The 115,343-nt window shown below is 44.5% G+C and carries 109 protein-coding genes and 1 tRNA gene (1 of these 110 only partly in view); 33 read left to right on the forward strand and 77 right to left on the reverse strand.

Translation table 11 applies throughout. From position 1 onward, the window contains the following. Nucleotides 1-174: 174 nt before the first annotated feature. Both argS and DVB69_RS13420 read right to left on the reverse strand, forming a co-directional pair. Nucleotides 175-1,842 (reverse strand): arginine--tRNA ligase, encoded by a 1,668-nt coding sequence (argS, locus tag DVB69_RS13415; protein WP_116019622.1) that lies wholly within the window; start codon nt 1,840-1,842, stop codon nt 175-177. Continuing rightward, nucleotides 1,839-2,276 carry a YwiB family protein gene (locus tag DVB69_RS13420; protein WP_116019623.1) on the reverse strand — a complete coding sequence of 146 codons (438 nt, stop codon included), beginning with the start codon at nt 2,274-2,276 and terminating at the stop codon, nt 1,839-1,841. Before DVB69_RS13420 ends, argS begins: the two co-directional genes overlap by 4 nt. A 161-nt stretch (nt 2,277-2,437) precedes the next feature. On the opposite strand from DVB69_RS13420, the gene DVB69_RS13425 reads away from it, so the two are divergent. Next, nucleotides 2,438-4,495, forward strand: a complete 2,058-nt coding sequence (locus tag DVB69_RS13425) for a transglycosylase domain-containing protein (protein ID WP_116019624.1) — start codon at nt 2,438-2,440, stop codon at nt 4,493-4,495. Nucleotides 4,496-4,513: 18 nt separating this feature from the next. Then, nucleotides 4,514-4,897 (forward strand): hypothetical protein, encoded by a 384-nt coding sequence (locus DVB69_RS17600; RefSeq protein ID WP_158541096.1) that lies wholly within the window; start codon nt 4,514-4,516, stop codon nt 4,895-4,897. A 91-nt stretch (nt 4,898-4,988) separates the two neighbouring features. Here the strand turns inward: DVB69_RS17600 and DVB69_RS13435 are convergent, their stop codons facing one another. Further along, nucleotides 4,989-5,525: a YwhD family protein gene (locus tag DVB69_RS13435; protein WP_116019626.1), complete on the reverse strand. Its 537-nt coding sequence runs from the start codon at nt 5,523-5,525 to the stop codon at nt 4,989-4,991. Nucleotides 5,526-5,593: 68 nt separating this feature from the next. On the opposite strand from DVB69_RS13435, the gene DVB69_RS13440 reads away from it, so the two are divergent. After that, nucleotides 5,594-5,779 carry a 2-hydroxymuconate tautomerase gene (locus tag DVB69_RS13440; protein WP_116019627.1) on the forward strand — a complete coding sequence of 62 codons (186 nt, stop codon included), beginning with the start codon at nt 5,594-5,596 and terminating at the stop codon, nt 5,777-5,779. 57 nt (nt 5,780-5,836) lie between these two features. Here DVB69_RS13440 and DVB69_RS13445 read toward each other — a convergent pair whose 3' ends face one another. Together DVB69_RS13445 and DVB69_RS13450 are read right to left on the reverse strand one after the other, a co-directional pair. Beyond that, complete coding sequence (locus DVB69_RS13445) at nt 5,837-6,343, reverse strand: YwgA family protein (protein ID WP_116019628.1); 507 nt, start codon at nt 6,341-6,343, stop codon at nt 5,837-5,839. 15 nt (nt 6,344-6,358) lie between these two features. After that, nucleotides 6,359-7,657, reverse strand: coding sequence for an HD domain-containing protein (locus DVB69_RS13450; protein ID WP_116019629.1), 1,299 nt, complete (start codon nt 7,655-7,657; stop codon nt 6,359-6,361). 173 nt (nt 7,658-7,830) lie between these two features. On the opposite strand from DVB69_RS13450, the gene DVB69_RS13455 reads away from it, so the two are divergent. Further along, nucleotides 7,831-8,463 carry an RsfA family transcriptional regulator gene (locus DVB69_RS13455; protein WP_116019630.1) on the forward strand — a complete coding sequence of 211 codons (633 nt, stop codon included), beginning with the start codon at nt 7,831-7,833 and terminating at the stop codon, nt 8,461-8,463. A gap of 21 nt (nt 8,464-8,484) precedes the next feature. Here DVB69_RS13455 and lipL read toward each other — a convergent pair whose 3' ends face one another. Continuing rightward, nucleotides 8,485-9,330, reverse strand: coding sequence for an octanoyl-[GcvH]:protein N-octanoyltransferase (gene lipL / locus DVB69_RS13460; protein ID WP_116019631.1), 846 nt, complete (start codon nt 9,328-9,330; stop codon nt 8,485-8,487). Between the two features lie 219 nt (nt 9,331-9,549). Between lipL and hemQ the strand changes: the two genes are divergently transcribed. Further along, nucleotides 9,550-10,302, forward strand: a complete 753-nt coding sequence (gene hemQ / locus DVB69_RS13465) for a hydrogen peroxide-dependent heme synthase (RefSeq protein WP_116019632.1) — start codon at nt 9,550-9,552, stop codon at nt 10,300-10,302. A 230-nt stretch (nt 10,303-10,532) separates the two neighbouring features. On the opposite strand, the gene DVB69_RS13470 is transcribed toward hemQ, so the two are convergent. After that, nucleotides 10,533-11,486, reverse strand: a complete 954-nt coding sequence (locus tag DVB69_RS13470; RefSeq protein ID WP_158541097.1) for a nuclease-related domain-containing protein — start codon at nt 11,484-11,486, stop codon at nt 10,533-10,535. A 523-nt stretch (nt 11,487-12,009) separates the two neighbouring features. Here DVB69_RS13470 and DVB69_RS13475 point away from each other — a divergent pair. Both DVB69_RS13475 and gerQ read left to right on the forward strand, forming a co-directional pair. Beyond that, nucleotides 12,010-12,429, forward strand: coding sequence for a cell wall hydrolase (locus tag DVB69_RS13475; RefSeq protein ID WP_116019634.1), 420 nt, complete (start codon nt 12,010-12,012; stop codon nt 12,427-12,429). Nucleotides 12,430-12,447: 18 nt separating this feature from the next. Further along, nucleotides 12,448-12,849 carry a spore coat protein GerQ gene (gerQ, locus tag DVB69_RS13480; protein ID WP_116019635.1) on the forward strand — a complete coding sequence of 134 codons (402 nt, stop codon included), beginning with the start codon at nt 12,448-12,450 and terminating at the stop codon, nt 12,847-12,849. A gap of 56 nt (nt 12,850-12,905) precedes the next feature. On the opposite strand, the gene DVB69_RS13485 is transcribed toward gerQ, so the two are convergent. From DVB69_RS13485 to DVB69_RS13505, 4 genes are all read right to left on the reverse strand, one after another. Beyond that, the gene (locus tag DVB69_RS13485; protein ID WP_116019636.1) at nt 12,906-13,286 is read right to left on the reverse strand and encodes a DUF423 domain-containing protein; all 381 of its coding nucleotides are present in this window, start codon (nt 13,284-13,286) and stop codon (nt 12,906-12,908) included. A gap of 30 nt (nt 13,287-13,316) precedes the next feature. Beyond that, nucleotides 13,317-13,637 carry a YwdI family protein gene (locus tag DVB69_RS13490; protein WP_116019637.1) on the reverse strand — a complete coding sequence of 107 codons (321 nt, stop codon included), beginning with the start codon at nt 13,635-13,637 and terminating at the stop codon, nt 13,317-13,319. A gap of 213 nt (nt 13,638-13,850) precedes the next feature. Then, nucleotides 13,851-14,528 carry a uracil-DNA glycosylase gene (locus DVB69_RS13500; protein WP_233505410.1) on the reverse strand — a complete coding sequence of 226 codons (678 nt, stop codon included), beginning with the start codon at nt 14,526-14,528 and terminating at the stop codon, nt 13,851-13,853. A gap of 5 nt (nt 14,529-14,533) precedes the next feature. Further along, nucleotides 14,534-15,316: a DUF4230 domain-containing protein gene (locus tag DVB69_RS13505; protein WP_116019640.1), complete on the reverse strand. Its 783-nt coding sequence runs from the start codon at nt 15,314-15,316 to the stop codon at nt 14,534-14,536. 150 nt (nt 15,317-15,466) lie between these two features. On the opposite strand from DVB69_RS13505, the gene DVB69_RS13510 reads away from it, so the two are divergent. The 5 genes from DVB69_RS13510 to DVB69_RS13530 all read left to right on the forward strand — a co-directional run bounded on the left by DVB69_RS13510 (nt 15,467) and on the right by DVB69_RS13530 (nt 19,312). Next, entirely contained in the window at nt 15,467-15,715 is a 249-nt protein-coding gene (locus DVB69_RS13510) for a hypothetical protein (RefSeq protein ID WP_116019641.1), read from the forward strand. A 73-nt stretch (nt 15,716-15,788) separates the two neighbouring features. Continuing rightward, the gene (thiD, locus tag DVB69_RS13515) at nt 15,789-16,622 is read left to right on the forward strand and encodes a bifunctional hydroxymethylpyrimidine kinase/phosphomethylpyrimidine kinase (RefSeq protein WP_116019642.1); all 834 of its coding nucleotides are present in this window, start codon (nt 15,789-15,791) and stop codon (nt 16,620-16,622) included. 91 nt (nt 16,623-16,713) lie between these two features. After that, on the forward strand, nt 16,714-17,100 hold the full coding sequence (locus DVB69_RS13520) for a YojF family protein (RefSeq protein ID WP_370452986.1): 387 nt from the start codon (nt 16,714-16,716) through the stop codon (nt 17,098-17,100). Nucleotides 17,101-17,120: 20 nt separating this feature from the next. Then, entirely contained in the window at nt 17,121-17,789 is a 669-nt protein-coding gene (gene bshB2, locus DVB69_RS13525) for a bacillithiol biosynthesis deacetylase BshB2 (protein WP_116019809.1), read from the forward strand. 167 nt (nt 17,790-17,956) lie between these two features. Beyond that, nucleotides 17,957-19,312 carry a YjiH family protein gene (locus DVB69_RS13530; RefSeq protein WP_116019643.1) on the forward strand — a complete coding sequence of 452 codons (1,356 nt, stop codon included), beginning with the start codon at nt 17,957-17,959 and terminating at the stop codon, nt 19,310-19,312. Between the two features lie 623 nt (nt 19,313-19,935). On the opposite strand, the gene DVB69_RS13535 is transcribed toward DVB69_RS13530, so the two are convergent. After that, a complete protein-coding gene (locus DVB69_RS13535) occupies nt 19,936-20,880 on the reverse strand; it encodes an L-threonine 3-dehydrogenase (protein ID WP_116019644.1) in 945 nt (314 codons plus the stop codon). A 188-nt stretch (nt 20,881-21,068) separates the two neighbouring features. Between DVB69_RS13535 and DVB69_RS13540 the strand changes: the two genes are divergently transcribed. Next, nucleotides 21,069-21,734 (forward strand): hypothetical protein, encoded by a 666-nt coding sequence (locus DVB69_RS13540; RefSeq protein WP_116019645.1) that lies wholly within the window; start codon nt 21,069-21,071, stop codon nt 21,732-21,734. Between the two features lie 14 nt (nt 21,735-21,748). Then, a complete protein-coding gene (locus DVB69_RS17605; protein ID WP_158541098.1) occupies nt 21,749-21,919 on the forward strand; it encodes a hypothetical protein in 171 nt (56 codons plus the stop codon). A gap of 73 nt (nt 21,920-21,992) precedes the next feature. Here DVB69_RS17605 and DVB69_RS13545 read toward each other — a convergent pair whose 3' ends face one another. The 8 genes from DVB69_RS13545 to DVB69_RS13580 all read right to left on the reverse strand — a co-directional run bounded on the left by DVB69_RS13545 (nt 21,993) and on the right by DVB69_RS13580 (nt 31,798). Next, the gene (locus DVB69_RS13545) at nt 21,993-23,183 is read right to left on the reverse strand and encodes a glycine C-acetyltransferase (RefSeq protein WP_116019646.1); all 1,191 of its coding nucleotides are present in this window, start codon (nt 23,181-23,183) and stop codon (nt 21,993-21,995) included. 72 nt (nt 23,184-23,255) lie between these two features. Continuing rightward, a complete protein-coding gene (locus DVB69_RS13550) occupies nt 23,256-24,329 on the reverse strand; it encodes a hypothetical protein (RefSeq protein ID WP_116019647.1) in 1,074 nt (357 codons plus the stop codon). A gap of 86 nt (nt 24,330-24,415) precedes the next feature. Then, entirely contained in the window at nt 24,416-25,048 is a 633-nt protein-coding gene (locus DVB69_RS13555; protein WP_116019648.1) for a YczE/YyaS/YitT family protein, read from the reverse strand. 670 nt (nt 25,049-25,718) lie between these two features. Then, a complete protein-coding gene (locus DVB69_RS13560; RefSeq protein ID WP_116019649.1) occupies nt 25,719-26,192 on the reverse strand; it encodes an aminoacyl-tRNA deacylase in 474 nt (157 codons plus the stop codon). Between the two features lie 64 nt (nt 26,193-26,256). Next, nucleotides 26,257-26,847 carry a hypothetical protein gene (locus tag DVB69_RS13565; protein WP_116019650.1) on the reverse strand — a complete coding sequence of 197 codons (591 nt, stop codon included), beginning with the start codon at nt 26,845-26,847 and terminating at the stop codon, nt 26,257-26,259. Nucleotides 26,848-26,926: 79 nt separating this feature from the next. Then, nucleotides 26,927-29,098 (reverse strand): DNA topoisomerase III, encoded by a 2,172-nt coding sequence (locus DVB69_RS13570; RefSeq protein ID WP_116019651.1) that lies wholly within the window; start codon nt 29,096-29,098, stop codon nt 26,927-26,929. Between the two features lie 115 nt (nt 29,099-29,213). After that, nucleotides 29,214-29,777 (reverse strand): NADPH-dependent FMN reductase, encoded by a 564-nt coding sequence (locus DVB69_RS13575; RefSeq protein WP_116019652.1) that lies wholly within the window; start codon nt 29,775-29,777, stop codon nt 29,214-29,216. A 68-nt stretch (nt 29,778-29,845) separates the two neighbouring features. Next, nucleotides 29,846-31,798 carry a cation:proton antiporter gene (locus tag DVB69_RS13580; protein ID WP_116019653.1) on the reverse strand — a complete coding sequence of 651 codons (1,953 nt, stop codon included), beginning with the start codon at nt 31,796-31,798 and terminating at the stop codon, nt 29,846-29,848. A gap of 522 nt (nt 31,799-32,320) precedes the next feature. Between DVB69_RS13580 and DVB69_RS13585 the strand changes: the two genes are divergently transcribed. Then, complete coding sequence (locus DVB69_RS13585) at nt 32,321-33,373, forward strand: hypothetical protein (RefSeq protein WP_116019654.1); 1,053 nt, start codon at nt 32,321-32,323, stop codon at nt 33,371-33,373. 29 nt (nt 33,374-33,402) lie between these two features. Beyond that, nucleotides 33,403-33,585: an SE1832 family protein gene (locus DVB69_RS13590; RefSeq protein ID WP_116019655.1), complete on the forward strand. Its 183-nt coding sequence runs from the start codon at nt 33,403-33,405 to the stop codon at nt 33,583-33,585. A gap of 127 nt (nt 33,586-33,712) precedes the next feature. Here the strand turns inward: DVB69_RS13590 and DVB69_RS13595 are convergent, their stop codons facing one another. From DVB69_RS13595 to DVB69_RS13605, 3 genes are all read right to left on the reverse strand, one after another. Then, nucleotides 33,713-35,188, reverse strand: a complete 1,476-nt coding sequence (locus DVB69_RS13595; protein ID WP_116019656.1) for a phospholipase D family protein — start codon at nt 35,186-35,188, stop codon at nt 33,713-33,715. A 116-nt stretch (nt 35,189-35,304) separates the two neighbouring features. Beyond that, nucleotides 35,305-35,850, reverse strand: a complete 546-nt coding sequence (locus DVB69_RS13600; protein WP_116019657.1) for an RNA polymerase sigma factor — start codon at nt 35,848-35,850, stop codon at nt 35,305-35,307. 110 nt (nt 35,851-35,960) lie between these two features. Further along, the gene (locus tag DVB69_RS13605) at nt 35,961-37,211 is read right to left on the reverse strand and encodes a hemolysin family protein (RefSeq protein ID WP_199562868.1); all 1,251 of its coding nucleotides are present in this window, start codon (nt 37,209-37,211) and stop codon (nt 35,961-35,963) included. A 344-nt stretch (nt 37,212-37,555) separates the two neighbouring features. On the opposite strand from DVB69_RS13605, the gene DVB69_RS13610 reads away from it, so the two are divergent. Further along, nucleotides 37,556-38,953, forward strand: a complete 1,398-nt coding sequence (locus DVB69_RS13610; protein WP_116019659.1) for a dipeptidase — start codon at nt 37,556-37,558, stop codon at nt 38,951-38,953. Nucleotides 38,954-39,217: 264 nt separating this feature from the next. On the opposite strand, the gene DVB69_RS13615 is transcribed toward DVB69_RS13610, so the two are convergent. From DVB69_RS13615 to DVB69_RS13625, 3 genes are all read right to left on the reverse strand, one after another. Next, nucleotides 39,218-39,802, reverse strand: coding sequence for a nitroreductase family protein (locus DVB69_RS13615; RefSeq protein WP_116019660.1), 585 nt, complete (start codon nt 39,800-39,802; stop codon nt 39,218-39,220). Between the two features lie 83 nt (nt 39,803-39,885). Continuing rightward, nucleotides 39,886-40,371, reverse strand: a complete 486-nt coding sequence (locus DVB69_RS13620) for an amidase domain-containing protein (protein ID WP_116019661.1) — start codon at nt 40,369-40,371, stop codon at nt 39,886-39,888. A gap of 94 nt (nt 40,372-40,465) precedes the next feature. After that, nucleotides 40,466-40,537: transfer RNA gene (locus DVB69_RS13625), tRNA-Ala, on the reverse strand. Nucleotides 40,538-40,660: 123 nt separating this feature from the next. On the opposite strand from DVB69_RS13625, the gene DVB69_RS13630 reads away from it, so the two are divergent. The 3 genes from DVB69_RS13630 (at nt 40,661) to DVB69_RS13640 (ending at nt 42,761) form a co-directional block, all read left to right on the forward strand. Further along, nucleotides 40,661-41,680, forward strand: a complete 1,020-nt coding sequence (locus tag DVB69_RS13630) for a DUF2804 domain-containing protein (protein WP_116019662.1) — start codon at nt 40,661-40,663, stop codon at nt 41,678-41,680. 90 nt (nt 41,681-41,770) lie between these two features. Further along, nucleotides 41,771-42,241, forward strand: coding sequence for a YusW family protein (locus DVB69_RS13635; protein ID WP_158541099.1), 471 nt, complete (start codon nt 41,771-41,773; stop codon nt 42,239-42,241). 37 nt (nt 42,242-42,278) lie between these two features. After that, the gene (locus DVB69_RS13640; RefSeq protein ID WP_116019664.1) at nt 42,279-42,761 is read left to right on the forward strand and encodes a hypothetical protein; all 483 of its coding nucleotides are present in this window, start codon (nt 42,279-42,281) and stop codon (nt 42,759-42,761) included. A 47-nt stretch (nt 42,762-42,808) separates the two neighbouring features. On the opposite strand, the gene DVB69_RS13645 is transcribed toward DVB69_RS13640, so the two are convergent. The 3 genes from DVB69_RS13645 to DVB69_RS13655 form a co-directional block, all read right to left on the reverse strand. Continuing rightward, a complete protein-coding gene (locus DVB69_RS13645; RefSeq protein WP_199562869.1) occupies nt 42,809-44,638 on the reverse strand; it encodes an ABC transporter ATP-binding protein in 1,830 nt (609 codons plus the stop codon). After that, the gene (locus DVB69_RS13650; protein ID WP_116019665.1) at nt 44,592-46,364 is read right to left on the reverse strand and encodes an ABC transporter ATP-binding protein; all 1,773 of its coding nucleotides are present in this window, start codon (nt 46,362-46,364) and stop codon (nt 44,592-44,594) included. The genes DVB69_RS13645 and DVB69_RS13650 overlap by 47 nt, the downstream gene beginning before the upstream one ends. 178 nt (nt 46,365-46,542) lie before the next feature. Further along, complete coding sequence (locus DVB69_RS13655) at nt 46,543-47,442, reverse strand: DMT family transporter (RefSeq protein ID WP_116019666.1); 900 nt, start codon at nt 47,440-47,442, stop codon at nt 46,543-46,545. Nucleotides 47,443-47,570: 128 nt separating this feature from the next. Between DVB69_RS13655 and DVB69_RS13660 the strand changes: the two genes are divergently transcribed. Then, a complete protein-coding gene (locus tag DVB69_RS13660; RefSeq protein WP_116019667.1) occupies nt 47,571-49,220 on the forward strand; it encodes a putative bifunctional diguanylate cyclase/phosphodiesterase in 1,650 nt (549 codons plus the stop codon). Nucleotides 49,221-49,292: 72 nt separating this feature from the next. Here the strand turns inward: DVB69_RS13660 and DVB69_RS13665 are convergent, their stop codons facing one another. Continuing rightward, nucleotides 49,293-50,594, reverse strand: a complete 1,302-nt coding sequence (locus DVB69_RS13665) for a glycosyltransferase family 2 protein (RefSeq protein WP_116019668.1) — start codon at nt 50,592-50,594, stop codon at nt 49,293-49,295. Beyond that, nucleotides 50,591-51,373: a GGDEF domain-containing protein gene (locus tag DVB69_RS13670; RefSeq protein WP_116019669.1), complete on the reverse strand. Its 783-nt coding sequence runs from the start codon at nt 51,371-51,373 to the stop codon at nt 50,591-50,593. The genes DVB69_RS13665 and DVB69_RS13670 overlap by 4 nt, the downstream gene beginning before the upstream one ends. 135 nt (nt 51,374-51,508) lie before the next feature. Between DVB69_RS13670 and DVB69_RS13675 the strand changes: the two genes are divergently transcribed. Beyond that, nucleotides 51,509-52,390 (forward strand): SDR family oxidoreductase, encoded by an 882-nt coding sequence (locus tag DVB69_RS13675; RefSeq protein WP_116019670.1) that lies wholly within the window; start codon nt 51,509-51,511, stop codon nt 52,388-52,390. Between the two features lie 585 nt (nt 52,391-52,975). On the opposite strand, the gene DVB69_RS13680 is transcribed toward DVB69_RS13675, so the two are convergent. The 8 genes from DVB69_RS13680 to DVB69_RS13715 form a co-directional block, all read right to left on the reverse strand. Continuing rightward, nucleotides 52,976-55,180, reverse strand: a complete 2,205-nt coding sequence (locus tag DVB69_RS13680) for a YhgE/Pip domain-containing protein (protein ID WP_233505411.1) — start codon at nt 55,178-55,180, stop codon at nt 52,976-52,978. Nucleotides 55,181-55,247: 67 nt separating this feature from the next. After that, entirely contained in the window at nt 55,248-55,817 is a 570-nt protein-coding gene (locus DVB69_RS13685) for a TetR/AcrR family transcriptional regulator (protein ID WP_116019812.1), read from the reverse strand. A 156-nt stretch (nt 55,818-55,973) separates the two neighbouring features. Then, nucleotides 55,974-57,080, reverse strand: a complete 1,107-nt coding sequence (locus tag DVB69_RS13690) for an NAD/NADP-dependent octopine/nopaline dehydrogenase family protein (protein WP_158541100.1) — start codon at nt 57,078-57,080, stop codon at nt 55,974-55,976. 186 nt (nt 57,081-57,266) lie between these two features. Continuing rightward, nucleotides 57,267-58,538 carry a serpin family protein gene (locus tag DVB69_RS13695; RefSeq protein WP_116019672.1) on the reverse strand — a complete coding sequence of 424 codons (1,272 nt, stop codon included), beginning with the start codon at nt 58,536-58,538 and terminating at the stop codon, nt 57,267-57,269. Nucleotides 58,539-58,583: 45 nt separating this feature from the next. Next, complete coding sequence (locus tag DVB69_RS13700; RefSeq protein WP_116019673.1) at nt 58,584-59,783, reverse strand: acyl-CoA dehydrogenase family protein; 1,200 nt, start codon at nt 59,781-59,783, stop codon at nt 58,584-58,586. A 26-nt stretch (nt 59,784-59,809) separates the two neighbouring features. Further along, nucleotides 59,810-60,976: a saccharopine dehydrogenase family protein gene (locus DVB69_RS13705; RefSeq protein ID WP_116019674.1), complete on the reverse strand. Its 1,167-nt coding sequence runs from the start codon at nt 60,974-60,976 to the stop codon at nt 59,810-59,812. A 15-nt stretch (nt 60,977-60,991) separates the two neighbouring features. After that, nucleotides 60,992-62,470 (reverse strand): aldehyde dehydrogenase family protein, encoded by a 1,479-nt coding sequence (locus tag DVB69_RS13710; protein WP_116019675.1) that lies wholly within the window; start codon nt 62,468-62,470, stop codon nt 60,992-60,994. A 617-nt stretch (nt 62,471-63,087) separates the two neighbouring features. Next, the gene (locus DVB69_RS13715; protein WP_116019676.1) at nt 63,088-64,641 is read right to left on the reverse strand and encodes a DHA2 family efflux MFS transporter permease subunit; all 1,554 of its coding nucleotides are present in this window, start codon (nt 64,639-64,641) and stop codon (nt 63,088-63,090) included. Nucleotides 64,642-64,814: 173 nt separating this feature from the next. Between DVB69_RS13715 and DVB69_RS13720 the strand changes: the two genes are divergently transcribed. After that, entirely contained in the window at nt 64,815-65,723 is a 909-nt protein-coding gene (locus tag DVB69_RS13720) for a TetR/AcrR family transcriptional regulator (RefSeq protein ID WP_116019677.1), read from the forward strand. A gap of 62 nt (nt 65,724-65,785) precedes the next feature. Further along, on the forward strand, nt 65,786-66,580 hold the full coding sequence (locus DVB69_RS13725; RefSeq protein WP_116019678.1) for a TIGR00266 family protein: 795 nt from the start codon (nt 65,786-65,788) through the stop codon (nt 66,578-66,580). A gap of 270 nt (nt 66,581-66,850) precedes the next feature. On the opposite strand, the gene DVB69_RS13730 is transcribed toward DVB69_RS13725, so the two are convergent. Genes DVB69_RS13730 through DVB69_RS13760 form a run of 7 tightly spaced genes read right to left on the reverse strand, consistent with a single transcriptional unit; the run spans nt 66,851 to nt 72,749 of the window. Next, a complete protein-coding gene (locus DVB69_RS13730) occupies nt 66,851-68,707 on the reverse strand; it encodes an SEC-C metal-binding domain-containing protein (RefSeq protein WP_116019679.1) in 1,857 nt (618 codons plus the stop codon). 36 nt (nt 68,708-68,743) lie between these two features. Next, complete coding sequence (gene moaA, locus DVB69_RS13735; protein WP_116019680.1) at nt 68,744-69,760, reverse strand: GTP 3',8-cyclase MoaA; 1,017 nt, start codon at nt 69,758-69,760, stop codon at nt 68,744-68,746. Nucleotides 69,761-69,764: 4 nt separating this feature from the next. After that, nucleotides 69,765-70,319, reverse strand: a complete 555-nt coding sequence (mobA, locus tag DVB69_RS13740) for a molybdenum cofactor guanylyltransferase (RefSeq protein ID WP_158541101.1) — start codon at nt 70,317-70,319, stop codon at nt 69,765-69,767. A 4-nt stretch (nt 70,320-70,323) separates the two neighbouring features. Beyond that, nucleotides 70,324-70,557, reverse strand: a complete 234-nt coding sequence (moaD, locus tag DVB69_RS13745) for a molybdopterin converting factor subunit 1 (protein ID WP_116019682.1) — start codon at nt 70,555-70,557, stop codon at nt 70,324-70,326. Next, nucleotides 70,554-71,000, reverse strand: coding sequence for a molybdenum cofactor biosynthesis protein MoaE (locus DVB69_RS13750; protein WP_116019683.1), 447 nt, complete (start codon nt 70,998-71,000; stop codon nt 70,554-70,556). Before DVB69_RS13750 ends, moaD begins: the two co-directional genes overlap by 4 nt. Next, nucleotides 70,987-71,505, reverse strand: a complete 519-nt coding sequence (gene mobB, locus DVB69_RS13755; RefSeq protein ID WP_116019684.1) for a molybdopterin-guanine dinucleotide biosynthesis protein B — start codon at nt 71,503-71,505, stop codon at nt 70,987-70,989. The genes DVB69_RS13750 and mobB overlap by 14 nt, the downstream gene beginning before the upstream one ends. Next, complete coding sequence (locus tag DVB69_RS13760; RefSeq protein ID WP_116019813.1) at nt 71,493-72,749, reverse strand: molybdopterin molybdotransferase MoeA; 1,257 nt, start codon at nt 72,747-72,749, stop codon at nt 71,493-71,495. Before DVB69_RS13760 ends, mobB begins: the two co-directional genes overlap by 13 nt. Nucleotides 72,750-72,806: 57 nt before the next feature. Here DVB69_RS13760 and moaC point away from each other — a divergent pair, with 57 nt between their 5' ends. Beyond that, the gene (gene moaC / locus DVB69_RS13765; RefSeq protein WP_116019685.1) at nt 72,807-73,301 is read left to right on the forward strand and encodes a cyclic pyranopterin monophosphate synthase MoaC; all 495 of its coding nucleotides are present in this window, start codon (nt 72,807-72,809) and stop codon (nt 73,299-73,301) included. A gap of 26 nt (nt 73,302-73,327) precedes the next feature. On the opposite strand, the gene DVB69_RS13770 is transcribed toward moaC, so the two are convergent. The 11 genes from DVB69_RS13770 to DVB69_RS13820 all read right to left on the reverse strand — a co-directional run bounded on the left by DVB69_RS13770 (nt 73,328) and on the right by DVB69_RS13820 (nt 85,771). Continuing rightward, nucleotides 73,328-73,813, reverse strand: coding sequence for a MogA/MoaB family molybdenum cofactor biosynthesis protein (locus DVB69_RS13770; protein WP_116019814.1), 486 nt, complete (start codon nt 73,811-73,813; stop codon nt 73,328-73,330). Between the two features lie 34 nt (nt 73,814-73,847). Next, nucleotides 73,848-74,867 (reverse strand): ThiF family adenylyltransferase, encoded by a 1,020-nt coding sequence (locus tag DVB69_RS13775; protein ID WP_116019686.1) that lies wholly within the window; start codon nt 74,865-74,867, stop codon nt 73,848-73,850. Between the two features lie 68 nt (nt 74,868-74,935). Then, nucleotides 74,936-76,426, reverse strand: a complete 1,491-nt coding sequence (locus DVB69_RS13780) for a nitrate/nitrite transporter (protein WP_116019687.1) — start codon at nt 76,424-76,426, stop codon at nt 74,936-74,938. A 63-nt stretch (nt 76,427-76,489) separates the two neighbouring features. After that, nucleotides 76,490-77,014, reverse strand: a complete 525-nt coding sequence (locus DVB69_RS13785; protein ID WP_116019688.1) for a hemerythrin domain-containing protein — start codon at nt 77,012-77,014, stop codon at nt 76,490-76,492. A 30-nt stretch (nt 77,015-77,044) separates the two neighbouring features. Continuing rightward, on the reverse strand, nt 77,045-77,692 hold the full coding sequence (locus DVB69_RS13790) for a response regulator (RefSeq protein WP_116019689.1): 648 nt from the start codon (nt 77,690-77,692) through the stop codon (nt 77,045-77,047). Beyond that, nucleotides 77,670-78,755, reverse strand: coding sequence for a sensor histidine kinase (locus DVB69_RS13795; RefSeq protein ID WP_233505412.1), 1,086 nt, complete (start codon nt 78,753-78,755; stop codon nt 77,670-77,672). The genes DVB69_RS13790 and DVB69_RS13795 overlap by 23 nt, the downstream gene beginning before the upstream one ends. Beyond that, nucleotides 78,752-79,216: a GAF domain-containing protein gene (locus DVB69_RS13800; RefSeq protein WP_116019690.1), complete on the reverse strand. Its 465-nt coding sequence runs from the start codon at nt 79,214-79,216 to the stop codon at nt 78,752-78,754. Before DVB69_RS13800 ends, DVB69_RS13795 begins: the two co-directional genes overlap by 4 nt. Nucleotides 79,217-79,267: 51 nt before the next feature. Next, complete coding sequence (narI, locus tag DVB69_RS13805; protein ID WP_116019691.1) at nt 79,268-79,948, reverse strand: respiratory nitrate reductase subunit gamma; 681 nt, start codon at nt 79,946-79,948, stop codon at nt 79,268-79,270. Then, entirely contained in the window at nt 79,941-80,510 is a 570-nt protein-coding gene (gene narJ / locus DVB69_RS13810) for a nitrate reductase molybdenum cofactor assembly chaperone (RefSeq protein WP_116019692.1), read from the reverse strand. Before narJ ends, narI begins: the two co-directional genes overlap by 8 nt. Then, entirely contained in the window at nt 80,503-82,104 is a 1,602-nt protein-coding gene (narH, locus tag DVB69_RS13815) for a nitrate reductase subunit beta (protein WP_116019693.1), read from the reverse strand. The genes narJ and narH overlap by 8 nt, the downstream gene beginning before the upstream one ends. After that, the gene (locus DVB69_RS13820) at nt 82,094-85,771 is read right to left on the reverse strand and encodes a nitrate reductase subunit alpha (RefSeq protein WP_116019694.1); all 3,678 of its coding nucleotides are present in this window, start codon (nt 85,769-85,771) and stop codon (nt 82,094-82,096) included. Before DVB69_RS13820 ends, narH begins: the two co-directional genes overlap by 11 nt. A gap of 725 nt (nt 85,772-86,496) precedes the next feature. Between DVB69_RS13820 and DVB69_RS13825 the strand changes: the two genes are divergently transcribed. Next, entirely contained in the window at nt 86,497-86,823 is a 327-nt protein-coding gene (locus tag DVB69_RS13825) for a helix-turn-helix domain-containing protein (protein ID WP_116019695.1), read from the forward strand. A 481-nt stretch (nt 86,824-87,304) separates the two neighbouring features. Here DVB69_RS13825 and DVB69_RS17715 read toward each other — a convergent pair whose 3' ends face one another. Together DVB69_RS17715 and DVB69_RS13835 are read right to left on the reverse strand one after the other, a co-directional pair. Next, nucleotides 87,305-87,487 (reverse strand): hypothetical protein, encoded by a 183-nt coding sequence (locus tag DVB69_RS17715; RefSeq protein ID WP_199562876.1) that lies wholly within the window; start codon nt 87,485-87,487, stop codon nt 87,305-87,307. A 343-nt stretch (nt 87,488-87,830) separates the two neighbouring features. Beyond that, the gene (locus DVB69_RS13835; RefSeq protein ID WP_483315848.1) at nt 87,831-88,157 is read right to left on the reverse strand and encodes an ASCH domain-containing protein; all 327 of its coding nucleotides are present in this window, start codon (nt 88,155-88,157) and stop codon (nt 87,831-87,833) included. 263 nt (nt 88,158-88,420) lie between these two features. Here DVB69_RS13835 and DVB69_RS13840 point away from each other — a divergent pair, with 263 nt between their 5' ends. After that, nucleotides 88,421-88,978, forward strand: a complete 558-nt coding sequence (locus DVB69_RS13840; protein WP_116019697.1) for a hypothetical protein — start codon at nt 88,421-88,423, stop codon at nt 88,976-88,978. Nucleotides 88,979-89,412: 434 nt separating this feature from the next. Here DVB69_RS13840 and DVB69_RS13850 read toward each other — a convergent pair whose 3' ends face one another. The 17 genes from DVB69_RS13850 to DVB69_RS13930 form a co-directional block, all read right to left on the reverse strand. After that, complete coding sequence (locus DVB69_RS13850; RefSeq protein WP_116019699.1) at nt 89,413-89,964, reverse strand: hypothetical protein; 552 nt, start codon at nt 89,962-89,964, stop codon at nt 89,413-89,415. A 12-nt stretch (nt 89,965-89,976) separates the two neighbouring features. Continuing rightward, a complete protein-coding gene (locus DVB69_RS13855) occupies nt 89,977-90,507 on the reverse strand; it encodes a matrixin family metalloprotease (protein WP_116019700.1) in 531 nt (176 codons plus the stop codon). A gap of 362 nt (nt 90,508-90,869) precedes the next feature. Beyond that, nucleotides 90,870-91,082: a hypothetical protein gene (locus DVB69_RS13860; RefSeq protein ID WP_116019701.1), complete on the reverse strand. Its 213-nt coding sequence runs from the start codon at nt 91,080-91,082 to the stop codon at nt 90,870-90,872. Nucleotides 91,083-91,978: 896 nt separating this feature from the next. Beyond that, nucleotides 91,979-93,016 carry a ribonucleotide-diphosphate reductase subunit beta gene (locus DVB69_RS13865; protein WP_116019702.1) on the reverse strand — a complete coding sequence of 346 codons (1,038 nt, stop codon included), beginning with the start codon at nt 93,014-93,016 and terminating at the stop codon, nt 91,979-91,981. Then, complete coding sequence (locus DVB69_RS13870) at nt 92,986-93,435, reverse strand: flavodoxin (RefSeq protein WP_116019703.1); 450 nt, start codon at nt 93,433-93,435, stop codon at nt 92,986-92,988. The genes DVB69_RS13865 and DVB69_RS13870 overlap by 31 nt, the downstream gene beginning before the upstream one ends. Then, nucleotides 93,420-95,642 carry a ribonucleoside-diphosphate reductase subunit alpha gene (locus DVB69_RS13875; RefSeq protein ID WP_116019704.1) on the reverse strand — a complete coding sequence of 741 codons (2,223 nt, stop codon included), beginning with the start codon at nt 95,640-95,642 and terminating at the stop codon, nt 93,420-93,422. Before DVB69_RS13875 ends, DVB69_RS13870 begins: the two co-directional genes overlap by 16 nt. A gap of 430 nt (nt 95,643-96,072) precedes the next feature. After that, on the reverse strand, nt 96,073-98,190 hold the full coding sequence (locus DVB69_RS13880) for a methyl-accepting chemotaxis protein (RefSeq protein WP_116019705.1): 2,118 nt from the start codon (nt 98,188-98,190) through the stop codon (nt 96,073-96,075). A 144-nt stretch (nt 98,191-98,334) separates the two neighbouring features. Then, nucleotides 98,335-99,741 carry an alanine/glycine:cation symporter family protein gene (locus DVB69_RS13885; RefSeq protein ID WP_370452988.1) on the reverse strand — a complete coding sequence of 469 codons (1,407 nt, stop codon included), beginning with the start codon at nt 99,739-99,741 and terminating at the stop codon, nt 98,335-98,337. A gap of 162 nt (nt 99,742-99,903) precedes the next feature. Further along, the gene (locus DVB69_RS13890) at nt 99,904-100,806 is read right to left on the reverse strand and encodes a chemotaxis protein (RefSeq protein ID WP_116019706.1); all 903 of its coding nucleotides are present in this window, start codon (nt 100,804-100,806) and stop codon (nt 99,904-99,906) included. A 328-nt stretch (nt 100,807-101,134) separates the two neighbouring features. Beyond that, complete coding sequence (locus DVB69_RS13895) at nt 101,135-101,935, reverse strand: PepSY domain-containing protein (protein WP_233505413.1); 801 nt, start codon at nt 101,933-101,935, stop codon at nt 101,135-101,137. Nucleotides 101,936-101,978: 43 nt separating this feature from the next. Beyond that, nucleotides 101,979-103,334, reverse strand: a complete 1,356-nt coding sequence (locus tag DVB69_RS13900) for a sensor histidine kinase (RefSeq protein ID WP_116019707.1) — start codon at nt 103,332-103,334, stop codon at nt 101,979-101,981. Continuing rightward, nucleotides 103,324-104,028, reverse strand: coding sequence for a response regulator transcription factor (locus tag DVB69_RS13905; RefSeq protein ID WP_116019708.1), 705 nt, complete (start codon nt 104,026-104,028; stop codon nt 103,324-103,326). Before DVB69_RS13905 ends, DVB69_RS13900 begins: the two co-directional genes overlap by 11 nt. A gap of 170 nt (nt 104,029-104,198) precedes the next feature. Beyond that, a complete protein-coding gene (locus DVB69_RS13910) occupies nt 104,199-105,026 on the reverse strand; it encodes an undecaprenyl-diphosphate phosphatase (RefSeq protein WP_116019709.1) in 828 nt (275 codons plus the stop codon). 6 nt (nt 105,027-105,032) lie between these two features. Next, a complete protein-coding gene (locus DVB69_RS13915; RefSeq protein ID WP_116019710.1) occupies nt 105,033-105,644 on the reverse strand; it encodes a DedA family protein in 612 nt (203 codons plus the stop codon). Between the two features lie 392 nt (nt 105,645-106,036). Beyond that, a complete protein-coding gene (locus DVB69_RS13920) occupies nt 106,037-107,650 on the reverse strand; it encodes a long-chain fatty acid--CoA ligase (protein WP_116019711.1) in 1,614 nt (537 codons plus the stop codon). Between the two features lie 55 nt (nt 107,651-107,705). Beyond that, complete coding sequence (locus DVB69_RS13925; RefSeq protein ID WP_116019712.1) at nt 107,706-108,854, reverse strand: acyl-CoA dehydrogenase family protein; 1,149 nt, start codon at nt 108,852-108,854, stop codon at nt 107,706-107,708. Nucleotides 108,855-108,881: 27 nt separating this feature from the next. Continuing rightward, entirely contained in the window at nt 108,882-110,030 is a 1,149-nt protein-coding gene (locus DVB69_RS13930; RefSeq protein WP_116019713.1) for a thiolase family protein, read from the reverse strand. 199 nt (nt 110,031-110,229) lie between these two features. On the opposite strand from DVB69_RS13930, the gene DVB69_RS13935 reads away from it, so the two are divergent. From DVB69_RS13935 to DVB69_RS13955, 6 genes are all read left to right on the forward strand, one after another. Continuing rightward, nucleotides 110,230-110,577: a lmo0954 family membrane protein gene (locus DVB69_RS13935; RefSeq protein ID WP_116019714.1), complete on the forward strand. Its 348-nt coding sequence runs from the start codon at nt 110,230-110,232 to the stop codon at nt 110,575-110,577. Nucleotides 110,578-110,589: 12 nt separating this feature from the next. Next, the gene (locus DVB69_RS13940) at nt 110,590-111,198 is read left to right on the forward strand and encodes a PspA/IM30 family protein (protein WP_116019715.1); all 609 of its coding nucleotides are present in this window, start codon (nt 110,590-110,592) and stop codon (nt 111,196-111,198) included. A gap of 92 nt (nt 111,199-111,290) precedes the next feature. Next, nucleotides 111,291-111,671 (forward strand): hypothetical protein, encoded by a 381-nt coding sequence (locus tag DVB69_RS17470; RefSeq protein WP_147300777.1) that lies wholly within the window; start codon nt 111,291-111,293, stop codon nt 111,669-111,671. Then, nucleotides 111,661-112,362 (forward strand): cell wall-active antibiotics response protein LiaF, encoded by a 702-nt coding sequence (liaF, locus tag DVB69_RS13945; RefSeq protein ID WP_116019716.1) that lies wholly within the window; start codon nt 111,661-111,663, stop codon nt 112,360-112,362. The genes DVB69_RS17470 and liaF overlap by 11 nt, the downstream gene beginning before the upstream one ends. Then, entirely contained in the window at nt 112,359-113,408 is a 1,050-nt protein-coding gene (locus DVB69_RS13950) for a sensor histidine kinase (RefSeq protein WP_116019717.1), read from the forward strand. The genes liaF and DVB69_RS13950 overlap by 4 nt, the downstream gene beginning before the upstream one ends. Continuing rightward, nucleotides 113,383-114,018, forward strand: a complete 636-nt coding sequence (locus tag DVB69_RS13955; protein WP_116019718.1) for a response regulator — start codon at nt 113,383-113,385, stop codon at nt 114,016-114,018. The genes DVB69_RS13950 and DVB69_RS13955 overlap by 26 nt, the downstream gene beginning before the upstream one ends. Nucleotides 114,019-114,071: 53 nt before the next feature. Here DVB69_RS13955 and DVB69_RS13960 read toward each other — a convergent pair whose 3' ends face one another. Continuing rightward, a protein-coding gene (locus DVB69_RS13960) for a mechanosensitive ion channel (RefSeq protein WP_116019719.1) crosses the window boundary here: on the reverse strand, nt 114,072-115,343 show its 3' portion. It continues 627 nt past the right edge of the window; only the last 1,272 of its 1,899 coding nucleotides appear in the window; its start codon lies off the right edge, out of view; the stop codon is at nt 114,072-114,074.

Genomic DNA, 115,343 nt, shown 5'->3' on the forward strand with positions numbered 1-115,343 from the left:
TCGGCCACAACACGGAATGAATCAGCCATTTCACGTGTAGAATCGGCCACTTGGATGAATTAATCGGCGTCCAGACGCAATTCTCATGATTTAAGAGATTAATTGGAAACACACTACTAAGATTTATTAACGCAAAAAGCCCTCCACGTGGAATGGAGGGGCTAAAGATATAGATTACATACGTTCTGGTGCTGCAACGCCAACGAGTTTCAAAGCATTGGCAATCGTTGTGCGAGCTGCTGTGATTAGTGCTAGGCGTGCTTCAGACAGTTCACGATTCTCATCATCCAACACTTTTTCTGCATTGTAGAAACTGTGGAATGTGGATGCGAGCTCTTGAATGTACGTCGTGATGCGATGCGGTGCACGAAGGCGAGCTGCGTCACTGACGAGTTGCGGGAAGTCCCCGATTTTTTTGATCAAATCAATTTCTTTCTCCGCTTTCAGCAAGGAAACGTTCGCAACAGATGCGGATACGCCTTTTTCTTCAGCCGCACGTAAAATCGAAGAGATTCGAGCGTGTGCATATTGCGCGTAATACACTGGGTTTTCATTCGACTTCGAAACCGCTAGATCCAAGTCGAAGTCCATCTGTGCATCGCCTGAACGCATTGCGAAGAAGTAGCGTGTTGCGTCTAATCCAACGAGTTCAACGAGTTCGCGAAGTGTGACGGCTTTTCCTGTACGTTTACTCATCTTGAATTTTTCGCCATCTTTATAGAGCTGCACCATTTGCGCAACTTCCACTTCTAACGTTTCACGGTCATAGCCAAGTGCTTGGATAGCTGCTTTCATACGCGGAATGTAGCCGTGGTGGTCAGCACCCCAAATGTTGATGAGCTTATCGAATCCACGATTCAATTTGTCTTCGTGATATGCGATATCCGGCATTAAATACGTGTATGAACCATCGTTCTTAATGAGCACACGGTCTTTATCGTCACCGAACTCAGTCGAACGGAACCATGTCGCGCCTTCTTCTTCAAATACGTAACCATTTTCGCGAAGCTTGTTCAACGCTACGTCGATTTTACCGTCTTTGTACAGTGAAGTCTCTGAGAACCAGACGTCAAATGGCACACGGAAGTCTGCTAAGTCTTGTTGTAGTTTGCCAAGCTCGATTTTCAAGCCATATTCACGGAAGAATTGGTAACGCTCTTCATCGGAAACATGCACGAATTTGTCTCCGTTTTCTTCGATAAGTTGCTTCGCGATTTCAATGATATCAGGACCTTGGTAGCCGTCTTCTGGCATTTCCTTTTCAAGTCCTAGTTCGCCGAAATAACGTGCTTCTAATGAATACGCCAAGTTTTCCACTTGTTTCCCTGCGTCGTTAATGTAGTATTCGCGGGATACATCGTAACCTGCAAAGTCGAGAATGTTACACAATGAATCTCCAAGTGACGCACCGCGAGCATGTCCTAGGTGCAAATCTCCCGTTGGGTTTGCTGATACAAATTCAACTTGGATTTTCTCGTTTTCACCTGAATCATTGCGACCGTATTGTGCCGATTGCTCGACCACTGTTTTCACAACGTCATCCAAATAATCCTTTTTCAAAACGATGTTCATGAATCCGGGACCTGCGATGTCGATTGACTCGATAGACGTTCCGGTTTTGTCCAACTTCTCAAGAATTGCTTCTGCAATTGCGCGCGGGGGCTTTTTCGCTAATTTAGTGAGCTGCATCGCAATGTTTGTTGCGTAATCGCCGTTCTCTTTACTTCTTGATGTTTCCAGCTTAATGGCTGGTACGTCTGTCTCTTCTACTAAGCCTGTTGCTAGAACTGCGTTGTGCAACGCGGTTTTAACTTCGTGCTGGATCTGTTCTACTGCATTCATAAGGTTCCCTCCGCATAGTGAATAGTTAGTTGGTACGTGCCAAGCAAGGATTGTTCGGAGTGCATGTCGTAATGCACATGAAATTCGCCTGTTGTTTGTTCGTTTTTAACGGAAAGTGCTTTTGTTACAACGAGCAGGTCCATCGCTAGTGGTCCATTGGCGTAGGTTCCGGTTCGTCTGCCGTTTAATTCTAATGGTAGCCGCATTCGGATTGCGCCCGTCCTCATAACGAGAGCGTCGTCGGGATTGAGCTTGATCATCGTTTTTATGAGTTCCCTATTTTGTTCTTCCTCATAGTGCAAATAACGATTGCCTGCTTTTTCAACGATGGTTCCTTCTGTTTCGAGCTCGTACACGTCGGTTTCCTGTCCGGGATGTTGGATTGCCGACTTTAGCTTAATCTTCACCGGCACAGCCGAGTTCTGCGTTCCCATCCACTCACCGCCTTAAATTTCATATATCTCTCTATTATAGCCGTTCAACAGTCCTTTTTTCAATCATTGCTTGACGAGATGCGTTTTTTCCAAGTCTTCCGTTTAATTTGACTCGTCCTTTCGCATACTACTCTCAAACGAGTGTCGAGAGGATGGATGATATGCGGCGAACGGACTATGTAAAGAAGAATAAGCGCAGAGCACGGTACCGTTTCGCCGGGCTGATCGCGATTACTGCTGCTACTGCGCTGTTTACAGTGCTTGTCTGCCTAAGAGTGTACGCACAAATTGCCGGTCCTCCTTCGTTAAGCGTTCCTGAAGCGTCTGTCTTCATGGATCGAAATGACCGGCAAATCGGGGATCGTTTTTCAGGTGAGCGACGCTACTGGGTCGATATTGACAAGATGTCCCCTTCCCTGATCGACGCGTTCGTTGCCGTGGAGGATAAAAACTTTTACAAGCATAATGGTTTTGACTACAAACGGATTGGCGGCGCTGTGTTGAAAGACGTGAAAGCTCGAAGAAAAGTAGAAGGTGCGAGTACGATCACGCAACAATATGCGCGGAATTTGTATTTATCCAATGAAAAGTCATGGACCCGTAAAATCAATGAAGCGCTTTACGCGTATCGGATGGAGTTATTTTACGATAAAGAAAAGATTTTGGAAGGCTATTTGAATACTGTCTATTTCGGACATGGAATGTATGGTGTGGAAGCGGCAAGTCGGTATTTGTTTGCGAAATCTGCGAACGATTTGACGTTGGAAGAAGCGGCCACTATTGCTGCGATACCAAAAGGTCCTTCGATTTATTCGCCTGCTACAGATTTGGAGAAATCTACGAATCGGAGAAAAATTGTTTTGCGCTTAATGGAAGAACAAGGGTTCATATCGTCTGAGCAGAAAGATCGTGCGGGTGAACAGTCACTTGCGCTGAAAACAGAGGATTGGTCGAGCACTAAAGATGTTGCTCCCTACTTTTTAAATGAGGTGTGGCAAGATGCGGAAAAAATCTTGACTGACAAAGGACGATATCCCGCTGAAGGCGGTTGGACCATTAAGACAACGCTCGACCTGATGCATCAAAAGACGGCAGAAGATGTGATCGCGAACCGGATGCCTGAAAATGAGCTACAGATTGGGTTTGTTGCGATGAAACCTGAAACCGGTGAAGTGACGGCGATGGTCGGTGGACGTAGTTATGAAGGCAGCCCGTTTAACCGGGTGACTCAGGCAAAGCGGCAGCCCGGCTCTGCGATGAAACCCATTTTGTATGCCGCGGCTTTGGAAGATGGGTTTAATCCTCTAACGTATATCTCCACCGAGCGGACGATTTTCACGTATGACGATGGTCGGTCTTTATATGAACCGAGCAACGTGAACGGTAAGTTTGGAGATCATCCGATTTCTCTTGCCCAGGCGGTTGCGGTGTCCGATAACATTTATGCCGTGAAAACGTTAGAAGAGGTTGGTTACAAAAAGTATAATGCGATGGCGGAAAAACTAGGCATCGATGTAACGTTCCCAGAGTCGCCTGCGGTGGCGCTTGGGACGTCTGCTGTGTCGCTGTTTGAAATGACGGGTGCGTATAACCGAATTGCGTCAGGAGGAAAGAAAATCGATCCCGTTATGATTTTATCCATTGAAGATTCTCGCGGGAAACTTGTTTACGAGCATCCAGAACAGACGAAAAAGCGGGCGATGACAGAGCAGAACGCGTTTGTCCTGACGCATTTATTGACAGGCATGTTTGACCCTGTGTTCAATGATTATTTGACCTCGACAGGGATTTCAATGCGCGCTAAGCAGTCTCGCCCGTACGCTGCAAAATCCGGAACAACGATTTCCGATCAATACCTGATCGGCTATACTCCAACGCTGACGGCTGGCATATGGACAGGTTATGATGTCGGGAAACAGTTGGAGAATGCTGTGGATAAATCTGTGTCGAAGCAGATTTGGATTGAATTTATGGAAGGTACTCACAAAGGGTTAATGGCCGAGCCATTTCTTCCACCAAAAGGCGTGAAAGGTGTGACGGTGGATATTGAGACGGGTGGTTTGGCAGTTGAAGGATGCAGCAAGCAGCGACTTGTTTATATGAAAGATAAGGATGTTCCGAAGCAACTATGTACGGATAAAACCTTACGGGAGTCACGAATAACAGGTTCAAAGAAGGAGAAGGAGTTCGAGTTGTTCCCATTTTCGTTTTTTGAGTGATGTTGGTGGCTTGAGATTTTGGAAACGAGCGGGTTCAAGTCGGGATTGAGCGGGTTGGACGGTGAAACGAGCGGGTTCAAGTCAGGATTGAGCGGGTTGGACGGTGAAACGAGCGGGTTCGTGGCCGAATTGAGCGGGTTGGACGGTGAAACGAGCGGGTTCACGTCGGGATTGAGCGGGTTGGACGGTGAAACGAGCGGGTTCAAGTCTGGATTGAGCGGGTTGCTCAGTGAAACGAGCGGGTTCAAGTCGGAATTGAGCGGGTTGGACGGTGAAACGAGCGGGTTCAAGTCGGAATTGAAGAACTTGGCCAGCGTGCTTCATCACAACGAAAAAAGCTTCCTGCCTGTTGGGTCTAACGGGCAGGAAGCTTTTTATGTCGGGCGAACCCGAGTGTCCTAGCTTAGCAATTGCAAGCTACTTAATAGTTTACTTCGTTTTGTCACGACATTCAACTAACTATTACGGACTTTGAGTAATTTGTTATAACTCTTTATAAATCAGGAGATGCTTCGCTTAGATCGATGTGAAGTTTCGGTTCGCTGTTGTTCCACATATCTGTGTTATGTTCCTTCAGAAAGTCAGCTAGAATTTTTTTCGACTTTTCATCCATATTGTCGACGATAATGCGACGCTTCATGGATTTATCCATCAAATTCACGTGATCTGCGAGTAGCTTGTAGCCACGGCGTTTTTCGCGGTTGACGATCATTTCACAAGACGTCATACCTGCATAGTACGGTCCTTTTTGATTGAAATCAATTGTTACCCAGACGAGCCAGTACAACTTGCCGCCTTCTGAGTCTTCTCGATTTGTTGTGAACTTTATGCCTCGCTCGATGTCGCTTTTCGCATGCATTGCACCGATTTCTATCGAAGCGAGCCCTTCTTCTGTGTCAACCATGACGGGTGTGATATTTTCCAAAGACAATGACCCGATTCCAAACCCCTTGTGACCGTCCGTCGGATCATTCTTTATAATGGTGAACCCTAACTTTTGCTTTGGTTTTGATTGTTGTTCGTCTGCCATTTCCGCAAACCCCTTTCTTTCTGTTAGTATATCTACTATACCGAACTTACTGGAAAGGTGGAAATTGTATGCCGTATGTAACTGTAAAGATGTTAGAAGGACGCTCAGAAGAACAAAAGCGAGCAATGGTTGAGAAAGTGACGGAAGCGGTTATGGAGACAGCGAATGCGCCTCGAGAAAACATCGTGGTGTTCATCGAAGAAATGTCAAAAAATCATTATGCGGTCGGTGGAAAACGATTAAGCGATCAATAAGAAAAGCCGGATGCATCAAGGAATTCCCTTGGGCATCCGGCTTTTTTGTGGAATGAATCATGCGACAGCACATGCTGCCATTTCTGCGATAAATGCAAATGCAGTGTCCATCTCTTCATCCGAAAAGTTTAATTTATTTTTAACGATGCGCACCTTTTCAATTTGCTCAGAGCGCTCTAAATGGTCGAAATAAAGTAACGTGGAGACGAGTTCCAAAAAGCGTGAACTCTGTTTATTCAACTTGTTAATACATGGTGCAAGTGATGCTAGCGGGGTATCTCCCGTCTCAGAAAACTTGAGACCGTCTTCAGTTGCGTGGTACGTATATTGGACATAAGACCCTTTGTCCGTGCATGTTTCATCCAAAAAGCCCATTTCACACAGTTCTTCAATGCGCAGCGTCAGCTCCTCTGAATAGGGGCCGTACATGTGTAATTCGTATTTCTCTACAAAGGGAAACTCCATCTTTTTCAATATGTAGACCATCTTCTGTAGTTTTTTTCTTCCATTCACTTCATCCGCCAGGGAAATCATTTGAACGATTTTCGCGTGTTCCGCAAGCATTGCGCACGCTCCTTTCTAGCCTCTTACTAGCTGTAAAATTTCCTTATATAGAGGATTGTCCTCTTGTCCTGCTTCAAGTATGTCTTCAGGGAAATAAATTTTATGGTCCGTTCGCCGTTTGCCCGAAATGGCATCGACGATATCGGATGACCGTGACAGTTCGCTCAACTCCCCGTTTGGAAGTTGTAAGTAGATCGGAACGCGTTCGTTTTCTTCTCCTGGGCGATAAAAATCGTATGGCAAATCGGAAGAAGAGTCCGTGACTAAATAATATTCGGGATCTATGCCTGCTTCTTTGAACAATGAGTCGAGTTTACCGATTTTGCGATATTCTTTCGCAGGATCAAATTCGGCATATTGAAATAGCTTTCGATTAATGAATCTTCGACATAAGTCAGATAGGATTGGGTCTTGTTCTTTCATCCAAAGCTGGAAATATGTAAATAAGACGCCTTCATCCAAAGAGATGTAATCTTCGAGCGTAATGGTTTTATCGAAAAAAGACCGGAATGGTGCAGGGTCTTGTTGGAACGCATAGCCATCCTTATATAGCGCTTTTGCGCGATGCAAAATCTTGATGAGGATCACTTCTGCACTGCGGGAAACAGGGTGAAAATAGACTTGCCAGTACATTTGGTAGCGACTCATGATGTAGTCTTCGACCGCGTGCATGCCGCTCGATTTGATGACGACTTGTTCTTCCGCAGGACGCATAACACGTAAAATCCGCTCCATGTCAAAGTGACCGTACTGAACGCCTGTATAGTAAGCGTCTCGCTGCAAGTAATCCATGCGGTCTGCGTCAATTTGACTGGAAATCAGGCTGATCACGAGCTTGTCCTTGTATGTTTTGCCAACGACATCAGCGACACGTTGCGGAAACTCTGGGCTTACGCGGCGGAGCACTGCATTTACTTCCGTGTCCCCTAGCAAAATTGCTTGGGTGAACTTCTCGTGGTCCAAGTCGAATACTTTTTCAAATGCGTGTGAAAACGGTCCATGACCGAGGTCGTGCAGAAGTGCTGCGCACAGTGCGACCAGTCGTTCATCCTCATTCCACTCAGGACGTCCTCCGAAGCCACTATCGATGATGCGACGGACAATTTCATAGACGCCAAGCGAGTGTTGGAATCGGCTATGCTCCGCTCCGTGGAAGACGAGATAGGTTGTGCCGAGTTGCCGGATTCTGCGCAGTCGCTGAAATTCCCGGGTGTCTATGACATCCCAGATGACACGATCTCTCACATGAATATAGCGGTGTACCGGGTCTTTAAATACTTTTTCTTCTGCCAGTTTCTCATGCTCATACGACATATCGCACCTCCGTTCAACGTTTCTCCAGTATACCAAAAATCAGTAAGTTCGACAGCTGCAAAAGGCACATTCGAAAAAAGATGAAAGTATCAATCTTTTGTTCTGTATAAAAATCTTATGGTGTGTCCATGCTGTCAGTAGAAAGAGAGAACGAATTATGGGAGGCATTGGAGATGGTAAAAATTAGACAAGATGCATGGTTGGAAGAAAACGATACATTATTGGCAGATACGGTCCTACGACATGTACGTGAAGGCAGTACGCAATTGAGTGCATTTGAAGAAGTCGGAGACGCTTTGAACCGAACGGCAGCAGCATGTGGGTTCCGTTGGAATGCTGTTGTAAGACAAGACTACGAGAAAGAATTGTCACAAGCGAAGAAAGAACGTAAACAAGCTTTGCGTGTGCTCGGTTCAGATTTCAAACGTCGTGCAACACCTCTTTACACGATTCAAACGAATGAAGAAGAACAACGTGCAACCTCGGTTCCACTGTCCGCACTTTCCATGGATACGGTGATTGCATTCCTCATTCGCATGCACCACTCAGGCGGTACGAATAATGATGCTCTGCGTTGGCAGCAAACCGCAAAGACCGCTCAAGCCCGTGTTGCAGAGCTTGAAAATATGGTAGAGCGCCTGAAAAGAGATAACAAGACAATCCGAGATGATTACGAGCAATTTGTTGAAATCATGAACCGTGCGCGTCGACTCGTTACGTTGAATGAAGAAGGCGAGCATACTGCACCGACTTTCAAAATGGAGCAAAACGGAAATCTTATCTCAAAAGAACCCCCTATTCATTGAAATAGGGGGCTTTTTTTATTTTCATTCAGCTAAAGCAATCATTTTCGCATTCCGTTCGACAACACGTTTCAAATAGAACGTATAAAGTTCCATTTCCTCGTCGCGGAAGCCGCCAGATTGGACGTTCTCCGCAAGCAAGTTCAACTGTTGTTGAATTCGCAAGTTGACGTCCGGGACAGTAAGACTCTGGTCAAGCAGTTCCGATAATGAAGCCATCGTTTCTGGTTGAATGACAGGATATGCAAATTTCGTTGCCTCCCCGCCAAGGCCCGTTTCATATAACCCTTGGACGAGTGCTGCCCGCTCGCTACCACTACCTTCTATACATAAATAGACTTGCACGGCGACGCCTTGCCTCAATCGACGTTGTGAGATGCCTGCGAACTTCTTCCCATCAATACTAAGATCATAGCTTCCTGGACAATACGATCCTACGATTTCATAGGCCTCGATGCGGTCACTCACTTCTGGAAACAGCATGCGAATAAATTCCAGCATGACGTCATACCCGACGGAGATATCGATGGATCCGCTCTGTTCAGATAATACGATAGAAATATTGAGCACCCCGCTATCGAGTACGACCGCAAGTCCTCCCGAATTTCGGACAATTGTTTTATATCCTGCTTCATGGATAGCTGGTAAAGCACGCTCTAAATGCGGGAGTCGATGATCCTGAACACCGAGTACGATGGTGTTATCGTGCACCCATGTACGGACGGTCGAGGCACTTTGTTGCTGTCCGACTAGTTGACAAAGGGTATCGTCTGCTGCGAAGGATTCTAATGCAGAACGACTTTTGGCCGAAAGGGATTCATCTATATAACGCCAAGTTGGAATGGTTAAATACGATTCAATTACTGACATAAGCAGACTCCTGTGTGTGAATATTTTAGGTTTGATTACACTCAGTTTACACTACAAGCCGTTCCTCTTCCACTCGCTGTCGGGTGTCAAATTCGTGACAACCGGTGTCTCGGCTGAATTGAAGTTGTCCGTTATGGTACACTGAGAAAAGAACGGCTGCCCTGGGGATATTTCTCCGTCCACCCGTACGAATCTCAATTTAAAGGAGTTCGATTTCACATGATTGAAGCAGCACAAACTCTGGATGGCTGGTATGTATTACACGATTTCCGTACGATGGACTGGACCTCTTGGAAACTTATTTCCAAAGAAGAGCGCCAGCACGCGGTTGACGAGTTCGTCGCGTTCCTTGATAAGCTGAATAAAGCGGATGAAAACAAAACAGGCAGCCACGCATTTTATACAATTGTTGGTCAAAAGGCTGATTTCATGCTCATGACGTTGCGTCCGACAATGGACGAATTGCAACAGCTTGAAGCGGAATTCAACAAACTCTCGATCGCAGACTTCACAATGCCCGCGTATTCATACGTGTCCGTAGTGGAACTTTCCAACTACTTAGCTGGTGGAGATTCGGATGAAGATCCATACCAAAACCCATACGTTCGCGGACGTTTGTATCCTGAACTTCCACGCAGCCAATACGTCTGCTTCTATCCAATGGACAAGAAGCGTGAAGGAGACGTTAACTGGTACATGCTCGATATGGATATCCGTAAAGAAATGATGCGCAGCCACGGCTTAATCGGCCGCAGCTATGCTGGAAAAGTAAAGCAAATCATCTCTGGTTCTGTCGGTTTCGACGACCACGAGTGGGGCGTTACACTGTTCGCAGACGACGTGCTTCAGTTTAAGAAACTAATCTATGAAATGCGGTTTGACGAAGTGAGCGCACGCTACAGCGAGTTCGGCGAGTTCTTCGTAGGAACCATTTTACAGGACGACACGCGCGCCGATTTCTTCACGGTGTGAAGGTAGAATATAGGTTAAGCCACCCCCGGGAGTGATCCTGGGGGTGGCTTTTTTGTGATTTATGAGGGCTTTGCTTGGGTTATGATCACTTTCTGCGATTTATGAGCGCTCTTCAAAAGTTCTCCTCCTTGACCAACACAAAACTTGATTAATTTAAAATCCTACCTCACCCATGAAAACACCAGAAAAAAATGCTTCGCAAAGCGAAGCTCAACAAATCAATCTTGGTTTTACTTGGTAAGCGTATACGTTGTCGCTTTTCTTGTCCCCACTTTTTGAAGTAAAGGGCTGGTCAATAGACGTTTGGCTGTATGGCGGCATGTGAGCCCTGTAAATCCACAAAACTCTCTGTTAGTCAGCGACTTTCCAACGAGCATGAAATATTCCTCGATTGCCTTCTCGTAAGGGGCTTTACTTTTATGTCCACAAAATGGACAGCTCCAGGCGTTTCCTTCGCGCACAATCGCTTGTGCATTCTTACAGCTTTGGCAGAGTACTCCATTTTTTAGTTCAGTGGGTTGAATTCCATACCGTGCAGTGAGTGGGAATGGGTTGTAGTCTTGGTGATGTGTTAAGAATGTATGAGCAAGTTTTTGTATATCCTGCTTGGATAGCATGGAAGACTCAGGAGATATTTCCCTGAAAAATACAGGAGCTTCGTAATTCGGTAGAACAGGCATAGTGGGTGGCTCTTCTATGAGGATTTCATTGTTGTGTGCAAATGTAATGAGGCCAGTTACTGGTAAATGAATCTCTTTTTCGTGCAGCCAACTGTTTAGAAAATGAATTTTTCGTTCGACTTCTGCAATTGGGTTTCTGAATACAGTGCGAGCACCAGTTTGCGACTCTTTTAGAAATTGTGTTGGATTCGCTTTTACTATGATTTTATCTGCAATATTTTTAACTTCAGTAATAATGATTCGATCCGGCGCAATGAACAAAGAATCGATTTGAAATTGTACACCGTTTTGCTGAAGACTTAGGTCATGCAAAATCGCATGAGGAAAATCAGTATAGACTTCTTTCATACAGCGGTCGTATTCTTGTTCGCCTCCGTATCCAACACGAACTTTGTACAATTCATCCTGGATAAATCGGTACTTTTCATGTGTGGATGATAATCTGCTTACGAGTGATTGAAGTCCTTCTAACTGTTTGGGTTTTGTACGCTGTTTATAAAGCATTTGCATCCTTCCTTTCTTTCTATTTCATTGAGTGTAGCTTGTTTGCATTGTGATTGGAATAGCTTTTGGCAAGTTAGCATTTCGGACTATTTTCAAGAGACAAACTTGAAATTTGACGGGCATGCCCCTTACTTTGAAGGTCTACTATTTTACAAAGTTTTGTGCTAAAAACCTTGTAAGGGCCTGATTTGTTGGCGCTTCGCTTATTTTTAGCTGAGTCGTGTGGATTTGGGCCAATTTCTGAGATATGGATGATAGTTCATCAGGTTTTTTTGAGATTTATGATCAGTTCTTTCCTAGTTATGAGCGCTTTCCAGTGGTTATGATCACTTTCCTCCAGTTTATGAGCGCCTCCCAGTGGTTATGATCACTTTCCTCCAGTTTATGAGCGCTTCCCAGAGACTATGATCTGTCTCCTTCTTTTATGCTGATTCATCCCCCCATCTCTCAGTTAAAAGTCCATCGCAATGCTTGGAATGTTTCTCACGCTCCGTTCATAGGATACCTGTGAGGGGGTAATCGTGTGGCGGTGATTAAGGCGACGGATAAGCATATCGATTTGCTGGCGCGGTTAATGCGTGCGGAAGCGGAAGGCGAAGGTCAGCTCGGTATGCTGATGGTCGGCAATGTTGGTGTAAATCGAGTGCGAGCAGACTGCCTCGATTTTACCGATATTCGTAACTTGGATGACATGGTATTCCAAAGCCCCGGTGGCTTTGAAGCAACGACGAAAGGCTACTTTTATCAACGTGCCCGTGAAGTGGATCGCAAATTAGCAAGGCGTGCGGTGAACGGCGAACGGTTCTCGCCTGCTGAACGATCTCTCTGGTTTTTCATGCCCCCTGGGGATTGTCCAGAGCAATGGTACGGTCAGTACAATACGGGTCGCTACAAATCACACTGTTTCTTCTCGCCAACCGAACAAGACTGCCCAACTATCTAACTTTGAAAGGATGACAGCATGGTTCAATATCAATGGTCACCGAACTACCAGCAGCAACCGCAATTTGCCTTTCCACCACAGCACCAACAGCAACAGCAACAACAACAGCAACAAAACATACCACCCCAAGTCACCATTCCGAGCGGACGTCCGCCAGCGGGCGCATTTCGTGAAGAATCATACATCGAGAATATTTTACGATTAAACCGAGGAAAAGTTGGGACGTTCCATTTTTCATTTGAAAGTGCCATGGAAGCGGGTACGAACGTAAAAGCTGTCACCGGTATGGTCGAAGCGGCGGGTCGTGACCACGTGATTTTAAGTGAACAAAGCACTGGCAAACGGTTCCTCTTCCCGATGATTTACTTCGATTATGCAGAATTTAACGAAGAGCTCAATTACTTCCCACAGCGACCGTGACAAAAAAACACCTGCACGCTCTCTTATTTAGAGAGCGTGCAGGTGTTTTCATTTCATTAATTTCCAAACTTCGAGGCTGCTACAATAAGCATGATCCAACCAGCGATGAATGCGACGCCACCAATTGGTGTAATCGCACCAAGGATACCGATTCCAGATAAGCTCAATACATACAGACTGCCTGAGAAAATGATGATTCCGGCTAACATGAGATACCCGGCCCATGATAATGCAGTCGATGAACCGAATAGCGCAGGGCTCATCAGAATCCCGATTGCGAGCAATGCGATTGCATGGAACATTTGATAGTGAACCGCTTTCTCCCAAACGTCTAAATAATGTGCTGATAATTTACCAGATAAGGCATGGGCACCAAATGCTCCAAGCATAACAGCGATCGCTCCGTTAACAGCACCAGCGATAATGAAAAATGGCATGTTGTCTTCCCTCTTTCCGAGTAATTTGCATTAAAAGTCAAATAGCGAACCGCCATTTGCATCCTCTTCTTCTAAAACCTTGCCTTCAAGACTAGATTGGACTGGAGCGGTGATTGTCTCGGAAGCAGGCGACATTCCAGTTGGAGAAGCCCCTGCAACTGCATTATTTCCAGACAAAAACTTCAACTTACTCTCAGTGGATGGCAACTGTGCCGTCTTCTCTCCAAGTAGTAACCCGCATAGAGACTGCATCACTGCAATCGATTCACGCATCGCCGTTTCATCAGAAGTCATTTTCGCATTCGTTAGTTGACGTTGTAATTCTTCTAGAACACGATTTGTTGAAATCATGCGCTACCGCTTCCTTTCTTCGGTTCAAACTTCATGCATTCCATACCTGAAGAACGCAAAACTACTGCAGAAGGCAGCTCCCGCGTTTTAAATCCATACGCTTTGCAGCCACGCGGGTGCTTTGGATCCCACGTAACGTAGAAATGACAGCATTGAAAACAATTCACGGCCATAACAACGGTCACCTTCCTTCATTAGCATACAACTCATCCATTATAACTCTGTCTTGCACCAATCAATCTCGGTTTTTCCCCAGGAAGCGAGCTGTTCGTTCGTTCTCGAAAACGGACGCGACCCGAAGAATCCGCGATTTGCACTGAGCGGACTTGGATGCACTGATTCAATGGTAACATGCTTTGTCAAATCGATGAGTCGCTTTTTCTCTTGTGCCGGACGCCCCCAGAGAATGAACACAATTGGCTCGTCACGGTCAGACAGTTTCCGGATCACTTCATCTGTAAACGTCTCCCATCCTTGCTTACGATGAGAGTGCGCTTCTCCTTCGCGGACGGTTAAGACGGTGTTCATCAAAAGCACGCCTTGCTCCGCCCATCCAAGTAATGAACCCGATTCAGGAACGGAACAACCGATATCGCTAGCACGCTCTTTAAATATGTTGCGCAAACTCGGTGGTATTTTGACATTGGGTTGTACTGAGAAACTTAAACCATGCGCTTGTCCTTTACCGTGGTACGGATCTTGTCCCAAAACAACCACTTTCACCGATTCATATGGGGTATGTCTAAAAGCGTTCCATATATTATCCATTTCCGGATAGACGATATGCTCTGCATATTCTTTCTTCAAAAACTCATGCAACTGCGCATAGGACGGAGCTGCAAATGCGTCTTGAAGCACAGCATCCCACTGACTTTCGAATTGTGGTTTCAATTTACTCACTCCTCAAACTGGATGGTCACGTCGTAGCCTGCAAGTGAAAACATCTCGTGAAGTGTCTGTTCCGCGTTTTTCTCTGCAGTTTCCAACACGCCTTGTCCAGCGCTCTCTTCACGAATTAATTTCTTCGCTTCGTCCGCAAGTTCATAGGCTTCAGTGATGTTGGCTTTCTCCCGGAATACTCCTTCAAACGAGTACACTTCAACTTGGTCGAAGAAAATTTCAGCGCCTCCAAGGAACTCAGGTTTCGGTAACTTGAGTGTTGCGGTTTTATTGGCCTCATTGATATCCATGTCTTTCTTGGTCACTGTTGATAAATCCACGCCGGCTTTAATAGCTCCAGGTATCACAACAAGCAGTTGGCGTTTCGTCCCAGGCAGATTAAGTCCGATGCTTTGTCCGAACAACTGGTTATCTTGACGTTCAATGATGACTTTTGTATAGGCTTCCGCCGTAGCCATTTCGTTCAAGTCTTGGATTTGCTCAAGGAAACTTGTTTTTTGTTCCGTAAAAGTACTTCCTTGCTTAATTAGATAGAAAGCAATGAACGGTAATGATGCGACTAATAGAATCACAATAAGCGCAATGATGAGAAATGATTTTCTCCAAAGCGAGAAAAATAGCATAAGGATGCTCCCTAAACTTCTACGCTTTTTTCTGGGTCGGGCGAATGCTTCATCCACCGTAACTGCACTTTCTTTGTCCGATGCTTTCAACTCTTTCAGTAATTTCTCGATCTCTTCCAGTTTCCGTTCGTCCTTCGAATTGTTGTCCTGTTTCATGTCAGTCCTCCTTTTCAAAAGCGCTTCTAGCTATTGGTCTTACTTTATAGTCAATAAAATACAGAACTAATCAGTACGTACAGTTTGCAGGAAAGTTCCCGTGCAGACAAGCAATCCATCGTGGTATGATGGCGCGAAGGAGGGATTGCCTTGTCCAACGTTCCGATTCGAGAAAAGGTGAAGCGTATTGCTGAAGCTGCAAAAGATGGTGACACGTATTCCGAGTCCTCAAAAAGTGCAGGAATGCTCTTCTTTTACGGCATCTTTGGCATCGCTATTTTGTTTCTCATCGCGCTAACATTCGGTCTCGCACAAGGAGGCCATTATATAGGAAGTGCAATCTGCCTAGTCGCAGGAGGGGGGCTTGGATTCGTCCTCCTCAAGCTGGCACGTGCATAATTCGCTCAATTTGTATTTGCTTTTCTGATTGAGTACACTTAAGTATACCCTATTCGTAAAGGAGTCCTCTATAATGACGATGAAAAAGACTTTGACAATTGCAGGTTCAGATACATCCGGTGGTGCCGGTATACAGGCGGACCTTAAAACTTTCCAAGAACTGGGTACATACGGCATGACTGCATTGACAGTTGTCGTCACAATGGATCCGGACAAGCATTGGAGCCATAATGTCTATTCACTTCCGATCGATGTGATTAAATCACAAATTAAAACTGCCCTTTCCACTGGCATCGACGCCATTAAAACAGGCATGTTAAGCACGGAAGAAGTCATTCAAACTGCAGGTGAAGCAATTGCTGAATCCGAACTATCACACGTCGTGATTGACCCCGTTATGGTTTGTAAAGGGGAAGATGAGGTCTTGAATCCTGGAACTGTCGACGCAATGATCGAATACTTGCTTCCACGTGCTGAAATCGTGACACCGAACTTGTTCGAAGCAGGACAGCTTGCAGGTATGAAAACTCCTAGCACAATTGAGCAAATGAAAGCGACAGCTGAGAAGATCCATTCTCACGGTGCACGCAATGTTGTCATAAAAGGTGGCAAGCAGTTGCAGCACGATAAAGCGGCAGACTTGTTCTACGATGGAAAAACCCATCTTTTGTTGGAATCCGAAAAAACGGATACCCACTATAACCACGGTGCAGGGTGTACGTTCGCAGCTGCGATTACAGCGAACTTGGCGAATGGAAAAGAAATAAAGGATGCAGTAATTGAAGCAAAAGCGTTCGTTGCTGCTGCAATCGCAAATGGATGGAAGTTGAACGAGTATGTAGGCCCTGTTATGCATGGTGCTAAGAATCGTTTTGGCGGACCTGAAATTACGACAACCGAAGTGTAACATTCTCAAGCACAGGAGGACTCGTCCTTCCGTGCTTTTTTGATGCTGAAACGGCATAATCGCAATTGCTTCGCTTACCGGATATAATTAAATGCAGAGTAAAAAAATAGCCAGAGGAGGAAGACATGTGGAACTTGTACAACGAGATCAGCTACAGAGCTTGATCGATTCCTTTGCGGGCAAAGATGTCTACATTCATTTGGAGACGACAAACGGCTCCTATGCTGCGCATTTTCAGGAAGGATTCTTTAACGCAGGTGCGTTCATCCGCAATATTGTTGTGAACTACGAACTTGGAAAAGTGGCGGGCGACTCCCCTCACCGTATCGGGTTGAAACTACCTTCCGGGTGGATTTACGCGCAAGGAATTACACACTATGAATTAGATGAACACGGACGTCTGCTAATGGCGGGTCTTGGACCAGATGGTAAATTGGCCGTATCCCTCGAAATTAGCGAAACTCCGTTTACGTATTAATAAAAGGAGGACCAATAATGATGGAAAAAGAACGTCATGTATTAGTCATTTTCCCACACCCGGATGATGAAGCATTTGGTGTTTCGGGAACAATCGCAACCTATATCGAAATGGGCGTCCCTGTGACATACGCTTGTCTAACACTCGGTGAGATGGGACGGAATCTAGGGAATCCCCCATTTGCCAACCGCGAAACGCTACCGGCAATTCGTAAGAAAGAACTCCAAGCATCAGCTGACGCAATGGGACTAACCGATTTACGTATGATGGGTCTTCGCGACAAGACTGTAGAGTTTGAGGACGATGAAAAAATGGTGAAGCTCGTTGCAGATTTGATCGATGAATTGAATCCTTCCCTGGTGATTTCGTTCTATCCAGGATTGTCTGTACACCCTGACCATGATGCTACAGGACGAGCAGTGGTCGAAGCGATCCGTCGAATGGCTGAATCCGAACGTCCGAAGTTGTACACAATTGCATTCGACAATAAAACAGTCGAGCAAATCGGACATCCTGATGTCCACCATGATGTATCTGGTGTGACTGAGAAAAAGCTTGGGGCAATGAATGCTCATGCATCTCAAACTGTCTGGATGATGGAAGATATGCAAAAACGTCTAGACGCACAGGATCCTGATGCGTTAAAATGGTTAAAGACAGAACATTTCTACACATATTCCTTTAAGTGAGGAAACCGCTTTCAATGCGGTGACTTCGGGATTGCTAGTTCTATCTAGTAATCCCGAATATACATAATGGAGCTTTGGAGAAATATTCTTGTTTACATTCTGGTATTTACTCATTATCATGAATAAATATACATAGTATGCATTACTATTAGCGAAGGAGCTCATCCATGAAAAAAGCGTCTTTATCCAACTGGTTATTGTTTTTAGTTCCATCTATTATCGGTGTCATTTTGTTTATGATTCCTCTGAAAATCGGAGACGGCTGGAAAGTTCCGATAGCGTTCCTAGCTGATAAACTCGCCGGGTTTATAGAACCTGCGATGCCGTTTGCTGCGATGGTGCTCATTATCGTTTCAGCGGTAGGTTCCGTTATCTTCTTGTTTATAAAAAAAGAAGAAGGCGTGAAGCCTCCTTTCGTACAAACCTTGTTCAAAGTGACACCATTTTGGACACTGACGCGTGTGGTAGGTGCGATTTTCGCGATTATGGTCACGTTCAAACTCGGACCTGAAGCAATTTGGAGTGAAAACACGGGTGGCTTGTTACTATCACCTGATGGACTTGTTTCGTTCTTATATACCATTTTCCTATTTGCAGGATTGTTCTTGCCGTTACTTTTGAATTTTGGATTGCTCGAGTTCTTCGGTACGATGATGGTGAAAATCATGCGTCCGTTGTTCAAGCTTCCTGGTCGATCCTCCATTGACGCGTTGACGTCTTGGGTTGGAGACGGGACGATTGGTGTCCTATTAACGAGTAAGCAGTATGAAGATGGACATTATACGAAACGTGAAGCAGCTGTTATTGCCACAACGTTCTCGATCGTTTCGATTACTTTCTCGCTTGTTATTATTAAAACGGTTGGTCTCGAAGATTACTTCGTTCCGTTTTACGCAACAGTTGCGGTGGTTGGTCTTGTATTAGGACTGATCATGCCTAGAATTTATCCCCTTTCGAAGAAACCAGATGAATTCATTGACGGTACTCCCCAAACAGGAACAGAAGAAAGTCTACCTGAGGGATATAATGTCATTTCTCACGGTATTGAAAACGCACTTGCAACTGCGGATAAAAACCGTTCGGCAGGTAAAGTTATAGGCGATGGATTCCGGAACGTTTTGGATATGTGGATTGGCGTAGCCCCAATCGTTATGGCGTTTGGTACGATTGCAACGATGCTTGCAGAGTATACGAGTCTATTCACGATTCTCGGGAAGCCATTTGTTCCATACTTGAATCTGCTACAAATTCCTGAAGCTTCTGAGGCCGGTTCGCTAATGGTTGTCGGAATTACAGATATGTTCTTGCCTGCTCTACTTGCAGACGGTATGATTTCTGACCCGATTACCCTTTTCACAGTGGCGACCGTATCTGTCGTTCAGCTCATCTACTTGTCAGAAGTGGGCGGCTTGATTCTTGGGACGAAGATTCCCGTCAACATCTGGGATCTAATTGTGATTTTCTTACTTCGTACGATCATCGCGCTGCCAATCGTTGCAGGCGTTGCACACTTGTTATTTTAAATAACATTAGGAACACCCCCATGCGGCTGGTTGGCTGCATGGGGGTGTTTTTTGTTTAGGGAGTGGTTGGTTGGTCGCGAGGTTATGTAAGGTGTTGATAGAAGCTTTCTTCCGCGGGAGGTGGACGGATGGGGTTATGATCACTTTTCCTGAGTTTATGAGCGCTTTCCTGGAGTTATGATCACTTTCCTAGCTTTATGATCGCTTTCCTGGAGTTATGATCACTTTTCTAGCTTTATGAGCGCTTTCCTGGGGTTATGATCACTTTCCCAGCTTTATGAGCGCTTTTCTGGAGTTATGATCACTTTCCTAGCTTTATGAGCGCTTTCCTGGGGTTATGATTACTTTCCTAGCTTTATGAGCGCTTTCCTGGGGTTATGATCACTTTTCTAGCTTTATGAGCGCTTTCCTATTGTTATGATCACTTTCCCAGCTTTATGAGCGCTTTCCTGGGGTTATGATCACTTTTCTAGCTTTATGAGCGCTTTCCTGGAGTTATGATCACTTTTCTAGCTTTATGAGCACTTCCCCCATTTTATGAGCACGAGCTGCCGCTACTCCCTATCACTTCACGCAAAAATCCCCGCGCGCTGGATTTCACCGGCGCGTGGGGATTCATTCTATTAAGCATTCACTTTTTCGCGAATCTTTTCTAGCATGTCTGACACCATTGCATCGAGATTGTAAGTGGATTTGAAGCCCCACTCCGTTTCTGCGACGGATGTGTCGATAGAATTCGGCCAGCTGTCAGCGATGGATTGGCGTACTGGATCAACATCATAGCTGATTTCAAATGTTGGGATGTACTTTTGGATCGCAGCTGCCAACTCGGATGGATCGAAGCTCATTGCCGTTACGTTGAACGCATTGCGATGCTTCAAGTTAGCGGCATCGGTTTCCATCAAATCGACAATCGCTTGGAGCGCATCTGGCATGTACATCATATCCATGTACGTACCTTCTGCTATGAATGACGTATACTTGCCCTCTTCTACCGCTTTGTAGAAAATGTCGACCGCGTAATCTGTTGTACCGCCGCCTGGTTGAGCAACGTATGAAATGAGTCCAGGGAATCGAACCCCACGTGTATCAACGCCAAACTTTTGATAATAATAATCACATAACAATTCACCAGACACTTTGTTCACTCCATACATTGTCGTCGGGCGTTGGAATGTATCTTGTGGTGTGTTGTCTTTTGGTGTGGAAGGTCCGAATGAGCCGATTGAGCTTGGTGTGAAGAATTGAAGGTCCAGTTCACGTGCTGTCTCCAGCGCATTTACGAGTCCTCCCATATTCAAATTCCATGCGAGCATCGGGTTCTCCTCCGCTTTTGCGGAAAGTAATGCTGCCATGTGCATGAGTGTGTCTGCACCGAACTCTTTTGCAAGCCCTGTCATTTTTGCTCCATCCGTTACGTCAAGGATTGCGAATGGTCCATCCATTTCTGTTTGTGGTTCGCGAATGTCTGTTGCTAATACATTTTCCGTACCATATTCAGCGCGTAGTTTGGTAATCAACTCTGAACCGATTTGACCAAGTGCGCCGGTCACCATAATTTTCTTCATCGTGTATTCCCCCTATGAATGTTTGTCTTTTTGGAGAGGACAGTTTGTATTTATCAAATGAAATAAGTAGTTTTAATAGCTGAAACTGATTATAAACTGTTCTGCTGGAAAATACAATTCCTTGAATAGCATTCTCTCTCGTTATCGGAATCGTATGTTATAATGAAGGTAATTGGAGGGTGTACAGCTTGAAAGATAATCCATTTCTCATCCGCGGAGTAGCCCGTTGGCTGTTATTATTTGGCGGTGGAGTTCTCCTTACCGTAGTGCTACTGTTTGCTAATATTCCTTTTTGGGCCGTGTTCGGTATTGTCATAATTGTGTATATGTCAATTACACTTGGTTGGCCAATATATATCATCTATGGAACGAAAAACTTGGACAAAATCGATAAGTTTTTAACGAAGAATCGGGCTAATACCCTGTTCGCTTACGCCTATGCAATTGCTCATGAATCGGACGAAACGATTATTGAAACAATCGAAACCGTTTTACAAACTCACAAACAACCTAAAATCCAAGCAGTGTACGCCGCGAATCTTGCCGTTTGGCAAAACGATATGGAGGCGTTGCATCGCATTGCCATTCACTTACCCACAGCAGATTATGTGAATTACTACACGGCAAATGCATTGTTAATGGAAGGGAATTTGGAACGCGCGCAAACTCTGCAAACTGCTATTAAAAAGCCATGGATGAAACACGCGCTTCAAGCTAGTATCGCCAAGCAGTCTGGTGACCAAACTGCCTATCGAAAAGAAGTGGAGCTCTCTACCTCTTGCGCTCGTGGTATTCAACATTTTGTATTGGTTTCTCTGTTCCAACGTCAAGACCAAGTATCTCCGATTATTTAAGAGGAGGGATGGCCATGATTTACGAAGAAGAGACTTATGTAGAATTGCACGATGGTCGCAAAGGACTTGTCGTTCTTGTTCGAGTAGACGAGCGTACACAGTATGACATTGAACTTGCAAATGGGGAGTTGACGACTGTGTATCACGAGGAAATTGCACGACCTGTTGATACTCCAACTAAATAAAAGCAGTCTGGAAAGGATAAGCCCTTTCCAGACTGCTTTTTTGTTTTTCATACGAGGATAACCTCGCATTTAGTTACTGAATAACGCCGAGCTCTTTGCCAACCTTTTCATAAATCTTAAGTGCGTCGTCTAGCATGTCTTTCGTATGGGCAGCGGTTGGCATGTTGCGAACGCGGCCTTTCCCTTTAGGAACTGTTGGGAATACGATCGATTTTGCATAGACGCCTTCTTCAGCAAGACGTTTCGAGAATTGCTGTGTCAGTTTTTCTTCTCCGATGATACAAGGTGTGATTGGTGTTTCGGAATTCCCGATATCGAAGCCGAGTTTCTTCAAGCCCGCTTTCAAATAGTCCCCGTTTTCCCATAGTTTGTCGTGCAGTTCGGTCGATGCGCTAATTTTATCAAGCGCACCCATGATTGCAGCAACGTCGCCTGGTGGTACTGCTGTTGAGAATAAGAACGGACGTGAACGGACTTTCAACCAGTCAATCAGTTTTTGTGTTCCAGCTACATAACCGCCGACAACACCGACTGCTTTTGAAAGTGTCCCCATCTGCATATCGATTTCTTTTTCAAGTCCGAAATGCTTCACAGTTCCTTTCCCTTTACCAGTAACGCCTGAACCGTGCGCATCGTCCACGTATGTGATGAGGTCGAATTCTTTCGCGACTTCAACAGCACCCGGTAGGTTTGCGATATCACCATCCATTGAAAATACGCCATCCGTGATGTACATGACTTTCCCGTATTGTCCAGATTCCGTTGCTTCTTTTGCTTTTGCACGGAGATCATCCATGTCTTGGTGCTTCACACGGATAATTTTAGCGCCAGATAGACGGCAACCGTCGATGATGGATGCGTGGTTTAATTCATCAGAAAGAATGGCATCGTTTTTGTTCATGACTGCAGAAATCGCCGCCATGTTGCAGTTGAATCCGGATTGGAATGAAATTGCGGCTTCTGTTCCTTTGAACTCAGCTAGCTTTTTCTCAAGCTCTATGTGGATATCGAGCGTACCATTAATGGTACGCACTGCTCCTGCACCGACACCGTATTTATTCACAGCTGCAATGTTAAGTTTTTTCAAGTCTTCGTCTGTTGCAAGACCTAAATAGTTATTTGAAGATAAGTTAATGAGTTCATTGCCTTTGATTTTAATGATTGGACCATTCGGACCTTCGACCGGCTCGATTTCGTTGTAAAGTCCCTGATCCCGAAGTTCTTGCAAGTTCTCGTCTAGAAATGCATTTAATATGTTAGACAAACTAATCTTCCTTTCAGACACATGATGCTATTAGTGTAGCATATTTGTGCCTTCCCCCATAATGGAAGTGTGTTAGGGAGCGATGAGCTCTGTCAGCAGTTCCGCTTTTTCATGGAATGCTTTTAAGTCGAGTGCACTGTCCATGCCTGCGTCAATTTGACTCGCCAAACGTGCATAAGACTGCATATACCCTGCTGCATTCCCGATTGCTTCTTTATAACGCGGGCGGATGCCATCGATTGCCTGCTCTGCTTTTTCGCTTGGCGCACACATCTGGACAAGGTCAAGGATTTCATCGCCTTCTCGTTCTGCATCATACACGTGAGGCTCTGTCGCATCGAATAGGCAAACGGATAGTTCCGGAAATTGGACAAGGTCGATACTTCCGGCATCTAACCCACACCATCCATATAAAACGTCAATCCCCCGTTTTTCCGCTTCCTCTCCAAGCGCTTTCATCATCGTGGACTTCCCGGTTCCTGGTAGGGCTTTGATTAAGATTCTTCGCTTCAGAGATTTGGTAATGGACGGGATGAAGTCGCGTGCCCCCTTTGAAGATAACGAACCGATGATGCGATGTGAAACGGCAGCATTTTTGCGTAAATCCAGTGTGCCAAATAGATCATTTACGAGCGCATAAATTTTTGCTTCGTGCGCTTGCCAATCCATGCGACGGATGTTAACTGTTTCCCATTCATCGTGAACTGCTTTCGCTTCAGAAAGTGACGTAAGAGCTTTTTCCAAATAAGTGGACGCCTCTTCTAGATGCCTAGCAATTTGAGGGTTGTTTGCACGCAATTTGGTTTCATCGTAGACATCATAAAAGCTGACAACGCGGTGCTTGCCGCCAAGTTCTGTTGGTTCTAATGGGACGGGATAGGAAGCCGCAATGTAAAAAATTTCGGGTCCTTTGACATAAATGCCATCCGTTTTTTCAATATGCAATGGACTTCTGAATCGGTCAACATCATATCCTCGTTTTACATAAAGAATTGCGAGCTCATTCAAGATATTAGATAGCGCAAAGGTAGGGGGAGATTTAATATAGACTGTCGTCGTTGCTTGTTGGATGAGATGCTCGTACTTGTGAGACAGTCCTCCTCCTGTATAGGCGGTTCCCATCGATTCTGTTAAATTTCCGTTCATCGTGACCATCCCTTTCTGATGTTCTTCAGAACAGTTTATGAAAGGACGATGAAAAAAAGCACAGCCTTAGTTGACTGTGCCCCCCATTATAATAGAATCTCGCTATTTTCTTGCTTGGCTACTTTCAGTAAAAGCCTCTGACATTGCGGCATCGCGTAATGGACGAATTGACCAATCAGTAATGCAATGAGCACAGTTCCAATACCGACCGGCCCTCCGAGTGCCCATCCGAGTAGGGCGACAATGACTTCAATAGAGGTTCGTACAAGTTTCACACTAATGTTGAATTTGTGCACAATGAGCAACATCAAGCTATCTCGAGGACCTGCCCCCATATTTGGAGATACATAAAGCCCGATGCCGTAAGACATAATTACGACGCCTAGGATGAAAAAGACTAATTGAGCTGCAATTGACGTTACGTCTGGCAGTAACCAATTGAACAAATCAATAAATGCTCCGAGCAATAGCATGTTGAGCCATGTCCCATACTTCGGCCACTTTTTTTGTGCGGCCGCTGTAATGAGGACGATGAGTAATCCTGTAATGATGCTCCACGATCCAATGGACAACCCTATATTTTGATAAAGGCCGACGTGCAGGACGTCCCAAGGACCAATGCCAAGCAGTTGCCCTTTAATGGTCATGGCAATCCCTAACGCAAGAATCATTTGTCCCACTATGAAAAAGATCCATCTCCACTGTTTTAACGTCAACATACACATTCTTCTTTCCGCGAGCCGCTGCATAAACCTAGCGGCGTATTCTCTATATGCAATTGTAGCATGTCTAATCAGCTGGTGGTTGAGAGATTTTTGAGTTGGGGTGGTGTTGAAGAGGAGTTTCCAGGGACTTTTATGAGCTTTTTCGTAGTGTTATGATCACTTTTTGTGATTTATGAGCGGTTTCTCTGCGTTATGATCACTTTCCTTGATTTATGAGCGTTTTCACTGCGTTATGATCACTTTCCGTGATTTATGAGCGGTTTCCCAGTGTTATGATCACTTTCCGTGATTTATGAGCGGTTTCCCAGTGTTATGATCACTTTCCGGGATTTATGAGCGGTTTCTCTGCGTTATGATCACTTTCCGTGATTTATGAGCGGTTTCCCAGTGTTATGATCACTTCCCAGGATTTATGAGCGGTTTCTCTGCGTTATGATCACTTTCCATGGTTTATGAGCGGTTTCTCTGCGTTATGATCACTTTCCGGGATTTATGAGCGGTTTCTCTGCGTTATGATCACTTTCCATGATTTATGAGCGGTTTCTCTGCGTTATGATCACTTCCCAGGATTTATGTGGCACATTCCCCACCTAGCTAAAGAAACTGCTTCATTGGTCACGTGATTGGGATGTATTAAATTGGGACACTTCCGCGGGCGTGGGTTCTATTTACATAACTCCACAAACGGGGCACCTGTCACTTTCGCGTAATCTTTAGGGGAAAGTTTCATTTGGAAACCTGGTTTACCAGCACTAGCGTAGATAGACTGTTTCGTTTGAGCAGATATATCCAGAAAAGTAGGAAGAGTTTTCTTCATGCCGATGGCAGAACATCCACCTCGGATATACCCAGTCACGTCCGTCAGCTGTTTCAAGGGAAGCATTTCCAACTTCTTCTCTCCTGCTGCGCGTGCTGCTTTTTTCAAGTCAAGCTCGCATACTACCGGAATGACAAATACATAATTGCGAGTAGTTCCTGCTGTCGTAACGAGTGTTTTATAGACATCTGCTTCGGCACCGCCATCTGCTGCGGCATTTGCTTCTTCAGTCAGATCGCGTTCCAACAACGTATGTGGGATTCCCTCAGACTCCAAAATACGAATTGCATTCGTTTTAATATGTTTATTCTTCTTCGCCATGATAAGTGCCTCCCTTTCTCCAATACAAAAACCCGCCAGAAGTAGGGGCGGGTTTTAATATAGATTATGCAATAAGTGAGTATGCCGAGTTTGCTTCCATGTATCCATGTTGCTTCGCACTTGTTTGGATAGAATAGGCTGCTGTGGCTTGATCATATAGTTTGTGCATTGCGTCCGCTAATGAGGAATCCATTGTTGAATTCGTCGGTTGCGGTTGCATCATTGAGTCTTCACGACTTTCTTCCGTTCGTTGCGCGGTACGCAATCGATTTTCCAACGCTAGCTGCGCTTCTGCTTCCATGATTTTAGCAGAAGCTGCTGCTGCAAGCTGATGGTCCACTTCAGAAGGCTCCGGGTTAGAAAGTGCTTCACTTCGAACATGGCGCCAACTCTGAATCGTTTCTTCCAAAGTTTCTCCAAGCGGCAACGCCACTTGCTTCAATTGTCCAGCGCCCAGTTTTTTAAACTCTTTTAGTTGTGCAGGTTGCGAATCCGTCTGGGTATTCGTCAATCGTTGCGCTAAATCGTTGCGTTTAGCTTCATTTCCACCTGCATAATCCGCATGACGGGTATAAGCCACTTCTGCAGAACGCTTTCTTGCATTCTCATATCTTGTATTTTCCGTAACTACCGGATTCATTGAAATAGAGACCATGAACTCACCCCGCCATAAATTAGTATTTTAATTATACAGTTTCCTTGCTCCCAATTCATGAGGCAAACGATTTTAATTTTTACTTGTCAAATAGTTTCTTTAGCGCATCTGCCATTGCTGTATTTTCAGGTTCGTCATTCTCTTGCTTCTTAAGATACTTCTGGACATCACGTTTATCAGCCTTTTTACCTGTTGTTTGGGCTCTTCGCTTTTCAAACGACGACAACTTTTCACGGTAACCGCATTTACAGACGAAGATTTTGCCATCTCCATGACCGCGAAGTTCCAACTTTTTCTTACAAGTAGGACAACGTGCATTGGTAAGTGTAGATACCGTCTGACGATGGCCGCATTCTCGATCTTGGCAGACTAGCATCTTACCTCTTTTGCCATTCACTTCAAGCATAGGTTTTCCGCAATCCGGACACATTTTTCCTGTTACATTATCGTGTTTGAATTTTGTATCATCCGACTTTATATCAACGATTGTTTTCTTAGAGAAGTTAATCATTGTGCGAATGAACTGATCTTTCTTCAGTTTTCCAGCTGCAATTTTGGATAAGTCGCTCTCCCATTCAGCAGTAAGTGCTGGAGATTTCAAATCTTCTGGGACAAGTTCCAAAAGCTGGCGTCCTTTAGACGTTGTGTAAATATCATTCCCTTTTTTCTCGATGACAAACATGCCAAATAGTCGTTCAATGACGTCTGCTCGTGTTGCAACTGTACCTAGTCCACCGGTTTCTCCGATTGTCTTGATCAATTCCTTGGATTCACCCGCCATGAATTGCGTTGGATTTTCCATTGCGGCCAGCAACGTTCCTTCATTGAATCGTGCAGGTGGCTTGGTTTTGCCTTCTGTTCTTGAAAACGCACGAATTTGTAGGGTTTCGCCTTTTTTCATCGCAGGTAATGCATCCGTATCCGCTTCTTCTTCATCGGATGAATAGACCGCCTTCCACCCCTCGTTTGTCACAGTACGTCCTTTCAACGCAAAGGTCTCGTTGCCTGCTTGTAATTCTGCGCTCAACTGATCGTACTGGAACGGCGGGTAGAACACAGCAAGGAAGCGTTTAACAATGATGTCATAGAGACGTTGTTCTTTGTCTGAGAACGCGTGCAACGGAGGACTTTCCTCTGTCGGAATAATTGCATGGTGATCAGACACTTTACTATCATTGATGACCCCTTTTTGCGGTTTGACAGGACCTTTACGAAGCAACGCATTCACTGATTTTCGATACGGACCGATTTCCACCGCTTTCACGCGATCCTTTAGTGTTTCCGTCATATCTGCAGTCAAATGCTTTGAATCCGTCCGTGGATACGTGACCGCTTTATGCCGCTCATATAGGGTTTGTAGCGTATTCAACGTCTCTTTTGCGGACCATGACCAGCGACGATGTGCTTCTTTTTGCAGTTCCGTCAAGTCAAATAAATGAGGGGCTGGTTGTGATTTCGGCGTCGATTTAAGATCAATAATTTTACCCTCTGTAATGCCTTCCAATGCGCTCATTTTCGAATCAATCACGGTTTCATCGAAGACTTGGGTTTGACCTTTCTCATCACTCCATGTAAAACGACCTGCTTCGGTCAGAGCCTGCATGCCCCAGTACGGTTTCGGCTGGAACTTTTGAATCACCTGTTCACGTTCAGCAATCATCGCTAACGTTGGTGTTTGCACGCGCCCTGTCGATAGTTGCGCATTATGTTTAACGGTAAGTGCACGTGTAGCGTTAATGCCGACGACCCAATCTGCTTCCGCACGTGCTGCTGCAGCTTCATATAAGTTATCGTAGGCTTTTCCGTCCTTCAGGTTAGCAAATCCATCCTTAATCGCTTTGTCTGTCACGGATGAAATCCACAATCGTTTAATTGGCTTGCGGTTTTTCGCAAGTTCCAGAATCCAGCGAGCCACAAGTTCCCCTTCGCGCCCAGCATCCGTTGCGATGATAACATCCTTTACATCTGCGCGACGCAACTGTGCTTTGACCGCATTATATTGTTTGGATGTTTGTTTAATAGGTGTCAGTTTAAATGGCTCAGGAATGATTGGTAAGTGCTCCATTTTCCATTCTTTGAATTCCTGTCCATACCCTTCAGGATCTGCATGGGTCACTAAATGGCCGAGCGCCCAAGTGACGATGTAACGATCCCCCTCAAGAAATCCATTCCCTTTTTTATGACAGCCGAGCACACGGGCAATATCGCGCGCGACAGATGGTTTTTCTGCAAGTACAAGTGATTTAGACATCGTTCAATCCCCTTTCGTTCTCTCCATTATACGCAAGTTAGTCGGTTTCATCAGTTTTGACCATATGAAAAACGTCCATCCCGCGGAAATTCCGCTCGGACGGACGTTCTGTTTGTTATTGTGCGTCAAGCATACCGTGGGTCAGTTCTTTACCCATTTCTGTATATTTTACGAATACACGCGCTAATTCCTTCAAGCGATCGTGTACATCTTGGTCTATAATTTTACTGTTTTCGTCAAAGTGATCACGATGCGTATACACATAATTCGGTGTTACGAGACATCGGAAATAGTCGAGTATCGGTTTCAGCTGATTTTCTACGACGAGGTGGTGTTGATATGTTCCACCATTTGCAACGATGGAAACCGGTTTGTAACGCATCGTATGTGGATGTAGCAAATCGAACGCATTTTTCAGCACACCTGGAATTGATCCCTGGAATACTGGAGTCGCTATAACATAGCCATCCGCTTCTTCAAACTTGCGAATCAGCTTTTTCATATCTTCATTATACTTTTCTGCAGGTCGCCCATCGACAAACTGGTGCTCATACTCCGAGAAATTCAATCTCTCTATCTCAAAACCGCAGCCTGTTTCTTCTATATACTGCTGCACAGCTTCGAGCACAACACCCGTTTTGTTGCCGATAATGGTCCCGTCCACAAACAAAACTTTCAAAATGATCGTACCTCCTAATGATATTCTCACTCTACATCCTATCAGAATGAATGGAAATTGCCTTGCAATTAGCTTGATGGATTCTTTGTTGAAACACTCTGTATCGGTGGGGGCGCTTCTCCAGGTATCAGTGACTTTGTTTTCCCATGATCCTCACTGAATCGCATCTCTATTTTCTGGTGCTGAACCTCTTCCTCACCTTTTTCGTCCGCAATCCGTTCCTTAGCACGTTCAATCTGTTTAATAGGATGAGAGAGTGCAACGATCGTATCTCCTGCTACTGCTTGCAACTCTTCGGTTGGCGTGTAGAATTCCACACTTCCATCCTCCCGTAAAATATAAAGTAACACCGACCGATCGTCCCGCTCTCGCAAATATTGAGTGTATCCGTACTGTTTAGAAAGCACCGTTTTGCGGAATACATGCCCCGAATTCATGCGTTCTTCCAAATCATAGATCGATAATGCAGGTGTGAATAACGTCCGCCCACCTGTTACGTTAAACGACTCTACCCCTTCACCCACATGGAATTTTGTTTGAAATAAATTCTGCCGTCCTACGTCATACAGGAAATCCGCGCAAATATGGGCATTGTACGTATCGGCTTTTGTCATTGCGAGCATGTATCGATACGGCGACAAGTCTAGCGTGTACTCTGTTTGCTCCGTTAAAATATCACCCACATGACTGGACAAGCCAAGGTTCCGTGCATGAGATAAGCCCGCCCACGAAGTATCCATCAACAGAACTTCATTGCCTGTATCTTGAATGGACTGCGCAAGTTCTGCAGCAAATCTCGTCCCTCCGACGAAGAGCACGCCAGATTCATCTGTTGTTGTCAAATTCAAACGACGGGCAAACGGGCCAATTGTAAATCCATGTAATACAACGGTAGAAAGTACAAGTGCAAAAGTAAGGGCAGTAAGGAGCTCCGCATCTTTGTATCCATTTTCGAGCAGTATGGATGCGAAATAGCCTGATACTGTAAGCGCAACGATTCCACGTGGGGCCACCCATCCAATCAAGTTCTTTTCCCGGTTCGATAAATCCGTACCTACCGTCGATATCCAAATTGACAACGGACGGACAACGAATAACATGGCCGCAACATAGGTAATAATATGCCAGTCAAAAATCTCAATGAGTACGTGGGGATTTAACGAAGCTGTCAACATTACAAAAATCCCTGAAATGAGTAGCACGGAAATGTTCTCTTTAAATTGACGGATATCATGGATGGACGTCAAGTGCATATTGGCCATCACAATCCCCATCGCAGTTACGGCGAGCAGTCCCGTTTCATGCATGAGTTCATCTGATACGACAAATGTAAACAAAACAACTGCAAATAGCACGGGAGCTTTCAGAAATTCGGGCACTAAACCCTTTTCAAATGCATACCCAAGAATACGTGCAGACGCCCAGCCGACGAATACAGCGAAAGCAGAGGCTGCAACGAATAACCCAAGTGCTGCGAAAGTAGCCTGCCCATTGACGAATTTTATGAATTCAAACGCAAATACAGCAAGTAATGCGCCGAATGGATCGACGATAATGCCTTCCCATTTTAGGAGTGCTGCTGCGCGTGGCTTCAGTTTTGCCTGCCTAAGCATTGGTAAAATCACGGTTGGTCCAGTAACGATGAACAATCCGCCAATAATGAACGCAACTGTCCAAGAAAGTCCTGCCAAGTAATGGGCCGCCAAGGAGCCTGCAACCCAGGCAATGAACGCACCAAACGTTACGATGCGCATAAGCGGCTTGCTGAATCCTTTAATTTCACGAAAATCTAGATTGAGACTTCCTTCAAATAATATTATCGCAACTGCAAATGAGATAATCGGACTAAATAGTTCTCCCAACGTTTCTTTCGGGTTGATGAATCCGAACACGGGTCCAACTATCAAACCTGCAATCGCCATGACGACAATCGCAGGAAGACGGTATCTCCACGCAACCCACTGAGAGAGGATGCCGATGAACACAACGAGCATAAGGTCTGCAGCTATAGATCCGAACATTGGAATTCGCCACTCCTATCGACTTGAAATTTCGTACTAGTGTACCACACCCACTCTATGAAACCACTTTTTTGTAGTTTTGGGATGACAATCCGATGGCATATTCCTCATCTTGTTCCCACTGAAGCATACTCACGTCTTTCCCCCACTCAAACTGGTGACTCATCAAAAGCATGAAAAGACGCTGCTCCTAATCATAGACTATGGAAATTGATCATAAAACTGCGAATCTGATCATAAATCATGGATTCTGCTCATAAAACTTGAAATCTGATCATAAACCATGAAAATCCGCTCATAACTCTCAGAATGTGATCATAAATCTGGATTTCCGCTCATAAATCATAAAATGTGATCATAACTCCACGATTTCGCTCATAACTCTTAGAGTCTAGATATAACCTTTAGTGAATATCCTTTTCACCACACCAAAAGCGTCACCAGAAAATACATTCATTAGAATTCCTCATAACTCCATCCTCCTCTTCATAGACTGGGAGGTGAAGAGACTGCATAGAAAGGATGATTCCTATTACGACTCAAACAAATAAGCTGGTTGCGATCTGTCTTTCATCTACAGAAGAAAAAAATGGCTATCCTTTACGGAGAGCGTTACGAATTGCTGAAGAACTGTCTTCTGAAGCAACGATTGTTTTCATCACAGATGCCCCTAACCCGGAGCTACCAAGTTCTTATCGGGTTATGGAGGCGAGTAACCATCGTACTCTTCTTCAAGTTGTGTCCTTTTTGAAACCCGATCTTCTCATACGTGATACGGGCAACACCGTAAAAGAAGAGATCGAGGCGATTTGCAAGCTCGTTCCTTCTATCTTACATTTCGATGATTTTGGAGAAGGCGGACATGCCGCAGACTTCGTTATCCAAACATTATATGGAGAAAACGTGATGGACGTTACCGATCAATTTAAAACGGGAATCCGAACATTCATGACAGATCCACGTTGTGCAGAGTTACGCACAAAACGGGATCAGCAAACGTTCGGGGATCCCCCTCGCCTGCTGATCGCGTTCGGGGAGAAAGATCCGGGCAACTTAACGTTCCGGGCGTTCCGTCATGTAATGAACTTGCAAATCCCACTGAATGTAACGGTTTTGCTCGGGAAGTCGTATGAACACGATGCGGGTACTCTCCAAATGATGGCGCTGAGCCGAAGAAATACGATTGTCAAAAAAGCTCCACATGACTTCCTTGATTTAGTATCTGAAGCTGATATTGTGCTCTGTGGAGGAGGCTACATGCCTTATGATGTGGCAAGTATCGGCGTGCCGTGCATCGTACTCGCACAAAGTACGTTTGAATCCGATTTGCAATTCCCGAATGACCGAGATGGGTTCTCACATTTAGGACTAGGGCGCAAAGTGAAGCAATCTAATCTATTAAACGCGATTATGGAGCCCCTCTTACACGATTCGCTCCGGAAGCGCGACATCGATCGTCAGCTTGCCTTGCCACTTGGAGAAGAAGCAGATACTGTGTTTGAAACGGTCAACTACTTACTGGATCATCCGAAACGGGACGTCCCCGGCAAACCTCTACGTGATGTGGTAAACTGAGGGAAACTGCACCGGGGAGGACAACAAACATGACAAAATCACAAATCGAGTCTGAAATCGTAGAACTCAAAATGGATTACATCAGTCTTCAAGGCGACATTGAAAAACTGGAGTCCACTGGACACGGTGACTCTGTCCAAAAAGCCGAATCCCGCCTCGCTAAAATGGAGGAACGTCTCGCTGAACTTAATCAGCAGCTCGCTGCCTTTTGAATACACATTCATTAAGATAAACATGCATCCTATTCCTACCGTATTATTCGGAGATAGGTGCAAACTAAAATCCTCTCACCTACAATAGGTAAGAGGACTTTTTGTCGTCTAGCGGTGCCCTATCCGATTAATATGAAGTCAATTTCAACCACTCCTGCAACGCATAAATGATACGCTGCGGACGAGTGAATTTGTTCTGATATTCTTCCATATCAAGTGTAAAAAGAGCATCTTCGTTATTCCACAATCGTTCGAAATAGGCATCTAACTTACCTGCTAGTTCGCTGTCGGTCGGTGCGACGACATACAAATCATTCTCCAAATTATAATTATCGAGAGTCCGCTCTGTTAAATTCGCAGATCCATTTAAAATATGCATGTCGTCGCCCCGTTCGATCATAACGAGTTTTGTGTGGTACTGGCCAACGACGGTATTGTACCACCGAACTTCAATTGCTCCATCGCTATCTTCAACAAGCTTTTGTACGACGGGACGATTGGGAAGACCTGACTTTTGGTTACCAAAAGAGTTCTGATTTGGATCTAAGATGAGCTTCACTTCCACACCGCGTTTTGCAGCATCCGTTACTTCCTTCACAACATCCGGTTCTGCAATGAAGAACATTCCCATCCGGATTCGGTCACCGGATTGCGTAGCAGTGAGTTCATCCATCAATACGTCTTTAATTTTCTTCTCAGTTACGTATTGAACAGCGTACTCTCCGTCCTTAGGCTCTTCAGCCTTTATGCGTGGGAGTGTTTGACCGGTATTCCCTGTCGTATAATTCAGTACTGCTTCTTCAGCTTCTAACAAATCATTAATGATGGGACCGGACACTTTAAGTGCTACATTTCCATGGAATCCACTTGCATCATGCGGATTGGAAGAAGTTACGAGTCCTGCCTTTTCCGTTGCAATCACTTTACGATGATTCGATTTCACATTCAGCAATTCAACATATGATGCTAACCGGAATTTAGGCGCTTCAGACGCCATCGCGTTCGTTATCCAACCTTTCCCTCCAATATCCCCCCATCTGAATAGTGTTCGGTACAATCCTGAATAGAGCGGCATCGAATCTCGTAATGGTTCCAAATCGGTATACACGACTTCAACTCCTGCATCCTTTAACTTGCCAAACCATTTCGATTCATAGGAACCATACCCGTTATTGAGCGGATCTGTGATGAATACAATCGGCATGTCAGGACGAGCTTTCTTTTTCTCCACCAACTTCTTCGTGATCGTTTCAGCAATCTTAGGGAAGTCGAGATCTTCATCTGAATAATGATCCATCAAAAAAAAGTCCAGCACGATAAATTCATCGGCTTCATCAATCATTGAATATACTTCATCAAAAATATTCAGTTCATGCTTCATGTCGTCTTTCTTCTTGTCCTTTGAGTATGTTAGATCCGCGAACATTTCCACGTCATCTGTCCGGTGAACTTTCCCTGCATAACTAACTCCTTTAGGAAGTTGCTTATATGTATGATACAAAATGACGGCGATATAAACGAGCAAAAATACGCCTAGTAGTATCCAGATGATGCGCCTTTGCTTTTTCGTAAACCACTTGTGCTTCTTTTTCTTTTTTGCCATCCCAATACCCCCGCTTCAAGTCCGTCACTGTAGCATTCCCCTTCTATCCATCTTACAAACTCCGTGCAAAACAAAAAAACTCCCCCTATTGTAGGAGAAGTCCAAAATCGTTATTATCACGCAATCACAAGTTCGTTGACAGACTGATCTTGCGTTAATAGCTCTTTTAAATACTTTTTCGCACGGAACAGACGGGATTTCACCGTTCCAATAGATACTTGCATCATTTCAGCAATTTCAATGAGAGAGTATTGGTTCACATAAAAGTACTCAATTGTTGTTTTATAAATTCCATCGAGTTCATCGATCTTACTGCGAACCGCCGCACGGAGATCCTGTTTCTCTACGATTTCGCCTGGAAGTGGACTGCCACTTGGCACTAAATCGAGCAATGGGATATCCAACGTATCTGGCTGATTCATAACATACTTGCTGCGCCGGACGTCTTTACGATACCGATCTCTGAATGTATTCATACAAATCGTCGTCAACCAAGCTTTCATGCGGTCTACGCCTTCCATACGATCGCTCGTGCGGACTACCTTGACCCAAACGTCTTGCATGAGATCTTCAGCTTCTTCTTTATTACGTGTCAATTTCAAACATAAGTGATATAAGTATCTGCCATATTCATCATGCAATTCATTAAGTGTTGGTTTCATCCGTTAACGCCTCCGTGTTCTAGCTGTTACGTTTAGTATGCACTAGAACAATCGGTTGAACTATCGGAGTTTCTTTCAGTTACCTTACAAACGTGTAAGGTTTCTGTATATTAGGATTCATCATCTATTAGTTCTTCTGGGCGACGTATAATACGAAGTCGTACGATTCGGTTGCGATCCATCTCTTCGATTTCAAACAATAAAGGACCATATGTGAAACGTTCTCCAGTTTCCGGTACATGATCCAGCTCTTGGAACGCAAATCCGCCGATTGTTTCGTTCTCTGTCGGTAAATCGATTCCTAGTAGTCTTACTGCCTCGTCGATTTCAAGACGTCCCTGACAAACGAGTGTGTCTTCTGTATGTTCATAGACCATTGCGTCTTCAGCTTCGTCGGTTTCATCTTCAATTTCCTGCCCAATCATTTCTTCAATAATATCTTCGTGTGTGACGATACCAAGTGTTCCACCATACTCGTCCAATACAATCGCCATATGCTTCTTGTGGGCAAGCATCATTTTAAATACTTTCTCGACACTCGCAGTCTGGACGACAAACAATGGATCGTGGTCAATCATGTCTTTGAATGGTTCTTGCGGAGTGATGGACCATTCGATTAACCGCTTGGAATAGAAGATACCGATAATCTTATCGATACTTTCTTCATAGATCGGATATCGTGTATAGAAATACTCAAGCACCGTACTACGAACTTCTTCATAACTTGAATCGAGCGGTAAGGCAACGACGTCTGTCCGGTGGGTTCCCATGACGTCTGATACGTCTTTTTCCGGAAAGTCGAGAACTCCTTTTAAGCGCAACGATTCATCTTGTTGGAACGTTCCTTCAGTTGACGCGAGATCAACCATTGAACGAAGATCTTCTTTAGTTAGTGTCGCTTCTGTCACTTTCCCTTTAGATAAGATGCGAATGAACATATTGGTGAAAAGCGCCAGTAGATAGGTGAGTGGGGTCAACAACTTAACAATCACCCGGATTACAGGCGCTACCGTATACGCTAACTTGTCCGCAAACGTTGCGGCAATCGTCTTCGGTAATACTTCGCCAAAAATGATTAGGACAACGGTTAATATTCCTGTCATGAAACCAACGTTCAGTCCCTTGTCATAAGCAATCATTGTCACAATTGTCGGCATCATGATATTCGCTATATTGTTACCAATTAAGATTGCTGTAATCATTCGATCTGGTTTCGAAACGAGGGCGCGGAGCCTGATTGCCTGAGGGTCTCCTTGCTCTGCACGCATTTGGATTTTCATCCGGTTAACGGCAGTTAGTGCAGTTTCACTTCCTGATAAGAAAAATGACATCATCAAAAAGAAAGCAAGTGCGATGAACAAGAGCGATTCCTCCCGAAAATTTCTGGTTCGTTTCGATTTGCACATATAGACGTATATCTAAGGGTTGAGGTTGCAAACCTAAGACGGCTACAATTTGAATCCGATTTCATAGCTGTTGAAATAGTATAGCATAAGTACTAGAAAGAAACGGATTCAGAAGTCTCCTCTTTTTCGAATTCACTCCAATTCTGCTATACTCAAGGAATCAGCATCGTCTCAGCGGACGCACTCTTTTTGGGGGTCCACTCAAATAGATGGAGTCACTGTCGGCGAATGATAGGTTTCAGATTGCTTTCTGACTGCAACCTCGCATTTATCCAATTAAACCGAAAAGGGGTAATTTCATGGCAACGCTTGACCAATTGAATGAGTACTTTGAAAAGAATCGCGACACGCATCTGAATCAGATGAAGGGGTTTTTAAGTATCCCGAGTATCAGCGCGTTATCTGAGAACAAAGCTGATATGCAAAAAGCGGCGGAGTGGCTGTCTACTTCGTTCAAAGAAGCAGGTCTTGAAAACATCTCCATTGAAACTACAAAAGGACATCCGGTCGTTTACGCAGACTGGCTACATGCAGAAGGTCAGCCCACGATCCTAATTTACGGTCACTATGACGTGCAACCTGTTGACCCATTGCACTTATGGGAAAGCGCTCCGTTTGAGCCAGAAATCCGTGATGAGAAAATGTTCGCTCGTGGATCTACTGACGACAAAGGACAAGTGTTTATGCACGTTAAAGCGGTTGAAGCACTTATGCAGTTGGACGGTAAATTACCACTTAACGTAAAGTTCATCATTGAAGGTGAAGAAGAAGTCGGAAGTCCGAATCTTGTTCCGTTTATTAACGACAATAAAGAGAAGTTAGCTGCTGATACGCTAGTCATTTCGGATACGGCACTTCATGCACCTGGTCAGCCCGCAATCTGTTATGCACTACGTGGTTTAAGCGGTGTACAAATTGACGTCTACGGTGCTAAAAGCGACTTGCACTCAGGCGTATACGGTGGCGGTATCCAGAACCCAATACACGCAGTTGCCGAGATTTTGGCATCATTCCATGACCAGGAAGGAACGATTGCTGTAGAAGGCTTCTACGACAATGTTCGGAATTTGAACGAAGAGGAACGTCAAGCTTACAGAGATCTAAACTTCGATGAAAATGGACTTAAAAAGGAAATTGGTGTTTCCGAGCTGTTTGGAGAACCTGGTTATTCGTTCCTTGAACGTACTTCTGCCCGTCCAACGCTTGAAGTAAACGGCGTATTCGGCGGTTTCAGCGGTGAAGGCATCAAGACCGTTTTACCTGCAGAAGCGGGCGCGAAAATTACGTGTCGCCTCGTTCCGGATCAAGATCCAGCGGAAATCGTTGAAAAATTGAAAGCACATGTTGAAAAGTACAAGCCTGAAGGTGTTAACGTGACGGTCACACCGTTTGACCAAGGACGTCCGTTCATCACACCATTCGATCATCCAGCACTTAAAGCAGCAAGTGACTCTTATGAAAAAATTTACAACGTGCCGACTGTGTATACACGTGGTGGCGGATCGATTCCAATCGTTGCTGACTTCGATGAAATTCTCGGCCTACCTGTTGTCCTCATGGGCTTCGGTCTTGAAACAGAAAACTTACACGGACCTAACGAACACTTAACCCTTGAAAACTTCGACAAAGGATTACGCGTACTAGGCGACTATTACCAGTCACTCTCTGCCTTATCAAAAGATGAGCTGAAGAAATAAATCCTTTACACCCCCTATTGCGATTTCACGTAATAGGGGTTTTTAGTTGGGATTAGTAGGTATGCACTACGAATCGTAGCTTTTCATGACACCCTTCCATACTTTAAACTATTTCTCTTTCTGATAAATTCTTTGATAATGCCGATTCTTTTTTGCAGATGAATGAAACGAAGCAGAGGTTAAACAGCCTCGCCAATGTGACCCAACGTGTTTTGACCCATAACGCAAAAAAACCTCTTCCAATCTTACAGAAGAGGTTCTCGATTATTCAATTGGTTCAGCTTGCCAATAGGTAACTTTGTCTTCAATCGGGGTACGTGGCTTTATTTTCGGCAAGTCATCAAAGTGACCGAACTGGAGCATACTAATGATTCGTTCGCCCGGCTCAACGCCTAGTACATCGCGAAACTTCGGATCATCTAAGAATCCAGGTGTTTTCCAGCATGTGCCGATCCCTTTGTCCCATGCGAGCAATTGGATGTTCTGAATCATCGTACTGGCTGCTGCAAAGTCTTCAAGACGCTGCTTTTGTCGCGCATCTTCGGGAACGATAACAAACAGAGCTGCGCTAGCACTTGTGAATTTGCTCATTTGTTTTTCAAGTGTTTCATCAGACAACTCTTTCCATTTGGGTACACCAAACTCGCGCAAGACATCTAAAAACTGTTCGTAATTGTCTTCCGCAGCAAGAACGAAACGCCAAGGATTACGGTTTCCGTGATTGGGTGCCCAAATTGCATCTTCTAAGATATCGTCAATTTCGCTTTGTTCAACAGGCTGTCCATTAAAGCTCTTGATGGAACGGCGCGAAATAATTGCGTCTCTTACTGATAGTGCTTGTTCATCCATTTTTGTATCCCCTTTTGTCGTTGATAAACTTCAGTATACATCATTTCGTTGTCTAGTTTCTAATTTCATAAGTAAGTAAGCTGTTACGAAAATTCGTCGTTTATCCGAAAGAAGATGTATTTTGCGTTAGGCCGATATGCGTAGGAGTCTTTGTAATCCCAACTTCTTCCTTGTACGTCATACGTATGGGCATTGACGAGTGGTGACGACCCCACTTTTGCGGTCACAATCGTTGAATGATCAAAGCGCCCATCTCCTTGGAAGTCATATAGGATGACATCCCCAAGTTGCAACTCTTCAGCCGATTGCACTTGATAGGCAGTCAACCCCTTTTTGGAACCTCCCAAATACCAGCGCAGGGAATGAGCCACGGACCAACTGAAACTCCAGTTTGAATCTGCAATCCACCACCCGCGATCTCGGACGGGGGTGCCGTGCATCGGTGCCCCTCCTGCACGCAAGCATTGCGAGATGAAATTTGTACAATCGACATCGAATGCAGGATACTGCGGATTGCGTCCATCCCACCATTTGTCCGCATACCAGACTGCGGCTTCGCGGTCATACATCGATTCGCCTCCTCATCCTATTCTATGTGAAGGACTAAGGTTTCATCCTTAAAATCGCACACAAAAAGCGCCCGCTTAACGGACGCTTGATCTATGGAGCATACCGGATTCGAACCGGTGACCCCTTCGCTGCCAGCGAAGTATTCTCCCGCTGAACTAATGCCCCGTTATATCACGGAAATCCAATTGGAAAATAGTGTTGTTGAATAACGCTAATTAAGTTCCAATCTGATACAATTAAAAGTATAGCAACAAATGAAATAGATGACAATGGTTAGGAGGACGGCTTATGCAACATGCAGAACGCGAACTGACTTCGCCGGTATTGCTTTGTGACAGCAAGGGATTACTGAATCCTGAAGCGATTGGCTATGCTCAGAAGCCGATCATCCAAAGTAATCTGAAGGGACAGTTCCCTAACAAGAAGAAATGGAATACGTGGACCGTCTATGGAGAAGAAGTCTTGTTCACCGCAACGATCGCTCATTTCGACATCGGTGCTGTGTGTCTCGTCTATTTCCTTGATTATGAGACGGAACGTTTTTTCGAGAAGCGGATTTCCTTACCCTTTGCACGTCATGTTAAGATGCCTGAAGACGTGCTTACGGATAGTAAATTCGTGGATAACCGTCTTTCTATACATGCAAACCATTCAAATGAGGAGACTCACTTATATGTCTCCATCGCCGATTTTGACAACGAAACCCTACATGCGGATCTTCATATTAGCCACCCAACAGAAGATCACTCATTGAATGTTGTCGTTCCAAAAAAACGGAATACTTTTCAATTCACTGCTAAACATCATACCTTACCGACTTCCGGCTTCTTGAGAATCGGTGATAAGCGGTATGAATTCAATCCAGATTATAGTTTTACCGTTCTGAACTATACTAGGGGCGTTTGGCCCAAAATGACGGAATGGAATTGGGCAATGGCTTCTCAGCGTTCAGGAGGTCGCCGGATCGGGTTGAATTTAGGTGGCAAGTGGACGGATGGCACAGGTATGACCGAAAATGCTGTATTGGTCGATGGGGTGATGACTAAAATTCATGAAGATGTGATTTTTTCTTTTAATTCTGAACGTATGATGGAGCCTTGGACAATCCATACTAAGTTCACAGATTGCGTAGACTTATCATTTACGCCTTTTTTCGAACGGGAAGCAAATGCTCACCGGAGAGGACTAAAAGCGGATTTCACTCAACTGTTCGGCTACTTTAACGGGAAAGTAAAATTAGCGTCTGGTGAATGGTTAGCCGTGCGTAGCCTCCTGGGATCGTGCGAGGCGTTTCACGCAAAGTGGTAAATTAGTTTGCCACCCTCTCTCGTTTGATTTCGTTTTTAAAAAGGTTCAGGAGTATCAGGCAATCGGAGTATTCAGAGAGGACGTGAGACGTTGAATAAGCTAGCAACGATTGGTTCTGTTGTATTTGCGAGCGTTCTATTTGTCAGCGGGTGCGGAAATCTCGGGAAAGATGCAAACAAAGAGAATCGTGAAGAAGCAGACATTGTTACGAAGGAGCAAAAAGAAGGCGGCGACCAGGAAACCGGGGACGGGTTCGGGTTCAACAAATTCGATTTGGAGATTGACATCGATAACACAGATACCATCGAAGCACAGTATAAAATCGAGAAGGAATTCAAGCCGGAATATCAAAATAAGTTGACCAACATCGACTTAGAAGGTGCAGACGCGATGGATGAACTGAGCAAAATGTTCCAGACCGTTAACCTTCAACATGACATGTCGGGTGAGGAAGCACGCGAGAAAATTTTGGAGTATTTCCAAATTGACCTCTATTCGAAGTTTAAGCTGGATGTCGAATTTGACGATGGCACAAAGTTGGATTTTGAGGATAAACAATAACGCTTAAAAACCACCGGACTGGTGGTTTTTTTGTTTTGTGAAGGGATTTGGGAAAGAAACCAGCTTATCGGGCGCAGGAATGGGCGGGTTCGGGTTCGGAACGGGCGGGTTCACCTCGGAAACGGGCGGGTTCGGGTGCGGAACGAGCGGGTTCACCTCGGAAACGGGCGGGTTCGGGCGCGGAACGGGCGGGTTCACCTCGGAAACGGGCGGGTTCGGGCGCGGAACGGGCGGGTTCACCTCGGAAACGGGCGGGTTCGGGTGCGGAACGGGCGGGTTCACCTCCGGAACGAGCGGGTTCGGGCGCGGAACGGGCGGGTTCACCTCGGAAACGGGCGGGTTCGGGTGCGGAACGGGCGGGTTCACCTCCGGAACGAGCGGGTTCAGGTGCGGAACGGGCGGGTTCACCTCGGAAACGAGCGGGTTCACCTCGGGAACGGGCGGGTTCACCTCCGGAACGAGCGGGTTCACTTCGGAAACAGTTGGGTTCAGTACCTCAGCGCATTCCGCCCATCATTGAACATTGCGCACGAAAAAACGCTCCCACAAGCGGGGAGCGCCTTCAATTCACAATTTTGATTGTTGCAACATCGTATAATACATACCCTTTTGGGCGATTAAATCAGATTGACTGCCTGATTCGATCAGCTTGCCTTGGTCCATGACATAGATCGTATCCGCTTTTTTTACCGTATTCAGACGGTGTGCAATGACGAAACTTGTGCGACCTTCCATTAGCTTTTCAAGTGCTGCTTGGATTTCCAGCTCAGTCACCGTATCGATACTACTCGTCGCTTCATCCAACAATAACAGCACAGGATCCGCAACAAAGGCTCGTGCTATGGATAACAACTGCTTTTGCCCTTGAGAGATTTCACTTCCGTCTGCCGTGAGCAACGTATCGTACCCTTCTTCCAGACGGCTAATGAATTCATGAGCATTCGCTTTCTTCGCCGCTTCTTCAATCTCATCATCTGTAGCATCCAATTTCCCATATCGAATGTTTTCTCTCACCGTTGATTCAAACAGGAATGGATCCTGTAAAACAAATGCTGTCTGACTTCGTAATGTCGCGCGTGGGAGCTCATCGATCGGAATGCCATCTATCAAAATGGTTCCTTTATCCACTTCATAGAACCGGGCAATCAATTGGACAATCGTCGTTTTCCCAGCACCTGTTGCACCAAGAAGTGCAGCCGTCTCCCCCGCCTTCACGTTCAACGACACATCCTCCACCGTGTATCCGTCCGTGTCTGGTGCATAACCAAATGATACATTGCGGAATTCGACGTTCCCTTTCAACTGGATATCTCCATTCGCCTCTGCTGCATCACGTTCGGCGTCTTCTCCCATAATCGAAAATACGCGTTCAGCACCGGCAATGGCGGATAAGACTGTATTGAATTGGTTCGCCAAATCGTTCAATGGACGTGTGAATTGACGCGCATACTCCGCGAAAACGACGATCGTCCCAATTGTGACAATCCCATCGCCTCGCAGTACGAGTAAGCCACCGATTCCGGCGACAATTGCAAAGGCCGCATTGTTCAACATGTTCATCACTTTCGGGATGAACCCTGAGTAGGTTAGTGCCCAAAATCCAGTTCGCCTCAATCGATCACTCTTCAAAGCAAATTCTTCCTTCATCCGTTCTTCTTGAGAAAATGCTTTGACGATTCGCTGACCGGACATCGTTTCTTCGATCATCCCGTTCAATTCACCGATAGCGCGTTGCTGTTCTTTAAAAAGAATTCCAGTTCTACGTGTGATCCAACGCATGGCAATGAACATGATCGGAACGATTGTCATTGTCAGCACAGTGAGTAGTGGACTCAGATAAAGCATGACTGCAAGCGTTCCACCGAGCGTTAAAATACTCGAGAATACTTGGATGAACGACGAATTCAACGTCTGGCTAATATTTTCAATGTCGTTCGTCATTCGACTCATGAGCTCACCATGTTGGCGTTTATCGAAGAACGAGACAGGTAATTTCTGCAAATGATTAAAGAGTCCAGAACGCAATTTATATACCGTGTTTTGAGCGATCCCAACCATCCAGAAGTTCTGGAAGTACATAGTGAGTGATGTTCCTGTGTAAATCGCTAGCAACCATCCAATTTGCATAGCGAGTCCATCGGTTTTCATCGGAATGATGAAGTTATCAATGGTCTTCCCGATCAGAAATGGACCTAGTAGAGTGAGTCCAGAACTCGCGAACACAAGGAGTAACACCGTAATAAGTAGCCCACGCTGTTCATCGACAAGTCTCCATACATTAAGCATTGCCTGCTTCCAGTCCCCGACTTCTTCCCGTTTACGTTTGGTACCTTTCTTCAAATCTTCGCGCTTAATGATCGGTTCGTAACCGAAGGGTTTCCTTGCGTTGTTCACCATCGTCCGCCACCTCCTCATCCAACTGGGACTCAGCTATTTTCCGATACAGTTCCGATTGGTCCATGAGTTGTTCATGGTTACCATACGCGGCAACTTCTCCTTCATCTAACAAGAGGATGCGGTCGGCTCCTTGTGCGGTGTGGATTTTCTGTGTAATGACAATCATCGTTGCCCGTTCACCTTCCAGCGCTTCCCACAACGCGTTTTCAGTTTTCACATCAAGTGCGCTTGTACTGTCATCCAATAACAGGATCGCAGGTTTTCGAACGAGCGCCCGTGCAATGGATAGTCGTTGTTTTTGACCACCTGACAAGTTGACCCCTTTTTGTCCGACGCGTGTTTCATAGTTCGCCGGAAAACGTTGAATGGACGCATGGATTTGAGCCTTTTCGGCTGCAGCTTCCAGTTCATCTGGCCGTGCTTCAGGATCTCCCCACGCTAAGTTTTCGCGGATTGTTCCTGTAAAGAGGACCGATTGCTGCGGTACCAGGCCGATTGTATTACGAAGCTCTTCTAGCGGCCAGTCTTCTATATTTTTGCCGTCGAGTAGGATTTCACCTGATGTGGCTGTGAAAATCCGAGGAATTAAATTCAGCATCGTGGACTTACCCGATCCAGTAGCCCCCATGACCGCAATTTTTTCTCCGGGGTTAATGGTGAACGAAACGTTCGATAACACTTGCTCCGGATGACCTGGATAGTTGAACGACACATTGTTAAATTCCAATGCTCCACGTTTTTCATTCCCATTTTCTGTTTCACCAGGAACCATGATTTCACGATCATCATCTGCAAGAAGCACTTCTTCCATCCGAACGGAAGACGCTTGGGCTCGTGAAAATGCGACAATGAGGAACGAAAACATAGAGAATCCGCCAGTAATACGGAATGCGTAGTTCACGATTGCAACAATTTCTCCCACTTGTGCATCGCCAGTACGAACGACTCCCACTCCAAACCACAAAACAATCATCAGACTACCGTTCATAATGAGGAGTAAAATCGGCATGATCAGTTCCATCATCCGAAACGCTTTCACCGTATCTTTTCTTAATAAATCCGCAACCTTTGAAAAACGACTACCTTCATACACACCGCGTAAATACGCTTTGATGAGACGCACAGCTTGCAGGTTCTCTTGGATAACCCGATTCACGCGATCTAAGCGACGCTGAACTTCTGAAAAGTACCCGACCCCTTTTCGCGCCATAACAAATAGAAAAACAAATAAAAAAGGAATTCCTATCAATAAAAAAGAAGCAAGTTTCACGTTAACGAGCATCGCCATCACTAAACTCCCGATAACGACAAGCGGCGCACGTAGTAAAATCCTGAGACCCATGAACAAGATGTTTTGCGCCATTGTGACATCACTCGTTAACCTTGTAATAAGAGAAGACGTGGGAAAACGTAAAAATGTCGACATGGAGAATGCCTGGATCTGTCTAAAAAGTGCCTGTCGCAAATCGTACCCAAAACTTTGTGCGGCGTGGGCAGCGAAGAATGAATTGATGACTCCGGATACTAGTGCGAGGAGTGCGAGCCCCATCATGATGCTTCCATATAGAATAATCGTTTCCCGATTGCCAGCGGTAATCCCATCGTCAATTATTTTCGCGATAAGGAGTGGCTGAATGAGCTCGACACTTAACTCGGTTAGCATTAGAATGAGTGCAATCACAATTGGCCATTTATATGGCTTTGCATAAGAAAATACTGTTTTCATCGGCATGATCCTTCCTGAACTGTTTCGTTTCTCGAACTACTTAGTTATCATTAGTATGCCATATTCCTGAAAGGCTGTATAGCGATTGAACAGAATTATCTGAACTAGCAGATCAATGCTTAACTTTTATAGTATTCATCTTAAAAAACGCGCTCAAAAGAGAGCGCGTTTCGATCGATTACGTTTTCACTCTTCCGCCGGCAATGGAGATTCCTGTAACGCCTAGAAGCATCACAATTGCACCTGTTAACTGCCAAACGCCTAGGACGGCGCCAAGCCAAATGACCGATATGATCATTGCCGTCAATGGTTCAAAACTTGAGAGAATACTTGTTTCGATCGGGGATATGAACTTCATGCTAGCGAGGAACAGTAAAAATGCCACCGTACCCACGACGATGACGCCGAGCAACATGAAAGCAATTTTCCAGTCAAGTAAGTACTGGAAATCCCGGATCATCATGACTGGGTTCGTAATCAGTAATGCTGACCCCCCTACCACCATCGCCCAACCGATTGACAGTAGGACACCCCACTCTTGCATGAGCCGTACTGGATAGAGCGTGTAAAACGTAAATGCAAATCCCACTGCGATTCCCCAAAATACTGCACTCGAGCTTAAACTGAAGCCGGATAACGACCCGTTTGTCAGCAATAGAAATAGACCACCTAACGTGACACCCATACCAATGATTTGCGCAATTGGCGGGACAAATCGCTGTCGCAGTGAGACGAATAGAATGACGTAAATGGGCGACAAAAATTGGAAGAGTGTCGCGATAACCGCATTACTCTGTGCAATTGCAGAGGTGAATGAAAACTGAACCCCTAACATTCCTACAACTCCAAATATCAACATCTGCCGCGCCCATACTTTTTGGCGCCATGGCCGTGTCACTTGTTTTCCTTTTATCTTCAAATAGGCAATTAGCGACAAGCCCGCTATGAGAAGGCGAACGGTCAATAAAAATGAAACGGACATCCCGCTATGCCCAAGCGTCCATTCCATCATCGGACCTGATAGCCCCCATAATGATGCACCGATGATAATCATCGCTAGTCCTTTTATCCGCTCCATTAATTCACCTTCATTTCTATAAAGTCTATCTATATCAAATTACACTATTTTTATTTTCACATATAGGTGAAAAGTTCTTAGTTTTCCTATATACTAGCCTTATGAACTAGTTGAAAGGGGAACATAGCATGACAACCTCACGTGAACAGATCTCTGTGGACTTACCCGATATCCGTCGCAGTCTCGATCATTACTATATGGTAACCCGAACTGATGCTGAAGGTCTCGTAATTTCGGTAAATAAAAATTTACTGAACGTCAGCAATTGGACACCGAAACGGATTCTAGGCAAAACTATTTGGCAAATGTTCGATGAATCCGAGAAAGCTCAAGATGCCATTCATGCCATATGGGAACAGCTCAAAGAGGGAAAGACCTGGTTCGGAACTGCCCAAAAGCTGAAGCGTACAGGTGAAACGTACTATACGAACTTACTCGCGGTCCCTTCCATGACAGCGGACGGCAAGCTAGAAAGTACTATGTTCCTTGAACTCGATATTACTGAAGAAGTAAATTTGAAAGAACGTCTCGAACAGATTGCATTCATTGACGTCGAAACCGGTCTAATGAGCCGCCATAAATTAGAAGTGCTCGTAAATGAGATGATTCATGATGAAAAAAGTTTCTCGTTCGTCTACTTGTCGATTGATCATTATTATACGTTGAAAGAACTCCAGGCTGGAACAGCTGAAACAGAGCTCACTCAAGCCTTTGCAAACCGACTAAAACGCTACTTTCAAGATAACCCAATCGCACGTGTCGGGGGAAGTCAATTTGTGATCTTAACACCTTTTGGCGACTGGTACGTCCAAGGATTCTTGGAGTTCCTTGAGCAACAGCCTATCTATGTGGGCAACGAAGCCTTGCCCCTATCAATTAGCGGCGGAATTGCACGCTACCCTGAAGACCAGAAAAGTTTTGTGAATTTAATAGAAGCATCTGCAATGACGTTAGAAGAAGTCCGGAACAAAGGAGGCGGTAAAATTGTTTCTTTGTCTGCTTCCTCTCACAAAGTGCTCGACCGTCGCTCTCTCATTAATCGCAAATTATTAACTGCACTTGACCATAATGCATTGCAAGTCGTCTATCAGCCACAATATGACATTGCTTCAGACAAAATCTCAGTCTATGAAGCACTCGTCAGATGGGAAGACGATGAGCTTGGCACTGTCACACCCGACGAGCTCATTCCAATTGCAGAGTCAAATGGGCTGATTGCCAATATTGGCGCATATGTACTAACCGAAGCAGCGCAATTAGCTGTAAAACTGGACGAGAAGGAAGGTCACCCTCACGTTTCAGTTAACACATCCGTTCGAGAGTTTTCCAACAATCCGATGAAAGACAATATTCTTCGTATCCTGCAAGAAACATCTTGTCGTCCCAATCAACTGGAGTTGGAAATTACTGAAAAGTTCGCATTCCAAGCTGAAGAAGAGCACTCCATCATTCAGCAGATGAAAGAATTACAAGATGCAGGTGTTGAATTCATCCTCGATGACTTCGGTACTGGATATGCGTCGTTCCGCTATATGCAGCATTTGCCGATCTCAAAGGTGAAGATCGACAAAATATACATGAACAGCTTGTTGACCCACCCGAAAACACAGCAACTGGTTGAGGGAATGATCCAATTCAGTAAGTCGATGGGCTTATATACAATCGCAGAGGGCGTCGAACACAAAGCCCAATACGACTTGCTGAAAACGATGGGAATCGATGCTGTCCAAGGTTATTATATTGGAGCTCCGGTTCCAGCAGAAAAACTAACGAATTGAGTCTAACAAAAAGAGCTTTTCCGAGCGCCCTTCTTGGGCAAACGGAATTGCTCTTTTTGTTAGGGTAGGTTATCATTTCGATTTGAATCGTTGTGTCTTATCCCACCCGATCACTTGTCGGTTCTTTTTCGCTTTTATATACAAAATCAGACTTCGTACGAACAAGTACGAAAACAGTTGGGCATACGTGAAATACATAATGACGCTGATGAATACATTAAGCGGTGTGAAGGTTCGCTGGGTCGCTTGTGCTGCAAACAGCTGCGTTGTGTACACAATGTACGCCAAATACCAAATAAACAACAGTGGATACGTATACTCTATATAGAAGATATCCAAGATTCCTAGCGCAAACCACACATACGAAATGAGGAGGAATAGCCAAAAGATCACGTACACGAGTAACTGGTGTATCGAGTGAACAAGTAGCTTCCCTTTAAAGTAGCCCGGTTCCGTTAACGTTTTTTCAACGATGTACAAGTTTCCTTGTAACCAACGCGTCCGTTGCTTCAAGTACACACCTAGCGTTTCGGGTTCCTGCTCCCATGTAATGGAGTCCGGGACAATCGGTAAATAATATCCGGCTTTCGTGATACGAAGCGTTAGTTCCGCGTCTTCAGCGATTGCATACGGATCATATCCACCCAGCTCCTCAATGACACTGCGCTTCACAAGCATATTCGTTCCTGTTAAAGAGCCTGTTTTAAACAATTGCCAGCGTCCAGATTGCATCAGTAATTGAAACACTTGAAATTCTATTGAAATCATACGAGTTAGCCAGTTTGTCTTTTCGTTAATAGTCCGCACGTATCCAACAGCCCCTGCAGATTGCTGGTCCTCCTCAGCTATTGACACTAGCTTGATAAGCGCCTCTGAATCAGGCTGATTATCCGCGTCATAGACACAATAATATGGATTCGATGAAATGCTCAGCCCATAGTTAAGTACACGTGATTTTCCACGCGGTTCTCCAGGAGGCACTTGAATGTGGTGAACGTTTTTGAATGTCGCTGCGAAGTCTCCCGCGATGTCCCCGGTTTCATCAGACGAATTATCGTTCAACACATATATTTGCAAGTCACCCGGGTAATTCAGCCCAGTCATCGCTTCAATTGTGTCTTTGATGACAACCCCTTCGTTATGTGCGGGAATCAGAATATCAACACCAGGATAACAATCCAGTTCGGGAATCTCCCGCTTCTTCAACCGGTTGTAAAGACCCGCGAGCGTCAATAGTGAATAGTATCCGAGCAATGTTAAAAACAATGCTGTTGTCAGAAACAACAGGATTTTCACGTTAAAAATCGCAGCCAGTATAAGACCTACGAGAAAAACGATTGATAAGACGAGCAAGATGACGAGACGCTTATTCATGGAGTCACCAACAATTCTTCGATGGAACGTTCCCCTTCAACCATACGGATGTTCCAGTTGATCTGCTCGTAGGCTCCCTGTTCGATTTGGACCTTGATGTTTTCTTTTAACCGTTCCTCGACAATCTTAAATCCCTCATCACTAATGTTTTGCAGCAATACAACAATCGTTTTGTCATCAAAGTGGCCCACGAGATCATAATGCTTACGCAATGTACCGAATAGGACGGTGGAGCAAGCAATCAGTGCTTGTTTACGTGCTACTTTTCGAATTCCCGATAAATCCACTTGAACGAAATAGCCAGGCTCACCATGTCGAGCCATTGTAGACAACACTATGGAAGATTGCTTTTCAAATTCTCTTTTCGTCAATACGCCATGTTCAGAAATGTATTCTTGTAACTCTTCGAGACTTTTTTTCAAGGACGTATTTTCTGAACGATACGAATACACGTACTTTGCAATACTATAAAGTGCAAAAAGATGTAGTAAAAATAAAAAATGCATACCTATGCCGGCCGCTTGCTCGCTTGGAGACCATCCTTCTACAAAAGCATTGTACAAAAAGTAGAACACTGTAGTTAAAGTCAATACTATAAAAGCAAAAAAAGCCATACGGTCAGACACTAAGAAAAAGAGAACGGCAACTCCAATAAAACCAAGCATTCCGTACAACGAGTTCTCACTAGTTTGATGCCATAGTAAAACCATTGCGGATGCTAACCAAACAGTTGCAGCGACTGGCATTTGAAGTCGTTGCCAAAAAGTTACGCTCTTCACATCTAAATCCCCCTTACTTGTTACATCCAACCATTCATACTCTTCCCTAATAGTATATTCAAAAACACACCAGGTTTGCTAGTCCTTCTTATGGGAATACTTGAACTAGATATCCGGATAAGGAGGATTTTAACGATGACAAAAGACAAATATGAACAAATTGATGAAAACGTAAAACCTCAGACTCAGGAACAGCAACCTGGCGTGGAAGCAGAAATGTCACCTCAGCCGATTTACGATGATGAGATGTACAAAGGTTCCGGCAAATTAACAGGTAAGAAGACGTTGATCACCGGAGGAGATAGCGGAATCGGTCGTGCAATTGCCGTTGCTTTCGCAAAAGAAGGTGCAGATGTCGCGATTGCTTACTTAAGTCCGGAAGAAGATGTAGATGCACATAAAACCGTGGAACTTATTGAAAAATACGGTGGAAAAGCCTATAAAAAACGTATTGATATTAGCGAAGAAGAAAACTGTGAAGAGTTAGTGGAAGCAGTAGTTAAAGAGTTTGGTGGTCTTGATGTACTCGTGAATAATGCAGGAAAACAATTCCCTCAAAAATCACTTCTTGATATTTCAGGGGACCAGTTACGAGAAACGTTTGAAACGAACTTTTTCGGACTGTTTTATTTAACTAGAGCGGCGTTACCTCACTTGAAAGAAGGAAGCTCAATCGTCAACACGTCTTCAGTCACGGCTTATAACGGATCCCCAGGACTGTTAGATTATTCAGCGACAAAAGGTGCAATTACAACATTCACACGTTCACTCGCCTTAAACCTGGCCGATCAAAAGATTCGTGTAAATGCCGTTGCACCAGGACCGATTTGGACGCCTCTCATCCCTTCAACGTTCGATGCGGAGACCGTTAAAAAACATGGAGATAATACACCGATGAAGCGCCGCGGCGAGCCTGCAGAAAACGCACCCGCCTATGTATTCCTTGCTTCGAACGATTCCAGTTATATGACGGGTCAAACCATTCACATCGACGGCGGAGACTTTGTTGGCTCGTAAATCCATATGAAAAGCAGCGACCTATGTTGAGAGTCGCTGCTTTTTTCGTTGGATTAGGGTTCACATCCGGCTTAGTGTGGTAGCCCATTGGAGGAGGGTACCCACTTAATTTGATGAATTGTATGCGGTGGCGGATTCAGCCTAAGCCGTTAGAATCCACAACAAAAAACAAGCGAAGCGCTACCGATTGATCCCTTTACGCACTTGAATTGTGTACCGTTATCGGAAAACTCTTCCATGTGTCGGAGAAATCACGTCCTGTGTCGGACAAGTTCACACGTGTGATCGAGAAACACTTGAGAGTGATGGATAAGTCGACTAAGCTGATTTAGAAAGTAAATCATCTTTTAGCAAACACCCCTTCATGCAGAGATATCACCGATTCATCCTCACATTAAGTGGATAACTCATTCCCAAAACCAACTTTGCACAGAACAAAATAAATCCTCTGTGGATAACCACAATTCCATCCCCAATTGGGCATAACATCATCGGCTCCCGTAGATAACTTCTCAATGCACTCTACTTGTTATCCACAAAAAACCGGCAGACGTGTCATTCCGTCTGCCGATTTTGGATCATTTCTTATGCTTCTACTACGTCTGTTACAGAATGACGTTTTTTGAACAGCAATGCGAAGTAGCCCGCTGTCAATGCGAGACACGCAACCATGAAGCCAAGCAATATACCGTTTGACGTCCATAGATGTGCCATATCGCCTGTAGAGATTGATGCTTTGAATGCCTGGACAGAGTATGTCATCGGCAAGAATTTATTGAAAATCTGAAGCGGTTCTGGGATCAATTCCAATGGGAACGTTCCCGCACTAGTTACGAGTTGCATGATCAAGACGAGAATCGCTAGGAAACGTCCTGCATCACTGAATACAGATACGAACAACTGCACAAGCGCGATGAATGTGTAACTTGTAATGACCGCTGTGAGTATAAACAATGGTGTGTTGATGGTTTCCATACCTAACCCGTATTTAATAACACCTACGGCAATCAATGCTTGAATGAGCCCGACAACAGCGAGCACGGACACTTTACTTGCGAACCAGCGGAATGGACCTGTTGGTGAAATTACTGGTTGAACAAGCGGGAATACGATGGACAATAGCAATGCACCGACGAACAATCCTAGTGATAGGAAGTATGGCGCAAATCCTGTTCCGTAGTTCGGCACTTCATTGACAGCTGATTTTTCTACGTCTACTGGAGCTGCTACCATGTCATAGGTTTTGTCGTTTGGTTTCACTTCAGAAGCTGTATCGTTTGCCTCAGTCAATTTCTCTTGAAGTGTTCCCGTTCCTTCATTCAATTCTTTCGCTCCGTCCGCAAGTGCTGCTGAACCAGTTGCTAAGTCTTGTGATTTGGACGCGAGCGTACCTGTTCCGTCTGTTAACGTTTTTGTTCCTGCTGATAACGCCGATAGTCCATCGACCAGCTTACCAGATCCTTCTTTTGCAGCTGTTGCGCCTGTTGCAAGTTTACCAGCACCTGCGCTCAATGCGCTATTTCCTTCAGCGAGTGCTGATGAACCTGCAAGCAATTGTCCAGATTTACTGTTCAGCTCATTTACTCCTGCAAGTGCCTGTGAATGCGCACCCGCTAATTGACCTGCAGCACCGTTCAATTCTTTAGCTCCAGATTGAAGCGCTGCGGTTCCTTGCGATAATTCACCAAGTCCGCCTGCCACTTGGGCGCTGCCTGCTTTCAATTCACCAAGAGCACCTTGCAAGGCTGCTTTTTGTTCTTCAGGAAGTGAAGCTAAAATTGGTGCGAGTTGTTCAGACAACTGTCCAAGTCCAGCGTTCACTTGCTGCGCACCGCCTGTTAATTGACCAGCTGCAGCATTCAGTGAACCGGATTTTTCAGCTAAGTTACCTACGCCTGCACCGAATTCTTTTTCTTTTGCTGCAATCTGTTGATAACTACTTGCGAGCTTACCAACGCCTTGCGTGTATTGAGACAATCCTGAATTCAACTCACTTGCACCCGCAGATGCTTTTTGAGCGCCTCCTTGAAGTTCACTTACGCCTGACGACAATGTTCCAAGTCCTGAATTTAATGAAGATGCACCATTTGCTGCTTCGATGACACCTTTTTTCAACTTATCAGAGCCGTCTGCAAGTGTTACTGTACTTGATGCAAGCTGCTCCAAATAGCCTTTTAAATCGTCCGTTCCGGTAACGAGTTTGCCAGAACCGTCATGCAGTTTCCCTGCACCGTCAGCTGCATCCCCAAAACCATCGCCCATTTCTTTAATGGAGTCAAAAAGTTGTTCCGCATATGTGGACGATACTTTTTCGTTTACTTCCGCTTTGATACGATCCATCGCTGTTTCTCCGATTTGTGCAGAAAGGAAGTTGAAGCCTTCGTTCGGTTTGTAGACCAATGCTAGTTTCTCAGGTGTTTCATCCAATAACGTGGTCGCGTGTTGAGAAAAGTTATCTGGAATTTCGATTGTCATATAATAATCTTGATCCGTAAGGCCTTTTTTAGCTTCGGATTCAGAGATACTTTGGAAGTCGAATTGCTTACTATCGACGAGTTTGTCGACAAGTTCTTTACCAAGATCGAGTTCAGTTCCTTCAAACTCTGCCCCTTCGTCCATATTTACAACTGCAACGGGTAGTGCATCCATATTTGCGTACGGGTCCCAAAACGCCCATAAAAACATCCCTGCATATAATACCGGTATAAATAAAATCGCAATCATTGGCACAATCATTTTACGCGTGCGTAATAACTGTTTCCATTCCGCTCCTGTCATCGTCTTTTTCATCATTTTTTCCTCCTTGACTGGTTGACCACTTCAGATTTATGGTCATTAATACTTGAAAAAAGAAGTCTCAAATTAAGAGACTTTTAAAAATGGTACTACTCAGTAAATCGATGATCTCGGTTTGTTCCAACTCTTGCTTGTGGGTTTTACCCCAGTCTACAACGAGTGCCATATACGATTTAAACAGCAAATACGCGACCATTTCTACGTTACATGGTTTGACTTCACCGCGATCAATGCCTTTTTGGATTTTTTCAGCAATGAATTTCACAATCTGTTTCTCGATATCTACGAGTACTTCTTGCACGGCAGGCGTCCGGATTTCTTTTCCCTCATCAATCAGTTTGGCGTAAAGCTGGTGCGTCGTCCTGAATTTTAAAATTGACATAAGACGAGCATGCGCATTTTCTTCAAATGTAGCCCCTTCAATTGCAGCGGCTTCCGCTTCTGTCCTCATCTCTTCAATCATTCCGACGACAATGGCGTTGAACAGTTCTTCTTTGTTCGCGAAGAATGTGTAAATCGTACCTTTCCCAACGTTTGCAATTTTAGCGACTTGGTCCATTGTGGTCGCTTTGTAGCCAAACAGCGAGAAGGATTTTGCAGCGGCTTCCAAAATCTCCGTTCTGCGATCCATGTGCCCACCTCTTTCATTGTAAAATGACCGGAATTCAATTTTGGTCATTTGGTCATTCCTTATCTTACGCTCACTATAAATAGATTGCAAGTTTTTTTTGATCAGATTTTCAAAAGAAAAAACGAAGGACATGTTTGCTCCTTCGCTTCCTATATATTAGTATACTTTTGTTGTTTTATGAGGACTGATGAATGAAAATAATTCCTCTGCGGTTTTGAAGCCGAGTTTTTCGATAGAACGCGCCTCTAAGAAATAATCTTCTCCTACCATGGTTCCTGAGAGGGTGATGATAGAATCGGTCACTGGCGTTGGCAACCCGATGTGTTTCCCGAGCGAGTGAAGGAGTCCAAGACCCATGGGTACGTCTTCTGTAATGTACCGGTTGTTAACGGACTTTGTACGCAAATCCTTGACACTGTCTGCATAGATGGCGAATGCTTCATCATCTGACTGGGCTTCAGGATCAGTGAATGTGCGTACTTTGAATTCTTCAATGTAAGAGCGGCGTTTCGATCCGATTTTTTCGAGCATGTCCATTTTTTCTTGATCCAACTCGTGTGCCACTTTCCATGTGGATGGAGTGAATCCTTCTGTATACATCGAAAATTGACCATCTGAGTTCTCGATATATGCGGCGTTCAGAGCGATTCCCACTGTGTGCATAATGAGGTTTGGGTTGTGCAATGCAACTTCTGCAATATTTTCCCGAGGGATACAGTTACCTAGGATGGGTTTTAACGTGTGGCATGCTTCTTGAACACGATCTGCTGGAATGGTAGCAATGGGATGACCGTAGTTCTCGGAATACAGTGTGACCTCACCTGGATTTGTGATTCTGCAGCTGTATGGCAACGTTTCACCTTCTGCAAATAGTGGTGCGTCTTCTGTTCTGCCGATCCGTTTTAATTCATGCAAGAAGAATATACTGCCGAGATACCCCGGACAAATGTAGACTGTTTGATGCTTTTGTAAATGCGGAGCTAGAGCGCTCGCGAGGGACTTGTGGTAATTTGAGACGTAATAAATGAGGATAATATCTGCTTGTGGAATAACTTCTGCAGGATCGCGAGTCACAGCATGAAGTGGGACAGTTTGCTCCTTTTCTCCCTCTTTCAATGTGATGCACTTTGTTTCTTCTAATCTTGTGAAATGTTCGTTTGGCTGATTGCTTAGCTTCAACATACTCACTTGGTGACCATCGCGTGCTAGACAAGCAGCTGCGGTAGAACCTCCGTGCCCTGAACCAACAATCGTAATATTCAATTTTAGTTTCCCCTTTCTTGTGAAATTCTTCATAATGTAGAACAAAAAAGTGTTGATTAATCTCAACTTCTCTATTTTATCATAGTTACCATTAAAAAACTATTTTGCTTGATTTATCCGAAAACATCACACCCTTTGCGGACAAAAAGTCCCGATAACCCTTCAAGGCTTCGAGACTTTTATCTACTAGTCTCCTTGTACAGGATTGGCAATTTTCCCTGCAAACAACAATACATTTGCTTCCGTATCACGGATTGTGATGAAGAAAGGCTTATCTGCAGACATTTCGAATGGTTCTCCGCTAGGTGCCGATTCAATACTTACTGTAACGGAAGTGACTCCAGCCGCCTCTGTCCCTTTTTCATCAATCGATAGATACGTCTTCTGTTTCACCTTACTTACAAAGAGTCTCTCTTTTTCTTCCTTTACCAGCAAACTTAAATCTGCTGATCCGCCATCGAAGGCTTTTTGCATCCCTAAATCCAAAAGCGAATCTTTCATATCTGCTTCATAGTCTAGTTGAAGCTTCGGCATCCGGATAGAACCGGGTGTAGGTTCAAAAGAATCGTTCCATGTTGTACGGTTTGCAGACGTCCAAGATTTTAGAAAGGACTCTACGTCTTGACCTTCTTTCGGCACAAACACGTCCATTGTCATCTTTCCTTCATCTCCGTAAGGCAGCGATACTGCTTGGAACTGGTCATTCTCGAAATAAGGCAGAGATTCGTACAGAGTCATGAATGGCGCAGTTGTTTCACTTCCGTCTGCAAGACTGAATGTCCCGTCCTTTGTCATTTCTTCGTTGAACGGGTAGGTCCACGATGCTTTGAAATAAACAGCATTCATCAAATACATGATAAGATCACTATCGAGGGGTGCTTCGACCATCTTCTCAATTTTACCGTTCGTCGATTCCTTCACCCAGTCATTTATACGGTCTGCAGATTTTGAATCACTGATGTCAATCTCCTCGGCATCAGCTAAAAAGTAATCCCGCGTGACACTTTTAAAAGCATCTTGAAGCGTGTACGTGTCATTCAACCATAGAGAATTTGCTGTTTTAAGCGTCAACTCTTCGTCTGATTGTTGAAGATAGTCCAGCAATGATGCATTCGCACGATTAATGGCTTCTTCATCCAGCCCTTTTAGTTGGATCGCTTCCAAAATTTCCTCTCTCGTCTCTCCATTCGAACCATTTTGAAGCATGGACAATGCCAACAAAAGACTGACTGGAGACACGAATACATTGCCGTCCTCATCTGGTTTTACTTTCGTAACCAGTTGCATTCCGAGTTCGTTGGTCGGTTCACTCAATTTCAAATAATCATCTTCCCCAAAAGATACAGCCACTTTGTCTGGCTTCGACTCTTCTATTTTCACGGGTGCGTGGACCGTTCCACACGCAGACAAGACAACTGCAGCACCGACAGCCACCGCAAGTACAGCCTTTTTGTACATGGTCTCATCTCCTTTACTAGATGAGTCGGTTATGATGCAGGAAAGTTACACGTTTTCGTCAAACGGCCACGCTGGCAACATGTTATTCAGAGGCTTGTCTTGACGGTATCCGAGAACGTACTCCGCTTGCATAATCGTATGAATTTCCCGTGTACCTTCATAGATCACCGGCGCTTTCGAGTTGCGCAAGAACCGTGCTACTGGATAATCGTCGGAATACCCGTATGCCCCATGGATTTGGAACGCATCGTCTGCTGCTTGATTGGCAAAATCGCACGCTTGCCACTTGGCCAACGATGTTTCCCGAGTATTGCGTAGCCCTTCGTTTTTCATTTCCCCAGAACGATAGACGAGTAAGCGACTCATTTGATAGCCTGCTTCCATCCGCGCGATCATTTGCTGGACGAGCTGATGCTGACCTATTGGTTTTCCAAATGTACTGCGTTCTTCACAGTACGCAACACTTACTTCTATACAGGCTTGAATTAATCCGACTGCACCTGCAGCCACGGTGAATCGACCGTTATCTAATGCAGACATGGCGATTTTAAACCCTTCGCCCTCTTCACCGAGCAAATTAGCCACAGGAACTCTGATGTCTTCAAAAAACAGTTCGCCCGTATTCCCTGCTTTGATGCCATATTTGTTTTTGATGGCGTTGGATGAAAAACCGGGCATGGTCCGCTCCACGATGAACGCAGAAATCCCGTGATGTTTTTTTGATTTATCCGTATAGGCAAAGACGAGAAAATGATCCGCACTGTCGCATAGTGAAATCCATGTTTTCTGGCCGTTCAGTACGTAATACTCTCCATCTCGGACAGCAGTGGAACCCATTGCGGCGACATCTGTCCCCGCACCCGGCTCTGTCAGACCGAACGCACCCACTTTCTGACCTTTAGCTTGGGGGATCAAATACTTCTGCTTCTGTTCTTCCGTTCCCCACTGTAGGAGCGTTAACGAATTCAGCCCTGTATGAACCGATACCGCGGTTCGGAACGCGGTATCCCCGCGTTCCAGTTCTTCACACAAAATAGCTAGAGCATTATAGTCCATGCCGCTTCCGCCATATTTCTCCGGAATACACGTCCCCATGAAACCAAGTTCAGCGAGTTCTTTCCATACTTCGGGGTCAAAGCCGCCTGCTGCATCCCATTTCGCGATGTTCGGAAGGATACGATCATCGACATAACGTCTCACTGTTTTACGCAGCAACTGCTGTTCTTCGGTAAAGTTGAAATCCATCTCTGTTCCTCCTTACACACCGCGAGTTAGCGTGCGGCTTCACCAGTGTGAATGGTTTCTGTAATGTGAACGCCGCGTTTGCCCATTTCTTCGATGTATAGATCTCCTGGTACAATTGATTCGGGTGGATAAACACCGCGTTTTGTAATCGTGCCGTTCCCAATCATTTGTGCCACGACGGAAATTGTGTTCGCAGTCGCTAGAGCCATTGCGGTTTCATTCATCTCAGTATCTTTTGTCACTGTCATGTTGTATTCATAAGTCGCAGACATGCCGGAAGCTTCACCACTTACGAGAACGCGGAGCAGGACGGCATCTTTTTTGTCGCCAAGCAGCATTTGCGGTGTTAGGTGCGCACGCATGACATCACGCACACGTAATGGCTTCCCATCAACTTGGATGGTCGATTCACGGGATAGCAAGCCAAGATCCACGAGCAATTGAAACTTTTCCGCGTGTCCTGGATAGCGTAAAGTCTTGTACTCAAGTGTTTGAACGTCAGGGAATGATTCAATAAGTGTGGAAGTTCCACCTGATGTATGAAAAGCTTCCATGTTGCCAAAGTCATCGAAATGGACGGTTTCAATTTCTGATAGTGACGGCAGTTCTAGAACATTTCCGTCTCGGATTACACGCGAAGAATCCGTATAATGGTCGAATACGCCTTCCAATGAAAACACGATGTTGTAGTTAAGCGGCGGATCAGGATTGACGGGTACACCACCAACAAACAATCGGATAGATTCGACTTTATCCAATTTGTCAGCCCCATGACCTGATAGAATATTGATCATCCCTGGTGCGACACCTAAGTCTGGAATAAGCGTGACGCCACGTGCTTCTGCTTGTTCTTTCATTTTGAGGACTGCATCTGTTGCCCCACCGATGTGTCCGCCGAGATCTACACTATGGACACCAGCTAATATCGCCAGTTTTGCGACTTGCTCGTTGAATGTATAGAACAGTGCGTTGATGACGACGTCACCGAGCGCAATGACCTCGCTCAGTTGCAATTCATTACGCGCATCGAGTACTAAAATACTAAGTTTGTCGGACAAAAGTTCATCTGCAAAATTCTCCGCTTTTCGAACGTCTTGATCTGCTAAATAGACGGCTGTCACCTCATCGCTTTTTACCAAGTCTCGAACGGCTTCTTTCCCCATTAACCCTGCACCTAATACGACGACTTTCATCCAATCATCCTCCTTTTAGTTGTTATCGATCTGTGCCCGTTGCAACTTGCCGCTGAAATCAACGTAAATGCTCTTCCACTCCGTGAAGACATCAAGGGCCGCAACACCTGAGTCACGATGGCCGTTTCCTGTTCCTTTTGTACCGCCGAATGGCAAGTGAATCTCCGCGCCAGTTGTTCCAGCATTCACGTAGACGATTCCTGTATCAAGGTCGCGTTGTGCTTGGAAAATTTTGTTGACATCCCTAGAGAAAATCGAGCTGGACAAGCCATATACCACACTGTTGTTCACTTCAATTGCTTCTTCTAAGCTACTGATTTCAATGAGCGAAATGACAGGGCCGAAAATTTCTTCTTGGGCAAGGCGACTATCCGCTGCAACGTCTGTGAAGAGTGTCGGTTCAAAGTAGTGCCCACCTGTGTAATGGCCCTCTGTCAGCGTACTTCCGCCTGCCAACAGTTTCGCACCTTCTTCTTTCCCAACGTTCACGTAGTAGCTAATTTTCTCAAGTGCTTTTGCATTGATGACAGGACCGATTTTATTCGATTCATCTGCCCCGTCGCCAATCGGCAAGCCTTTCATCGCTTCTAGCAACTTGTGCTCAAGTTCCTGCTTTATATCCGTATGCGCAATAACTCGACTACATGCAGTGCATCGTTGTCCAGCTGTTCCAAATGCACTCCAGAGTATACCTTCTACAGCGAGGTCAATGTCCGCATCATCCATGACGATAATTGCGTTTTTACCCCCCATTTCGAGAGATACCTTCTTCAAATGACGGCCACCTAGTTCTGCTACGCGTCTCCCAGTTTCCGTTGAGCCTGTGAATGAAATGACACGAACATCTGGATGCTCGATCATCGCAGTTCCTACTGTGCCGCCACTTCCGAATACGACGTTCGCCACGCCTTCAGGCAAACCAGCTTCTTCAAAAATGAGCGCCATTTCATATGCCATCATCGGTGTTTCTGTCGCGGGCTTCCAGATGAATGTGTTGCCAGCAACGATTGCCGGGAACGATTTCCACGTAGCAATCGCAACCGGGAAGTTCCATGGTGTGATTAATCCGACGACGCCGATTGGCGCACGAACGCTCATTGCAAATTTGTTATCAAGTTCAGATGGCACCGTTTCCCCGAAGAGTCGGCGGCCTTCACCTGCCATATAATAGGCCATGTCGATGCCTTCTTGGACTTCACCGCGTGCTTCTTCTATGACTTTACCCATTTCTTTTGTGAGTATTTGTGAAAGATGCTCTTTCTTTTCAATCATAATGCGACCGATTTCATATAAGTAATCCGCGCGTTTTGGTGCGGGTACTCGCGCCCATTTCTTTTGTGCCACTTTTGCTGCTGCAACTGCTTGGTTGACATCGTCCGCTGAGGATAACCGCACATCCGCAAGCGTTTTCCCGTTTGCTGGATTTTTCACTGCTGTATAGTCTGCTCCTGTATCTGTTCCCCATTGTCCATTGATGTAGTTGTTCAGTTTCATTGCTGTATTCCCCTTTCGAGATAGGTTGATAGATTTGTAAGCCCTTTCATACTCTATTCGACAGGAATAAGATATTACCTTTCGTTATATAGATGAAGATTCTGATTGATTAGTACAAGTTATGAGCAGTTTGCTGAGATTATGATCACGTCTCTTACGTTATGATCACTTTTCGTGATTTATGAGCGCTTTCCCAGAGTTATGATCACTTTTTGTGATTTATGAGCACTTTCCCAGGGTTATGATCACTTTTCGTGATTTATGAGCAACTTCCCAGAGTTATGATCACTTTTTGTGATTTATGAGCACTACCCCAGAGTTATGATCACTTTTCATGATTTATGAGCACTTTCCCAGAGTTATGATCACTTTTCGTGATTTATGAGCACTTTCTTAGGGTTATGATCACTTTTCATGATTTATGAGCGCCTTCCCAGGGTTATGATCACTTTTCGTGATTTATGAGCAACTTCCTAAGTAATGTTAGTTGGTCGCGTGATTGTTTTGGGTGAACACTTGGGATTCCTTCCGCGGGATGGATATAACCATGCTAATTGATTTGATTCCAAACAAAAAAGTCTTCCATTGGAAATTCCATTCCAATGGAAGACTTTTGATTATGTGTTGTCGCTTTTTAGCTGTGTTTGAGCCCGCTTTTCTGCTGGCTTTAGTGGGTTAGCTTGATCTTTAAACTTCGGTGGTAGCACGCGTTTCATGAAGAACGTTAACACAAGTGCTACACCTGCAATCACTGTTGAGATGAAGAACGCATGGTTTATGCCGTCGAGCTGTGCTTGTTGTGCCACTTGTACTTTGAATTCTGCCAATGCCGCTGCATCTGTCGGCAATTTGCCTGATGTTGCTGCATTTGTAGCAATCTCAGTACCCGTTGATTCAGCACGTTTTGTCATGAGTGTCAATAGAATCGCGGATCCAATTGCACCCGAGACTTGTTGAACGGTACTGTTCATAGCAGTACCATGCGGGTTTGAAACCATCGGCAACTGGTTCATACCATTCGTCATAATCGGCATTGTCACCATAGAAAGCCCGAACATGCGTGCTGAATAAATCAACATAAGTTCAAAATAGCCTGTTTCCATCGTAAGTTGGCTAAGCATGTACGTTGTCAGCATGGTAATCGCTAACCCTGTGATGGCAAGCGCTTTTGGTCCATATTTATCGAACAACTTACCTGTAATCGGAGACATAATCCCCATCAAAACCGCCCCTGGTAACATTAGTAATCCAGAGTCTAGAGGTGAAATGTGACGTACACTTTGAACGTATAGCGGTGTCAAAATCATCCCTGAGAACATGGCAACCGATACGACAACTGAAATGACCGATGATAGTGCGAACATCGGATGCTTGTAGATTCTGAAATCGAGCATTGGATCTTTTTTTCTAAGCTGTCGAAAGACAAACAAGAAGAGTCCGATGGCACCGATAGTGATTGTTCCGTAAACTTCAATCGATGACCAGCCTTTACTACCTGCTGAACTAAATCCGTAAAGTAATCCGCCAAATCCAATACTTGAAAGAACGATGGAGAAGACATCGACTTTAACTGGTTTATTCGGCGTAATATTCTTTAGTTTGAAATAGGCATAGACCATCGTGAATAGTGCTATTGGTAAAACGATGATGAATAATGCGCGCCATGAATAGTGTTCCACAACGAAACCTGACAGCGTCGGTCCTATTGCTGGAGCTGTAAACATGACGAGTCCAAAGTAGCCAAGTGCCTGACCTCGTTTTTCAATAGGAAACGCCACGAGCATGACATTCATTAAAAGTGGCATTAGAAGCGCTGCCCCGGAAGCTTGAATCATCCGTGCTGCTACTAATAATGAAAAGTTGGGCGTGACAATCGCCAAAAATGTTCCTATTGAAAACAGCATCATCGCTGTTAAAAATAAGTGTCGGTTCTTAAATTTAAGAATGAAAAAAGCACTGGCTGGCATCATAATACCGCCGACTAGCATATAGCCCGTCGTTAGCCATTGTACCTGAGAAGGGGTGATCTTAAATTCGTTCATAATTGTAGGAAGTGCAATATTGAGTAATGTATTATTCAAAATCGCGACAAACGCCCCGATGAATAAAATCGCAATTATGCCGTATGGTGGCTTATCATTCTCTTTCTTAATTTGTTCATTTTTTACCATCTAGCAATTCCTCCATTTTCTTGTTAGTTCGAACTTCGAAAAACATCATGAAATACATTTTATACTCACAGTCCAAAAAAATCAATAAAAAGATTTATGTGATTAAATTTCATTGATAAATAAGGGTTTCCGGAGTAGACTGTCAGTATACTAACTTACAAAAAGGTGATGTGATGAACGAGCGGAAACTGAAAATCATTCTAGCTGCTCAGCAAGTTTTCCAAGATAAAGGGATTGTCGCAACTTCTGTTCAAGACATTTTAACTGCCGCGGGAATATCCAAAGGCACATTTTACAATTATTTCACTTCAAAAAACGAATGCTTATTAGCAATACTAGAAATAGCAAACGAAGAGTCGATCACAAGAAGGCGAAAATTGCTCCTTGGACAAGACCGATCCGATAAGACGATTTTTGCTTTACAAATTGTAACCCGTGCGCATGTAGATCGAGAACGGAATTTACTTCCTATCTATGAAGCTGTTTTCTTTTCGAACGATGATGAGATGAGAACCTTCGTCCGAAAACAATATTTATCTGAAATTTCCTGGTTATCGGGTCGGTTACTAGAAGTCTACGGCCCTGAATCTGAACCTTATAATGCGGACGGTGCCGTTATGCTCGTGGGTATGATGCAACATATCCACCATTTCGTAAAAATTGGCGGAAGAGAAAAGAATTCATTCAATTATGATCAGCTCGTACCTTTCGCGATCCGTCGGCTTGATGATATTATGACTAGCATGATATCAAGTGAGGACAAGTTGCTAGGTAAAGCTCTTCTCGATAAGTTAACGTATGACGATAATGAAAATACAAAAGAATTGCTAATGAAAGAATTACGAGTCATGCTTGCACGTTTTGAAAAAGATAAGGAAGCTAAAGGCGTAGAATATGCAACATTTTTGTTAGAAGAAATTGTAACTGGAAATAGCGGTCCAACAATTTTGGAATCCGTTACGACTTCGTTCCAAGAACACTATTTTTCTACACCTTATGCAGATGAAGTTTCAAAACTGTGCTTCCAAATTAAAACGATGAAAGATTTACGGGAGAAAGGCACTTGCAGTACGAATAAATGAAACCTTCGTTCTAGATATAACGTATATCTAATTAACAAATATTAAACTCGGAGGAACTGACAATGAATAATCACGAAATTGACTATAAGATTCATGGCGATGATATGCAGTTTGTTGAAGTTGAACTAGATCCGCAGGAAACGGTCGTAGCTGAAGCCGGTGCCCTTATGATGATGGAAGATCATATTGAGATGGAGACCATCTTCGGGGATGGTTCAGGCAATGGTGGTGGATTTTTCGGAAAGATTGTGGGAGCTGGCAAGCGCGTGCTAACAGGAGAAAGTTTGTTCATGACGACCTTCACGAATACTGGAACGGGTAAGCGCCATGTATCATTCGCTTCTCCTTATCCAGGAAAAATAATTCCCATGGATTTAAGTGAACATAGCGGCAAAATTATTTGTCAGAAGGATGCGTTTCTAGCAGCGGCTAAAGGCGTTTCTGTCGGAATTGAGTTTCAGCGTAAGCTTGGGACTGGATTCTTCGGTGGCGAAGGATTCATTATGCAAAAATTAGAAGGTGATGGACTCGCGTTTGTGCATGCAGGTGGGACAATCATTGAGAAGAAACTGCAACCTGGTGAATCATTACGTGTAGATACTGGGTGCTTAGTTGCAATGACGCACGACATCGACTATTCGATTGAAACCGTAAAAGGTGTCAAAACGGCACTGTTCGGTGGCGAAGGGCTGTTCTTTGCAACACTGCGCGGGCCAGGTTCTGTCTGGATCCAATCACTTCCATTTTCACGTCTTGCGAGTCGCGTTTTTGCTTCTGCACCTCAAATCCCAGGAAGCAGTTCCAAAGGTGAAGGTAGTGTCGCAGGTGGATTATTCGATTTGTTTGGTGGAAAGTAAGTTTTAAACAATAACGAAAAGCTGCCCGCAGATGCGGACAGCTTTTTTGGTTACTTGGTGTAAGCGCAATTGCATGGCGTATGAAGTTTATGAGCTCTTTTCATGGTTTATGATCACTTTCCCTGGTTTATGAGCACGATCCCGCAACTTGCCGCTATCCAACAGTGACAGCACCCCGCTGCAAAGAATAGCTATGCACTTAGTGCCCTTTACCAATCAAATCTCTTCCGCTCTTCATTACTTGTATACGATTACTCCAATGCTAAAGTATTAATTGACAGCGCTTTGTTTACTTTTCTCCAATGTTTCCTTCACGCCACTCGGTCCATTTAACAACAGCCAAATATAGCGCGATTCCTCTTTACTGCCAGGTTCGAGACGTTCGTGGCGTGGATACTCAATCGTTTGGGCACGGAACGCCATCAAGTGCATGACATTGCCATTTGCTGCCGATGCTTTCTTTAGCATATCTGCCTCTTCTTCAGACTCGCCACTAGATGCTTCGTTTTCGAGCTTCCAATCCAAGTATAAATACGTTGCATCGTTTTCCGATCCGCGTTCGTAACGAACTAATAACTCTCCTGCTTCATTGAAGCGTTCAGCATGGATCAGCGAAGCAATCGCTTCATAGCGCGCCCCTTGGTTATCTGTTGTATTCATGTGAACGAGATCCAAGAACACTTCGGCAGCTTCGTTGAACTCCCCATGCATGAATAGATGAGTTCCATACGCAAATGCAGCACGCATGAACGGTCGATTCGGAATGTTTTGCCATGGGTTTTCGCCCGCTTCAAAGCATTTACTCGCCTCACGGATTGCCCGTTCGTACAGCTCGCTTGCTTTTTCCACGTCATTTTCTATTTCTGCTTTCAGCAATAGCCCATCAGACAATCCCGGTACAATGGACAATGCAGATTCGGCCAATTTCCGGCGCATATCTTCATCTTCTGCGCCAAACGCTTCATAAGCAAGGCGTTGCGCACGCCCCTCGTCTACTCCTGGACGACGCTCCGGCTCGACAACGCCAGAAGTGGTCATCGCTGTTTCCCATAACTCAGATTCTGTAGGTCTTGGGTCTGTTCCAATCTCGTAGATGGCAGCAGCTGCAGCATCTCCGTCTGTCATCATTGCATCATACAAATCTCTAAGCTCAGTTGAGAAGTGTTCAACCGCGTTCGTATCCTCTGTTGCTTCAATCGAAGTCTCATGTTTCACCAGTGATAACGACTGTCCAACTTGGAGTGATGCCTGTACAAACGCAGACACATCCAGTTTGGCATCCTCTGTCATTTCGGTATTCAAAAAGTATGCAACCGACAATTTCTGAAGCATTTCTCTGACATCTGCAGGCTCATTTGCTTTTGCAAGTTTTTCGTCAAGCTGCTTTAATGCAGTCAACTGGGACGGTGCAAGTACATCTTCAATCATTTCATTCATCGAAGCCATGCTGCGTTTTACGAGCAGCTCATAGATTTCAAGCGTATGGTTGCGGATGAATTCTGCAGGCGAAGGGTCAGACGACTTCTCCCATAACTCAAGCAATGACTTTTTCGTCTGTTTGCTCCATTTCGCTAAAAACAGCATAGATGAAACCGGTGCTACCGCATTGTCACCACGGCGGGTATCCGGAAGTACAACTCCAAACAACAATGTACCTTCATCTGCAGGCATACCTTCTATACGCGCAAGTTCAATTACATCGCCTGTCAATAACTTTGTAATCTCCAACGTATTTGGTTTCGCAGCCGTTATTTCACCAAGCAGCATAAACGGCTCTTCCCATTTCTTAAGAACGTCTTGTACCGTGCCGCGTGCCGCAGCGATTTGTTGCTTGCTGATATACTCTTTCCATTGTGAAGGATCTTCTACGAACAAATAAAATTCAGAAGCCGCCTCTTCTATATGTGCAGGTTCCCAACTACCACGGAGTTGTTCAGCCCATTGGCGCATAAGATGCATCATAGCATCACGAGAAGCACCGGTTGGATATGTATCGAAAAATTGACTAAGAATACGATCGAGCTCTTCATTGACGACAGCACTCAGCAGATCATCGCCAACTTTCCCACAGCACTTTTTATACTTTTTCCCACTGCCGCATGGGCATGGTTCGTTTCTTCCAGTCATGTTTAAATCCCCCCAACTATTTAAGGAGGCTGTTGGTCAGCCCCCGATATAACTCATGTTAATCTTTTTATTTTGACGATTTTTTACAGTCTGTTCCGTACGTTCATCTGAATAACGATCTGCACGGTTTTCCCATACACCCGTTACAGCCGCAGCAAGTTCTTCGTCTGTTGCTCCGTCACGAATTAGTGCACGGACATCGAATCCTTCTGATGCAAACAAGCATGTAAATAACTTACCTTCTGATGAAAGTCGAGCCCGTGTGCACGTTGAACAGAACGATTCGGATACTGATGTGATGAAACCAACCTCTGAACCATTGTCTTTATAGCGCCAGCGCTTTGCCACTTCTCCATAATACTCTTCTTCAACTGGCTCAAGGTCATGGGCAGCTTGCAGGCATTCCAGTATTTCCTTTTTTGTCACGACTTTCGCGAAGCTCCAACCATTGTCATTTCCAACATCCATGAATTCAATGAATCGCAACGTGATGTCGCGTTCTTTAAAGTATTGAGCCATCGGCAAGATTTCTTGCTCATTGGTTCCCTTTTTCACGACCATATTCATCTTTATGGTAAACCCTAAAGCATGAGCCTTATCAATATTTTTGAGTATGACTTCCGGCTTTACGCCCCGACCGTTCATCTCTCCGAATAACACTGGATCCAGTGCATCCAGACTTATATTTAATCGGCGTAAGCCCGCGTCATATAGAGGTTCTGCATATTGACCCAGTAGCACGGCGTTTGTCGTGAGACCGATGTCTTCAATTCCTTTAATCTGCATCAGTTTCCCGACAAGTTCAGGAAGTCCCCGTCTCATAAGCGGCTCGCCACCGGTTAACCGTAACTTCTTCACACCAAGCTTCGCAAAGAGGTGAGCTAGGCGTTCAATCTCTTCAAACGACAACAACTCGTTTTTCGGTAGGAATACGTAATCGTCCCCGAAAATCTCTTTCGGCATGCAATAGGAGCATCTGAAGTTGCAACGATCTGTCACGGATATTCGTAAATCACGAATTGGACGACCAAACTTATCTGTTATCGGCTCCATGTTGTCATCTCCCTTCAAGTTGTCCTGGCTTGTTTACATTATCAAAAAGCGATGGCTTCTTTTCCAACAGTACCTGTCCATCCACCCAATGATGAATGAGTGGCCGGACACTTCGGTTCTCCATCTCGAGCGATGAGCGGATCATCGGTTCCGCCCCCTTGCTCCAAATGGAGAGCAGCGGATGACACTTGCCGATTTCTTCAATCGCAACGGACAAATTGCCCGTCCTATGGTTCATTAATTTCCGAATAATCGAGTCATCCGCAAACGGAACATCACACGGTAGCACCGCGTACCAGTCGCTTTGAATGGTATTCATCCCCGTTAAGATCCCTGCGAGCGGACCTTGTCCCGCAAATTCTTGCAAGTCCGTGACAATATGTAGTGTACTAGGAAACCGATTAACGTCTTCTTTTCTAGCAACGACTACAATTTGCGAACAGTGAGGCGCGAGCGCAGTAATCGCATACTCGTAAAAGCATTTTCCATTGTACATTGCGAATGCCTTTGTTGAACCAAACCGTCTCGACTGACCTCCTGCTAATACGATGCCAATCATGACGTCATCCTCCACTAACTGGTGGGATGAACGCACACTCATCTCCTGAGTGAATGACGTCTCCAGGAAGTGCATACTCTTCATTCACCGCTACTTGAATATCATCTTTTCCAAATCCAGGATAACTTTCTTCAGCCCAATCCAATAGTTCTTGCACCGTCATCTGCTCACGGTCCAGCGTCTCTTGGCCTTTTCCAGCAAGCTCTCTAAGTCTGGCAAAATAGTGAACGCGAATCATACTGAATCCACTCCTTTTTCAGGATATTTCTTTTGGGCGCCCAGCCATTCTTCGCCGTCTTCCCAAATCTCTTTCTTCCAGATTGGAACAACTTCTTTAATGCGCTCAATTGCGTATTCATTCGCTTCGTAGGCAGCTTTTCGATGCGGGGAAGAAACCGCGATGACGACCGCAATATCAGATATGTGCAATTCTCCGATACGATGTGCAATCGCAACTTTAACGCCTGGCCACTTCGCTTCCATTTCCGCACCGATTTCAGCGAGTTTTTTTTCCGCCATTGGTACATATGCTTCGTATGCTAAATATACCGTTCGTACACCGTGTGTCCATTCCCGCACGTGTCCTGTGAATAACGTAACCGCGCCGGCACCTGCATGGAGCACGTAATCCGAATATACTTGCGCATCAATCGGTGTTTCCACTACTTCAAATGGTTTCATAATGACCCTCCCTATTCAGCCAATCCGTGAACCAATTATCGAGTTGCACCGAATCCCCGCGATCTTTGATAATCGGGTAGCCACCGGGATCGACCTCTCCGATAACAAGCTGAATTTTTTCAAGTTCTTGCAACGTATTCCAGTCTTCACAACTGCGAACGAGTACAACCTTTGCGCCCCGCTCATCCTTAAAACCTTCGATCAGCAGCACGTCTGGTGAATCGTATGTAACTAGCGCTTTTAATGCTCCAAATGAGGGCTCATTGTTCAGTAAAAGCTGAGCACTGCCTCCGCCTGCCACAAGGGTTGAATCTGCACCTTTATCGAAAAAACGGCTAGTATCCGTTATTGTTGAAGGCAGCTCAATCTGTCCCGCGTGGCCATGGTGCTTCAACACAGCGACCGTCAGCCCTTTCGCTTTCACAATACCGATCCAGCGTTCAAGTAGCGTCGTCTTTCCGCTGTTTTTATAGCCAACAATATGGAGAGTCTTCAAAGCACCCAATCTTCTGCACCTTGTTCAGCGCCAATCAGCAATAAATCCACTTCATCGCCTTTAGCATATCCACGCGTGCCGCTTGGCAATACAATTAGACAGTTCCCTTTGGCAATCGATGACACCGCATTGGATTTATTGAATCCTGCTGGGGCTACTGTTAACCCATTCGCTGACATTTTCCAAACCGCACGGACGAATCGAGTGAACGGATTCGGTTTTGTGAAGTCTTCTGCTAACTGTGCTTTTAAATAAGGAAGATATGGTTCCGTACTTCCCATCATGGAAAGTAAGGCAGGACGTGCGAATAATTCAAACCCTGTAAAACAAGCTGAAGGGTTTCCGGAAAGCCCGAACAGGAACTTGTCCTGAAGAACTGCAACCGTCGTAACACTTCCTGGCCTCATCGCTACTTTGTTGAATAACACGGTCGCACCTAACCGTTCGTAAATTGCAGGCAAGTGATCAAAATCTCCGACTGAAACGCCACCTGTTGTAATAAGCGCATCCGTTTCCTGCAAGGCACGAGCGATTACTTCTGTGCATGCATCTAAGTCATCCGAAGAAGTGCCATACGATTTGAATGGTACGCCTAATCTCTGTAGTTGCGCTTTCACCATTGGACCATTAGAGTTTCTAATTTTACCCGGTGCCAGGTCATCGGACACGTCCAATAATTCCGTTCCTGTCGATAAAATCCCGACGACGGGTTGCCGATAAACCAATACCTTTGCGTAGCCGAACGTTGCAAGAAGCGCAATCGTGCCTGCATGAATAAGAGTCCCCGTAGCAATGAGCGATTCCCCATCAGCAGCGTCTTCTCCTTTAAAAGAGACGTTTTCTCCAGGTTCAAAAGGTTTCCTTACTGTAAAGCTTTCTGCCGCTTCAACAGTTTGTTCAAACATCACAACAGCGTCTGCGCCTTCAGGCATTTGTGCACCTGTCATAATTCTATATGCTTCGTGAGGTCCCACTGGTTGTTCCCCTACGTAGCCCGCACCAATCTCACCAATAACCGTAAACGGCACACGATGTTCACCTGAAGCACCAATACTATCTTTTGCCCGGATTGCAAATCCATCATAAGGTGATCGATCAAAAGGCGGCACGCTATGACGGGCAACAATTGGTTCAGCTAAAATACGTCCTACAGACTGTTCCATTGAAATTGATTCGGTTCCCAATTGGTGAACGTGTCCCATGACTTGTGATACTGCTTCCGCAACTGGAATCGGCTTTCTCATTTCCACCAAAAGCACCTGCTTTCTTCTGTTATACTAAGTGTATCAGAGTTGAAAGGAATGATTCGAATGTCTGAACTCACTCATTTTAATGACCAAGGACGTGCACGCATGGTCGATGTATCCGACAAACCCATTACATCCCGAACTGCTGTAGCGAGTACTTCCATCGTTGTTAACGAAACGATTTACAATCAAATTAAAGAAGGTAAAAATAAAAAAGGTGATGTCTTTGCAGTTGCACAAGTGGCTGGTATAATGGCAGCTAAAAATACAGCAACCATCATTCCGATGTGTCATCCACTCCCTCTAACCGGTGTCGATATCCGATTCGAATGGAAGATCGACGAATCTGTGCAACACTATGAAGTACTCATTCGCGCAGAGGTGAAAACGACGGGACTCACTGGAGTTGAAATGGAAGCACTCACAGCCGCCTCAGCAACTGCCTTAACAGTGTATGACATGTGTAAAGCGGCCGGAAAAGAAATGGTCATCGGTCCCACAATGCTCCAATCTAAAACAGGCGGTAAAAACGGGGATTATACAAGGACGGATGCGTAACTCGCTTCCGTCTTTTTTTGTCTCCCTTACAGATGCTTCGTCAACTCATAGTGAATGTGCAACAGCTCTGGCATGACAAGGCGATCCATCGCGAGGGCTACTGCTTTTACGGATCCTGGTAACGCAAACAGAACTTTTTCCCCGACAGCTCCGGCAGCTGCACGGCTTAGCAGTGCTTTCGAGCCGACATCCTCTGCATAACTAATGTAGCGGAACAACTCTCCGAAACCGGTTAATTCCTTTGTGAAAAACGGTCGGATTGTTTCAATTGTCACATCCCGATAGCTGATACCCGTTCCCCCAGTGATGATAATCGCGTTCGCATCCTTCTTGCCAATCCACGATTCCACCACTTTCAAAATCGCGTTTTTATCATCCGGACAAATGACGCGGGCAATGACTTCATGTCCAGCCTCTTCTACCTTTTCTCTGATCAGTCTTCCGCTATTGTCATCTTCTTCTGTACGTGTATCGCTCACTGTTAAGACACACACATTTAACTTCCTTTTCATTTCTGAGTTTCCTTTGTGCACATCGATTCTCCCCTTATCCGAACAGCTGATGATAGATTTTGCGCCCTTTCTTGATATCCTTCAATCCATGAATGAGCAGTCTTCCATTTGAGAACCCCACACATCTATACCCTTCTGCGGAAAACTCAACAAAGAATGGGGTATGCTTCTCCACTGTTCCGAGACGTTCTGCAACACGATAGACATCATCTCCAGACAACTTTCGCTCAGCAGCCGGTATGATTTGAACCGTTTCCCGGCCGCACAGTACGGCGTAGTGCGTGCCTGACTCGAAATTCAGGGAAGGGTATGTAGGTGTACTTCCACATGTTTCACACGCTTCCTTTTTCAAACGCGTGATGCCTGCTTCTACTTGCGTATTATGCCAAATGTCAGTATGTAACAATTTTTTCCGCATCGCTTCTTCGTTGCCTGTTAACCATTTTAACGCTTCTGTACTTTGATGTGCAGCTGTAACCTGAACAGCTGGTGCAATGATGCCCGCAGTATCACAGGTTTCATTGACCGAAGGAAGTACGGGCAACAAGCATCTGAAGCAAGGCGTTTTCCCCGGGATGAATGGAAATACGCTGCTGGAACTTCCAACACACGCTCCATACACCCACGGAATCCCGTGTTTCCATGCGAAGTCATTCAGTAATAATCTAGCCTCAAAGTTATCGGTCGCATCGAGTAAAATGTCCGCATCCTGCGCATATTGTTCGAGAAGTTGTCCATCAACATGGTCAAGTAATGGAACAAGTGTGACATCACTGCGAATCGCACGCAATCTTGCTTCTGCAGCAATCACTTTTGGTATTCCTTGAACCGCATCCTGCTCTGTGAACAATTGTTGCCTTTGCAGATTCGAAGGCTCTACGTAATCCCGATCGGCTATTGTCAGTTTCTGAATACCCGCACGCACAAGTGTCTCTGCAATTGCCGATCCAAGTGCTCCACATCCGAGGACAAAAGCATGTGAGTTTTCTAGTTTTCGCTGCCCGGTCTCTCCAATAGGATTGAACAAGACTTGTCTCGAATAACGTTGTTCCAACCTACGCACCTTCTTTCGTGTAAAGTAAGCAGAGGACCGCCAGTCAAATCGACTGGCCGTCCCCGCTTTTATGCTCTGGTTATATCGCTGAATGTTCCTACGTAACGGGTTACGTCGCCGTCATTATTTTTAATAGCATTGATGGTCAACAACTCCAAGTATTCAGAACCATCTCTCCGCTTATTCCACATTTCTCCTTGCCAAGATCCTTCGTTCCCAATGACACTCCACATAGTTGTGTAGAACTCCTTAGATTGCTTGCCGGAACTGAGAACATTTGGATTTTCTCCAATGACTTCATCGGCAGAATAACCTGTTAATCGGGTAAAGGCAGGATTTACCGATAAGATCTTTCCGGATGAGTCTGTGACGAGAATCCCTGAACCTGTCGAGTCAAATACTTCTTTTGCAGTAGACAAACGATCCATATAATAGAGCCAGATGACAAGGACTAGGCTGACGAGTGCAAATTGGGCAAACGCCATGAATCCAATAGAGTACGACCCTGTTATGGAATGTACCGCTGATAAGAGTAATGGCGGGAAGAATCCACCAAGTCCACCCATCATCGATACGATCCCGTTTGCTGTTCCAGCTTGCTTACTGAAGTAAAACGGAACGAGTTTGAAGATAACACCATTTCCGATTCCAGCTGTTAAGGCAATGAGCATGATTCCGATTGTATAAAGCAGGATGGACGGTGAGAATGCGAGTAAAACTGCAGCAAATGTCATTCCTGCAAAAACTCCCATTAGTAGGAATAGTGGTTGGAAACGGTCCGCAAGCCACCCGCCCACTGGACGGAATAGCGTTGCTACGATGATGAATCCAGCCGTCCGCATTCCTGCATCGACCTTTTCCAATTCAAAGTAATCGACTAAGAAGTTTGGTAAAAAGATAGTGAATGCAACAAATGATCCAAATGTGATGAAGTAAAACAGTGAGAAGAACCACAGTTTTTCATTTTTATAGACGCCTTTGATTTGTCCAATCATCGATGTCTTTACTTTAGGTTCTTTGCGATCACCGAGGACGAAGTTCAATGCCGCGAACGCGAGCAAGAGAATCAGATAGAATTTAACTGTCGCACTCCATCCGAACTGAACCGCCAAGACAGGCGCTGCGAACGTTGTAACGGCTGTACCGACGTTCCCCATTCCATAGATTCCGTTGATTAAGCCATGCTTTTCCTTTGGATAGTACTTCGGAAGTGAAGTTACCCCAACAGAGAATACGGCTCCACCGATACCGAGGAACGTTCCGCCAATTATCAAATCAGCAAAAGAGGATGCAGCACTTATGTAGAACACTGGAAATAGTAACAAGATGAAACTCACAGCAAAGATAATTCTCGCTCCAAAAACGTTCGCATAATAGCCAAGTGGTATGCGCAAGATGGAACCGAGAACGACTGGAACTGCAGTGACGATTGCAACACGAGTTGCTGGAATCGCAACATCTTCACGAATGAACGGAAGAAGCGAGGATATGAGCACCCACACCATGAAACCTACGACTAAGTTTGCCGTTTGTAACGGCAGTTGTACTTTTTTAATCATCCATATCAGTCCATTTCTGTAGGGAATGAAAGGCCTTTTTAAATCAGTTATTTCCTGTTTCGCTTACAAGATTGGTGTATATAACTTTTCAAATAACGCATCTTGCTGCTCAATTCGCAACATCGATTCAACCATTGGAAAAACAATTGACTCTTCCTTGATGAAATGCACAGTAATCGCCTCATACGCTTCTCCTGCATCTCTCGCAACAGCCTCTAGATCTTTCAGTGATAACTCATCCAGACTGCCTCGTGTGTGATGAAGGAAATGTCCAATGTAGGCATCTAGCTCTTCGTGTTCTTCTTCGACTGCCTTAACCGGCCCCTGATCGCCTCCGATGTATTGCGATAGCTCAGGGAACAAAATGTCTTCTTCCTTCTCTGTATGGTTTTTAAATGGTTCGATAAACTCAATCAGTGCTTTCCGCAATGAGCCAATGGCTTCACGTGCTTCATCAAGTGAGTAGATGTTCCGTTCAAATCCAAGGACAATCGGATGCCAACGATCCATTAAATAGGTCAAATACTGATGTTCATTTTCCAACACCTGCAACGCAGGCAAATCGAATTTGAATCGTTTAGGTTCCATGACGAAGCCTCCGTTTCAACTAAACCAGTTTTAAAAATTCAAGAACTTTTTCTTAAGTGCATATTCAACTAGTTCTGGTTTACTCTTCAAGTTTAACTTCTCCATCAACTTCGCTTTATGCGCTTCTACTGTTTTAACGGAGATGTATAGCTTTTCAGCGATTTCTTTGTTGCCATACCCTTTTGCTACCAGCGGCAGTACTTCAATTTCACGCTTTGAGAGGATCTTGAATGGATCTGTTTCCTCTTGCTCTCCATCCTTTTTCACAAACTCTCGAACTAGTGAAGTCGCCATAGAGGGTTGAATGTACGTTCCGCCGTCATATACCGTACGGATTGCTGCAAATAACTCTTCGTCAGGTGAGTTTTTCAAAACGTATCCAGAAGCACCATTTTTCAATACATGAAACAAGTATTCTTCGTCGTCATACATCGTTAAAATAACAATCTTTGTATCTGGAAAGTCTTCGTTAATTTTCCCAGTGGCGATTAATCCACTCTCTCCAGGAGGCATGCTCAAGTCCATCAAAAGGACGTCTGGTTTATGTTTAGCGACTAAATCATAAGCTTCTAAGCCATCTGCTGCTGTCGCTACAACTTCCATATCCCGTTGGAAATTCAATATGTGCATAAAGCCACTTCTTACGACTGCGTGATCATCCGCGATGATTATTTTCAACTTCCGTCTCCTCCTTCGTTAGAGGCACGGTCAATAAAATTGTCGTTCCGTTTCCAATGCCTGTTTGCACACTTAACGTAGCATTCACCAACTCTGCACGTTCCTTCATCCCGAATAGTCCAAGTCCAGTACCTTTGTATGTAGGAGCATTCAAGTTAAATCCTACTCCGTGATCCCTTACCGTAAGTGTTAACACATCTGAAGTCAGCAAAAGCTCGACATCCACTTCTTCCACTTCTGCATACTTTAACGCGTTGAACACAGCTTCTTGGCAGACTCGGTAGACAACGGTTTCAATCTCGCCTTCGAAGCGTTGGGACTGCATGTTACTCGTAAAGTGGACAAGAAGGCCATAATTCTTCTCGGTCCATTTAAAGTGTGTGCGGAATGCTGCTTCTAATCCTAAATCATCTAATGTTGCCGGTCTTAGCTGGACCGATAAATGACGGATGTCATCGAGCAGACGCATAAGGGATCCTTCGGTTTGCCGAACTTTCTTCAATACATCATCTTCTACATTCATGTACTTCAACACGCGCAAGTCTACTAAAGAACTTAGCATCTCTTGTGCGACACTATCATGAAGCTCGCGGGAGATTCGCTTCCGTTCATCTTCTTGCGCTTTAATCACTCGTTTGACTAGGGTTTTCTGATGTAATGTTTCTTGTGTTTTGAATTGCTCTGTCAAATCCCGAAGCATGAACACTCGTATTCCTTGTTCTGCGTCAATCATTTGAATACTTCCTGTATACGGAACAGTTCCCCTTCCAGCCGTTTCTAAGAATACTTGAAATGAGGGGATGTTCCTTTCAGGATCTGACATATAGCATGAAATGCATGTCTGCTCCTCTTCGACACTAGTAAACCCTTTGCACGCCATACAGATTGCGTCTGCACTTCCGGCTTTCATAAGTTGAGCGACCTGAGGATCAAGAATTCGTTCAGCGGCTTTGTTCATCGAAAGAACTCTTCCATCCAAGCTAAAGAAGAAGATTGCTTCCGTTGAGTTTTCATATAAATGCTCTAACAGATTACTTACACCACTTTGACTAATTCCCTTCACTTCCTGGTCAACTCCTCACTATAATAAGGTCCGAATGTGGGCGCAACTAAGGATTTCAGCAATTCGAATTTCTCGATGGACATACAATTGTTTTTGCGACACCCTGCAAGCAAGATCCCCTTCACACGATTGTATTTAAACAACGGAATCGCCGCGAAACTTTCTATCTGTTCTGCAGCAATAATTGGATAGTTATACAAGTCTTCTTTCGTACAGTACTTTTCGGCATCTGGTGCAAAAACAGGTTTGCCCGTCTTGAATACAATTCCCGCAATGCCTTTTCCGGATTGCAAAATAATTCTTCGGAACCGCTGGCTTAAGTTGCCTGAAGCAAACTCCCAACGAATCTGGAAGTGACGTTCCTCAGATTGCACAAGTGCCAGTGCAACGAAATCACATTGCATAGCCTGTCGAATCTCTTCTACTTGCTGCTGATAATTAAATGCTGCTTGACTTGCCATGAGACACCCTCCCTCTAACTGGAGAAAGGGCTCACTTCGCCTCTCTCTTCATCAGTTTCTCTTATCCTTTCTGTAAAGGATATAACTTCTGCCTACATAATTCAACGGCACACTCCATACGTGAACGAGTCGTGTGAATGGCCACATTGCAAAAATGAGGAACCCCGTAAGAATGTGCAGCTTAAATGCAATAGGAACTGATGCCATGAACTCCGCCTGAGGTTGAAAAATAAGCAAGGACCGGAACCAAATTGAAATTGTCGAACGGTAGTCGAATCCCGGTGTCATCGTATTCGTAATCAGAGAACTATACACACCTAGAATAACGATTAACAGCAAGAAGGAGTTCACGATTAAGTCTGAAGCGGATGATAAATGACGGACATTACTATTCGTAAATCGTCTACTTGTTAGAATGATCATTCCAACGAGCGTCACGACACCGAAAAATCCTCCACCCCATACTGCACCCATGTGATACATATGATCACTGACGCCCATTGCACGCGTCCACTCTTTTGGAATACCAAGTCCTCCAACGTGTCCAAGAATGACGGGGAAGATACCAATATGGAATAACAAACTACCAATCATCAGTTGTTTTTTTTCGATGAATTCACTGGACTTCGCCGTCCAGCCAAACTGATCGTGTCTATAGCGAAAGATATGACCGACTACGAATACTGCAATACAGAGGTAGGGAAAAATCACCCATAGAAATTGACTAGTCATTGGCTGGAACCTCCCGGCGGATACATGCTTTAAATTCTTCCCTCATCCCTTTCACTAGCGAATGATACGGGCTTTCATATTTTTCTAACGCTTTCATCAAATGATAGGAACCATCTTCGAGTACTGCTAACAACATTGAAAAACTTTGTTGCGCACGCGGATCTCCTTTCCATTCAGCGGCGTAGATGAATTCACACATGAGTGGCAATGAATCAGAAAGCTCACTATCGGGCATGACGAGACCGAACATTTCATACAACACTTTAAGACGGGCAAGTGTTTGCCCACGCTCTTTGGAATCGCCGTATTTTACATACGTCATGAAAAGTGTGGCATCTTTTTGAAAGTCCAACGTATACGTATACATTTCCTGAATTTCATCGAAACTGTACGTTTGCATTAGGTCCCAATACTCTTTGACATCTTTATAAGATGGATCGGAAGGGTTCAGAGACCCTTCCAACACACTCGGATGAAACATCATTTTGTCAGGATATGAAAATTGCTTAGCAAAGAATCCAAAAATTTGTTTCTTTTCATAGAGAAGGTCTAAGTCAATCACGCCAGATCCCCCCATAGAAGTTCTCTTCGTAAATTTCCTTACCTGTCTTTACAGGAGCGCTTGGCGATGCAGGTCCACATCCATCACAACTCCCGTTTGATCCCATTACTGAATAGGTATCGGATTGGATGGCCTCACCATATGTTCCCATATCCGTGTATCCAGCCGAACCTTGTGATCGGTAGACGTTCATCTGTCCTTCTTTGTGAGAAGTCGGAATGACAAATCGATCTTCATACTTTGCAATTGCGAGCAATCGATACATTTTTTTCGTAGATGAAGCTGTTAATCCGACGCGTTCTAGTTTTGTTTCGTCAAACTCTTTTCCTGACGACTGTGCTCTCATGAAGGAACGCATCATTGCCATGCGCTGCAAGGAACCTTTAACGGTTTCCGTATCTCCAGCCGTGAGCATATTCGCTAAATATTGAATCGGAATACGCATTTCTTCAATCGCCGGGAAGATCATGTCTGGGTTTTTGATGGAATCTTTTCCTTCAAAGTAGTTCATGATCGGGCTTAGTGGTGGCACATACCAAACCATTGGCAACGTACGATATTCAGGGTGTAATGGGAATGCGAGCTTGTATTCAATTGCCAGTTTATACACCGGTGAATTTTGTGCTGCGGTAATCCAGTCTTCTGAAATCCCATCTTTTCGTGCTTGCTCCATGACTTCAGGATCATTCGGATCAAGGAACAAATCGCATTGTGCTTTGTACAAATCTTTCGGATCTGGTGTTGCTGCAGCTTCTAGTACACGGTCAGCATCATACAACAAGACACCTAGATAACGGATTCTTCCTGTACATGTTTCAGAGCATACAGTGGGAAGTCCGGATTCGATTCTAGGGAAACAGAATGTACATTTCTCGGCCTTATTTGTTTTCCAGTTAAAGTACACTTTCTTATACGGACAACCCGTCATACAATAGCGCCATCCTCGGCACGCTTCTTGGTCAACGAGTACGATTCCGTCTTCATCCCGTTTGTACATCGCGCCTGACGGACACGATGCGACGCAACTTGGGTTTAGACAGTGCTCACACAATCTAGGCAAGTACATCATGAACGCTTGCTCAAAATTGAACTTAATCTCTTCTTCGATCTTTACGATATTCGGGTCAGTCGGTCCGGTGATATGACCACCAGCTAATTGGTCCTCCCAGTTCGGACCCCATTCTAGATCCATATAGTCGCCTGTTATAACCGATTTAGCACGTGCAACGGGTGTATGCTTACTTTCCGGAGCATTCGTCAACTTTTCATAGTCGTATGTCCACGGCTCGTAGTAATCTTTCATCTCAGGCATATCCGGGTTGTAGAAAATCTTACCGAGTGCGATCTTGGAGAGCTTGGAGCCCGACTTGAGCTCCAATTTCCCGTTTCGTAAGTTCCATCCACCTTTGTAGATTTCCTGGTCTTCCCAACGCTTTGGATAGCCGATTCCGGGCTTCGTTTCTACGTTGTTGAACCACATGTATTCAGCACCTTCGCGGTTCGTCCATGTCGTTTTGCATGTCACACTGCACGTATGGCAGCCGATGCATTTGTCTAAGTTCATCACCATTGCAATTTGCGCTTTAATCTTCAAGCCAGTTAACCTCCTTCATTTTACGGACAGCTACGTATTCGTCACGCTGGTTTCCAATCGGTCCATAATAGTTAAATCCATAACTAAGTTGTGCATATCCGCCTACCATTTGGGTCGGTTTCATATGGATACGAGTTGGTGCGTTGTGACTGCCTCCGCGTTCTTCCGTAATCTCTGAACCAGGCACTTGAATGTGTTTGTCTTGTGCGTGATACATGAACATCGTGCCTTTAGGAATCCGGTGACTGACTACAGCACGTGCTGTTACGACGCCGTTCCGGTTATATACTTCTAGCCAAGCATTATCGTCAATATCATGCGCAATCGCATCTACATCGGAAATCCAAACAGTCGGTCCTCCACGGAATAACGTCAGCATGTGCTGGTTATCTTGATAAGTCGAGTGGATGTTCCACTTTCCGTGTGGTGTCAAATAGCGTAAAACTAGTGAATCTTCAGTTCCTGCAACCGGACGGTCGTGCGGTCCGAGTACTAAAGGCGGTAACGTTGGTTTATATACCGGCAGCGCTTCACCAAAGTCTAAGAACAGTTCGTGATCTAAATAGTAATGCTGACGTCCAGTGAGTGTGCGGAACGGTACCATGCGTTCAATATTCGTTGTAAATGGTGAGTATCTGCGTCCGAGTTTGTTAGATCCACTAAAGACTGGCGTTGGAATGACCTCACGAGGCTGCGCTGTAATGCTCGCAAACGTAAATCGTTCTGCTGCACGGTCTGCCGAAATATCTTTCAACTCTACGCCCGTGTCGTGTTCTGCTGATACGAATGCTTTCTGTGATACGCGGCCGTTTGTTGCAGATGAAAGAGTCAACATGGCTTCAGCTGCGTGTTTCGCTGTGTGAAGTTTAGGTAATCCATCTTTGATGGTGTCGTCTTCGTAAACGCCGTTGATGCCTTTCATCATTTCGTATTCTTCAGCTACTGAAAAACTGACACCGTGCGCTCCTACTTTCCCTGTCGAGAGCAGTGGTCCAAGTGTGATGTATTTGTCGTACACTTTCGTGAAGTCTCGCTCCACGATCGTCATGCCAGGCATCGTCTTTCCAGGTATGGCTTCAACTTCGCCCTTCTTCCAATCTTTTACGTCTCCGTGTGGCTGGGCAATCTCTTGAACCGAGTCATGCGCAAGTGGAGAAGTGACGAGATCTTTGTACACACCTGGTAGATGGGTTTTCGCCATTTCTGAGAACGTCTCTGCAATGGATCGATAAATATCCCAGTCTGAACGGGATTCCCAAAGTGGGTCAACCGCAGGATTGAACGGGTGAACAAATGGGTGCATATCCGTTGAGGACAAGTCGACCTTTTCATACCAAGTTGCTGCTGGCAGTACGATATCCGCGTATAACGGTGTAGTCGTCATTCGGAAATCAAGAGCTACGAGCAAGTCTAGTTTTCCTTCTACTTCATCGCGCCAGACGACTTCCTCCGGTTTCATGCGTTCGTTTGGTTTAGCTAGCAATCCATCAGATGCTCCGAATAGGTGCTTCATAAAGTATTCTTGACCTTTTGCTGAACTTGACACCAAGTTTGAACGCCATACGAATAGACTTCTTGGGAAGTTTTCCGGTGCATCTGGATCCTCTACTGCAAAGTTCATTTTTCCTGAAGTCAGCTGCTCTTTCACATACTCGACAATCTCAGGTGTTGTTGTCTTTCCTTCTTTCGCAGCTTCTTCTGTTAACTGCAAACTGTTCTTGTTGAACTGTGGATAGGAAGGAAGCCAGCCAAGACGTGCTGCAAGGACATTGTAGTCCGCAGGGTGTTCATATCTTGCCTTTCCGCCAAGTGGTGACATCAATGATTGAGTACCCGCTTCTTCGTACTTCCACTGATTTGTAGCGAAGTAGAAGAAGGACGTTGCGTTCTGCAATCGTGGAGGTGCTTGCCAGTCTCTAGCAAATGCAATCGTGCTCCACCCTTCAATCGGACGGCACTTTTCTTGTCCAACATAGTGCGCCCAGCCTCCGCCATTCACACCTTGCGAAGCAGTTAACGTCACCAAGTTCAAGATCGCGCGATAAATCGTATCACTGTTAAACCAGTGGTTAATCCCTGCACCCATGATGATCATGGAACGTCCACCTGTATCGAGTGCATTCTGTGCAAATTCTCTAGCAATCTGAATAACTAGTTCTGGTTTAACGCTAGTAATCTTCTCTTGCCATGCCGGAGTATAGATAGACGATTTGTCGAAGTAATCTTTCGCTTCCAAGTCGCTACCGATTCGGTTCACACCATATTGACTGAGCATGATGTCGTAAACCGTTGCGACGCGTCTTGTTGTGCCGTCTGCCATCGTAAGCACCTTCGTTGGAACCGGACGCGTGAACACACCATTCGATAAATTGTCGAAGAATGGGAAGTGAATTTCTTTCCACTCTGCATCTGCATCCGCAATGGACAATGCAGGTTCTACGCGAGAACCATCTTCTTTGTCGAGGAGCAAGTTCCATTTGACGTCGTCTTCCCAGCGCTGTCCCATTGTCCCGTTTGGAACGATGATTTCGTTGACGCTTTCATCGAGAATAACTGGTTTCCACTCAGCGTGTTGTGATTCTTGACCGATATCACTCGCGCGTAAGAATCTACCTGCTTTGTAAGCTCCTTCGTGTTCATCCAAAAAGACGAGGAACGGCATGTCTGTATATTGTTTCGCATAATTCAAGAACATCGGCTCTTTACGCTGTTCGTAAAATTCATCCAGAATGACATGTGTCATCGCTTGAGCGACAGCTGCGTCAGTTCCAGGGTTCGCAGAGATCCAATCATCTGCATGGGTTACACTTTCAGCATAGTCCGGTGCAACGGAAACAACCTTTGTTCCTTTATAACGAACTTCTGTCATGAAGTGAGCATCCGGCGTCCGAGTAAGTGGAACGTTAGAGCCCCACATAATGATATAACCTGCGTTGAACCAGTCACTCGACTCAGGAACGTCCGTCTGCTCACCCCAAATTTGTGGAGATGCGGGCGGAAGATCTGCATACCAATCGTAGAAACTGAGCATCTCGCCACCAATAAGTGAGATGAAACGCGCGCCTGAAGCATAACTAACCATCGACATCGCTGGAATTGGTGTGAAACCTGCTATTCGGTCAGGACCATGTTTTTGAATCGTATAAATGAGCTGTGCGGAGATGAGCATGGTCGCATCACGCCAGTGAATACGAACATGACCACCTTTCCCGCGAGCTTGCTTATATTCTGTCGATTTTTCTGGATCTTCTACAATGCTAGCCCATGCTTTGACAGGGTCCTTATGTTCTGTGAGTGCCTGTCCCCACATACGCCACAACTTCCCTCTGATGTAAGGATATTTAATACGAAGTGGGCTATACTCGTACCAAGAAAATGATGCTCCCCGTGGGCAGCCACGTGGTTCGAACTCTGGCATATCCGGGCCACAGGAAGGGTAATCGATTTGTTGGTTTTCCCACGTAATGATTCCGTTCTTGACGAACACTTTCCAACTACATGAACCTGTACAGTTCACCCCGTGTGTTGTCCGGACTACTTTGTCATGCGACCAGCGTTGACGGTACATGTTTTCCCAATCACGGTTCTTTTCTTCAAGCGCAGACCAATTACCAGAATACTTTTCCACCGGCTTGAAGTAATTCAGATTGAATTTCGTTTTCTTCATTGAATTTCATGCTCCCTTCCTAATGACCAACAGGATGTGCGTGATGAATTTTATAAATCACTTATACTCCCATCCTAGACTCTATTCTGATTATTTCCTATTAGGGTTTTCCCTATTAGCGAATTCAGTTCTTTTTTCTCAGCTTAAATATTGATATAAAGTATCAGTTTATTAACCCTAATCCCCGGGAATATAGAAACCCCGCTATTTCCAGGCATGTATCTACGGGGAAGATTTTCAGATTAAAACCCTTAAATCCACACAATTTTATCGTCATGAATTGTGCCTCCACTTGAGTATAGCTTTGAATTCTTTAAACAGATATGAGGGGAAGTCCTATTTCGCTCTCTCAATATCAGGTCTGATTTCCGGTTAAGTAAGGGATTTGGAGGGGGTGCAAACAGTGCGCCTGCATAGTGAGCATAAATATGAACTTTTTAACGAACTAGCAACTCTCTGCAAAGTGCATTAGGAGACAATGGGGATGATCAAGAGGAAATTTCGGGACTTCAATAGACGAATCAGGAAATCCATTGCAATGGAGAATATGCAATCCGTTTTCCATTAAAATCAAAAGTAGAAATTTCTACTTTTGCAAAGTGTAGAATTGGAGAAGCGATTTCTGAAACCGTCTAGTTAGGAAGTAAAGATTCATTCGTACATTCGGATTTTGAATCACGTACATTCCACGCGAATTACACTATACTAGTCATGAGGTGATTGGGATGGACTCTAAACATACGGCATTATTACTGAATCAATGGATGGAAGAAAATCAAATGACGAATACAAAAATGGCGCAATTGATGGACGTAAGTGAAGCGCTTTTACGAGGGCTTTTAAAAGGGGATCATCGTATTACATCTAAGCGTTTAACACAGTTCGCAGAGATTACAAATATTCCACGAGCATCGTTATTGGGACTATCAGATAAGGAGTTATTCGCAGGCTATAGTGTCATTCCTCATGGAGGCACTGAACTCTCTACAGCAAATAAGCAGCAGATTCAGCAGATTGCCTTACTTTTGAATGAGTATGAAAGCTTTAAGTAGGTGGGAGTTGCTGGAAAACGAAGAGTTGCATACAAGAGGTTAAACGCTCAGCAGGTGATACTTACAAAAAGTGCGGATCGACTAAGACATCTTCAATGGCAGCCGATGTGTCGGCTAGTATGATATCTAAACATGGAATGTGGTTTTTATACATGTGGATGAAGTGATATCACTTAATATTATGATCAATCCATCAGTTTCACATTGGCACTTATATAGAGTTATATGTGAACCTTTGATCTGCGTTTAAGACGGACGCATTAGTTTGAATTTAAAATTAGTTCTGTATTAAGAAAGTACCATCCAAACTTTATATCTAGAATCATTACTTATTGTTTTTTTGCGAGGACTCTGATTTCCTTAATCTCAGCAAGTTTAAAAACCTAGGAAAAAGCAATTTTATAATCTTGTATGTCATTACTCATATATAATCTTATATTCATTTCATTGGTTGCAAAAAAGCACCTCTTAGAGATGCTTTTCAACTAATTGTACTTAGATATACATCAAGAGAGTCTTCTACTTCACGTTCTACTAATGCTATAAAATCGCTATAATCTTCTGTCGTATGTGCTTTGTCAAGAGCTTCATAATAGGCCAATCGATTTTCAACCTTAATAATGACAGGAGGAAATCCATCTTTCATTACTTCTAAATTCAGCAAAAGTCTAGAAGTTCGTCCATTTCCATCAATAAAAGGATGCCAACAAAAAAAGCATGTACCATTGCGCCATGCTCAACAGGATGAGGGTGAGTTATTTCCTTTCGATACCAAATCATCATTTGTTCCATTCTTTCTTGGATCAGATCATGCGGTGGTGTGTGTGCGGCACCCGATATAATGACCTGTTTTGACGGTAAACACTCGCATACTATACATAAAAGAAGTAGATTGAGTTAAGAGGACCTCAAATAATTTTTGGGGTTTTCTTTCATTTGACTCTTTTATTGAAAAAGGAGCAAATCCTTATTAAGGAAACGCGCCCTTTAACTGAATAAGTTACACTTTAATATTCAATAAAAATTGCTAATGTTCCCCATTCCTTTTCTTGCTCAGGGGTGTATATTTCATATGTCCCATCTATCATTTCTTTCATTGTCCAGCCTTCACAATCGAATTTCTTAAAGGAGATATCTTTGTACATAGCCTCAAAAGTATCGTACTTTCTGAGATCACTTACCTGTACTTTTAGAATTTCATCTTGTTGGGGGACCTTTATAAATTCTATTGAATCTCCAACTCTGATACTCCTTCTCTTTTTATCGTTCAATCGTACTTCTACTATCTTTTTACCTTCTTTAATGGCTTGAAAGTATTCGCCATACAATCCCATCTGATGTATCACTTAACAACACCTCGCAAACCCTGTATTATTCCTAGTTTAGACTTTCTTCATTCTCCGCAAATTGGCCCGTTTGGTGAATGGGCACAAGTCTTTGTACAATAATCGCACCCTATTGTTAAAATACTTTAACTTATTACCACACAGTTAATCAAATAATGATTTATTTTACTAGGAAAATTTAAAGACCTGAAACTATCAGTTTATAGATGATATTAGTATTAAACCATAAAAAATAGAAAGACGTGAACATTTTGGATATAAATTTGACCTATCAAGGCGCAATGTCTGCTCAAAACACTAATAAAAACTTTAACAATCCAACAATTGATCCGCTTGCTGGTAATGAAGTAGAAGTGACACGAAACGGACAAGCTTTTAAATTAAGTGTTTCTGCTTATATAATTAAATTAAAAGATGAAACTGCTGATTTTTTCGCTAGGGACATCAATGTCCAAAATGCAAATCCATCCGATATATTTTCCTATCGCCCTCGAGATCAATGGCTCGTTTTCAGCCAGTATTTAAATGATACAAATTTCTTTGATTCATTAAGTAAAGAAGAAATGGTGAATATAGAATCAACCCTCCAACAAATTACAGAGGGACTCGATAGCCTAACTCAAACCGGCATCAACCTTTTTGGTGGAGTTAAAACTCAATTGGATTCATATGAAGCACAATTAGAGCTAGCTTCTTCTTCAGTTGCACTCAATTATTTTAGTGATAAATTTTTAACTGGAGATATAAAAGAAGGCTTTGATCAATTAACAAAACAGTGTAGCCTATTCAATGCTGTGGTTATTGTGTAGTGTTCCAATAAAAAAAGAGAGACATCCAGAATGGGATCTCCCTCCTTTTGTAGATTCTAATGTTCATCTAACACCAATTTTAACTTATTTTTTATAGGTGCCTTGATTATCAGCCTTAACAATAGTTCCATCCAAGTCTACGGCTATTGCATCGTCGGTGCTTTCACCTTTTATTGAGTATAATTTAGAACCCTTGGGGAGCAAGTTAGAAATGACCCCATGGTAATTCCCTTCGTTTTCTACATACTTTCTCACAACTCCGATCTGTTCCCCTTTTTCAACGGTAGTAGTTTCGTCTATCTTATAAATATCACCGTTCCATACTACAAAACTGAAAGCCCAATCAGTGCTACTCTGATTACACCCTGACATGAGAGTACAAATAACAATGATTGAAATTAAAATATAGCTAGCACGGGCTTGTCTTCGCCTTATCATAAGTCTAGATCACTCAATTGATCAATTTCCTTCGAAAGTTCACTAGAATTTGGTGGAACAATCTCGTTTGTATTTTTTAATTTGAACTTCCCTTGGTATACGCCAAGTATCACATAACAATCTTTTGCAATTGGTCCTTCGTATTTTTCTAAGTAGACGATTGCTTTGTCCTTCTTTTTAAACTCTTCATTATCGTTAAGAATTAAATTTGCTTCGGCCCTCTTGCCATTTACGTTTAATCTACCAATACCACCAGTTTCTAAAATTGAAACAGATTTCATATCCTCGTTACCTTTGTATACTTTTTTTACTGTATTATTTGATACAGTAAATACCAAATCACCAAAATCGATACTTTCGGTAGAATTCACGTCTACCTCTAAAATCAGCTCGGCTCTCGCACTAAGTTCTTCAACATTTGAAAAGTGATCAACAATATCAGCTTCTGCATGCACATCAGCAATATTGTTGTTTGGCGTTACAAAAAATAGACTAACTGCTAGTAGACTTCCTGAAAGCAACAATCCAATTTTCTCATATTTCTTCATCCTGTTCACTCCTTATTTATATAATGCCTTGACCCCTGCAATATCATCACTTCCTGGCGTAATTACGGCTCGTCCCGCTCGAGAAGTACACATTACTTGCTTGGTGTTTGTGACGTGATCCAATCCTAGTGAATGACCTAGTTCATGTGCAAAAACACCCTGTCTAGTAGAGTTTGTCATACCTGACATGTAGTAATAGTTCGCATCGATTATTGAATCTACATAATTTCCAGCAACGATCAAGTCTCGATAATTTGTGTTTTGAGCGTTCCATCCAGTACTTCCATAGTCTTTTCCATTGATTATAATCTGCGCTCTATTGGTACCTACTTGAGATGCGAATGATATCGGAGTTACAGCAGCCCAAGATGCCATAGCTGTTTTGAATGGAGAGTGGTATTTTGTTTCTAGCAACGGGTTTATTCGGTAAGCGAGATTTTTTGTCTTGTGCTTTCCACCTAATAAATTATAAGCCTGTGCATCTGTTAAGGCTAAACCGAAAGTAGAAACGAAAAGTAAAGCTACAATTAGTAATTTCTTCATTTCTTTTCCTCCTATGATTTTGTATTCTATTCAGGTGCTGTAATCTTTAAAACTTTAATACCTCCTATTTTTGTTTATATTTGACTTTCTATTTCTATTATTCTAAAAGTTATTCAAATCCCCTTCCTTAAATTGAAAATAATTCATATAAATATACTATCTACCTTTTATGTAATGAAATCTGTGTCGATAGATAAAATTTAGCTGAATAATGTTCAACTATGCGGTAGGTAAAACGATGTCTTTTACTGTGCAGCGGTTTAATTCAGCACAAAAAAAGACTGTAGGAAAACTCCAGAAGTTGGAGTTTTCCTACAGTCTGTGATCGACATTTAAAAATGATGTCTCACTGTTTGTTAGTGTTATAAATCTTGGCTATGCTCATTCCGTGATTCATTTCGAGCTTCTATAAACTGGCGCAGGTACTCCGCTCGTTCTTTTAAAACATTATCAATTGGCGCATTTTCAGCTTTGCCGGAAAAAGCAGATCTTTCTTTAAGAAAGGCCTTAGCCCTCTTTGCTGTATCACTACTATGAGGTTTAAGATTCAACTTTCTATGATTAATGTCCATCATATCAGTTCCCTCCCTTTTCTTTAGTTATAAAAGATAATGGCCCGTTTCTGGAATTAGCTTTATACATCCTACTTTCCGTTGCTTGGAGTGCAGGCGCCGACTCCCGGAGGATCAGCGTGAGTCTTGAGACCCCGCAGTGTCGCGCTCTTTGCGACCGAGGAGGCTCAAGCCACGCCCTCGGGAAAGCGTGCGCCGAAACGGAAAGCAACTGTTCGTATACTACTTTCGCTAGCCCAATTGCGTAAGACCAGTCCATTTTCGAATTCATTATGGCTTGTGAAATCAGTATAACATTTCCATTTCAGAAGAGTATATTTTTTTCATAAATTATCTAACCTTCTAGAAAAAATCTTGCAGACCGTAATACAACCAATCCATTACGTTCTTCATGATAGATGTATTATAAACTTTCCATTTTTCTACAGGAAGTAACCTACTATTAAATACTTTTTGAGGTCAGTTGCAAACTTTGTTATAATAAAATTACATTAGAAGTATTCAACATGGAGTTGACCACGCAATTGCAGTCTATGACATGTTGAAAAATTGTTACTATTGATCACGTTTTGTTGTCTATAGTGCATGATTACTCTAAGTACGCTTTACTCATATCGCCTGGTATATGCGTTGGCGTATCCCCAAAAAAGAACTCGTGTCGCTTAGTACACGCGTTCTTTTTTATTTCTCTCAAGAGCCGAACTTTTTACGCTTAATCAGAATTCTATTGTTGCTGATCCTCCATAACTCTTTAACCCTATCGTCAAACTAACGTCGTTGCGATTAGCCAGCTCGTTTTCTACATACCTATTAATCGAATAACACGTGATATCTGCTCGTCCATAAAAAAAGCCAAGCGTCCATACAGCAATATGCTGAACACTTGGTTTTTATAGTTCTTACAGATCGTCGAATCCATTTAAATCACTTGTTTTTACGTATTGACGAGACGTTTGCTCAAAGAAGTCTGTTTTCGTTCCATCGAAGTTGTCCGTATAGGCACGGATCCACTTCATAGGATTGTCGATGGATTCTGGATAGATTTCGCTGAGTCCGAGCATGCGAAGCATTTTGTTGGCACGGTATTTGACATAGCCGTCCATTTCATCCAAATCAATGCCTTCGATATCAGCGAGCACGTAGCGGCTCCAAATTGTTTCCTGCTCCACAGAATGGCGGAACTGATCGTAAATCCACTCCGTGAATTCCTCTGTATTGTACTCCGGGTTCTCAGCGAGTGCTGCTCTGAAAATATCACTGATTGCTTTTCCGTGCTGTAACTCATCGCGGTTGATGTACGAGATCATTGTTGACGTGCCCACCATTTTTTGGTGACGTGCCATGTTATAGAAGAACGCAAATCCACTATAGAAAAACAGACCTTCTAGTAATGTCGTATAGACCATTGCTTTCAATACAGTTTCAATCGTCGGATTCGTCGCAAATTCGTTATAAATTTCAACGATGCGCTCATTTCGCTTCATTAATACTTCGTCTGAGCGTCCCATCTCAAACGATTCCACTTGCTTGTCATATGTGGTCACAGAGGACAGTACATATGCGTAGCTGTGGTTATGCTCGCTCTCTTGGTCAGCGATTGTTGCCATGATCGACTTAACGGATGGATCCGTCGCAAAGTCTGCAATCTTCATCGCGATAACTGTCTGCGGACCGTCAAGCGTTGCTAACAAACCGATAATCTTTAAAAATGCATCTTGTTCCGCTTTTGAAAGGTTCCCAAACTGCTTCACGTCTTGTGTAAGATCCACTTCATTAGCTGTCCAAAACAAGGAACGAATCCGTTGACGCAATGTATAGAAATGAGGGTGTGCTAAGTTGTTCCAGTTTAGGATACCACTTGCTTCCCCGCCAAAAATCGCAGTTGCTTTGTTTGGATTTGCTGGATTCAGTACGTTAACTCGTGTAAGTGTCTCCAATGGTCTAGCACTCCTTCTGCCCAGTTCGTCACGCGGGTTTCTTGCGCGCCACGCGGGCTTTGTTCAATTTTCAGCGGCTTGAGCGCTGAGTTATAAAAACGGGCTAATTTCACGGCTGCGTTGCAAAATAGATCATCGCCACCGAATTGTGTATCACCCGTTCCAAATACGTACACGCACTTGGGCTTCGCACCGACATCCAGGACAAAATCTTTCACCTCATCAGGTGTCGAGCCTTGGTCCCATGTAAATGACCCAACGATCATTGCGTCAAAATCACGATAATCAGGTACGGGTCCTACTCCGATGCGATGCATCTGAACAGATGCACCGCCTCCCAGTAATGTCTTTTCAATCAATTCCGCAGTTTCTGCAGTATTGCCGCTCCAAGAAGCATAGGCAATTAAGAATGACACCATTCGCACTCCTCAATTTCTGAAGCCGTTGAACGTGTATAGTACGTTGTTTTCATTCCTGACTTCCAAGCTTGCAAGTGAAGGTTGAGCAATACAGAAGCACGGATATTGTTCGGTACATAGAAGTTGAATGATATCGATTGGTCAATGTGACGCTGACGTGCAGCGTTTTGCTTAATCGACCAACGCTGATCGACAATATATGCAGAACGACGGTAAACATCGTACGTATTATGGTTCAAATCCGGTGCAATGACCGGCAATTTATAATCCTTCTTTTCCTCATGGTAGAACGGCTTAAATACAGGGTCAATTGAAGCTGTAGAGCCCGCAATGACAGACGTTGAACTGTTCGGTGCAACCGCCATCAGATACCCATTACGAATGCCAGTTTCTGCAACACTCTTACGTAGCTCGTTCCATTCGTCCGATACGTATTGGCGTTTGTCGAAGTATGCTCCAGTTTCCCAATCCGAACCTTCGAACAATGGATACGCACCTTTTTCCCCTGCAATTTCCATAGAAGAACGAATGGTCAAGAATGCAATTTGTTCGTATAGACGATCTGCGAATTCAACCGCTTCGTCTGACTCCCACTGAATTCCTTCAAGCGCAAGAAGATGATGCCATCCGAAAGTTCCAAGTCCAATTCCTCGGTAGCGACTATTGGTACGCTGCGCTTGGACTACTGGGATTTTGTTTAGATCGATAACGTTATCAAGCATCCGGACTTGAATCGGTATCAAGCGCTCCAACACACCTGCGGGAATGGCTTTACCTAAGTTGACGGATGACAAGTTACAAACTACGAAATCACCTGGTTTCGAACGCGTCACAACGATATCATCTTCCAATGTGACAGACTCAAATTCAGTGGCACTCATGTTTTGCATAATTTCTGAGCACAAGTTACTTGAATACACGATACCCGCGTGCTTATTTGGGTTTGCACGGTTCACTTCATCACGATAGAACATATAAGGTGTACCCGTTTCAAGCTGGCTGCGCATGATGCGTTTCATAATTTCGATTGCCGGAACGGTCTCTCTTGAAATTTCAGGGTGATTCACACACGCTTCATAGCGTTCGCGGAATGTACCCGCACCCTTCGCTTCGTCATAAGAGTCTTCCAGAGAATAACCCATTACCGTACGAACTTCATGTGGGTCAAACAAGTGCCAATCTGTGCGAGCATCGACAGCTTCCATGAATAAGTCAGGCAAGCAAACGCCTGTGAAAATATCATGTGCACGAAGACGCTCATCCCCGTTATTTAACTTAAGATCTAAGAATGTGAAAATATCTTTATGCCAAACATCCAGATAGACCGCTACTGCACCTTGGCGTTGTCCGAGCTGATCTACACTAACTGCTGTGTTATTCAGTTGTTTGATCCATGGAAGAACTCCGCTTGAAGCGCCTTTGAATCCGCGGATAGATGACCCACGTGAGCGGACTTTTCCCATATAGACGCCAATTCCCCCGCCGTATTTCGACAAGTTTGCGATATCCGTATTGCTGTTATAAATACCAGTCAGTGAATCGTCAACTGTGTCAATGAAACAGCTGGAAAGCTGACCGTGTGGTTTTCCCGCATTCGAAAGGGTCGGTGTTGCAACTGTCATGTACAAGTTGCTCATTGCCCAATATGCTTCAGCTATTTTACCAATGCGATCATCTGTCTCGCGTTGCATAAGTGTCATGGCGATTACGAGCCAACGCTCTTGTGGCAACTCAACAGCAACTTTCGAGTAGTTGACAGCTGCGTAGCGATCCACTAGCGTTTTCAATCCGATATAAGTAAACAGCTTGTCCCGCTCAGGTTGAATGAGGGCCCCGATTGCTGTCAGTTCGTCTGTTGTGTAGTTTTTCGTCAAGTCTTCCGTATAAAGACCTTGTTTAACTAGAGACGCGACGTGACTCGCAAAGTTCGTATAGACTGCTCCCCCGCGAATTTTCTGCTGGTCTGCATACAGTTTTTGCAAGTAGAGGCGCGCTGCAACGAACGTCCAGTAGCTAGATGCTTCATCAATCAGACTCAACGTCTCAAGAACCATCGCATTTGTCCATTCATCTAGTCCACCTTCAGCATGTTTTGAAAGCCATTTGTCACTTGCTTGTGTCAGTGGCGCAATTCGTTCAGCACCAAATTCCTCCTGTAAAGCTTCCAGCACGCGTGTTGTATCATTCGTTTCACGGGTTAGTGTCATATCGACTGTCTCCTTCCAATTTCTCTCATATTTTAGCAATTAAAAAAGAGCTGAGAAAACGCATTTTGGAGGCGTTTCCTGCGAAAGCCTTTATGACGGCATTTCGGCATCAGCACTATATATAGTGTTTATATTCTTTATCTACCCTAACATCTTGTGTCAAAACAGTAAATAGGCAAAAAGGGTCGGAAATTTTCCTTAGTTACCTACAAGTGATTTGCACCCGGGATTTTTCCTCGAAATAATAGTTTATCATACATTCATGTCAATACGTTACTTGTACCGCTCTAAATTTTTAGAAACAAAATCCTTGCCCTTTTCTTCCTATTCCGCTTATCAGATAGATGCATGGACATGCAAGACAAATTTAAAACAGAGGAGAAATTTTTGCATTTTCATCCTCTGTTTTGAAAGTTAGTCACCTATAATTCTATTCTTTCTTAGCTAGTTCAAACCGTTCAACAACTTGTTGAAGTTCGCCTGCAATAATTGTCATCTGTTGGACGGAATCTGCAACACGTTCTAGTTCTTGTTGCTGCGCTACTGATGAGGCGCTTACTTCTTCCGCAGATGCAGCTGTCTCTTCTGAAACTGCTGATACACTCTGGATCGCTAGAATTGCCCGATCCTTATGCGAATCCATTGCGGATAAATTCGCAGAGAGCTCCACGATCGATTGGTTCATTTCTTCTGTTAGTTGTGCATTGAGTGCAAATGACTTTTCTGTGCTGGCAACAGATTCACTCTGAGTCTTCATTGATTTTGTGTTTTGTGCAATCACGTCAACAGTCGCTTTCGATTGATCTAAGATCTCTTGGACTGTCTGCTGAATAGTTCCTGTCTCACTACTCGACTGCTCCGCAAGCTTACGTACTTCTTCTGCAACCACCGCAAAGCCTTTTCCATGTTCACCTGCACGTGCTGCTTCGATACTTGCGTTTAGCGCCAGTAAGTTCGTTTGAGCCGTAATACCCTGGATGGATGTAATTACATGGGTAATCCCTGAAATCTTTTCCGTTAAGGCTGTCATTTGTTGTTCCACTTGTGCGTTCATACGGTTCGCTAACTCATTTTGTTCACGCAAACGATCGACTTCTGCAAGTCCGTTTTGAGTAGACTCCACTGTTTGACGGGATAACCCATCCATATTTTCAGAAAGCGCAGAAATTGCAGTTATCTGCTCTGCGAGATCTCCTATGCGGTGGCTCGTCTCTTCCGTGTCTTCTGATTGCTTGGATGCCCCTTGAGCAATCTCTTCCGTCGCAACAGAAACCTCATGGCTGGACGCAACGATCTCTTCAAACGTATGGTTCACTCGAACGGATGAATCCGTAAGACGCGAAGAAGCTGACAATACTTCCACAAGTGCTTCATTTGTTTGGCTGAGCATGTGGTTATATGAAGTGGCAACAGAGCCGATTTCGTCTTGCTTCAGCTTACTCACGTCGACTTGTTCCGTCAAATCTCCTGAAGCTGCCATTTCCATTGATTTCTGAACGCGTGTTAACGGGTTGATCTGGCGGTATACAAAAAATGCAGTAACGAGACCCATTAACACCACCATAACTGCAGCTGCAATTAGCGTAAAGATTACAATACGTGCAAAAGGAGCAATGATTACTGTACGTGGTAGTACTGTTTGAACAGACCACGTCTGATCGAAATCATTTAAGGTAATCGGCGCAAAAACGTTGAATGCTTTTTCGTCATACGTTTTAGAATCCACATACAAAGAGCCTGTTTTTCCAACCGTTAATTTGTCTTTCACAGATTGCCAATCAATGGCGTCCTTCATATTAGAGTTGTTCATCTGCTCTTTCAGACTGTTTTGTATAAGAACCCCATCATCGGATATGACCGAAGCATAACCACCTTCAGGAGCGATTTTCTTTGTTAACTCCCCCAGAAAGTCTAGGGACACATTTGCACTGATGACCCCGGCAAAATCACCATTTCCCGCTAGTAATGGAACAGTTAAGGATGTATAACTTTTGTTTTTTCCGTCTACCTCATAAGATGTGGGTTCTTGGAACAGCGATTTCTTATCCGCTTTCGGTTTTATATACCAATCACCTTCACCTTGGTTTTCATATCCGCTTGCTGCTTCGATTTTCATACCGCCCTCATTTTTCAATAAATACGGGATGAATCTTCCTTCCGAATCTATGAGTTTCTTGTCAGATTCAGATAGGTCATCTGTAGAAAGGAAACCTTTTTCAAATACCGCATTCATACTGACTGCATTCGGATTCCTCTTAAGATTCGCTTGAAGAACCGATAACACATCGGTTGCTGACAATTTTGAATTTGAGTTCATCGCTTCCAATGTCTCTTTAGTCGTATTCAACGACTCATCTGTTTGCTTGAATTGCTCACTTAACTTTAATGCAACCCGTTCTGTATTCGTTGTTGCAATTTCCTCAGCATTATTTACGGTTATACTGTGCGTATAGACCATGGTGCCTAATGCATAAAGTGCAAATAACAATAGAAACACTCCTATTATGAGTGAGGATAGCTTAAAGACAACACTTTTCGACTTTTTCATTACGTACATCCCTTCTGTTTCATATGACTTAATGATTATAACCATTAGCATAAGAAAAGGATACAATTTAGACCTTTTGTCACAAAAGAGCCACTAGACGAAGGACTCATCTAGCGGCTCTTTCTATTTATTATTCATTGTAATTTACTTTGGTTGTTCTTCTCCCCAACATTCGGTTCCCTTTAAACCAGGAATCGATTTTGCTTCGAACTTAGGGTTCAATCCTTTTCTACGCTGAATCGTGAAGTCATCCAATACTTTGAACGCGATGCGACTCAAGAGGGCGATGACAATGAGGTTCAATACAGCCATCAGACCCATGAATACATCTGCAAGATCCCATACAGTCTGTACTTTCGCCATAGCTCCGAACATCACCATACCAAGTACAGCAATGCGATAGACCGTCATCCATACCTTATGGGCATTCATGAATTCAATATTTGTTTCCCCATAATAGTAGTTTCCGATTATTGAACTGAATGCAAAGAACAAAATCGCGATCGCTACGAAATAAGGGGCCCAAGAACCCACGTGCTCCGCCATGGAAGCTTGTGTCAATAGAATTCCATCTGTCTCGCCTTTATCGTAAAGTCCAGCGAGTAAAATAATGAATGCTGTCGCTGAACAAATAATAATTGTATCGAAGAAAACTCCAAGACTTTGAACAAGTCCTTGTTTAGCAGGATGCGTCACATTTGCTGTCGCAGCAGCATTCGGAACACTACCCATACCTGCTTCGTTTGAGAATAACCCACGACGAACGCCTTGCATGATCGCAACTCCGACACCGCCACCAACCATTTCCTTAACGCCGAATGCATGCTCAACAATCAAGGTAACCATTGCAGGGATTTCAGTAATATTCATGATAACTATATACAAAGCTACAATAATATATAATGAGGCCATGATAGGCACGATTGCTTGCGTCACTTTTACAATCCGTTTGACACCGCCGAATATAATAATTGAGGTTAACACAACAAGCGCAATACCTACAGCCCAATCCGGAATATTAAACACATCAGAGAATGACTGGCTAATCGTGTTTGACTGTACCGCGTTAAATATAAATCCGAAACATAATGTTAGTAATATAGCAAAAACGATTCCTAACCCTCTCAAGCCCAAAGCCTTTTGCATGTAGTAGGCAGGACCCCCACGGAATGTATCGCCGTCTCGCACCTTATAAACTTGCGCCAACGTACTCTCGATGAAAGCGGTTGCCATTCCAATGATGGCAATGATCCACATCCAAAATATTGCTCCAGGACCACCAATTCCAATCGCGAGAGCAACACCCGTCACGTTTCCTGTGCCTACGCGAGATGCTGCACTGATTGTAAACGCTTGGAATGCCGAAACACCGTCTTCACTATCTTTCTTTTCAGTTATTAAACGGAACATTTCACCGAAAAGACGAAATTGAACAAACTTCGTTCCGATTGTGAAGTAAAGTCCGAGCACTAGCAACAAACCAATAAGGACGTATGACCATAAATAATTATTGAAGGAACCTGTTACCCAATTCATAAAATCTGTTAGCATCCAGCTACACCTCCACTTTTTGTATTCTATTGAACTTCTATTCCACTTGTTTCTTCTGTACCCTCTTTTTTTACGGAGTAGACAAGAAAAAAGTGCCGATGGTTAAGTAAACCACCGACACTGCGTGAATTGCAATAGAAATTGCTATACACCGAATATTTTTTAAAGTACGTATTGATCAATTTTCAAAACAAGCTCCGCAATTTCCGGTTTGCTGATCTGTTCGTCTGCACCTACACTTGTCCCTTTATGCTTTAATTCATCTGTGATTAACGAAGAGAAGATGATTACAGGCAATTTTGCAAGCCCTTTATGCTCTCTGATTCTCCTAGTGAAATGATGACCATCCATCTGTGGCATTTCAATATCTGTAATGACGAGTTGGATTGTATCCGCAACGTCTTCTGTTTCAGCTAACTTCTCCAAATAAGCGAGCGCATCTTTACCATTCTCAAAAAATTCCACTCGATCATAACCAGCTTCTGCTAACGTTGACTGCAATAATTTCCGTAAAAGCGGAGAATCTTCCGCGACGAGCAATCGTTTATCCGAGCGTTCACGCTTACCTAGTTTCTTAATTTGCTCCATACGAATTCCTGTTTCAGGACTAATCTCCATGACGATTTTTTCAAAGTCCAGCAAAAGCATCATCTCTCCGCCAAGCTTAATGACCCCAATGACAGGAGAAGTTTCTGCGGAGTATGCACCAGATGGTTTCTCAATCGCATCCCATGAAATCCGGTGAATCATCGTCACATTGTGTACGTGGAATACGACTTGTTGTTTATTGAAAGAAGAAACAATGTACTTGTCATTTTTAGGATTCGCAGATGGCCCCATTCCTAAAACACGTTCCATATTAATGACAGGCAAAATTTCACCACGTAATTGGATAATCCCTTCCACTGCAGGGTCCGCATGAGGAATTGGTGTGATCGGCATGGGCACAATAATTTCTTTTACTTTTATGACGTTAATGCCATATCGACTTCCTGCTACTTCGAATTCCACAATTTCCAGTTCGTTTGTTCCGCTCTCTAATAATATTCCACTCTCATAAGCCATCGCAATCAGTCCTTTTCGTATAGTCACAATTTTTTCGCGTTCGTCCCACGCTTCGCGATTCTGCGCGAAGCGGCTCTATTAGTCTATTTCGGCATAATGTAGTACATGCTTGAGGGCTCCCCCTCTTTTTTCTCAAATTGTGCGTATCTGTTGGCAGAACTGTGTCAGGTTGCTGTTGGATTGTGATCATAAACCATGCATTCCGCTCATAACTCTCAGAATGTGATCATAAATATCAAATTGTGATCATACACTTTGAGAGTTCACAATAAAAAAACCGATCAGCGTTAGCTGATCGATAGATCTTCATTCATTATTCTCATTTTAATCAGTCATCCCACGTGACGGACATGATTTTTCCAGAAATAGCATGAATTTGATAGGTCGCTTCATCAGGTCCATCATCTACATCAATTTCAATTTCGACGAGGTAATAACCACCTTCTGACGTGTTGACAAAGTCAACGTCATCTACTTCACCATTCAATTGCCCCAAAGCAATTTTGATGGCTTGTTGTTTACTGATGATCACCGTGTTCTGCTGTGCCGATTTATTTTCATCCTGGTGATTTTGATGGGAATGGTCACGGTACTGGTGATGCTCGTAGTTCTGATGTTTTTGCTGTTGTTGTTGTTGGGGCTTAGGACTTGGTTTAGGGCTCGGTTTAGGCGTCGGCTGCGGCTGAACCGGAGCTTTTTTCGGAGCTTCCGGTTGTGGTTCAGCCTCCTTCTGTTGTGATTTAGGCGCCTCTGGTTCTGGCTGTGGAAGCACTTCTTCCGTTTTCCCTAGCGAAGACTTGTCTTTCTCAGCTTTTTCAGCATTTTCCTTTTGAATAGAAACCAATTCTTTCGATGGTTCCTTCAACACCATGGATATGACTTTCCCTGTTTCGCCATCCACACGAACGGAATAGACGGAACCTCCACGCGTAAGTGTCGCTCCATATATATCATCATTCAATAACAAATCGCTTACTTTTCCATTGTACATCGTTTCGAGTTGATCCTTAATCGAATCGGACGGAATGGTATCCGCATGGGACACAATACTTTCCATATAAAACATCCCTGCAATAACTAGGAGTAGCAAGAGACTGAATGGCAGCAAAAACTTCCTGCTCTTTTTCATATCGGTTCACCTCTCCTTTAGAGTACCAGGTAGACATTAAAATTTACTGAGAATCATTCACTTTCATAAGCCAAACTGATACTTCCGTCCCTTTGCCTTCCTCACTCTTTATGTCTAGCATTGTTCCAAGACCAATCGCGATTTCGTTTGCAATGGCAAGTCCTAAGCCAGTGCCTCCCGTTTTCCGACTACGGTCTTCATCCACCCGATAAAATCGGTCAAATAAGAAGGGGATATCTTTTTCAGGAATTCCTTTTCCGTAATCCTTGATAATAATCCGTAAATATTCATTTCGTTCTTCCATCTCAACATCGATTTCACCTTCACTATATTTCCGCGCATTGTCGAGTAGGATAATCAAAAGCTGTTTTAAATGGGGGCCATCTGTTGATAAAGTCAACTGATCCGATCCTTTAATCTGAATGACCCTGCCATAGGCGCTCGTAATCATTCGGGCGGCATCCTCCACAACCACACGTACGTCTGTGTCTTCGAATACGTAGGAAGCCGGTTCATTATTTCGGGCAAGGTCCAACATTTGCTCAACCATTTCCTTCATACGTTTCGTCTCGCTACGAATTGCATTCAATGCCTCTCCTGTAAGTTCCGGCTTTTCCATCCCACGACGCTCGAGAAGTCTCGCATAACTGTCTATGACTGTAATTGGCGTTTTTAATTCATGAGATGCATCTGAGACAAACTTTTCCTGTTTGCGATAGTTTTGCTCCAGCTGGACCATTAGCTCATTGAACGTTTGTCCCATTTGAGCCAACTCATCTTTTCCCTGTTCAGGCACTGCAATTTGCTGGAACGTACCCGATCGACGACTATCTGTCATCGCTTGAATTAGCTTCTCAATCGGCTGCGTCACAATTCGTCCGAGTGTAATACTTGAGATGATAATTGGAATCATCGCAAATAACGTAATGCCGATCATAACCATTTTCAACAATCTCAAATTCGCTTTCAGATCCGTCAATACTTGAGTAACCTCAAGCTGGACCACTTCACCCGTCGGCCAAATAGTTGGAATTACAATTGAAAGTGCTTCATAGCCATCGTATGGTACAAGCGTATAGTCTTCGTCTTTTTTAGGAACGGGAAATCTCTTGTCCAATCCTTCCATAGATTGCACAGTTAAAACATCATCACCGTTCTCTCCTACAATTCGGAGAGCCCCATTTGGTGGCACATATGCGCGCAAAATGATCTCTGCTTCTTCCTCATCAGTCATTTTACTTAACGCGACAGTTAACTCTTTCGCACTCCCGAGCAATTGACTGTATTCTGTTTTGTGTTGCGTCCTGTCAAATGTGAAGTAAATCCCTAAATTGCTTAAAATGAGCAAAACTAACATCATTAAAGTAGAAAGGGAGTGGATTTTGTTTTTAAGTTTCATGACGCAAATCCTTTAATGCATATCCAACCCCTCGGACCGTATGGATGAATGATGGACCGCATTCAGGATCAATTTTCTTTCTTACATATCGTATGTACACATCGACTACGTTTGTATCTCCGTAATAATCGTATCCCCATACCGCATCTAGTAATTGCTCTCTAGTCAACACCTGATTTGGATGCTTCAGCAAATGGAATAACAAGTCATACTCACGAGGGGTCAACTCGACTAGATCTCCACCGCAACGAACCTCCCGTGTCTGATCATGAATTGAAATTCCGTTAAACTCGTGTAAATGAACGTCCACTTCTTCGGGAGCACCTTTAAACGAAAAACGGAGCGCCGAACGAATTCGAGCTAGCAACTCTTCGATTTCAAAAGGCTTTGTCACATAGTCGTTGGCGCCTAAATCGAGTCCTGCCACTTTATCTTCCATATCACTTTTCGCTGTCAGCAAAATAACTGGAGTCATCGTTTCATCAGCACGAATGCGTCGCAATACATCCAGTCCATTAAGACCTGGCAACATGAGGTCAAGTAGAACCAGATCCCATTCCTGTTCTCGATACAAGATGAGACCGTCTGTGCCCGTATGGCATGTCGCCACTTCGTATCCCTCAAACTCAAGCTCCAGCTGCAACACGCGTGCGATACTTTCTTCATCTTCTATAATTAATAGTTTTTCAGCCATCGTCAGTTCACCTTTTCCATCGCTTAGTCATCAGACTCCGTTCGCTAGCGCTAGAAGCGAACGGAGTCTAAACGAAAGTTTTCTTTAATTCTATCAGTTTTCAGTCTAGTAAGAGAAATTAAATGCACGTATAAAAAAGAAGCACCCCGCTTTCTCTGCGGGAATGCTTCTTAGAAGAATACGATAATCGATAAAATAATCGCTAAGATAATGCGATAGATTGCAAATGGAACGAGTTTGATCTTTGAAATCAGTTTCAAGAAGAATCGGATTGACAGCAGCGAGAACACGAATGCGCTGAGGAATCCTACGATATAGAAGGAGATATGATCCATCGATAGGTACTCCCAGTTTTTCATGACCGAAACGAGACTAGCACCCATCATGATCGGTACCGCCATGATGAACGTAAAGTCCGCCGCGGTTCTGTGGTTCATTCCAAATAATACACCACCAGAAATGGTAGCACCCGAGCGTGAGAACCCTGGCCATAGTGACAGACATTGAACAAGTCCCACGGTGAATGCTTGACGGTATGTAATTTGGTCAAGTGTCGTTACACGCGGAGTCTTCGGTCCGAATCGATCCGCAACAATCATAAGAATCGCACCTGCTACAAGTGCGAAAATCACCGTTTCAACGCCAAACAAATAGTCGTCGATTAGATCCTTCAAGGCAAACCCGAGGACAACAGCTGGCAACATACCGACGATCACGTGAAGTAAGTTGAAACTTTGACTCGCCTTTTGACCCTCCACTTTATAGAGGCCGACTAAACTGAAAAGTCGCTTCCAGAACACGACAACAACGGCTAGTATCGAACCAAGCTGAATGACAATTTTAAATGTGATGGAAGGGTATTTCCCTAGAAATTCTTCACTTTTCAACCACATGTCATCGACGATAATTAAATGCCCTGTTGACGAAACAGGCGCAAACTCTGTCATTCCTTCAACAAACCCTAAGATGAGAGCTTTTAGAAATTCAAATAAATCCATAGATTGTTATACCTGCTTTCCGCGAAGTCTTACATACCACATGCATGCAGCCACTCCGCCAATTCCTATTAAAATATACACAACGTTTGAATAGATGTCCATATATCGGATGACCGATTCAAAGTGTTCCCCAAGCTTTACACCCATGAAAATGAGGATACTGTTCCAAACTAAACTTCCTAAAGCCGTGAGTATGATGAAAAGCGGGAAGTTCATCCCAGACATCCCTGCTGGTATCGATATAAGACTTCGAACAAGCGGGATTACCCTACAAATGAGCACCGTCCAGGGTCCATACTTACGAAACCATGCATCCGCCTTACGAATATCCTTCCGCTTCAGCCTGAGCCAACGCCCATACCGATCTGTGAGGCGTTCGAGTCTAGGAACATCGAGAAACATCCCGATACCATATAGAAACATGGCTCCAATTACGGATCCCGTCGTCGCCGCTGCAATCATCCAGCCCATTGATAAATCGTGTGAACTCACTAAAAATCCACTGAATGTCAAAATCAGTTCAGAAGGAATTGGCGGGAACAGATTTTCCACTAAAATGAGTGCAAGTACTCCATAATATCCATATTCCGCCAACAACTCCATGATCCATCCTTCCATCCACGCCCTCCCGTCGCTTGTGTTATTACTAAATTACACCTTAAGAGATGCTGTTGCTCATAAACCCCGAATTCTGATCATAACCCTCGCTTTCCGCTCATAAATCTCAAAAATTGATCATAATTCTCGCATTCCGCTCATAAATCCTGAATTCTGATCATAACCCTCGCATTCCGCTCATAAATCTCAAAAATTGATCATAACCCACGCGTTCCGCTCATAAATCCTGAATTCTGATCATAACTCTCTAACCGAGCTCGTCATAAAGACGACATCCCAAGCTACAAGTTTCGCTCAATCTCTACTACTTTACGAAACAAGCTTCCATTCTATGACTTCTGCATAACAAAACCCGCCCAGCACATTCCGCCAGACGGGCTTCCCTAATCTACTTACTTTGATTCAACCAGTTGTTTGCGCAACTCGGCTTTCAAGAACTTCCCCACAGAGGTTTTCGGAATCTCTTCCATAAAGATGATATCGTCCGGAACCCACCATTTCGCAAACTGTCCTTCCATGTACTCGAGAAGTTCAGCCTTCATCGTTTCATTCGCTTCTTGTCCTTCCGCTAATACGACGCAGCCAAGAGGGCGTTCCTGCCATTTCTCATGTGGCACTGCAATTACCGCAGCCTCGAACACAGCGTCATGTGACATAAGCGCATTTTCCAAGTCGACAGACGATATCCACTCGCCGCCACTTTTGATCAAATCCTTCGTCCGATCCGTTAGTTTCAAGTAGCCAAATTCTGTCATGACCGCAATATCGCCAGTATACAACCAGCCGTCCCGGAACGCTTCAGACGTCCGCTCATCCTTATAGTATTCATCCGCAATCCAGGGTCCTCGAACTGCGAGCTCTCCCATTGTCTTGCCATCCCACGGAACTTCTCCATTTTCGTTGACGATTTTCACGTCTAGTCCAGGCATCACAAGCCCTTGTAGCGCACGAATGTCAATTTTTTCGTCCATCGTGACGTCATCCATTCCAGACGTCAACACCGACAAACTGACAAGTGGCGATGTTTCCGTCATCCCGTATCCGATAATGAACGGAACCTGATAGCGTTCTTCGAATGCGCGAATCAATCCCTTAGGCGAAGCCGATCCACCACAGACAACGGCGCGTAACGAAGACAAATCACGTGGTTTGGCGTCTTGTGCCTTCAATACAGCTAGCCAAATGGTTGGCACCCCAGCCGTCAGTGTCACGTTTTCTTGTTCAATCAAATCCAGCAAGAGATCTGGAATGATCCCTGGTCCTGGGAGTACCTGTGTGGACCCGAAGAACACCGCAGCAAACGGCAGACCCCATGCATTGACATGGAACATTGGTACGACCGGCATGATGACATCCCGCTCATGCAACCCCATTGCATCTGCTAGTCCGAGCGCGTAACTATGAAGCACAATCCCGCGGTGCGTGTAGACGACGCCTTTCGGATTCCCTGTCGTCGCAGACGTATAACACATGCCAGCAGGCGTGTTTTCATCCAAATCCTCAGGGAACTCAAAAGCATCAGATGCATCGTCAAGAAGCGCTTCGTACGCATAGACATTCGGCAAGCTCGTCTCTGGTATTTCTTTACTGTCACCCATAATGATATAATGTTTCACCGTTTTCAAAAGTGGTGCCAACTTCTCAAGATGAGGGAACAAATTGTCGTCCACTAAGAGAATTTCGTCTTCCGCATGGTTGATGACATACGCAATGTGCTCAGGGGACAAACGGATATTGACCATATGCAAAATCGCACCTGTACAAGGTACGCCAAAATAAGCTTCTAAATGACGATGATGGTTCCAACCGAACGTTGCCACTTTCGTTCCATGCTGCATTCCTAGTTTCGTCAGCGCATCTGCAAGCTTCCGCGTCCGTTTCGCAAACTCACGGTACGGGATGCGGTGAATCGTATCTGCTGCGGTACGTGAAATGATAAGTTTCTCTGGGAAAAACTGTTCAGCGCGTCGGATGAACGACGTTAAATTGAGTGGTGTTTGCATCATAATGGCCATCTCCCTTTGTCCTTTAAATTGGTCACGCGTATGTCTGTTAACTGAATTAAAGTCCGAGATTTTTAGCAATGATCACTTTCATGATTTCGTTCGTTCCTGCGTAAATCGACGTCACAGGAATATCGCGATAGCGTCGGGCAATTTTATACTCTTCCATATACCCGTAGCCGCCGTACAACTTCATGCACTCTGTTGCAATTTCCCGTGCACTTTCCGTAATCCAGTACTTCGCCATCGATACTTTCGTTACGACGTCTGCACCTCTCATGTGTTCTTCAATTAACGATTCCAAAAACGTCTTTCCAAGTTCAACTTTAGTTGCGACTTCAGCTAACTTGAATTGTGTATTTTGAAATGATCCGATGGGCTTCCCAAATGCATGCCGTTCCTTCACATACTTAAGCGTCATCTCCAGCATATCTTCTGAAGCCGTTTGCGCGGATAGTGCGACTAGGAGCCGTTCTTGCTGCAACTTTTGCATTAAATAATGAAATCCTTTATTCTCTTCACCAATCAGATTTGCAACAGGAACTTTACAATCTTCAAAATAGAGCTCTCCAGTATCCTGGGAATGCATCCCGACTTTGTCTAGCTTGCGTCCCTTTGTAAATCCTTCCGTGCCTTCTTCAATGAGCAGCAGACTAATTCCGCGATGTCTTGGTTCCGCGTTGGCGTCCGTTTTCACAACCGTCAAAAACAGATTGCCATTCACTCCATTTGTAATGAAGGTTTTTTGACCGTTGACAATGTAACAGTCACCTTCCCTACGCGCGCTCGTCTGGACGTTCGCCAAATCTGACCCCGTACCTGGTTCGGTCATTGCTACTCCTGTGATGAAGTCCGCCGTCATGCAACCTGGAAGATATCGCTCCTTCTGCTCGTTTGTCCCGTACGATTCAATATATGGAACGACGATATCATTATGCAAACCAATTCCTGTCAGACCTGCACCGACCCGTTCCATCTCCTCCCCAATAATGACTGCGTAGCTGAAATCCAGTCCCAATCCGCCATATTGCTCGTCAACTTGTGGACAAAGAAACCCCATTGCACCAAGCTTCCTCCAAAATGATTTTGGCACAAGACGCTGTTGTTCCCAGTCGTCATAAAATGGCACTGCTTCCTTTGCCAAAAACTTTCGAAGCGTCTTTCTGAATAAAACATGTTCTTCCGTCTCAAAACGATATCGCTTCATTTAAATTGACCTCCCTTTTCATTGGGATCAAATCATTTCAATAATCGTCGCGTTGGCCATACCCATTCCCTCACAAATCGCGAGTAACCCAAAACGACCACCAGAGTGTTTTAATTCGTGCATGAGCGATACAAGCAGTTTCGTCCCCGTTGCACCGAGCGGATGGCCGAGTGCAATCGCACCGCCATTCACATTCAACTTTGCAGGATCCGCACCTGTTTCCACCAGCCATGCAAGCGGAACAGGGGCAAATGCTTCATTTACTTCATACAGATCGATGTCGGCAATCGTCAATCCCGCTTTCCTCAATACTTGATGGGTCGCTTCAATCGGTCCCGTAAGCATGAGTGTCGGATCTGAACCGACTACTGTACGCGCGACTATCCGCGCAATCGGCTTAACGCCAAGCGCATCGGCTTTCTCTCGACTCATGAGCAACACCGCGGATGCTCCATCACTCATTTGACTCGCATTTCCAGCTGTAATGACGCCTTGTTCATCAAATACCGTTTTCAATCCAGCCAGTGCTTCTAAAGTCGACTCAGGTCGAGGTCCCTCATCTATAGAAAATAGTTTCGAATTTCCTTCTTGGTCCATCACAGAAACGGGTACAATTTCTTCATCAAAACGTCCTCCGTCAATCGCCTGCATCGCTTTCTGGTGGCTGTCATATGCAAACTGATCGAGCGTTTCTCGCGATAACTTCCATTTTGAAGCAATCCGTTCAGCAGACAGGCCTTGATTGATGATTTCATACTGTGACATCAATTTGCCGCTAGGCTTTGCGACATGCATATTGGAGAACATCGGTTCACGCGTCATACTTTCCACTCCACCTGCAATCACGACGTCCATATCTCCACTTGCAATCGCCTGTGAAGCGAAGTGTACTGCTTGTTGACTCGATCCACATTGACGGTCAATCGTCACCCCTGGAACAGTCACCGGAAACCCACCAATAAGCGCAGCTGTACGCGCAATATTGCCACCTTGTTCACCTGACTGTGTGACACAACCAAGGATAACATCGTTCGTTTCTTCCTTCGAAACTCCTGCGCGTTCCATGAGTTCATCCAATACAAGCGCCGCTAGCTCATCAGGTCGCGTGTTGGCAAGACTCCCCTTCCTTCTTCCTACTGGTGTCCTTACGCCTGCTACGATTACAGTCTCCCTCATTACGACACTTCCTTCACATTAGAATAGTCCTAGTTTTCTAATAACTATACCAATCATTGAAAGCGGTTTCAATCTTTGTTTCAGAGTCTTATTTGGATCTCCGCCTAAAGTATGAGAAGAATCTCCACACCAAGCCGGTTTGGATAAATCCCATTCCGTCTTATCATTAAGGTACAAACGAAGGGAGGCACCACAAATCATGAAAAAGTTTCTACTCATTGTCTTCGGAATCATCGCAGCAATCGTAGCAGTCGCCAATATCGGGTCTATCGTAGCACTTGCTCTTTCAGCTGCTGCTGCAATATTCGGTTGGCACCACTTCCGGAAAAGCGACTCAACAATTGGTCGTATTCTGTGGGGGCTCATCATGTTAGTCGGAGTCCTAACAGGAATTTCAAACATCCCTGCATTCATCGGACTTCTTGCTGCAGCCGGAGCTTACTATGCATGGCGAAACTGGAAACTGAACAAACAAACTAACAGCAATGTAATCGATGCAGATCCGTTTGCAAAGTTTGAAAAACAATGGAACGAATTTACTAAATAAGGAGGGCTTATGATGAACGAACTATGGTATAAATTTAAATTCGCCGTACAAGACGATATTGAACAAATTACAGCAAAACGCAAGACACAAAATGCCGCAGATGTGTTAAATGAAACCATCAAAGAAGCCGAGCAACATACGAAAGCAGTCGGAAAACTTTTGGAACGCCAACGGATTTTACGCGATGAAGTCACAAAGGAGCTACTTGAAACAGAACAGCTCACCGAGAAACGGACAGAGCAACTATCTCTAGCTGAAGCAACAGGAGACGAAGCGCTTATCAACTACGCAAAAGACGAGGCGGAGGCATATAGTCAACGCCGTGACGAATTGCGTTCTCTTGAAGTGGATACAACGGAGTCTATGATTGCGTTGGAACGACGTTTTGAAAGCATGAAACACAAAGTAAAAGACATGCAAGTCCGCCGTTTGAAGTTAATGGGTGAAGAAAACGCAAAACGAGCAAACAGTCGGATGGATCGCATCTTCTCTGCAGATCTTGAGCCTTCATCTGACGAACCCGCGAATGGTGCTTTCGCCAAAGACGGAGACATCGCGTCCATGCGACGCCGTCTTGATGATTTAACGGCAGAAGAAGCAACCATCGAGAAAATCGTGTAAACTGGAAAGACAGCAACGAGCTGTCCGGGTGATCAGGGATATCCTTGGCCTCCCGGCAGTTCTTTTTACTGAAATCAGGTTTGAGAGCAAGCTTGCTCTGCGGAACGGCCGGGTTCCCTCGCAGAACGAGCGGGTTTCCTCGCGAAACGAGCGGGTTTCCTCGCGGAACGAGCGGGTTCCCTCGCGCAACGAGCGGGTTCCTTCGCGAAACGGGCGGGTTCCTTCGCGGAACGAGCGGGTTCCCTCGCGAAACGAGCGGGTTCCCTCGCAGAACGAGCGGGTTCCCTCGCGGAACGAGCGGGTTCCCTGTCGGAACGAGCGGGGTTCCCTCGCGCAACGGGCGGGTTCCTTCGCGAAACGAGCGGGTTCCCCCTCGAAACGAGCGGGTTCCCTCGCGCAACGAGCGGGTTCCCCTCCTTCATCCCCAGTACAGTACTGACATCGAGAAAGGAGTGTTGCAGAATGAAGCGTAGCAAAACAGAACGAACAACATTGTGGGTCATGGCGTTTGCGCTTATCGTATTTGTTGAAGCTGGATTGTTTGGAAACGGCAACGTCATCTTCTTCTTTCTCGGTGCCATTTCCATGTACTTTGGCATTCAGCGTCGCTCGAAATGGCTGGTCATAACAGGTGTCATATTTATCGTAATCGCCTTGCTCTCATTGTGGAGTCTACGTTTACTCATTTTTGGTCTATTGCTGTATTTGGTCTTCCGTTTATGGAAAGGGACACCTGCCGAAGAAATCATGCGTCCCCTGAAAGAAATGAAGCGGGAAACACAAAATGGTATTTGGAAAGATCGACTTTTTTCCAGCCAGTCGACCCCATTCACTTCCTATGAATGGCAAGACGTGCACGTACAAGGAATCGTAGGCGACCTCTATATCGATGTGACAGACACGGTGTTGCCAAAGCAGACCTCCTTCATCTCCATCCGGCAAGGATTCGGACGAGTGAAAATCGAATTACCGTACGATCTGCCTGTACGAATCCATTGCTCTGCATTGTTCGGTGAATGTCGCCTGTTCGACTTAACCCCGAGGCGCTTATTGAACGAATCCATTCATATGAAAGATGGATACGATCGATCGATTGGTGAAGAAGCAGAACTTATCATCTCACTATCCGTCCGATTCGGGGATGTCGAGGTGATTCGAAAATGACCGGTCTCTTTTGGCGTGGGATTCTACTATCTACACTATTTATCGTAGTTTGTGCCGGCGGGGTTTATTACATCGTTGAGTATCCTCCATCTTTCGAATGGCAATACCTGTACAACCAAAACCTTCTCGATGTACCTATCGGAGTGTGGTTACTAGTTATCCCAATTACTCTCGGCTGGTTGTTTTCATTCTGGATATACAGTATCGCGCGCTCGAAGGAGAAGACTATTGAACGCACACTTAACCAGCTCGCTGAAGACGGAACCACCCCTTCAAATAAAAGCATCTCCCGGAAAATGAATCGTACAATCGCATCTGTGTCCGATGTCTTGGAGACTCAAAAAAGAAGTTTGCAACGCATTACAGACCAACGTGCAGAGGATCAGGACCAGATCATTCAAGAACGGCTGATAGAAGATCGACAACGTCTCGCACGCGAACTTCATGACTCCGTCTCCCAACAATTATTTGCAGCATCTATGCTACTATCTGCACTCACAGAGCAACCTGAAGAAACTGCTCTTAAAAAACCACTGCTCCAAGTGGAGCGGATGGTACAACAAGCACAACTCGAAATGCGCGCATTGCTGCTTCATTTGCGCCCTGCAGTCCTCAATAGCAAAACCTTAAAAGAAGGACTGGAGGAATTGCTCACGGAACTACGGGAAAAAGTGACGTTCGTCATTCGATTCAGACTTGAAGACGTTCCCCTTTCAAAAGGTGCAGAGGATCATTTATTCCGCATCGCGCAAGAAACGCTGTCGAACACCCTTCGCCATGCACAGGCAACGGAAGTCGACGTCGTATTCATCGAACGAGATGGTTTGTCGATTTTTCGCGTACAAGATAATGGCGTTGGGTTTAGTGATTCTGGCGGAAAAGGCGGCTCGTATGGCCTTCAAAACGTCAAAGAGCGTGCAGTGGAAATTGGTGGCGTGTGCAAAATTGTATCCGTCCCTTCACAAGGAACTATTGTCGAAGTGAAATTACCAATTCGGACAGAAGAGGAGGAGGGAGCACATGATACGAATACTACTCGCAGATGATCATGAAATGGTTCGCATTGGTGTATCTGCTTATCTAGGGACGCAACCAGATATGGAAGTCGTTGGCGAAGCGGTCAACGGTGGGGAAGCGGTTGAAAAAGCAATTGAATTGAGGCCAGACATCATTTTAATGGACATGGTCATGCCGATCATGACCGGTGCAGAAGCAACAAAGGCAATCATTCAGCAATGGCCGGAAGCAAAAATCATCGTCGTCACAAGTTTCTTGGATGATGACAAAGTCTATCCAGCACTTGAAGCGGGCGCAGCCAGTTATATTTTAAAAACGTCGAATGCTAAGCGAATTGCTCAAGCCATCCGAGATACCGTCCAAGGTCAAACTGTACTTGAACCGGAAGTGACGGTCAAAATGATGAAAAAAATGCGGAGTGGCGGTTCAGAACAACCACTGCACGAAGAGTTAACGCAGCGCGAACTCGAAATCTTGTTGCTCCTTGCTCAAGGGAAGTCCAATCAGGAAATCGCGGATGACCTATTCATTTCCTTGAAAACCGTTAAGACACACGTCAGTAATGTACTTTCAAAACTCGAAGTCCAAGACCGTACGCAAGCGGTCATTTATGCATTTCATCATAAGTTAGTCCAGTAAAAAACGCGCAGCCAGGATTATCCCCGACTGCGCGTTTTTCATGTAATTAATGATTAAAGATCATCTTTAGGCTTCTGGTTGTTCCATTGTTCGTGAGCTTCTTTGTTAAATCGGCTAGGCTGATTGTGGTCACCATATGGATATTCTTCGTCTGGTTCCACTTCGTTATACCCTGTATCAACATTATCTTCCGTGAACGCGATTGAATCGTTCCCTCCGAAGTTCTCAGCTGGGGGGACGTCATTCACGTCAGAATGTGCAGATCCTCTTAAGCCCGCTTCTGGATCTCCAGGAATATGGTCAGAAGGAGGAACTGGTGGAGCTTGCTCCGTTGCTTGTTTCATATGTTCCTTTTCATGTTCCACCTGAGCCTTTGTAACAGCCATGCCGTCTTTCGCTTGTTGTTTGGCTTGCTCTGCATGGTGTTTCATTTCCTCTTTTTGTTGCTCCCAACTTTCTTTGGAAACCTCGACATCTTGCAAGCTGGACTCCATTTTAGACAAGTAACGAGACGCATGATCACGACCTCCGAGTCCGAATGCAAGACCGAACGCAAGTGCAACACCACCTAAGATGAGGATGAATGCAGCGTTGATGATCGCTGGTGCAATTCCAAGCTGACTAAGCGCCATGAAGAACGCAAACGCTAAAATCGCGTATTTTGCAACATAGCGAAGAATGTGCGGATTTCCTTGCTTCGTTTGCATGACACTTCCGATGAACTTCTCAGCAAGGTTCCCGAGCCAGAATCCGACTGCAAGAATCAGTACTGCAGCAAGTACCATTGGCAAGTAAGCGAAAATCGCAGTAGCTAGTGTCACCATGAACGCAAGTTGTACAATTTGAAGCGCTTCTACAACAAATAACAATATGACGACAATTTGTACTATCGTCCCGATGACAGAAGATACCGTGAAACTACCTGGACGAGTAGATGACTTCACGCCCATCTTGTTGGATATGGCGTCCACGCCAAGATTTGCGAGTAACGTTTCCACGACTCCTTTAACCCACTTCGCCACATACACACCCACGAGAATCAAGGCAATCGCGACGATGATTTTAGGAAGCATGACCATGATGTCATTCAGCATGACGATGGCGGGCTGGGATATCCCTTCTAAATCCAATACTTCAAGTGCTGAAATAATGACAGGGATTAAAATCAGAACGAACACGATAGTTCCAATCACTTTTGAAATGCTTGTCCCTTTAACAGCAGACGATACTTTCAATTTTTCCGCAACTTTGTCTGTCCCGATCGATTCGAGCAGTTTCGTCACAATCATTCGGACAATTTTAGCGAGAACAATACCTACTACTAA

This window comes from Sporosarcina sp. BI001-red (assembly GCF_003384035.1).
Taxonomy (GTDB): Bacteria; Bacillota; Bacilli; order Bacillales_A; family Planococcaceae; genus Sporosarcina.

Coding starts and splice junctions, on each gene's coding strand:
- moaD (WP_116019682.1), bottom strand. CDS start 70,557: ATGATTCGCGTTCACTATTTTGCCAGACTTAGAGAGCTTGCTGGAAAA.
- DVB69_RS13600 (WP_116019657.1), bottom strand. CDS start 35,850: ATGAAACCAACACTTAATGAATTGCATGATGAATATGGCAGATACTTA.
- DVB69_RS13955 (WP_116019718.1), top strand. CDS start 113,383: ATGATACGAATACTACTCGCAGATGATCATGAAATGGTTCGCATTGGT.
- argS (WP_116019622.1), bottom strand. CDS start 1,842: ATGAATGCAGTAGAACAGATCCAGCACGAAGTTAAAACCGCGTTGCAC.
- DVB69_RS13685 (WP_116019812.1), bottom strand. CDS start 55,817: ATGGATCGCAGAACGGAGATTTTGGAAGCCGCTGCAAAATCCTTCTCG.
- DVB69_RS13715 (WP_116019676.1), bottom strand. CDS start 64,641: ATGGTAAAAAATGAACAAATTAAGAAAGAGAATGATAAGCCACCATAC.
- DVB69_RS13560 (WP_116019649.1), bottom strand. CDS start 26,192: ATGGCGAAGAAGAATAAACATATTAAAACGAATGCAATTCGTATTTTG.
- narI (WP_116019691.1), bottom strand. CDS start 79,948: ATGACTAGTCAATTTCTATGGGTGATTTTTCCCTACCTCTGTATTGCA.
- moaA (WP_116019680.1), bottom strand. CDS start 69,760: ATGGAGCCGATAACAGATAAGTTTGGTCGTCCAATTCGTGATTTACGA.
- DVB69_RS13470 (WP_158541097.1), bottom strand. CDS start 11,486: ATGCTTTATAAACAGCGTACAAAACCCAAACAGTTAGAAGGACTTCAA.
- DVB69_RS13585 (WP_116019654.1), top strand. CDS start 32,321: ATGATTCCTATTACGACTCAAACAAATAAGCTGGTTGCGATCTGTCTT.
- DVB69_RS13850 (WP_116019699.1), bottom strand. CDS start 89,964: ATGAAGAAATATGAGAAAATTGGATTGTTGCTTTCAGGAAGTCTACTA.
- DVB69_RS13590 (WP_116019655.1), top strand. CDS start 33,403: ATGACAAAATCACAAATCGAGTCTGAAATCGTAGAACTCAAAATGGAT.
- DVB69_RS13695 (WP_116019672.1), bottom strand. CDS start 58,538: ATGTACAAAAAGGCTGTACTTGCGGTGGCTGTCGGTGCTGCAGTTGTC.
- DVB69_RS13925 (WP_116019712.1), bottom strand. CDS start 108,854: ATGAAGCGATATCGTTTTGAGACGGAAGAACATGTTTTATTCAGAAAG.
- DVB69_RS13785 (WP_116019688.1), bottom strand. CDS start 77,014: ATGGAACCTAAACGATTCAAATTCGATTTGCCTGCGTTGCAGGTGTTG.
- DVB69_RS13420 (WP_116019623.1), bottom strand. CDS start 2,276: ATGGGAACGCAGAACTCGGCTGTGCCGGTGAAGATTAAGCTAAAGTCG.
- DVB69_RS13780 (WP_116019687.1), bottom strand. CDS start 76,426: ATGATTAAAAAAGTACAACTGCCGTTACAAACGGCAAACTTAGTCGTA.
- DVB69_RS13935 (WP_116019714.1), top strand. CDS start 110,230: ATGAAAAAGTTTCTACTCATTGTCTTCGGAATCATCGCAGCAATCGTA.
- DVB69_RS13595 (WP_116019656.1), bottom strand. CDS start 35,188: ATGGCAAAAAAGAAAAAGAAGCACAAGTGGTTTACGAAAAAGCAAAGG.
- thiD (WP_116019642.1), top strand. CDS start 15,789: ATGACGATGAAAAAGACTTTGACAATTGCAGGTTCAGATACATCCGGT.
- DVB69_RS13425 (WP_116019624.1), top strand. CDS start 2,438: ATGCGGCGAACGGACTATGTAAAGAAGAATAAGCGCAGAGCACGGTAC.
- DVB69_RS13485 (WP_116019636.1), bottom strand. CDS start 13,286: ATGCCATTTTTCATTATCGCTGGTGCTGTTAACGGAGCGATCGCTGTT.
- DVB69_RS13505 (WP_116019640.1), bottom strand. CDS start 15,316: ATGAAACAGGACAACAATTCGAAGGACGAACGGAAACTGGAAGAGATC.
- DVB69_RS13860 (WP_116019701.1), bottom strand. CDS start 91,082: ATGATGGACATTAATCATAGAAAGTTGAATCTTAAACCTCATAGTAGT.
- DVB69_RS13660 (WP_116019667.1), top strand. CDS start 47,571: ATGACAACCTCACGTGAACAGATCTCTGTGGACTTACCCGATATCCGT.
- DVB69_RS13570 (WP_116019651.1), bottom strand. CDS start 29,098: ATGTCTAAATCACTTGTACTTGCAGAAAAACCATCTGTCGCGCGCGAT.
- DVB69_RS13535 (WP_116019644.1), bottom strand. CDS start 20,880: ATGAAGAAAATTATGGTGACCGGCGCACTTGGTCAAATCGGTTCAGAG.
- DVB69_RS13580 (WP_116019653.1), bottom strand. CDS start 31,798: ATGTTCGGATCTATAGCTGCAGACCTTATGCTCGTTGTGTTCATCGGC.
- DVB69_RS13490 (WP_116019637.1), bottom strand. CDS start 13,637: ATGATTTCAACAAATCGTGTTCTAGAAGAATTACAACGTCAACTAACG.
- DVB69_RS13520 (WP_370452986.1), top strand. CDS start 16,714: ATGCAGAGTAAAAAAATAGCCAGAGGAGGAAGACATGTGGAACTTGTA.
- DVB69_RS13655 (WP_116019666.1), bottom strand. CDS start 47,442: ATGGAGCGGATAAAAGGACTAGCGATGATTATCATCGGTGCATCATTA.
- DVB69_RS13920 (WP_116019711.1), bottom strand. CDS start 107,650: ATGATGCAAACACCACTCAATTTAACGTCGTTCATCCGACGCGCTGAA.
- DVB69_RS13610 (WP_116019659.1), top strand. CDS start 37,556: ATGGCAACGCTTGACCAATTGAATGAGTACTTTGAAAAGAATCGCGAC.
- DVB69_RS13675 (WP_116019670.1), top strand. CDS start 51,509: ATGACAAAAGACAAATATGAACAAATTGATGAAAACGTAAAACCTCAG.
- DVB69_RS13870 (WP_116019703.1), bottom strand. CDS start 93,435: ATGGTGTCATTCTTAATTGCCTATGCTTCTTGGAGCGGCAATACTGCA.
- gerQ (WP_116019635.1), top strand. CDS start 12,448: ATGGTTCAATATCAATGGTCACCGAACTACCAGCAGCAACCGCAATTT.
- DVB69_RS13905 (WP_116019708.1), bottom strand. CDS start 104,028: ATGGCTGAAAAACTATTAATTATAGAAGATGAAGAAAGTATCGCACGC.
- DVB69_RS13940 (WP_116019715.1), top strand. CDS start 110,590: ATGAACGAACTATGGTATAAATTTAAATTCGCCGTACAAGACGATATT.
- DVB69_RS13880 (WP_116019705.1), bottom strand. CDS start 98,190: ATGAAAAAGTCGAAAAGTGTTGTCTTTAAGCTATCCTCACTCATAATA.
- DVB69_RS13800 (WP_116019690.1), bottom strand. CDS start 79,216: ATGGCAAGTCAAGCAGCATTTAATTATCAGCAGCAAGTAGAAGAGATT.
- DVB69_RS13630 (WP_116019662.1), top strand. CDS start 40,661: ATGCAACATGCAGAACGCGAACTGACTTCGCCGGTATTGCTTTGTGAC.
- DVB69_RS13705 (WP_116019674.1), bottom strand. CDS start 60,976: ATGAAAGTCGTCGTATTAGGTGCAGGGTTAATGGGGAAAGAAGCCGTT.
- DVB69_RS13725 (WP_116019678.1), top strand. CDS start 65,786: ATGAATAATCACGAAATTGACTATAAGATTCATGGCGATGATATGCAG.
- DVB69_RS13915 (WP_116019710.1), bottom strand. CDS start 105,644: ATGGAAGGATGGATCATGGAGTTGTTGGCGGAATATGGATATTATGGA.
- DVB69_RS13720 (WP_116019677.1), top strand. CDS start 64,815: ATGAACGAGCGGAAACTGAAAATCATTCTAGCTGCTCAGCAAGTTTTC.
- DVB69_RS13700 (WP_116019673.1), bottom strand. CDS start 59,783: ATGGATTTCAACTTTACCGAAGAACAGCAGTTGCTGCGTAAAACAGTG.
- DVB69_RS13730 (WP_116019679.1), bottom strand. CDS start 68,707: ATGACTGGAAGAAACGAACCATGCCCATGCGGCAGTGGGAAAAAGTAT.
- DVB69_RS13650 (WP_116019665.1), bottom strand. CDS start 46,364: ATGAAAACAGTATTTTCTTATGCAAAGCCATATAAATGGCCAATTGTG.
- moaC (WP_116019685.1), top strand. CDS start 72,807: ATGTCTGAACTCACTCATTTTAATGACCAAGGACGTGCACGCATGGTC.
- DVB69_RS13530 (WP_116019643.1), top strand. CDS start 17,957: ATGAAAAAAGCGTCTTTATCCAACTGGTTATTGTTTTTAGTTCCATCT.
- DVB69_RS13680 (WP_233505411.1), bottom strand. CDS start 55,180: ATGAAAAAGACGATGACAGGAGCGGAATGGAAACAGTTATTACGCACG.
- DVB69_RS13555 (WP_116019648.1), bottom strand. CDS start 25,048: ATGTTGACGTTAAAACAGTGGAGATGGATCTTTTTCATAGTGGGACAA.
- mobA (WP_158541101.1), bottom strand. CDS start 70,319: ATGATTGGCATCGTATTAGCAGGAGGTCAGTCGAGACGGTTTGGTTCA.
- bshB2 (WP_116019809.1), top strand. CDS start 17,121: ATGGAAAAAGAACGTCATGTATTAGTCATTTTCCCACACCCGGATGAT.
- DVB69_RS17605 (WP_158541098.1), top strand. CDS start 21,749: ATGATTTACGAAGAAGAGACTTATGTAGAATTGCACGATGGTCGCAAA.
- DVB69_RS13565 (WP_116019650.1), bottom strand. CDS start 26,847: ATGGTCTCTATTTCAATGAATCCGGTAGTTACGGAAAATACAAGATAT.
- DVB69_RS13750 (WP_116019683.1), bottom strand. CDS start 71,000: ATGAAACCATTTGAAGTAGTGGAAACACCGATTGATGCGCAAGTATAT.
- DVB69_RS13435 (WP_116019626.1), bottom strand. CDS start 5,525: ATGGCAGACGAACAACAATCAAAACCAAAGCAAAAGTTAGGGTTCACC.
- DVB69_RS13825 (WP_116019695.1), top strand. CDS start 86,497: ATGGACTCTAAACATACGGCATTATTACTGAATCAATGGATGGAAGAA.
- DVB69_RS13895 (WP_233505413.1), bottom strand. CDS start 101,935: ATGAAAAAGAGCAGGAAGTTTTTGCTGCCATTCAGTCTCTTGCTACTC.
- DVB69_RS13710 (WP_116019675.1), bottom strand. CDS start 62,470: ATGAAACTGAACAACTACATCAATGGACAATGGGGAACAGATACAGGA.
- DVB69_RS13615 (WP_116019660.1), bottom strand. CDS start 39,802: ATGGATGAACAAGCACTATCAGTAAGAGACGCAATTATTTCGCGCCGT.
- DVB69_RS13450 (WP_116019629.1), bottom strand. CDS start 7,657: ATGTCGTATGAGCATGAGAAACTGGCAGAAGAAAAAGTATTTAAAGAC.
- DVB69_RS13950 (WP_116019717.1), top strand. CDS start 112,359: ATGACCGGTCTCTTTTGGCGTGGGATTCTACTATCTACACTATTTATC.
- hemQ (WP_116019632.1), top strand. CDS start 9,550: ATGATTGAAGCAGCACAAACTCTGGATGGCTGGTATGTATTACACGAT.
- DVB69_RS13550 (WP_116019647.1), bottom strand. CDS start 24,329: ATGAACGGAAATTTAACAGAATCGATGGGAACCGCCTATACAGGAGGA.
- DVB69_RS13885 (WP_370452988.1), bottom strand. CDS start 99,741: ATGCTAACAGATTTTATGAATTGGGTAACAGGTTCCTTCAATAATTAT.
- DVB69_RS13930 (WP_116019713.1), bottom strand. CDS start 110,030: ATGAGGGAGACTGTAATCGTAGCAGGCGTAAGGACACCAGTAGGAAGA.
- DVB69_RS13820 (WP_116019694.1), bottom strand. CDS start 85,771: ATGAAGAAAACGAAATTCAATCTGAATTACTTCAAGCCGGTGGAAAAG.
- DVB69_RS13875 (WP_116019704.1), bottom strand. CDS start 95,642: ATGACACTAACCCGTGAAACGAATGATACAACACGCGTGCTGGAAGCT.
- DVB69_RS13455 (WP_116019630.1), top strand. CDS start 7,831: ATGGTAAAAATTAGACAAGATGCATGGTTGGAAGAAAACGATACATTA.
- DVB69_RS13440 (WP_116019627.1), top strand. CDS start 5,594: ATGCCGTATGTAACTGTAAAGATGTTAGAAGGACGCTCAGAAGAACAA.
- lipL (WP_116019631.1), bottom strand. CDS start 9,330: ATGTCAGTAATTGAATCGTATTTAACCATTCCAACTTGGCGTTATATA.
- liaF (WP_116019716.1), top strand. CDS start 111,661: ATGAAGCGTAGCAAAACAGAACGAACAACATTGTGGGTCATGGCGTTT.
- DVB69_RS13665 (WP_116019668.1), bottom strand. CDS start 50,594: ATGAATAAGCGTCTCGTCATCTTGCTCGTCTTATCAATCGTTTTTCTC.
- DVB69_RS13835 (WP_483315848.1), bottom strand. CDS start 88,157: ATGGGATTGTATGGCGAATACTTTCAAGCCATTAAAGAAGGTAAAAAG.
- DVB69_RS13770 (WP_116019814.1), bottom strand. CDS start 73,813: ATGAAAAGGAAGTTAAATGTGTGTGTCTTAACAGTGAGCGATACACGT.
- DVB69_RS13620 (WP_116019661.1), bottom strand. CDS start 40,371: ATGTATGACCGCGAAGCCGCAGTCTGGTATGCGGACAAATGGTGGGAT.
- DVB69_RS13445 (WP_116019628.1), bottom strand. CDS start 6,343: ATGCTTGCGGAACACGCGAAAATCGTTCAAATGATTTCCCTGGCGGAT.
- DVB69_RS13900 (WP_116019707.1), bottom strand. CDS start 103,334: ATGAAACTTAAAAACAAAATCCACTCCCTTTCTACTTTAATGATGTTA.
- DVB69_RS13855 (WP_116019700.1), bottom strand. CDS start 90,507: ATGAAGAAATTACTAATTGTAGCTTTACTTTTCGTTTCTACTTTCGGT.
- DVB69_RS13890 (WP_116019706.1), bottom strand. CDS start 100,806: ATGGCTTATGAGAGTGGAATATTATTAGAGAGCGGAACAAACGAACTG.
- DVB69_RS13645 (WP_199562869.1), bottom strand. CDS start 44,638: ATGGTGAACAACGCAAGGAAACCCTTCGGTTACGAACCGATCATTAAG.
- DVB69_RS13910 (WP_116019709.1), bottom strand. CDS start 105,026: ATGGATTTATTTGAATTTCTAAAAGCTCTCATCTTAGGGTTTGTTGAA.